This is a genomic window from Variovorax sp. FG153 (assembly GCF_057809595.1).
Genome location: NZ_JBMDKG010000018.1, coordinates 56,609 through 144,413 on the forward strand (window position 1 = coordinate 56,609; position 87,805 = coordinate 144,413).

General features: G+C 71.9%; 75 protein-coding genes (1 of these 75 only partly in view). 49 read left to right on the forward strand and 26 right to left on the reverse strand.

Annotated elements, in window-relative coordinates:
- Together ACODT0_RS20185 and ACODT0_RS20190 are read right to left on the reverse strand one after the other, a co-directional pair.
- Nucleotides 1-176: the start of a cytochrome b gene (locus tag ACODT0_RS20185; protein WP_489042135.1), read on the reverse strand. The gene continues 436 nt to the left of window position 1, outside the view; the window shows 176 of its 612 coding nt (coding positions 1-176); it begins with the start codon at nt 174-176; its stop codon lies beyond the left edge, outside the window.
- Between the two features lie 69 nt (nt 177-245).
- A complete protein-coding gene (locus ACODT0_RS20190) occupies nt 246-2,060 on the reverse strand; it encodes an ATP-binding response regulator (RefSeq protein ID WP_489042136.1) in 1,815 nt (604 codons plus the stop codon).
- Between the two features lie 80 nt (nt 2,061-2,140).
- Here ACODT0_RS20190 and ACODT0_RS20195 point away from each other — a divergent pair, with 80 nt between their 5' ends.
- On the forward strand, nt 2,141-3,388 hold the full coding sequence (locus tag ACODT0_RS20195) for a THUMP domain-containing class I SAM-dependent RNA methyltransferase (RefSeq protein ID WP_057595753.1): 1,248 nt from the start codon (nt 2,141-2,143) through the stop codon (nt 3,386-3,388).
- Here ACODT0_RS20195 and ACODT0_RS20200 read toward each other — a convergent pair.
- Nucleotides 3,374-3,856, reverse strand: coding sequence for a surface-adhesin E family protein (locus ACODT0_RS20200; RefSeq protein ID WP_057595754.1), 483 nt, complete (start codon nt 3,854-3,856; stop codon nt 3,374-3,376). The genes ACODT0_RS20195 and ACODT0_RS20200 overlap by 15 nt on opposite strands.
- Before the next feature lie 83 nt (nt 3,857-3,939).
- Here ACODT0_RS20200 and ACODT0_RS20205 point away from each other — a divergent pair, with 83 nt between their 5' ends.
- The 15 genes from ACODT0_RS20205 to ACODT0_RS20275 all read left to right on the forward strand — a co-directional run bounded on the left by ACODT0_RS20205 (nt 3,940) and on the right by ACODT0_RS20275 (nt 20,094).
- On the forward strand, nt 3,940-4,404 hold the full coding sequence (locus ACODT0_RS20205) for a putative toxin-antitoxin system toxin component, PIN family (RefSeq protein ID WP_057595755.1): 465 nt from the start codon (nt 3,940-3,942) through the stop codon (nt 4,402-4,404).
- A gap of 441 nt (nt 4,405-4,845) precedes the next feature.
- The gene (locus tag ACODT0_RS20210; protein WP_057595780.1) at nt 4,846-5,781 is read left to right on the forward strand and encodes an AraC family transcriptional regulator; all 936 of its coding nucleotides are present in this window, start codon (nt 4,846-4,848) and stop codon (nt 5,779-5,781) included.
- 178 nt (nt 5,782-5,959) lie between these two features.
- Nucleotides 5,960-6,265 carry a Flp family type IVb pilin gene (locus ACODT0_RS20215; protein WP_057595756.1) on the forward strand — a complete coding sequence of 102 codons (306 nt, stop codon included), beginning with the start codon at nt 5,960-5,962 and terminating at the stop codon, nt 6,263-6,265.
- 40 nt (nt 6,266-6,305) lie between these two features.
- Nucleotides 6,306-8,189 (forward strand): Tad domain-containing protein, encoded by a 1,884-nt coding sequence (locus ACODT0_RS20220; RefSeq protein ID WP_057595757.1) that lies wholly within the window; start codon nt 6,306-6,308, stop codon nt 8,187-8,189.
- The gene (locus tag ACODT0_RS20225) at nt 8,186-9,163 is read left to right on the forward strand and encodes a hypothetical protein (protein WP_489042137.1); all 978 of its coding nucleotides are present in this window, start codon (nt 8,186-8,188) and stop codon (nt 9,161-9,163) included. The genes ACODT0_RS20220 and ACODT0_RS20225 overlap by 4 nt, the downstream gene beginning before the upstream one ends.
- A 4-nt stretch (nt 9,164-9,167) precedes the next feature.
- Nucleotides 9,168-9,881 (forward strand): hypothetical protein, encoded by a 714-nt coding sequence (locus ACODT0_RS20230; protein WP_489042138.1) that lies wholly within the window; start codon nt 9,168-9,170, stop codon nt 9,879-9,881.
- Nucleotides 9,878-10,075, forward strand: coding sequence for a hypothetical protein (locus ACODT0_RS20235; RefSeq protein WP_057595760.1), 198 nt, complete (start codon nt 9,878-9,880; stop codon nt 10,073-10,075). The genes ACODT0_RS20230 and ACODT0_RS20235 overlap by 4 nt, the downstream gene beginning before the upstream one ends.
- 30 nt (nt 10,076-10,105) lie before the next feature.
- A complete protein-coding gene (cpaB, locus tag ACODT0_RS20240) occupies nt 10,106-11,074 on the forward strand; it encodes a Flp pilus assembly protein CpaB (RefSeq protein ID WP_489042139.1) in 969 nt (322 codons plus the stop codon).
- A 73-nt stretch (nt 11,075-11,147) separates the two neighbouring features.
- Nucleotides 11,148-12,845 (forward strand): type II and III secretion system protein family protein, encoded by a 1,698-nt coding sequence (locus tag ACODT0_RS20245; protein WP_489042140.1) that lies wholly within the window; start codon nt 11,148-11,150, stop codon nt 12,843-12,845.
- A gap of 14 nt (nt 12,846-12,859) precedes the next feature.
- Nucleotides 12,860-14,503: a TadA family conjugal transfer-associated ATPase gene (locus ACODT0_RS20250; RefSeq protein WP_413761622.1), complete on the forward strand. Its 1,644-nt coding sequence runs from the start codon at nt 12,860-12,862 to the stop codon at nt 14,501-14,503.
- Nucleotides 14,500-15,357, forward strand: a complete 858-nt coding sequence (locus ACODT0_RS20255) for a type II secretion system F family protein (RefSeq protein ID WP_057595764.1) — start codon at nt 14,500-14,502, stop codon at nt 15,355-15,357. Before ACODT0_RS20250 ends, ACODT0_RS20255 begins: the two co-directional genes overlap by 4 nt.
- Nucleotides 15,358-15,375: 18 nt before the next feature.
- A complete protein-coding gene (locus tag ACODT0_RS20260) occupies nt 15,376-16,263 on the forward strand; it encodes a type II secretion system F family protein (protein ID WP_057595765.1) in 888 nt (295 codons plus the stop codon).
- A gap of 9 nt (nt 16,264-16,272) precedes the next feature.
- A complete protein-coding gene (locus ACODT0_RS20265) occupies nt 16,273-16,617 on the forward strand; it encodes a DUF192 domain-containing protein (protein ID WP_057595766.1) in 345 nt (114 codons plus the stop codon).
- A 25-nt stretch (nt 16,618-16,642) separates the two neighbouring features.
- Complete coding sequence (locus ACODT0_RS20270; RefSeq protein WP_172705383.1) at nt 16,643-17,851, forward strand: TadE/TadG family type IV pilus assembly protein; 1,209 nt, start codon at nt 16,643-16,645, stop codon at nt 17,849-17,851.
- Nucleotides 17,848-20,094 carry a spermidine synthase gene (locus tag ACODT0_RS20275; RefSeq protein ID WP_489042141.1) on the forward strand — a complete coding sequence of 749 codons (2,247 nt, stop codon included), beginning with the start codon at nt 17,848-17,850 and terminating at the stop codon, nt 20,092-20,094. Before ACODT0_RS20270 ends, ACODT0_RS20275 begins: the two co-directional genes overlap by 4 nt.
- Before the next feature lie 6 nt (nt 20,095-20,100).
- Here ACODT0_RS20275 and ACODT0_RS20280 read toward each other — a convergent pair whose 3' ends face one another.
- Nucleotides 20,101-21,009, reverse strand: a complete 909-nt coding sequence (locus tag ACODT0_RS20280; protein WP_489042142.1) for a BUD32 family EKC/KEOPS complex subunit — start codon at nt 21,007-21,009, stop codon at nt 20,101-20,103.
- Complete coding sequence (locus ACODT0_RS20285; RefSeq protein ID WP_489042143.1) at nt 21,006-22,724, reverse strand: FMN-binding glutamate synthase family protein; 1,719 nt, start codon at nt 22,722-22,724, stop codon at nt 21,006-21,008. The genes ACODT0_RS20280 and ACODT0_RS20285 overlap by 4 nt, the downstream gene beginning before the upstream one ends.
- 57 nt (nt 22,725-22,781) lie before the next feature.
- Between ACODT0_RS20285 and ACODT0_RS20290 the strand changes: the two genes are divergently transcribed.
- Complete coding sequence (locus ACODT0_RS20290; protein WP_057595772.1) at nt 22,782-23,579, forward strand: UPF0149 family protein; 798 nt, start codon at nt 22,782-22,784, stop codon at nt 23,577-23,579.
- 58 nt (nt 23,580-23,637) lie between these two features.
- The gene (locus ACODT0_RS20295; protein WP_057595773.1) at nt 23,638-24,831 is read left to right on the forward strand and encodes an MFS transporter; all 1,194 of its coding nucleotides are present in this window, start codon (nt 23,638-23,640) and stop codon (nt 24,829-24,831) included.
- Here the strand turns inward: ACODT0_RS20295 and ACODT0_RS20300 are convergent.
- Genes ACODT0_RS20300 through ACODT0_RS20310 form a run of 3 tightly spaced genes read right to left on the reverse strand, consistent with a single transcriptional unit; the run spans nt 24,821 to nt 26,600 of the window.
- Nucleotides 24,821-25,141 (reverse strand): GNAT family N-acetyltransferase, encoded by a 321-nt coding sequence (locus ACODT0_RS20300; RefSeq protein ID WP_057595774.1) that lies wholly within the window; start codon nt 25,139-25,141, stop codon nt 24,821-24,823. The genes ACODT0_RS20295 and ACODT0_RS20300 overlap by 11 nt on opposite strands.
- 23 nt (nt 25,142-25,164) lie before the next feature.
- Nucleotides 25,165-25,662: a nuclear transport factor 2 family protein gene (locus tag ACODT0_RS20305; protein ID WP_489042144.1), complete on the reverse strand. Its 498-nt coding sequence runs from the start codon at nt 25,660-25,662 to the stop codon at nt 25,165-25,167.
- A gap of 41 nt (nt 25,663-25,703) precedes the next feature.
- The gene (locus ACODT0_RS20310; RefSeq protein ID WP_413761616.1) at nt 25,704-26,600 is read right to left on the reverse strand and encodes a LysR family transcriptional regulator; all 897 of its coding nucleotides are present in this window, start codon (nt 26,598-26,600) and stop codon (nt 25,704-25,706) included.
- 78 nt (nt 26,601-26,678) lie between these two features.
- Between ACODT0_RS20310 and ACODT0_RS20315 the strand changes: the two genes are divergently transcribed.
- On the forward strand, nt 26,679-27,863 hold the full coding sequence (locus ACODT0_RS20315) for an Acg family FMN-binding oxidoreductase (protein WP_489042145.1): 1,185 nt from the start codon (nt 26,679-26,681) through the stop codon (nt 27,861-27,863).
- On the opposite strand, the gene ACODT0_RS20320 is transcribed toward ACODT0_RS20315, so the two are convergent.
- Both ACODT0_RS20320 and ACODT0_RS20325 read right to left on the reverse strand, forming a co-directional pair.
- Entirely contained in the window at nt 27,864-28,394 is a 531-nt protein-coding gene (locus ACODT0_RS20320; RefSeq protein ID WP_261209208.1) for a CinA family protein, read from the reverse strand. It lies immediately after the preceding gene.
- A gap of 11 nt (nt 28,395-28,405) precedes the next feature.
- Complete coding sequence (locus ACODT0_RS20325; protein WP_057595781.1) at nt 28,406-28,933, reverse strand: phosphatidylglycerophosphatase A family protein; 528 nt, start codon at nt 28,931-28,933, stop codon at nt 28,406-28,408.
- Between the two features lie 211 nt (nt 28,934-29,144).
- Between ACODT0_RS20325 and ACODT0_RS20330 the strand changes: the two genes are divergently transcribed.
- Nucleotides 29,145-30,611, forward strand: coding sequence for an MFS transporter (locus tag ACODT0_RS20330; RefSeq protein ID WP_489042146.1), 1,467 nt, complete (start codon nt 29,145-29,147; stop codon nt 30,609-30,611).
- Here the strand turns inward: ACODT0_RS20330 and ACODT0_RS20335 are convergent.
- Nucleotides 30,608-32,314 carry an FAD-dependent oxidoreductase gene (locus tag ACODT0_RS20335; protein ID WP_422099794.1) on the reverse strand — a complete coding sequence of 569 codons (1,707 nt, stop codon included), beginning with the start codon at nt 32,312-32,314 and terminating at the stop codon, nt 30,608-30,610. The two genes, ACODT0_RS20330 and ACODT0_RS20335, sit on opposite strands and share 4 nt — an antisense overlap.
- Before the next feature lie 11 nt (nt 32,315-32,325).
- A complete protein-coding gene (locus ACODT0_RS20340) occupies nt 32,326-33,339 on the reverse strand; it encodes a Bug family tripartite tricarboxylate transporter substrate binding protein (RefSeq protein WP_057593328.1) in 1,014 nt (337 codons plus the stop codon).
- A 101-nt stretch (nt 33,340-33,440) separates the two neighbouring features.
- Here ACODT0_RS20340 and ACODT0_RS20345 point away from each other — a divergent pair, with 101 nt between their 5' ends.
- A complete protein-coding gene (locus tag ACODT0_RS20345) occupies nt 33,441-34,337 on the forward strand; it encodes a LysR family transcriptional regulator (RefSeq protein ID WP_057593327.1) in 897 nt (298 codons plus the stop codon).
- A gap of 13 nt (nt 34,338-34,350) precedes the next feature.
- On the opposite strand, the gene thiL is transcribed toward ACODT0_RS20345, so the two are convergent.
- The 5 genes from thiL to apaG form a co-directional block, all read right to left on the reverse strand.
- Nucleotides 34,351-35,325: a thiamine-phosphate kinase gene (gene thiL / locus ACODT0_RS20350; RefSeq protein ID WP_489042147.1), complete on the reverse strand. Its 975-nt coding sequence runs from the start codon at nt 35,323-35,325 to the stop codon at nt 34,351-34,353.
- Nucleotides 35,326-35,363: 38 nt separating this feature from the next.
- Nucleotides 35,364-36,584: a YbdK family carboxylate-amine ligase gene (locus tag ACODT0_RS20355; protein WP_489042148.1), complete on the reverse strand. Its 1,221-nt coding sequence runs from the start codon at nt 36,582-36,584 to the stop codon at nt 35,364-35,366.
- Nucleotides 36,581-37,855, reverse strand: coding sequence for a cation:proton antiporter (locus tag ACODT0_RS20360; RefSeq protein WP_489042149.1), 1,275 nt, complete (start codon nt 37,853-37,855; stop codon nt 36,581-36,583). The genes ACODT0_RS20355 and ACODT0_RS20360 overlap by 4 nt, the downstream gene beginning before the upstream one ends.
- Nucleotides 37,852-39,828, reverse strand: coding sequence for a site-specific recombinase (locus ACODT0_RS20365; protein WP_489042150.1), 1,977 nt, complete (start codon nt 39,826-39,828; stop codon nt 37,852-37,854). The genes ACODT0_RS20360 and ACODT0_RS20365 overlap by 4 nt, the downstream gene beginning before the upstream one ends.
- Nucleotides 39,829-39,907: 79 nt before the next feature.
- Nucleotides 39,908-40,303 carry a Co2+/Mg2+ efflux protein ApaG gene (gene apaG, locus ACODT0_RS20370; protein WP_261209182.1) on the reverse strand — a complete coding sequence of 132 codons (396 nt, stop codon included), beginning with the start codon at nt 40,301-40,303 and terminating at the stop codon, nt 39,908-39,910.
- Between the two features lie 99 nt (nt 40,304-40,402).
- Between apaG and ACODT0_RS20375 the strand changes: the two genes are divergently transcribed.
- Genes ACODT0_RS20375 through rpe form a run of 3 tightly spaced genes read left to right on the forward strand, consistent with a single transcriptional unit; the run spans nt 40,403 to nt 41,848 of the window.
- Nucleotides 40,403-40,678 carry a type II toxin-antitoxin system Phd/YefM family antitoxin gene (locus ACODT0_RS20375; protein WP_057593318.1) on the forward strand — a complete coding sequence of 92 codons (276 nt, stop codon included), beginning with the start codon at nt 40,403-40,405 and terminating at the stop codon, nt 40,676-40,678.
- Nucleotides 40,679-40,682: 4 nt separating this feature from the next.
- The gene (locus ACODT0_RS20380; RefSeq protein ID WP_489042151.1) at nt 40,683-41,108 is read left to right on the forward strand and encodes a type II toxin-antitoxin system VapC family toxin; all 426 of its coding nucleotides are present in this window, start codon (nt 40,683-40,685) and stop codon (nt 41,106-41,108) included.
- 50 nt (nt 41,109-41,158) lie between these two features.
- Nucleotides 41,159-41,848 (forward strand): ribulose-phosphate 3-epimerase, encoded by a 690-nt coding sequence (rpe, locus tag ACODT0_RS20385; protein ID WP_057593315.1) that lies wholly within the window; start codon nt 41,159-41,161, stop codon nt 41,846-41,848.
- 19 nt (nt 41,849-41,867) lie between these two features.
- On the opposite strand, the gene ACODT0_RS20390 is transcribed toward rpe, so the two are convergent.
- Nucleotides 41,868-42,131 (reverse strand): hypothetical protein, encoded by a 264-nt coding sequence (locus tag ACODT0_RS20390; RefSeq protein WP_261209155.1) that lies wholly within the window; start codon nt 42,129-42,131, stop codon nt 41,868-41,870.
- Between the two features lie 177 nt (nt 42,132-42,308).
- Here ACODT0_RS20390 and ACODT0_RS20395 point away from each other — a divergent pair, with 177 nt between their 5' ends.
- From ACODT0_RS20395 to ACODT0_RS20445, 11 genes are all read left to right on the forward strand, one after another.
- Nucleotides 42,309-43,295 (forward strand): succinylglutamate desuccinylase/aspartoacylase family protein, encoded by a 987-nt coding sequence (locus tag ACODT0_RS20395; protein WP_489042152.1) that lies wholly within the window; start codon nt 42,309-42,311, stop codon nt 43,293-43,295.
- Nucleotides 43,296-43,380: 85 nt separating this feature from the next.
- Nucleotides 43,381-44,283, forward strand: coding sequence for a non-homologous end-joining DNA ligase (ligD, locus tag ACODT0_RS20400; RefSeq protein WP_489042153.1), 903 nt, complete (start codon nt 43,381-43,383; stop codon nt 44,281-44,283).
- A 181-nt stretch (nt 44,284-44,464) separates the two neighbouring features.
- Nucleotides 44,465-46,627, forward strand: a complete 2,163-nt coding sequence (locus ACODT0_RS20405; RefSeq protein WP_413761607.1) for a thiamine pyrophosphate-dependent enzyme — start codon at nt 44,465-44,467, stop codon at nt 46,625-46,627.
- Entirely contained in the window at nt 46,624-48,186 is a 1,563-nt protein-coding gene (locus tag ACODT0_RS20410; RefSeq protein ID WP_489042154.1) for an indolepyruvate oxidoreductase subunit beta family protein, read from the forward strand. The genes ACODT0_RS20405 and ACODT0_RS20410 overlap by 4 nt, the downstream gene beginning before the upstream one ends.
- Nucleotides 48,187-48,233: 47 nt before the next feature.
- Nucleotides 48,234-49,406, forward strand: a complete 1,173-nt coding sequence (locus ACODT0_RS20415; RefSeq protein ID WP_261209135.1) for an ABC transporter substrate-binding protein — start codon at nt 48,234-48,236, stop codon at nt 49,404-49,406.
- A gap of 25 nt (nt 49,407-49,431) precedes the next feature.
- Nucleotides 49,432-50,634: an alpha-hydroxy acid oxidase gene (locus tag ACODT0_RS20420; protein WP_489042155.1), complete on the forward strand. Its 1,203-nt coding sequence runs from the start codon at nt 49,432-49,434 to the stop codon at nt 50,632-50,634.
- Nucleotides 50,627-51,499 carry a branched-chain amino acid ABC transporter permease gene (locus tag ACODT0_RS20425; protein ID WP_093350744.1) on the forward strand — a complete coding sequence of 291 codons (873 nt, stop codon included), beginning with the start codon at nt 50,627-50,629 and terminating at the stop codon, nt 51,497-51,499. The genes ACODT0_RS20420 and ACODT0_RS20425 overlap by 8 nt, the downstream gene beginning before the upstream one ends.
- Nucleotides 51,496-52,440 carry a branched-chain amino acid ABC transporter permease gene (locus ACODT0_RS20430; protein WP_057593306.1) on the forward strand — a complete coding sequence of 315 codons (945 nt, stop codon included), beginning with the start codon at nt 51,496-51,498 and terminating at the stop codon, nt 52,438-52,440. The genes ACODT0_RS20425 and ACODT0_RS20430 overlap by 4 nt, the downstream gene beginning before the upstream one ends.
- A gap of 3 nt (nt 52,441-52,443) precedes the next feature.
- Nucleotides 52,444-53,205: an ABC transporter ATP-binding protein gene (locus tag ACODT0_RS20435; RefSeq protein WP_057593305.1), complete on the forward strand. Its 762-nt coding sequence runs from the start codon at nt 52,444-52,446 to the stop codon at nt 53,203-53,205.
- Nucleotides 53,202-53,912 (forward strand): ABC transporter ATP-binding protein, encoded by a 711-nt coding sequence (locus ACODT0_RS20440; protein WP_057593304.1) that lies wholly within the window; start codon nt 53,202-53,204, stop codon nt 53,910-53,912. Before ACODT0_RS20435 ends, ACODT0_RS20440 begins: the two co-directional genes overlap by 4 nt.
- Nucleotides 53,913-53,926: 14 nt before the next feature.
- A complete protein-coding gene (locus tag ACODT0_RS20445; RefSeq protein WP_489042156.1) occupies nt 53,927-55,021 on the forward strand; it encodes an enolase C-terminal domain-like protein in 1,095 nt (364 codons plus the stop codon).
- A gap of 3 nt (nt 55,022-55,024) precedes the next feature.
- On the opposite strand, the gene ACODT0_RS20450 is transcribed toward ACODT0_RS20445, so the two are convergent.
- Both ACODT0_RS20450 and ACODT0_RS20455 read right to left on the reverse strand, forming a co-directional pair.
- Nucleotides 55,025-55,921 carry a LysR family transcriptional regulator gene (locus ACODT0_RS20450; protein WP_203204107.1) on the reverse strand — a complete coding sequence of 299 codons (897 nt, stop codon included), beginning with the start codon at nt 55,919-55,921 and terminating at the stop codon, nt 55,025-55,027.
- A gap of 247 nt (nt 55,922-56,168) precedes the next feature.
- Entirely contained in the window at nt 56,169-56,996 is an 828-nt protein-coding gene (locus tag ACODT0_RS20455) for a transglutaminase-like domain-containing protein (protein ID WP_057593301.1), read from the reverse strand.
- A gap of 291 nt (nt 56,997-57,287) precedes the next feature.
- On the opposite strand from ACODT0_RS20455, the gene ACODT0_RS20460 reads away from it, so the two are divergent.
- Together ACODT0_RS20460 and katE are read left to right on the forward strand one after the other, a co-directional pair.
- Nucleotides 57,288-57,437 (forward strand): hypothetical protein, encoded by a 150-nt coding sequence (locus ACODT0_RS20460; protein WP_172705381.1) that lies wholly within the window; start codon nt 57,288-57,290, stop codon nt 57,435-57,437.
- Nucleotides 57,438-57,474: 37 nt separating this feature from the next.
- Nucleotides 57,475-59,679, forward strand: a complete 2,205-nt coding sequence (gene katE / locus ACODT0_RS20465) for a catalase HPII (protein ID WP_057593300.1) — start codon at nt 57,475-57,477, stop codon at nt 59,677-59,679.
- Between the two features lie 6 nt (nt 59,680-59,685).
- Here katE and ACODT0_RS20470 read toward each other — a convergent pair whose 3' ends face one another.
- Nucleotides 59,686-60,576 carry a LysR family transcriptional regulator gene (locus ACODT0_RS20470; RefSeq protein ID WP_057593299.1) on the reverse strand — a complete coding sequence of 297 codons (891 nt, stop codon included), beginning with the start codon at nt 60,574-60,576 and terminating at the stop codon, nt 59,686-59,688.
- Between the two features lie 76 nt (nt 60,577-60,652).
- Here ACODT0_RS20470 and ACODT0_RS20475 point away from each other — a divergent pair, with 76 nt between their 5' ends.
- From ACODT0_RS20475 to ACODT0_RS20515, 9 genes are all read left to right on the forward strand, one after another.
- Entirely contained in the window at nt 60,653-61,501 is an 849-nt protein-coding gene (locus tag ACODT0_RS20475; RefSeq protein ID WP_261209098.1) for an HpcH/HpaI aldolase family protein, read from the forward strand.
- Between the two features lie 31 nt (nt 61,502-61,532).
- Entirely contained in the window at nt 61,533-62,411 is an 879-nt protein-coding gene (locus ACODT0_RS20480; protein WP_093350769.1) for an amidohydrolase family protein, read from the forward strand.
- A gap of 34 nt (nt 62,412-62,445) precedes the next feature.
- The gene (locus tag ACODT0_RS20485; protein WP_489042157.1) at nt 62,446-63,540 is read left to right on the forward strand and encodes a hypothetical protein; all 1,095 of its coding nucleotides are present in this window, start codon (nt 62,446-62,448) and stop codon (nt 63,538-63,540) included.
- 6 nt (nt 63,541-63,546) lie between these two features.
- A complete protein-coding gene (locus ACODT0_RS20490) occupies nt 63,547-64,749 on the forward strand; it encodes a DUF5624 domain-containing protein (RefSeq protein ID WP_489042158.1) in 1,203 nt (400 codons plus the stop codon).
- Nucleotides 64,750-64,877: 128 nt separating this feature from the next.
- The gene (locus tag ACODT0_RS20495) at nt 64,878-65,846 is read left to right on the forward strand and encodes a Bug family tripartite tricarboxylate transporter substrate binding protein (RefSeq protein ID WP_489042159.1); all 969 of its coding nucleotides are present in this window, start codon (nt 64,878-64,880) and stop codon (nt 65,844-65,846) included.
- Between the two features lie 117 nt (nt 65,847-65,963).
- Nucleotides 65,964-67,001, forward strand: coding sequence for a porin (locus ACODT0_RS20500; RefSeq protein ID WP_489042160.1), 1,038 nt, complete (start codon nt 65,964-65,966; stop codon nt 66,999-67,001).
- Between the two features lie 171 nt (nt 67,002-67,172).
- Nucleotides 67,173-69,272, forward strand: coding sequence for a CHAT domain-containing protein (locus tag ACODT0_RS20505; protein WP_489042161.1), 2,100 nt, complete (start codon nt 67,173-67,175; stop codon nt 69,270-69,272).
- Between the two features lie 258 nt (nt 69,273-69,530).
- Nucleotides 69,531-71,246, forward strand: a complete 1,716-nt coding sequence (locus ACODT0_RS20510) for a ShlB/FhaC/HecB family hemolysin secretion/activation protein (RefSeq protein WP_413761598.1) — start codon at nt 69,531-69,533, stop codon at nt 71,244-71,246.
- A 2-nt stretch (nt 71,247-71,248) separates the two neighbouring features.
- Nucleotides 71,249-76,828: a two-partner secretion domain-containing protein gene (locus tag ACODT0_RS20515; protein ID WP_489042162.1), complete on the forward strand. Its 5,580-nt coding sequence runs from the start codon at nt 71,249-71,251 to the stop codon at nt 76,826-76,828.
- On the opposite strand, the gene ACODT0_RS20520 is transcribed toward ACODT0_RS20515, so the two are convergent.
- Nucleotides 76,825-77,679, reverse strand: a complete 855-nt coding sequence (locus ACODT0_RS20520; protein ID WP_489042163.1) for a glycosyltransferase family 25 protein — start codon at nt 77,677-77,679, stop codon at nt 76,825-76,827. The two genes, ACODT0_RS20515 and ACODT0_RS20520, sit on opposite strands and share 4 nt — an antisense overlap.
- 77 nt (nt 77,680-77,756) lie before the next feature.
- On the opposite strand from ACODT0_RS20520, the gene ACODT0_RS20525 reads away from it, so the two are divergent.
- On the forward strand, nt 77,757-79,445 hold the full coding sequence (locus ACODT0_RS20525; RefSeq protein WP_489042164.1) for a glycosyltransferase family 2 protein: 1,689 nt from the start codon (nt 77,757-77,759) through the stop codon (nt 79,443-79,445).
- Here the strand turns inward: ACODT0_RS20525 and ACODT0_RS20530 are convergent.
- From ACODT0_RS20530 to ACODT0_RS20545, 4 genes are all read right to left on the reverse strand, one after another.
- Nucleotides 79,403-80,200 carry a hypothetical protein gene (locus ACODT0_RS20530; protein ID WP_489042165.1) on the reverse strand — a complete coding sequence of 266 codons (798 nt, stop codon included), beginning with the start codon at nt 80,198-80,200 and terminating at the stop codon, nt 79,403-79,405. The genes ACODT0_RS20525 and ACODT0_RS20530 overlap by 43 nt on opposite strands.
- A gap of 22 nt (nt 80,201-80,222) precedes the next feature.
- Complete coding sequence (locus ACODT0_RS20535; protein ID WP_261209025.1) at nt 80,223-82,187, reverse strand: hybrid sensor histidine kinase/response regulator; 1,965 nt, start codon at nt 82,185-82,187, stop codon at nt 80,223-80,225.
- Nucleotides 82,184-83,248, reverse strand: coding sequence for an ABC transporter substrate binding protein (locus tag ACODT0_RS20540; RefSeq protein WP_489042166.1), 1,065 nt, complete (start codon nt 83,246-83,248; stop codon nt 82,184-82,186). The genes ACODT0_RS20535 and ACODT0_RS20540 overlap by 4 nt, the downstream gene beginning before the upstream one ends.
- 184 nt (nt 83,249-83,432) lie before the next feature.
- The gene (locus tag ACODT0_RS20545) at nt 83,433-85,322 is read right to left on the reverse strand and encodes an ATP-binding response regulator (RefSeq protein ID WP_057593288.1); all 1,890 of its coding nucleotides are present in this window, start codon (nt 85,320-85,322) and stop codon (nt 83,433-83,435) included.
- Nucleotides 85,323-85,481: 159 nt separating this feature from the next.
- On the opposite strand from ACODT0_RS20545, the gene phnD reads away from it, so the two are divergent.
- Entirely contained in the window at nt 85,482-86,645 is a 1,164-nt protein-coding gene (phnD, locus tag ACODT0_RS20550) for a phosphate/phosphite/phosphonate ABC transporter substrate-binding protein (RefSeq protein ID WP_412179417.1), read from the forward strand.
- On the forward strand, nt 86,642-87,661 hold the full coding sequence (locus tag ACODT0_RS20555; protein ID WP_489042167.1) for a phosphate/phosphite/phosphonate ABC transporter substrate-binding protein: 1,020 nt from the start codon (nt 86,642-86,644) through the stop codon (nt 87,659-87,661). Before phnD ends, ACODT0_RS20555 begins: the two co-directional genes overlap by 4 nt.
- Nucleotides 87,662-87,805: the final 144 nt, after the last annotated feature.

The following is an 87,805-nucleotide window of genomic DNA, read 5'->3' on the forward strand; positions in this document are numbered from 1 at the left end:
TGCCAGCTGTAGAAGCGCACGCGCTGCGGCGAGAACGGCAGCCCGTTCATGTACAGGCCCAGTGCGAGCGCGCCGAGGATCAGCAGCGCCAGCAGCCAGTGCAACCCGATCGCGACCGGCGTGTAGCGGGCGGCCTTCGGTTCGGCGAGGGGCGGGGCGGAGGGGGCGCTGGGCATCGGCGGGCGGGCCGGCATCGGGGATGGCGCGCAGCATAGCTCGGAACGCCGCGCCGGGTGGCGCGGGGCTCAGCGCTGCGCCCGCCGCAGCAGCGCATGCAGCTCGGCCGGCTGCACCGGCTTGCGCAGCGCGTGCCAGCCACGCTCGTTGGCCAGCCGCTGCGTGGCCTCGTCGATGTCGGCCGACACCAGCGAGATGGCCAGCGCGGGCTTGAGCTGCTGCAGCCGGGTGGCGAGCGCGATGCCGTCGAGCGCGCCCGGCAGCCGGATGTCGCACAGCGCGAGGTCGAGCGCCTGCAGGTCGGCCAGCGCCAGCGCCTCGGCGGCGCTGCCGTAGACGCGCGGCTGCGCGCCCCACTGGCGCAGCAGCGACTGCAGGCTGTCGGCGACCACGGCGTTGTCCTCGACCACCAGCACCGCGAGGCCGGGGCGCAGCGCGGGTGCGGCCTCGGGCGGCGGCTTGAGGGCGGCCGGCGCCGGCGGCGCCGCGTCGGCGGGCGCGGCCGCGAGCTCGAAGGCGAACACCGAGCCGCGCCCGGGCGCCGAGCGCAGTTCGACCTCGATGCCGAGCTGGGTCGCGAGCCGCCGCACGATCGCCAGCCCCAGGCCGTGGCCGCGCTGCAGGTTGCGCTCGACGTTGCCGATCTGCTCGAAGTCGCCGAACACGCGTTCGTGCGCCTCGGGCGCGATGCCGATGCCGCTGTCGCGCACCTCGACGCGCCAGGCGGCCTCACCCTCGCGCCGGCGTGCGCGCACCGCCAGCAGCACGCGGCCCGCGGGCGTGAACTTGACGGCGTTGTCCACCAGGTTGGCGAGCACGCGGCGCAGCGAGACAGCGTCGCTCCAGGCCACCGCGTCGCTCGGGCAGCGCACCAGCACGCGGCGTTCGCCGGCCTGGCGCGCCAGTTCGTGCAGCAGCGGCGCCAGCGCGACCGCGGCCGGGCGCAGCGGGTCGGCCGCGGCCTCGATGCGGCCGATCTCCAGCAACTGGTTGGTGAGCCCTTCCAGCGCCTGCTGGGCGCGTGCCAGCGAGCCCACCGTGTGCTGCACCGCCATCGTGTCGGCGCCCTCGCGCAGCTGCTGGCGCAGCACCTCGGCCTGCAGGCCGATGGCCATCACCGGCTGGCGCAGGTCGTGGTTGGCGGCCGAGAAGAAGCGCAGCCGCTCGGCCTGGGCCTGCTCGGAGGCGCGCAGGCCGGCCAGCGCCTGCTCGCGCAGGGTGCGCTCGTTGAGGCGCAGGCCGATGTTCTCCTCGAGCTGGCGCGAGCGCTCGGCCACCAGCTTCCACATCATGGCGGTGAGGCCGGCGCCGATGACGGCGACCGCGATCATCATCGGCGGCCCGAGCCAGATGCCCATCACGATGATCGGCGCCAGCAGCAGCGTGATCGCGAGCTGCGTGGCCGGCGTGTAGAACGAGACCGAGAAGGCGGCCGACAGCGTCATGCCCATCACGATCACGCCCAGCAGCAGCTGCAGCTCGATGCGCGAGGGGTCGAACAGCAGCACGCCGGCCGCGCCGTGCGCCAGCTCCCAGATGCCGGTGCGCAGCACGTGCACGCGCTGGGCGCGGCGCAGGCTCGCGGGCGTGAAGGGCTCGGGCAGGCGCTGCGGCACGAAGGCGCGCATCACCGTCACCAGCGTGATCAGGCCCAGCCAGGCCAGCGACAGCGGCAGCGAGAACTGCCAGGCGAACAGCGCCGCGATGCCGCAGTTCAGCAGGTACTGCACCGCCAGGATCGGCCCGATCGGCTGCACCGAGATGCGCAGCACCTCGCACTGGATGGCGAAGCCGTCGTCCCGCGCCGCCCCGGGGGAAGAGGGGTTTCCGCCGGCGCTGGCGGGGTGGGCGGCGGGCGCCGCGGAGTCGTGCAGGGGCTTCATGGACCGGACCACTATAGGCAAGCAGGGCGACACAGCGACAATGGCAATCCCGTAGCCGCCCGTCGACCAAGCGAACTTCCGTGAATGATCTCTCCCTTTTCCTGCCTTGCGCCGCCGGCGTCGAGGAGTTTCTCGCGCAGGAGGTGCATGCGCTCACCGGCCGTGCCGGCGACGACCTGCTGATGCTGCGCGGCGGCGTGCGGGTGCGCGCCGACTGGCGCGAGGTGCTGCAGCTCAACCTGCACTGCCGCCTCGCGCAGCGCGTGCTGGTCGAGCTGGCCCAGGGCCTGTACCGCAACGAGAACGACCTCTACGGGCTGGCCAGCGGCGTGGCCTGGGAGATCTGGTTCACGCCCAGGCAGACCTTCAAGATCGAGACCACGGCCCAGCACAGCCCGCTGCAGAGCCTGAACTTCGCCACCCTGCGCATCAAGGATGCGATCGCCGACCGCTTCCGCGCCAAGGCTGGCGGCGTGCGTCCCAGCATCGAGACCCAGTGGCCCGACTGCCGCGTGTTCGCGCACCTGACCACCGACACCTGCACCCTCTACATCGACACCTCGGGCGAGCCGCTGTTCAAGCGCGGCTGGCGCCAGGACAAGGGCGACGCGCCGCTGAAGGAAACCCTGGCCGCCGCCATGCTGGCGGCCAGCGGCTGGTGGAACCCCGAGACCGGCGAGGTCGACGACAAGCCGCTGTACGACCCCTGCTGCGGCAGCGGCACCATCGCCATCGAGGCGGCCCAGATCGCGCTCGGCATCCCGGCCGGCTGGCTGCGCCGCTTCGGCTTCGAGAAGCTGCTGCCGTTCCAGCCCCACGTGTGGGCCGCGGTGCGCGCCGCCTCCGAACCGCCGGCGGCCGAAGCAGGCGCCGCGCCGCGCATCTTCGGCTCCGACGTCTCGCACCGCATGGTCGACTTCGCGCAGCGCAATGCCGAGCGCGCGGGCGTCGACCACGCGGTCGAGTTCCGCGGCGGCGACGCGCTGCAGCGCATGCCGCCCGCCGCGGCCGGCCTGATCGTGCTGAACCCGCCCTACGGCGAGCGCATCGGCATCGGCGGCGTGGCGCGCAGCGGCGCGCGCGAGACCGCGCAGGTGGCGGCGCCGGCCGCGGGCGAGGGGGAAGGCGACGGCGGCGAATTCTTCCCGCAGCTCGCGAGCCACTGGAAGAAGAACTACCCGGGCTGGACCGCCTGGGTGCTCACGCCCGACCTCAAGCTGCCCAAGCGCATGCGCCTGAAGGAATCGCGCCGCGTGCCGATGTGGAACGGCCCGATCGAGTGCCGGCTGTTCCGCTTCGACATGGTGGCGGGCTCAGCGCGCGGGTAGCGAGGCGGCGTCGGCCGGCGCTGGCGCCGCGCCGTCGCCACCGGTGCGCGGCGGGCGCACGCTGCAGGCCGCGTTCACGGTGCGCACCGCGAGATCGGGCGGCGCGCCCGCGAAGGCCATCGGCCGCCGGTCCTGCGGCTCGAACACGCGCACCGCGATGGGTTCGCCCACGAAATCGGGCCGGCCGTAGTAGGTGGCGCTCACATAGCGCGCGGCGCGCGCCTCGCAGTCGACCTGCACGCGGCTCGTGAACGAGCGGAACACGATGCCGTCGCGCGTGGTGCGCGGCGCGGCCAGGCTCAGGCGCACCGCCATCGTGCGCTGCGAGCCCTCGGCCTCCACGCTGGTGGGGTCGACCTGCACGTAGCTCTCGCCAGGCACGCCGGCCGAGCCGCGCAGGGTGAACCATTCGGCACGGGCGCCGGCGGCGGCGAGGAGCAGGAGGCACAGCAGCGAGAATCGCTTCATCGAAAGAAGATGCAACAGGGCGATGGCGGATGCGCGATTGTCCCTGCCCCCGTCCCGCCGCGGGCGCCATCGTGTGATTTGACATGTCCCTGCCTTCCCCCGGCGCGCACGCCGCCGATGCCGCTGCCGCTCCCGCCGATGTCGTCATCGACACCAACATCGCGCTCGACCTGCTGGTGTTCGACAACCCCGAGAGCGCGCCGCTCGCGGCCGCGCTCGCCGAGGGCCGGCTGCGCTGGCTCGCGACCGCGGCGATGCGCGTGGAGCTCGCGCGCGTGCTCGGCTATCCGCTGATCGTGCGCCGCCTCGCGCAGCGCGAGCGCGCGGCCGAGGCGGTGCTGGCCGAGTTCGACGCGCGCTGCGTGATGGTGGACGGCGTGCCGCCGCGCGCGAGCTGCGTGTGCAAGGACCCCGACGACCAGGTCTTCATCGACCTCGCGGTCGCGCGCGGCGCGCAGCTGCTGAGCAAGGACCGCGCGGTGCTCGTCATGCGCAAGCGGCTGGCCGCGCGCGGCGTGGTCGTGCGTTCGGACTGGGCCGCCGGGTAGGCCTTCGGCCTGCATGCGCGGGCGACGCCGGCCGACACGGCTTCGCGGCGCCGCGATGGGCATACAGGTGCCATCGCACGGCTCAATGGAGGCTCGCGTACGGCGGGGGAGTACGGCGGGGGATTCAGAGGGCCGATGGGAAAAGACGAGGAAAAAAGGTTGCATGCGCAAGCTGTCTAGACAGCCATGGCAGGGCACGCAGATGCACCACTGTGGCGTTTGCCATGAGCGCATAAACACCGCCGTCATCCGCATAGGGTCTGGCATTTGCTTGTGGCCCTCACTATCTTCCGCCCCGCGCAAGCGGCCCCACCCAGGGAATCGGCAGCCTCGCGGCTGACACGCAAAGAAGGTCCGCTCGACTTCGGAAGCCGGCGATTCGTCGTCGGCCGATCCGCGCCGCCACGTTCGGCCGGCGCCATGTCCAACACCAAGAAAGTCATGCCGAATCCAAGCCAAAGACCACCGCGCCAGCTGCTGCCCGAATTCGAAGTCGAGATGTCCCGTTCGCCCGCCCTGGGCTATGAATCCCCGCAGGAGCGTGGCCTGGTGCGCTGCCTCAAGCACGGCTACCCGACGCCGCTCGCGCGCTGGCACTGCCACGAGGAGTACGAGCTGCACCTGATCGTGGCGACCTCGGGCACCGCCTTCGTCGGCGACTGGATCGGCGACTTCGAGCCCGGCCACCTCGTGCTGTGCGGACCGAAGCTGCCGCACAACTGGATCTCGCGCGAGGTGCCGTCCGAGGGCGTGGCCGTGCGCGACCTCGTGATCCAGTTCCTGCACGACCCGATCGTCGAGGCCGCGCAGAAGATCCCCGAGCTGCTCGAGGCGGTGCGCGTGCTCGAGCGCGCGCGCCACGGCATCGAGTTCTTCGGCATGGCCGAGCAGGCGCAGACGCACTGGCGGCGCGTGAAGGCCGCGCGCGGCCTCAAGCGCTTCAGCCTGTTCTGCGACTTCCTCTCCGACCTCGCGCAGTGCGGCGACTACCGGCTGCTCTCGGGCATGCAGGGCGAGGGCGACAACCAGATCGATGCCATCAACGCGATCGTCACGCGCATCGAGAAGAACCCCGAGGCCGAGGCCAACGCGGCCGAGATCGCGGCCGAGCTCGGCATGAACTCGGGCCGCTTCAGCCGCATGTTCCGGCGTGCCACCGGCCACAGCTTCCTCGGCTACGTGAACCAGGTGCGCGTGAACAAGGCCTGCCTGCTGCTGATGCACAGCGATCGCTATGTCACGTCGATCTGCTACGAGGTCGGCTTCAACAACGTCTCGAACTTCAATCGCCATTTCCTCGAGATCAAGGGCGTGACGCCGACCGAGTTCCGGCGGCAGAGCCAGTTGCGGCTCGAGGGCGCGAGCATCGCGGACTGAGGTGAAAGTGCCTCGCGGCGCGAGAGTGTTTACCAAAGAATTCTCTCGCGCGATGCAATGGCGATCGACAACGAATTCGTATCGACATTCACAAAAAGTCTATCGAGGCGGCGCCGCGCGGCTTCCTACGATCCGGCTGTCTTTTCAACAGCAGCCAACTCGCAGAGGAACCTACGCAATGCATAGCCAACGCCTGACACGCATCGGTGCCCGCCTCCTTTCGCAGATCAAGATCCGCGGCCAGGGCATGACCGAGTACCTCGTCATCCTGGGCCTGATCGCGATCGCGGCGATCGCGGTGTTCAGCTTCTTCGGCCAGACCATGCGCAACCAGGTCGCGGGCATGGCGCAGGAAGTGGGCGGCAAGACCGGCACGGCCGAAGTGACCAAGGCGCAGGCCGCGGCCGGCAAGGCCTCCACCAACGCCGACATCAACATGAACATGAGCACCTACACCAAGGGCGGCGCCGACGGCGCGAAGTAAGAGCGGCGCGCGGCATCCATCGCAACGGCGAGCCAGCGAGGTGAGCATCCCTCCATCGCGCAGCGCCCGGCGGCAGTCGGGCCAGGCGATCGTCTGGATCGTCGCGATGCTGCCCTTCATCTTCCTCGCCGTGCTGGTGGTCTACAACACGGCCGCCGCCACGCGCGAGAAGATGAAACTGCAGGCCACGGCCGACGCCACCACCTACAGCGCCAGCGTGCTCACCGCGCGCACGCTCAACTACCTCTCCTACACCAACCGCGCGATGGCCGCCAACGAGGCCAGCATCGCCACGCTGGCGAGCGTGCAGACCTCGATGGCCGCCTTCATCACGAGCGCGGCCAACATCCAGGAGGGCCTGGTCATCGCCAAGGGCTTCCAGGGCCTGCGCAACCTCGAGCGCAGCCGGCTGCCGATCGTGGGACCGATCTTCGCGCTGCAGTGGCTGGTCAACGTCGGCCAGGCGCAGCGGCTGCAGCGCACCGCCGACCGCATCGCGGGCTTCGTCGAGCCGGCCTCGCGGCCGCTGCAGGTTGGCGTGGACGTGCTGCGCGTGCTCAACCAGGGCATCTCCGCGAGCCAGGCCGCGATGCTCGCGAGCACGGTGGCGCAACTGCCGCAGCTCATCGTCGACGTGATGCGCAGCAACGATCCCGACGCCACCGTGCCGCCCGGCGAGACCGCGATCCTCGCGACCAAGTACGTGGTCGACCTCGGCACCTACCTCGACACCTATCACCAGTCCACGCGCGGCCCCTTCGACGAGGACGAGTTCAACGAGGTGCTGCGCTTCGCGCACGCGGCGCAGGCCACGCGCGACGACTGGACCAAGAACCGCCGCTTCCTGCCCGACTGGGCGAGCTGGATCGGTTCGGGCCTGGCCGGCGCGATGCACGGCATCGCCAACCAGTTCCCGGTCTCGCCGCCGGGCTTCGCCGAGATCGCGGGCGACGCGCTCGCCGGGCTGGTCGAATGGAAGGGCGGCACCGAACTGGTGGCGGCCCAGAACCTGATCGGCGAGGAGCAGGGCCGCATCCGCTGGCAGTCGGCCGATTCGATCGAGATCAAGCTGCCGATCGGCCTGCTCTACACCGACATCATCGGCGGCGCGAGCGACATCGCGCGCGGCCGCTTCGGCCTCGGTGCCGGCGCCGCCGCGGCCGGCGGTCCCAACTACATGAGCAGCTGGGAAGGCCAGCGCCTCACCCTGCGCAGCTATGCGCGCGAGGCCCGCACCTACGGCGGCCTGAACCGCGAGATCGGCGACCACGCCTACATGGAGCGCGGCTCGTTCCAGCGCGCGGCCGGCGACCGCGACGGCGCCATCCTGCCCGGCGCCTTCCCGGTGCTGGTGTTCAACGCCAAGCTGCACTACGGCCCGCGCACCTCGATCGGCACCAACCTCACGCAGGGCTGGAGCCTGCCGCGCTACGTCGACGTGCGCGAGCATCCGCCGATGCGCGCCAACGAGGCCGACAACTGGATCGCCGAGCAGGCGATCCGCGGTGCCAATCCGCTCAAGTGGGGCAAGAACACCGACAAGGGACCGGCCTTCACGCTGGTGGTGCAGAAGGGCGCCGAGCGCGTGCGCACCGGCCAGGTCGCCGGCTTCGGCGACGCGAGCGAGGAGGGCCGCACCGGCCTGCGCGACAACTTCGCGGGCAACCAGGTGAAGGCGGTGTCGACCGCGCAGGTCTACTTCCGCCGGCCGCAGGACCGCTGGGCGCGGCGCGACTTCTCGGCCACCGATCCGCCGACCGTCGGCGGCCACAACGTCGGCTTCGCGGGCGGCTACATCGAGCACCGCAGCCTGTTCAGCCCCTACTGGCACGTGCACAACATCGAGCCCTCGCTGTGGGCGCGCGCGGTCGCTACCGGCGGCGCGATCGTGAGCGCGGGCGCGCAGGAGGACAACGGGCAATGACCGCACGTCGCATGCATCCGCGCGCCGCGACGCAGCGCGGCCAGTCGATGACCGAGACGCTCCTGATCGCGAGCTTCGCCGCGCTCGCGCTCGCGGCCGTGCCGGCCATCGGCGAGTACGGGCTCAAGCGGCTGCAGACGGTGTCGGCCGCGCGGCTGGTGGCCTGGCAGCGCACCGTGTGGCTGCCCGACGAGCACGGCGTGAGCGCCGAGGAAGCCAAGGGCGCCTCGGGCGCGATCAAGAAGACCGATGCCGAGGTCACGCGCGACCTGCGGCGCCACATCTTCCGCGACCGCCGCGAAGCGGGCGCGAGCATCCATGCCACCGAGATCGCCGAGTTCGAGGCCACGGTGCCCGCGATCGATCCGCGCACCACGGTCGTCACCGCCTCGAGCACCGCGCAGTCGCTGCCCTCGCTGATGAATGCCTCCGACGTGCTGTGGGACAACGTGCGCGTGGCGCAGAACGCGCTGGGCAACAACCTCGTCACCGGCTCGCTCGGCAAGTTCACCTTCATCAGCAGCGGCTACCTGCGCAACGAGGTCAAGGTCACGCAGACCAATCCCGCCTTCGCGCTGGTGCCGCAGATCGAGCTCGGCGAGCAGGTCACGATGCTGACCGAGGCCTGGAATGCCGGCGGCACCAACCGCGAGGAGAAGAAGATCCAGGGCCTGGTGCCGCTGAAGCTGACCGACAGCGTGTTCTACCAGCAGCTGCGCGGCGGCCTGCACCAGACCGCCTACAGCATCAGCCAGGTCTACCCGGCCTTCGCCAACTCCAACCTCACCTTCGGCCTCACGCCCGGCGACGCGCTCGAGAAGACGCCGCTGGACCGCTTCGAGCGCTTCCCGGGCGAGACGCCGCCCGCGGGCGAGGCCGGCGGCGGCGCCGATGCCGACGGCGGCAGCCCGCGCGACAAGTTCCGCTACTACCGCGCGTTCCCGCCGACGCCGGTGGTCAACACGCTGCCCTGAGGCCATGAAGCGAACGCATGCACTGCTGTCACGCCTGGGCGCCTGCGCCTTGTTCGCACTCGCGGGCTGGGCCGGCGCGGCCGCGCCGCAGCGCGACTGGCCGCAGGTGCCGGTGCCCGGGGATGCGCGCGCCTTCTGGGTCGCCGAGTACATCGAGCAGAACACCGTGCCGATGCAGATCCGCGGGCTGGAGTCGAGGGCCCCGATGAAGGAGGTCTCGCGCTACTACGAGAAGTGGCTGGCCGAGCGCCCCGGCTACGGCGTCACCACGCTGGGCGCGGTGCGCATCCTCGGCGCGCGCTTCGGCGACTACCAGGTCACGGTGCAGCTGCGCGACACGCCCGAGGGCACCATCGGCCGGCTGGTGTCGGCCGCGGTCTACGAGCCCGTGGGCGACGTGCAGGAGCGCAGCGCGCGCATCGGCCGCGGCTTCCCGCGGCCCGCCGGCTCGCAGGTGGTGTCGGACACGCTGTCGTGGGACCAGGGCCAGCGCAACCGCACCATCGTCGTGACCAACGGCGTGAGCGTGGAGACCAATGCGCTCTACCTGCGCGAGCAGCTGCTGCGCCTGGGCTGGACGCTGGTGCAGGACCGCACCATCGAGGGCGGCCAGCGCAGCGCCCTGGTGTTCCGCCGCACCAACGAGGAAATGGCCGTGACCATCATCAAGCGCGATCAGGCCTATGTCGTCACCGCCAGCCAGACCTCGCCCGAATGAAGCGCCCGCGCCACGTTCCCCCGCACCGCCAGCGCGGCCAGACCATCCTCGAGTACGCCATCGTCGCCGGCATCCTCGCCACGATGCTGTTCGCCACCTTCCCGGGCGCCGACCGCTCGGTGGTGGGCCTGCTGATCAAGGCCTTCCGCGATGCCTGGGCCACCTACTCGTACACGCTGTCGTTCCCGCTCTAGCCCCTTCTTCCCCCTCTCTCCTTCTCCCGCATGAAACCCGCCTCCGCCCGATTCACCAAGTTCAAGCACAGCGTGCGGCGGCTCTCGCCGCTGATCGGCGCGGTGGCCCTCGGCGTGCTCGCCGCCGGCCTGGGCTGGTACTACCTGCGCGCCAGCGAGCGCGAGATCGCGGCCAGCCTCGAGAAGGATGCCGACAGCCAGCGGCGCGACGTGGTGGTGGCGCGCCAGGCGCTGGCCGACGGCGTCAACGTGATGCCCAACATGGTGGCCAAGCGCTCGGTGCCCAACGAGTACGTGCACAACGACGCGCTCACGCCCGAGACCTTCCAGCAGTTCGTGGGCCGCACGCTGACCGTGCCGGTGGCGCCGGGCAAGCCGCTCTTGGCCTCCTTCTTCGCGCAGCCGCGCAAGGTGTTCGCGCAGGAGATCGAGCAGGGCGTGCGCGCCGTCACGATTCCCGTGGACGAGATCAGCTCCATCTCGGGCATGCTGCGCGCGGGCGACCGCATCGACTTCATGTACGTGGTCGACAAGGGCGCGGCCGCGGCCGGCGGCGAGCCCTCGGTGGTGGTGCCGCTGCTGCAGGACGTGGAGGTGCGCGCCACCGGCCAGATCACCTCCGAGCAGTTCGCGGCGCTGCGCCGCCGGCCCGACGTGGCGGCCGATGCCGATCCCTATGCGCAGCAGCGCTACTCGACCGTCACGGTCGCGATCCAGCCGCAGGACGCGCAGAAGCTGATCCTCGCGCAGCGGCTCGGCAAGATCGTCGCCGCGCTGCGCAACCCCGAGGACCGCGCGACCATGCACACGGGCGTGGACGCGGTCGACCTCGACGCGGCGGTGGCCGGCTTCCGGCCGCAGCGCGGCGGCCCGGTGGTGGCCGCGCGCGGTCCGGCGCCGCGCCCGGGCGTGGAATACATCGTCGGCGGTGCCGGCAACCGCGGTGCGGCGCCCACCCCGAGCCAGATGCTGCCGCAGGGCGAGCTGCCCGTGCGCTGACGCGAGCGCCTCCCCGCCATGCCGGCCGCGCGGAGGGCGCGGCTTCCGAATGTTGTTCCGAAAAGAAGTCCGAATGAATCTCAAGCGATGCACCCTGGCAGCGAGCGCGCTGTGTCTTGTCCTTCATGGCGCGGCCCGGGGCGCCGAGGGCACCATCACGGGCGGCGGCTCCTACGTGGGGCCCGCGCGCGCCATGGGCGGCGCGCCCGCGGCGCTCGCGGTGCCGATCCCCGCGCCGCCGCCGTCGCTGCCTTCCGCGGCACCGTTCGCCGCGCCATCCGCCGCGCCCGCCGCCGAGCGCTCGCCCGGCATCCGGCCGCCGGCGCCGCCGCCGGCCGTCGCGCCGGTGATCACGCCCGAGGAGCTGCAGCGCATCGCGCAGCGCGCCACCGTGCTGCAGGACCTGCCGCAGACGCTCACGCTCTACGTCGGCCAGATGGTGCTGGTGAAGATGCCCGGCGTGGCGCGCGTGGCGATCGGCAGCGGCAAGGTGATGGAGGCGCGCGTGCTCGACGGCGCCAACCTGCTGATCACCGCGCAGGACGCGGGCGACAGCACGCTGCACGTGTGGGAGAAGGGCGGGCGCGTGCGCAAGCTCAAGGTGCGCGTCAACGTGGTCGACCTCGAGCGCATCGCCGAGGAGCTGCGCGAGATCACGCACGGCATCACCGGCGTGAACATCCGCCGCGTCGGCGAGCGCGTGATCCTCGACGGCAGCAACCTCGACCCGGCCGCGGTCGAGCGGCTCAACACCGTCGCCCAGCTCTACGCGCCGGCCGCGGTGTCGCTGGCCACGGCCGACCGCATCCGCGTGGACCGCATGGTCGACATCCAGGTGCGCATCGTGGAGTTCACCAAGACCGCGCTCGACGACCTCGGCGTGCGCTGGCAGAGCTCGGGCGACGGCTTCAACTTCGGCCTGTTCTCGGACATCGCGGGCAACGGCCGCTACCGCATCCTGCCCGACAACTCCGGCTTCAACACCAGCACGCCCGAGGGCGCGGCCTTCCTCGCGCAGCGCCACCGCTCGCCGCAGGCCTACTTCGGCCTCGCCACCAGCCTGACCTCGCAGATCAACCTGCTGGTGCAGCGCGGCAACGCCTACCTGCTGGCCTCGCCCAACCTCAGCACGCGCAGCGGCGGCGAGGCCAAGTTCCTGGCCGGCGGCGAGATCCCGCTGCCCGCGCTGAGCACGCAGGGCGCGGGCTCGGTGGAGTTCAAGCCCTACGGCGTGCGGCTCAACATCAAGCCGATCGCCGACGGCGAGGGCAACATCTCGGGCAGCATCCTGACCGAGGTCAGCAGCATCGACCGCAGCGTGGCGGTGCAGGGCATCCCGGGCCTGCTCATTCGCCGCACCGACACCGAGTTCAACGTCAAGGCCGGCGAGACCATCGTGCTGTCGGGCCTCCTGAGCCGCGAGTCCACGCGCTCCAGCGACGGCGTGCCGGGCCTGCGCAAGGCGCCGGTGATCGGCCGCGCCTTCCGCGCCGACACCGACAACGACAAGGAGCAGGAGGTGGTGGTGTTCATCACGCCGCGCGTGGTCGATCCCTCGTACAGCCAGCCGCGCATCGAGCGCGCGCGCCAGATCGAGGGCGACGTCTCGCGCAACTTCGAGACCCTGACCGAGGACCGCTCCGACCCCGAGCGCCGCCGCCCGCCGCCGCCGGCCGCCAGCATCGACGGCCTGGTGCCGCCCGCGCCGCCGCGCGAGAGCGAGGCGCCCGACAACCCGCTGGGCTCGCCCGCCAACCCGATCGCCCCTTGAGCGGGCCGCGCACCATGCACAAGGTCTTCGTCAATTCCCCGCAGCAGCCGGTGCGCGAGTTCCCGTTCGACGCGCCCGAGCTGCAGGTCGGCAAGGACGCCGCGAGCCGCATCGTGCTCAGCGGCTGGAACGTCGCGAAGCAGCATGCGCAGTTCGTGCTGCACGAGGACGAGGTGTTCGTGCAGGACCAGGGCAGCCTGTTCGGCACCTGGGTCGACGGCAACCGCGTCACGCGCTACGGCCCGTTCAAGGGCGGCGAGGAGATCATCATCGGCGGCCACACGCTGGTGGTGTCGCTCGACAGCGCGATCCGAGCGCCGCGCGCCGACGGCCACGAGGCCGAGGAGACGCGCTCGCGCGACGCCGTGCCCGCGGTGCAGGAGGACCCGCTGCTGCAGTGGCGCCGCACCCTGCACCGCACGCTGCTGCAACAGCTGGACAACCGGCGCGTCGACACCGCGAACATGAAGGACGAGGAGCTGCGCTCCAACATCCGCGCGCTGATCGCCGAGATCATCCGCGACACGCGCGACCTGCCCGCCGAGCTCGACCGCGCGCTCCTGAGCCAGCAGCTGCTCGACGAGGCCATCGGCCTCGGGCCGCTGGAGGTGCTGCTCAAGGACGAGAGCGTGACCGAGGTGATGGTCAACCGCTTCGACGAGATCTGGATCGAGCGCGCCGGCCGCCTCGAGCGCACCAGCGTGGCCTTCACCAGCAACATCGCGGTGCTCGGCGCCATCGAGCGCATCGTCACGCCGCTCGGGCGGCGCATCGACGAGAGCTCGCCGATGGTCGACGCGCGGCTCAAGGACGGCTCGCGCGTGAACGCGATCATTCCGCCGCTGGCGCTGCGCGGGCCCAGCGTCACGATCCGGAAGTTCCCGAAGAACCGCATGGGCCACGAGGGCATGCAGCGCATCGGCTCGCTGACCGCGCCGATGGTGGAGTTCCTGCGCATCGCGGTGGAGGAGAAGCTCAACATCATCGTCTCGGGCGGCACCGGCACCGGCAAGACCACGCTGCTGAACATGATGTCGAACTTCATCCCGGGCAACGAGCGCATCGTCACCATCGAGGACGCCGCCGAGCTCTCGCTGGGGCAGCCGAACCTGGTGTCGCTCGAGTCGCGCCCGGCCAACATCGAGGGCAAGGGCCAGATCTCGATCCGCGACCTGGTGCGCAACGCGCTGCGCATGCGGCCCGACCGCATCGTGGTCGGCGAGTGCCGCGGCGGCGAGGCGCTCGACATGCTGCAGGCCATGAACACCGGCCACGACGGCTCGCTGACCACGCTGCACAGCAACTCGCCGCGCGACGCCGTCTCGCGGCTGGAGGTGCTGGTGACCATGGCCGGCATGAGCATCCCGGTGGCCGCGATCCGCGAGCAGATCGCCTCGGCGGTGGACCTGATCGTGCAGCTCACGCGCTTTCCCTGCGGCAGCCGCAAGGTCACGCAGATCACCGAGGTGGCGGGCTTCGCCGAGGGCGTGATCCAGTTCCAGGACGTCTACGCCTTCCGCAAGACCGGCGTGGACGAGAACTACCGCACCGTGGGCCACTTCGAGGCCGCGGGCACCGTGCCCGAGTTCTTCACGCGGCTGCAGGAGCACGGCGTGAAGCTCGACCTGGACTTCCTCTTCGGGGAGACGACGCGATGAAGACCCTGGTGCTGTTCGCCTCCGTGCTCTGCGGCATGGGCTTCTTCACGCTGTGCGGCTACCTGTTCCTGCGCGGCTCGCCCGAGCTCGCCTCGCGCCTCATGCAGCGGCTGCAGTCGAGCGGGCGGCGCACGCTCAACCTCTCGGAGTTCCAGGCCCAGCACGCGGTGGCCTTCGCCTCGGGCCACGTGCTGCTGGTGGCGCTGTGCGGCCTGCTGGGCTGGGCCGTCACCGGCAAGCTCATGGGCGGCGCGGTGGCGGCGGTGGTGCTGTACCTGCTGCCGGCGCGCTGGTTCGCCTGGCAGCGCAAGAAGCGGCGCAAGCAGATCGAGGCCGAGCTGCCCGACGCGCTGCTGTTCATCGCGAGCGCGCTGCGCGCGGGCAGCGCGCTGTCGGTGGCGCTGCAGGTGCTGGTGCGCGACCAGCAGGGGCCGCTGGGCCAGGAGTTCGGGCTGGTGCTCAAGGAGCAGCGCCTGGGCGTGAGCTTCGACGACGCGATCCAGAAGATGGCGCAGCGCCTGGGCATCCCCGACTTCGTGCTGGTGGTGGTGGCGCTGCGCGTGTCCAAGGAGGTCGGCGGCAACCTCTCGGAACCGCTGCAGGCGCTGGCCGAGACGCTGCGGCGCAAGGCGATCCTCGAGGGCCGCATCCAGGCGCTGACCGCGCAGGGCCGCATCCAGGGGCTGGTGATGACGCTGTTCCCGGTGTTCCTCGGCGGCGTGCTCTACATGATGCAGCCCACCATGGAGCTGCTGTTCACCACCACCATCGGCTGGGTGGTGATGACCGTGGCGCTGGTGATGCTGCTGCTGGGCTACCTGATGATCCGCAAGATCGTAGCGATCGACATCTGAGCACCGCGAGGCCGCCCCATGCGTTCGCTGATCCTGCTTGCCATCGTCTTCCTGTGCGCCACCACGGGCGTGATCCTGCTGCTGTACGTGATCTCGCTGATCCGCAAGGCGCGGCCCTCCGAGCGCACGCACATGGACCCGCTGCCGCGGCTGCTGCGCATCGTGTGGCCCGCGGTCAACATCCTGCAGTTCCACATCTCCGAGATGGCGCCCACCGCGATGCTGGTGCGGCGCCGGCGCCAGCTGCAGCTCGCGGGGCTGGAGTTCGTGCTCAAGGCCGAGGAGTTCATCGCGGTGCAGGTGGTGGCGCTGCTGGTGGTGGGCGCGCTGGGCCTGTGGTGCGCGGGCCTGCTCGACGCGATGGCCGGCACCAAGGTCTGGGTCACGCTGGCCTCGTGCCTCGCGGGCTGGTACTACCCGGTGCTGTGGATGCGCGACCGGCGCAAGCGCCGCGAGAAGGAGATCCTGCGCACGCTGCCGGGCTACCTCGACATGATCACGCTGTGCTGCCAGGCCGGCCTGAGCCTGACCGGCGCGATCGCGCAGGCGGTGCAGAAGGGACCGGGCGGCGCGCTCGGGCAGGAGTTCGACCGCATGATGCGCGAGATGCGCACCGGCGCGAGCCGCATGGACGCGCTCAACGCCATGGCCGAGCGGCTCGACAACAAGCACATCAAGAGCCTGGTGTCGAACCTCACGCAGGCCGAGTCGCTGGGCGCGAGCCTGGCCGACACGCTGACCGCGATCTCCGAGCAGCGCCGCACCGAGCGCTTCCAGCAGGCCGAGAAGCTCGCGATGGAGGCGCCGGTGAAGATGATCGGGCCGCTGGTGATCTTCATCTTCCCGGTGACCTTCATCATCATCTTCTTCCCGCTGGTGATGCAGTTCCTCGAGACCCAGCGCTGAAGGCCGGGCATGCGCATCGTCTCGCTCCGTACCACCGCCGCCCGCGCGCCCTTCGGCCCGGTGCGCGTGGCCGAGCGCGGCTGGGACCGCACGCGCGGGCTGCTCGGGCGTGCGCGCATCGAGGGCGGCGAGGGCCTGCTGATCACGCGCTGCAGCTCGGTGCACACCGTGGGCATGCGCTATGCGATCGACGTGGTGTTCCTCGACCGCGAGGGCCGCATCGCGCGCATCGTCGAGGGGCTGCGGCCGATGCGCATGGCGCTGTGCCTGGGCGCGGCCAGCGTGCTCGAGCTGGCCGAGGGGCAGGCCGCGCGGCTGTCGCTGCGGCCCGGGCTGCTGCTCGAAGGCTGGTAGGAACCACGACAAGGAGATGGAAGCCATGCGATACCGAACCCGTTCGCCGTATGCAACGCGCCGCCGCCCCGCGCGCGGCGTCTCGATGGTCGAGACCCTGATCGCGCTGCCGGTGCTGATCCTGTTCGTGACCAGCGTGGTCCAGTTCGGCCTGATCTACCGCGCCAAGCTCACGCTCGAGTACGCGGCGCACGAGGCCGCGCGCGCCGGTTCGCTGAACAACGGCATGCCGCTGCCCTTCATCTTCCGCATCGGCAACTCGACCATGCCGGGCGTGGGCACCGTCAACAGCGCCGCGCTCACCACGCTGACCAACGCGCTCACGCGCGGCAGCGTGTGGCAGGGCCTGGTGAAGGGGATGATGCCGCTGCAGGTGCGCGAGTCGAGCGTGGGCGGCATGCTCTCGGGCTGGGTGGCGACCAACAAGGACCTGATCGAGTCGGCCTGCATCGAGTACCTGAACCCGACGCAGACCACCTTCGTCGACTGGGCCTTCATCGAGAACTTCGGCGAGCACCGCTGGATCGTTCAGATACCGAACGACACCATGCGATACCGCAAGCCGCTGCCCTACGACTACAAGGCCAAGGCCATGGGCACGGCGGCCGGCATCAACGATCCGACGCCGCCCGACGCCGAGCTGCGCGGCACCGCCTCGAACAAGACGCTGGGCGAGACCAGCGTGCTGCACCTGAAGGTGCACTACGGCTACCGGCTCGGCATCCCGGTGGCCAACCGCATCATCCTCAAGGCGCTGCAGGGCTACCAGTTCGTGGCCGAGGCCTGGTTCAAGCTGCTGTCGCCCGACGGCGCGACCGCGCCCGCGGGCGACTTCCGCTTCACCCAGCTCGAGGCCTACTACATCGCCAACGGCAAGATCCCGCTCACGGCCGAGGGCGTGGTGGGCATGGAGTCGCCGATCTACTGGCATCCGTTCTATGCCTTCGGCCCGCAGGCCGACCGCACGATCGGCATCCAGTGGGACCCGGCCTGGAGCCAGAACACCGGCACCAACGTGCTGGAGGCGCCCGGCGACGCGATCACCAACGTCAGCGCCTTCATCCGCAACAACAGCACCGAGTGGGCCACTCAGCTGGCCGCGCGCGGCCTCGACGCGCTGGCCGACAAGGTCGGCGACGGCAACGCCTTCTGCCCGGCGATCTGGGACGCCTCGGTCAAGGGCCAGCTCGACAACGTGCCGAGCCCGGACGGCAGCACGGGCGGCGGCGGATGAGCGTGCCGGTCTCGTCCGCGCGCGCGGCCGGCCTGTGCGCCGCCACCATCTTCGTGTCGGCCTTCCTGCTGTTCCTGGTGCAGCCGATGGTGGGGCGCCAGATCCTGCCGTGGTTCGGCGGCTCGGCCGCGGTCTGGACGCTGTGCCTGGTGTTCTTCCAGCTGCTGCTGCTGGCCGGCTACTTCTATGCCGAGCGGCTCGCGCGGCGGCCGCTGCGCACGCAGGCGGCGGTGCATGCGCTGCTGCTGCTCGCGGCCTGCGCCACGCTGCCGGTGATCCCGGGCGCGGCATGGCGCCCCGACGGGCAGGGCGATCCCTCGCTCGGCGTGCTCGCCGTGCTGGCCGCGACGGTGGGGCTGCCTTACCTCGCGGTGTGCACCACCGGCCCGCTGGTGCAGAGCTGGGTGGCGCGGCTGCATGCGCACGACGCGCAGCGGCGCGCGCGCGTGTACCGGCTGTTCGCGCTGTCGAACCTGGCCGCGCTCGCGGCGCTGGTGGCCTATCCGTTCGCGATCGAGCCGGTGTTCGCGCTGCGCACCCAGGCGCTGGCCTGGTCGGCCGGCTTCGTGCTGTTCGCGCTGCTGGCCATGGGCTCGCTGTGGGCGGTGGCGCGCTGGCAGCGGTGCGCGGGCGAGGCGCCCGCGCCCGCCGCGCGTCCGGCCGCGCCGCCCGGCTGGCGCGACCAGCTGCTGTGGCTGCTGCTGTCGGCGCTCGGCACGGTGGCGCTGCTCGCGGTCTCGGCCTTCATCACGCAGGACATCGCCTCGGTGCCGCTGCTGTGGATCCTGCCGCTCGCGCTGTACCTGCTGTCGTTCGTGCTGTGCTTCGACAGCGAGCGCTGGTACCGGCGCGCCGTGTTCTGGCCCGCGGTGCTGCTGCTGGTGCCGGTGATGGGCTGGTATCCGACCACCGCGCAGCGCGCGCTGCCGATCGCCGCCGCGGTGGGGCTCTACGCGCTGGGCCTGTTCGCGGTCTGCATGTTCGCCCACGGCGAGCTCGCGCGCGCGAAGCCCGCGCCCGAGCGGCTCACGCGCTTCTACCTGATGGTGGCGCTCGGCGGCGCGATCGGCGGCCTGTTCGCGGGCGTGGCCGCGCCGCACCTGTTCGACGGCTACTGGGAACTGCCGCTGTGCCTCGCGCTGCCGGGGCTCCTGATGCTGTGGCTCACGCGCGGCCAGCAGCGCGGCCCGTGGCCATGGTTCGCCTTCGGCGTGGTCGCGGGCTTCGCGGCCTGGCTGCGGCTGGCCTCGGTCGCGGTCTCCAGCGGCGTGTACCACGCCATGGTGGCGGCGCTGGCGCTCGTGGCCGTGGCCTACACCGCGCGGCGCGCGCGCTCCTGGTCGGCGGGCGCGGGCCTGATGGGCGCCTTCGCGGCAGCCGCGGTCGCCTGGTTCACGCTGTCGAACCTGCGCGAGACCGACGGGCGCACCGCGCTGCGGGCGCGCAACTTCTACGGCGCGCTGCGCGTCGAGCAGTTCGGTGCCACCGATTCGCCCAGCGCCTCGCGGCGGCTGATGCACGGCGTGATCTCGCACGGCGAGCAGCGCCTGGGCGCGGTGGCGCGCAGGCTGCCGAGCACCTACTACGGGCCGGGCTCGGGCGCCGGGCTGGCGATCGCGGCGCGCGGCACGCAGCCGCAGCGGGTGGCGGTGATCGGCCTCGGCGTGGGCACGCTCGCGGCCTACGGCCGGCCCGGCGACACCTACCGCTTCTACGAGATCAACCCGCTCGTGATGGCGGTCGCGCGCTCGCACTTCAGCTACCTCGCCGATTCGCCTGCCACCATCGAGATCGCGCAGGGCGACGCGCGGCTGCTGCTGCAGCGGGAGCTCGAGGCGCGCGGGCCGCAGGGCTTCGACGTGATCGTGGTCGACGCCTTCTCGGGCGACTCGATCCCGATGCACCTGATGACGCGCGAGGCGCTCGCGCTCTATGCCAGGCACCTCGCGCCCGGCGGCGTCGTGGCCTTCCACATCAGCAACCGCCACCTGGCGCTGGCGCCGGTGGTGCGCCGGCTGGCCGACACGGCCGGGCTGCAGGCGCGGCGCGTGCACCACGTGCCCGATGCCGACAGTCCCGCGCTCGAGCACACCTCGGAGTACGTGCTGCTGTCGCGCGACGCGGGCTTCATCGAAGGCGCGGCGATGCGCGAGCACGGCGAGCCCATCGAGGCGTCCGCGGCCGCGCCCTGGAGCGACGACCACGCCAACCTGCTGGCCGCGATGCGCTGGACGCCGCGCTGACGAGCCTCAGCGCGCCGGCGGCAGGTGCCAGCGCCCGAGCAGCCGCGCCACCGCGCGCACGCGCTGCGTGTCGCGGCCCCAGCGGCGGCTCGCGGGCAGCTTCTGCGCCCACTTCATGCGCCGCGCCGCGTTCGCGATGCGCTCGCGCACGTCGGCGTTCACCTCGGCCAGCGCCGCATGCCAGTGCTGGCCGGCGGCGTCGGGCGCGGCGGCCTCGAGCATCATGGCCGTGGAGTGCAGGTAGCTGAGCCAGTCGCGCGCCTGGCATTCGGCCAGCGTCATCACCTCCGAGGGGTCGTCCTCGAAATCGATGTAGCCGATCACGCCGTCGGGGCACTGCACCAGGTTGCGGTCGAAGGCCTGGCTCAGGTGCTGGCCGTGAGCGTGCACGGTGGCGATCGCCGCCAGCCCCTCGCGCCAGACCGCGAGCAGCGCGGCCGGGCCGGCGGCCGCGGCCTGGTCGAGCCGTTCCTGCAGCACCACGGTGCCGCGCCCGCTGGCGCCCAGGTCGGAGATCAAGAGGCCGTCGGCCTGTTCGGCCAGCACCCGCGGTACGCGCAGGCCGGCCGCGGCCAGCTGGCGCAGCCGGCGCGCCTCGGTCGCGATGGCGGCCTCGCCGCCGGGATTGGGCACCGGCTTGATGATGTCCAGCCCCGCCATGCGCGCGACCGCGGCCATCACCCGGTAGCCCCACTTGCCGTGGCGCGGGCCGGCCTTCTTGAGCCACACGCGCTCGTCGCCGAAGCGGTGGCTGGCCACGTTCCTGGCCTGGCGCGGCAGGGTGGTGCGCAGGAAGGCCGCGTAGTCGCCCGGCGCGGGCGCGGAGGGGATCGCGTCCAGCGGGGCCGGGCCCGAGGCCACGCCCTTGCGCATCGAAAGGCGCGCGCCGGCGCCGCCACGTCGCAGCGGATTCATGCGGCCAGTGCGAGCCCCTGGGGCGCCGTGGCGAGCGCCTCCTGCGTGCCCTGGACCCCCTGCGTCAGGGGCTGGAAACTGTCGGCGCTGGCCAGCGGCCAGTAGGTGCGGAACACGTTGTGCTGCGCGTCGAGCGGGCCCAGCAGCGCGCCCGGCTGCACCTGCATCACCAGGTTGCTCAAGAGGCGCACCTCGGTGTCGGAGATCCGGCGCACGATGTGGTGGGCCGTGATCTGCTGCGGATGGTCGAGGCCGGCGGCCTGCACCAGCTCCTTGAGCGCGTGCAGCGTGCTGTGGTGGAAGTTGCGCACCCGCTCGGCCTTGGTCGGCACCACCAGCGCCTGCTGGCGTACCGGGTCCTGCGTGGTCACGCCGGTCGGGCAGTGGCCGGTGTGGCAGCTCTGCGCCTGGATGCAGCCCAGGGCCATCATGAAGCCGCGCCCCGCGTTGCACCAGTCGGCGCCCAGCGCCATCATGCGCGCCAGGTCGAAGGCCGTGATGACCTTGCCGGCGCAGCCCAGCTTGATGCGGTGGCGCAGGTTCACGCCCAGCAGCGTGTTGTGCACCAGCAGCAGCCCTTCCTGCAGCGGCGCGCCCACGTGGTCGCTGAACTCGACCGGCGCCGCGCCGGTGCCGCCCTCGGCGCCGTCGACCACGATGAAGTCGGGCGTGATGCCGGTGGCCTGCATCGCCTTGACGATGCCGAACCATTCCCAGGGATGGCCGAGGCAGAACTTGAAGCCCGTGGGCTTGCCGCCCGAGAGCTCGCGCAGCCGGGCCACGAAATGCATCATCTCGGTCGGCGTGGAGAAGGCGCTGTGCGAGGAGGGCGAGATGCAATCCACGCCGATCGGCACGCCGCGCGCGGCCGCGATCTCGGGCGTGACCTTGGGCGCCGGCAGCACGCCGCCGTGGCCGGGCTTGGCGCCCTGGCTCAGCTTGATCTCGATCATCTTCACCTGCGGGTCGCGCGCGTTGGCGACGAAGCGTTCCTCGCTGAAGGTGCCGTCCTCGTTGCGGCAGCCGAAGTAGCCCGAGCCGATCTCCCAGATCAGGTCGCCGCCGTGCACCCGGTGGTGCTGCGAGATCGAGCCCTCGCCGGTGTCGTGTGCGAAGCCGCCGCTCTTGGCGCCCTGGTTGAGCGCGAGGATGGCGTTGGCCGAGAGCGCGCCGAAGCTCATGGCGGAGATGTTGAACACGCTGGCGCTGTACGGCTGGGTGCAGACCTGGGCCGGGTTGGCCTCGGCCGGCTGCGGCGTGCCGCCGATCACGATGCGGAAGTCGTGGCCGGCCAGTTTCGTCGGCTGCATCGAGTGGTTGATCCACTCGTAGCCCGCGATGGTCACGTTGAGCTGGGTGCCGAAGGGCCGGTTGTCGGGCTCGCCCTTGGCGCGCTGGTAGACCAGCGAGCGCTGGGCGCGCGAGAAGGGCGCGGCCTCGGCATCGCTCTCGATGAAGTACTGGCGGATCTCGGGCCGGATGAATTCGAGCAGGAAACGCAGGTGCCCGATCACCGGGTAGTTGCGCAGGATCGCGTGGCGGGCCTGCCGCAGGTCGTGCACGCCGGTGCCCGCGAGCACCGCGAACACCACCAGCGCGATCCAGGCGAACCAGAGATGGGGGGAGGCCAGGACGAAGGCCAGGCTGGCCGCGAAACCGGCCACGCACAGGGCGAAGGCGGTGTAGCGGACCGGGAATGGAGTGATCGTGGGCATGGTTGTTGGGGGTCTGCCGAAGCCTGCTGCATCATAGAGGGCTGCTTCGAACTTGCCATGACGACCTCCCCACCCGACTCCGCCGGCACCAGCCCGGCCCCCGCCACCGACCTGCAACCCCTCGGTCCCGACGACTTCGACGCCCTCGACCGGGCGCTCGACGCGATGCGCGAGCACGACGAGGAAATCCCCCAATGGGAGTTCTGCGAGGGCTTCATGGCGGCGCTGATTTGTACCCGCCGCGTCATCGAACCCTCGGAGTACTGGCCCGTGCTACTGGGCGACGGCTTCGTGCCGGCCCAGCAGATGGAATTCGTCTGGCACTGGAAGCGCCGCTGGCGCGAGATCGAGACCGGTCTCGATGCCGACGTCGAGACGCTCGAGGACGAGCGCAGCTGGCAGCCCGAGGTGCTCGACACCCGCGGCGCCATCGCCATGCTGCCGCCCGAGGAGCGCGCCGAGATGGACGGCGAGTCCCTGCCCTCGTTCGCCCAGATCTGGGCGCTGGGCTTCATGTACGCGGTCGAGAACTGGCCCGAGGACTGGACCCCGCCGCGCGACAAGGAGGCGGCCCGGATGCTCGACGACGCGCTCGAGAACATCGTCGTGCTGACCGAGGACGACAAGGCCAAGCCGGTGCTCTCGATGTACGACGAGAACGGCCCGCCCAGCGTGAGCCAGCAGCGCCTGGACGACTTCGGCGCCGCCATCTGGGCCGTGTACGACCTGCGCCAGCTCTGGAAGAGCCTGGGCCCCAAGGTCGAGACCCTCCGCAAGGAAGCCACGCCCGGCCGCAACGACCCCTGCCCCTGCGGCAGCGGCAAGAAGTACAAGAAGTGCCACGGTGCCGGCTGAGGGCGCCAGTACCGCTTCACCACCGGCCGCGGCGCTGAACGCGCGCGCGGCCTGGGCCATGGTGCTCGCGCTGTGCGCGGGCGTGGCGCTGAGCCAGGCCTTCCGCACCGTCGGCGCCATCATGGCCAGCCCGCTGCAGGCCGAGTTCGGCCTGTCGCCGCAGGCGCTGGGCATCTTCTCGGGCGCCTTCCATTTCGCCTTCGGCGCGATGCAGCTGTTCATGGGCATCGGCATCGACCTGCACGGCGTGCGGCGCACCGTGCTGGTGGCCTTCCCGGTCGCGATCGCGGGCGCGTTGCTGTCGGCCCTGTCCTCGAACTACCTGGTGCTGGTGCTGGCCCAGGCGCTGATCGGCGTGGGCTGCGCGCCGGCCTTCCTGGTCTGCACCGTGTTCATCGCGCGCCACTTCCCGGCCGAGCGCTTCGCCACCGTCTCGGGGCTGGTGCTGGCGATCGGCGGCCTGGGCATGCTGGTCACGGGCACGCCGCTGGCCTGGCTGGTGCAGGCGCACTCCTGGCGCGCCGGCTTCGTGCTGCTGGCGCTGGCCGCGGCGCTGGCCTGGCTCGCGATCTGGCACTGGGTGCGTGAGCCCGCGGCGGCCGTGCCGGCGCGGCGCGAGTCGGTGCCCGAGGCGATCCGCCAGTTCGGCGCGCTGCTGATGCTGCGCCACACGTTGGGCATCGTGGTGCTGGGCGGCGTGACCTACGCCGCCTTCATCTCGCTGCGCGGGCTCTGGCTCGGGCCGCTGATGATCGAGCGACACGGCTTCTCGCTGGTGCAGAGCGGCAACGTCGCGCTCGCGGTGTCGGTGATCTCGCTGGTCGGCGCGCCGCTGTTCGGCCGGCTCGACAGCGCCGATCCCGCCGCGCGGCGCCGCCGCATCGTGCTCTGGGCGCTGGCCTACACGGGCCTGTTCGCGCTGATCGCCTTCGTGCACTCGGCCTGGCTCGACATCGCCGGCATGCTGCTGATCGGCCTGCTCTCGGGCTTCATCGTCTGGCAGTACGCCGACGTGCGCGGCGCCTACCCGGCGGCGCTCACGGGGCGCGCGATGGCGGTCTTCACCATGGCGATGTTCATGGGCGTGGCGCTGATGCAGTGGGGCACGGGCGTCGCCGCCTCGGTGGCGGTGGCGCACGGCGGCGATCCGCTCACGGCCGTGCTGGCCACCATCGCCGTGCTGCTGCTGGCGGGCATCGCGGCCTTCGCCTGGCTGCCGGCGCCTGACGGCGAGCGCGCTGCTAGATCTTGAACGCGCGCTGGATGTCCGGCCGCACCAGGTCGGCGTACTCGCGGTGCTTGCGGATGTAGCCCGCGATGAACTGGCACACCGGGATCACGTGCAGGCCGCGCGCGCGAGCCTCGTCGAGCACGTGCTTCGCGATCTTCGAGCCCAGGCCCTTGCCCTCGTGCGCGGGCATCACCTCGGTGTGGGTGAACATGATCGCGTCGGTCAGCAGGTTGTATTCGGCCAGCGCGGCGAGCTCGCCGCCGATGCGGGCCTCGTAGCGGTGCTCGGCCTCGTTGTTCGAGAGGATCGGGGCGTTGTCGTCGGTGCTCATGGTTGTCCTTGCAATGGTCGTGTTCAGGCGGGTCGGCTCGCGAGGTACTTGGCGAGGTTGGCGGCGGCGGTGGCGCGCACCTTCTTGCGCAGCATGGGCGACCAGCCCAGCAGCAGCCCCGGCGTGCCCAGCGCCTGGCGCGACCAGGTCCAGAACGGGAAGCTGTCGCGGTGGGTGGCGATCAGGCCCTCGGGCGTGAAGCCGAAGCGCGCGTCGATGCTGTTGTCGACCAGGCGGCCGGTGGCGCTGAAGCGGTAGTGGGCGTCCCAGTGGGCGCTGCCGCCGCGCTCGTCGGCGCGCACGTCGCGATGGCGCAGGCGCCAGACGTCGGCGCCCTTGGCCTTCGTGGCCTCGCACAGCATGCGCCACATGCCGCCGATCTCGCGCCGCCCGCGCAGCGAGAAGGCCTCGTCGTCGAACACCGCGTCGGGTGCGTAGCAGGCTTCCATGGTGGCGGCGTCGAGCTGGGTGAACGCGCCGTAGAAGCGCTCGATGGTCTGCGCGTTGGTGGTGGCTGTCATGGGGCCTCGGGCGCCGGGAGCGCGGTGGTGGGGGAAGAAGGTCAGAGCGCGGCCGGAAGGGCGCGCACCAGGAAATCATAGACCGCGCGGATGCGCCGGTCGGTGCGGACCTCGCGGTGCACCGCCAGCCACACCGGCAGCGCGGGCAGCTTGAGCGCGGGCAGCACGCGCACCACCTCGGGGTCGCTGCGCGCCAGCGATTCGGCCACGAAGCCGATGCCCATGCCGTGGCGCAGCGCCTCCCAGTAGACGCTGACGTCGTCGGTGCGGAAGCAGAAGTCCTCGCGCTGCAGCGGCGCGCCGAGCTCGGCCGAGCTGCGCAGGATGCTCTCGTCGCGGTCATAGCCCAGCAGGTCGTGCCGCAGCAGGTCGGTCCAGTGGCGCGGCGTGCCGCGGCGGCGCAGGTAGTCGCGCTGCGCGAAGGCGCCGAGCGCGAAGCGGCCCACGCGCCGCGCCACCAGGCTCGCGGTTTCGGGCCGGGTCATGCGCAGCGCGATGTCGGCCTCGCGCCGCAGCAGGTTGCTGACCTCGTTGCTGGCCACCAGCTCGACCTGGATCTCGGGCAGCTCCAGCCGCATGCGCGCCAGGATCGCCGGCAGCAGGTGGCGCGCCGTCGCCTGGCTGGCCGACAGCCGCACCGTGCCCGCGGTGGCGGCGTTGGCGCCGGCCACGCTGCGCGACAGCGCGAGCGCGCCGTTCTCCATCACGCGCGCCGATTCGGCCAGCTGCGTGGCCATGGCCGTGGGCTGCAGCCCCTGGCCGGTGCGCTCGAACAGCACCACGCCGAGCTGCGATTCGAGCTCGGCGATGTGCCGCCCCAGCGTCGGCTGGCTCGCGTTGAGCAGCCGCGAGGCGGCCAGCAGGCTGCCGCTGTCGAGCGCCGCGAGGAAGGAGCGGATCAGCCGCCAGTCGAAATCGAGGTCGGTGCCGCGCCGCATGGGGTATTCAATTCTGAATATCTGTTGTCAATGGTTGTCTAATTGTGATCTGAGTTTCGCCTTCCGATAATTCCCGGCATGGACGAGCGAAGAAACTTTGTCCGGCTGCTGGGAGGCGGTGTGGTGCTGGCCGCGGGCGCCGCGGCACTGGCCACCTGGTGGCTGCACGACGACATGCCGGCCGCGGCCCTCGAGATCTGGAACGGTCCGGGCGACGAGCCCGACGTGCGCCGGCGCGCGCTCGCCTATGCGGTGACCGCGCCCTCGGCCTACAACCGGCAGCCCTGGCGCGTGGACCTGCGCGAGCCCGATGCGATCGTCCTGTACTGCGACCGCGAGCGCCTGCTGCCCGAGACCGACCCGTTCGGGCGCCAGGCGGTGATCGGCCAGGGCGCTTTCCTCGAGCTGCTGGTGATGGCGCTGGCCCAGCAGGGCGTGGCGGCCAGCGTGCAGCTGTGGCCCCAGGGAGAGCTGCCCACCGACCCGCGGCAGTGGGGCCACCTGCCGGTGGCGCGGTTGCGGCTGTCGAGCGGCGGCACGCCCGATCCGCTGTTTTCCCAGGTGCTGCGCCGGCGCACGCCGAAGCAGCGCTTCGACACCGCGCGGCCGGTCTCGGCCGAGCTGCTGCAGGGCGTGCTCGCGGCGGTGCCCAACGGCAGCGCGCTGCGCGCCGACGGCACGGTCGAGATGGGCCGCGTGCTGCCGCTGCGCCGGCTCTGCCTGGCCGCGGCACGGGTGGAGATCGCCACGCCGAACACCGCGCGCGAGAACCTGCGGCTGCTGCGCGTGGGCCCCGAAGAGATCCTCGCGCATCGCGACGGCTTCTCGCTCAACGATCCCGCGCTGCGGCTGGCCGTGGCACTGGGCCGCTTCGACCGCGAGGTGCCCGCGCGCGAGGGCAGCCGTGCCTTCGAGCGCACGCTGGCGCTCTACGCCGACCAGGCCGGCACGGCCATGGGCTTCGCCTGGATCAGCAGCGCGGGCAACAGCCGCACCGACCAGCTCAACGCCGGCCGCGCCTACCTGCGCCAGCAGCTGCGCGCCACCGACCTCGGGCTGGGCATGCACCCGATGAGCCAGCCGCTCGAGGAGTTCGCGGAAATGGCGGCGCACCACGCGGCGGCGCACGAGATGCTGCTGGGCCTGCCGCCGCCGCGCGACGCGCGCGGCCGCACGCTGCAGCTGCTGTGCCGGATCGGCTATCCGATGGCGCTGGTGCCGCCCGCGCCGCGCCGGCCGCTGGGCGAGTTCGCGCTGGCCTGATCAGGTCGCGCTCGGGGCTTCGAGCAGTTGCACCAGCGTGTGCAGCGCATGCCGCACCGTGGCCGCGCGCACCGTGGCGCGGTCGCCGTCGAAGCGGCGCCGCTCGGTGCGCACCTGGCCGTCGACCGACCAGCCGAACCACACGGTGCCGACCGGCTTGTCGGGCGTGCCGCCGGTGGGGCCCGCGATGCCGGTGACCGCCACCGCGACGCGCGCCGGCGCCGAATGCGCGATCGCGCCCAGCGCCATCGCGCGCGCCACCGGTTCGCTGACCGCGCCGTGCGCCTCGACCAGCGCGGCGTCCACGCCCAGCAGCTCGGTCTTGGCCGCGTTGGAGTAGGTCACGAAGCCGCGCTCGAACCAGGCGCTGGAGCCCGCGAGCTCGGTGCAGGCGGCGCCGATCAGGCCGCCGGTGCAGCTCTCGGCGGTGGCCAGCAGCCAGCCCTTCTTCAGCAGCAGGCCGGCCAGGGCCTCCACCAGTTCGGGCGTGTCGAGGTCCTGCGACGAAGGGGGCGGGAAGGAGGATTCCATGGGTCGGGGTCTCACCAGGCGCGCCAGAGCGCGATCACCAGCAGCGCGCAGAAGGCCGCCACCAGGTCGTCGAGCATGATGCCGAAGCCGGCGTGCCACCAGCGCACCGGCGCGGCATCGCGCGGCTTGAACAGGCCGTCGGCCCAGGCCACGGGGCCCGGCTTGGCGGCATCGAAGAAGCGGAACAGGGCGAAGGCGACGGTCTGCGCCCACAGGCCGGCCGGCGTCACCAGCCACAGCACGATCCAGAACGCGACCACCTCGTCCCACACCACCGCGCCAGGGTCGGCCAGGTTCATGTCGCGCGCCGTCAGCGTGCAGGCCCACCAGCCCAGCGGCAGCGAGACCCCGATGATCCAGCCGATGGCGGCCGGCGACAGCCAGTGCTGCATCACCGAGAACGCGGCCCAGGCCCACAGCGTGCCCACGGTGCCGGGCGCGAAGCGCGACAGGCCGGAACCCAGGCCCAGCCCGATGAAGTGCGCGGGATGCGAGAACAGGAAGCGCGCGCTCGGGCGGCGGATGGAGGGCGGGGGCATGGCGCCGGAAGTGGGCATCGGACGGGCGGGATCGGAGACGGGAACGGCGGCGTGCATCAGCCGGGAGTGTCGCGCATCTTGCCGCGGCGGGCGCCGCCTTCGTTTTTATTTATCAAAGCAATTGCTTGTTTAATTCAAGGCGCGGGCCTAGTATCCGGGCACCTTCCAGATCCGGGCCCGGGCGCTGCGCCATCGGGCCGCCGCTTCCATCATGGCCTCTTCCTCCTCTCCCTCCCTCGACCGCTCCCGCGCCGACCCGCCGGCCACCGCCGGCTGGGGCGAACTCTTCAGCGGCCGCAACGGCTGGCGCGCGCTCGCGCTGACCGGCGGCGTCGCGCTGCATGCGGTCAACGTCCACATCGTGACCACCGTGCTGCCCTCGGTGGTGCGCGAGATCGGCGGGCTGGACTGGTACGCCTGGAGCACCACGCTGTTCGTGCTCGGCTCGATCCTCGGCGCGGCGCTGTCGGTGCGCCTGCTCGCGGTGCTGGGCCCGCGCGGCGCCTGCCTCGCGGCGCTGGCGGTGTTCAGCGCCGGCTCCATCGGCTGTGCGCTCGCGCCGGCCATGCCGTGGATGCTGGCCGGCCGCACGGTGCAGGGCCTGGGCGGCGGGCTGCTGGCGGCGCTGAGCTACGGTCTGATCCAGCTGGTGTTCGCGCCGCGGCTGTGGCCGCGCGCGGTGGCGCTGGTGTCGGGCATGTGGGGCGTGGCCACGCTGTGCGGGCCGGCGGTGGGCGGGCTGTTCGCGCAGGGCGGCCACTGGCGCTGGGCCTTCTGGACCCTGCTGCCGGTGGCGGCCGCGCAGGCGCTGCTGGTGACGCTGCAGCTGCGCCCCGCGGCCGGCGTGCGCCACGAGCGCCCCGCCAGCGCGCCGCGCATCGCGCTGCCGCAGATCGCGCTGCTGCTGGCCTCGGTGTTGGTGATCGCGGCCAGCGAGTTCGGCGCCTCGTTGCCGGCGCAGGCCGCGGGCGTCGCGCTGGGGCTGGCGCTCGGCATCGCCGCCACGCGCGTCGACCGCGCCTCGGCCGTGCGGCTGCTGCCCACGGGCGCCTATTCGATCGCGGCGCCGCTGGGCGCGATCTACGCCAGCGTGGCGCTGCTGCTGATCGGCACCACCACCGAGATCTTCGTGCCCTATTTCCTGCAGCTGCTGCACGGCCACACGCCGCTCGCGGCCGGCTACCTCACGGCCGCGATGGCCGGCGGCTGGAGCGTGGGCTCGCTGCTCTCGTCGGGGCGCGGCGGCGCGGGGGCCGACCGCATGCTGCGCGCCGGCCCGGTGGTCTGCACGCTGGGCCTGGCGGCGCTGGCCGTGCTGCTGCCGGCGCCGGGGCATCTGCCCGCCGGGCTCGAGACGCTGGCCGTCGCGCTCGCGCTGGCGGCCGTGGGGCTGGGCGTGGGCATCGGCTGGCCGCACCTGCTGACGCGCGTGATGTCGCGCGCGCCGGCCGGCGAGGAGGGCCTGGCCTCGGCCTCGATCACCACGGTGCAGCTCTACGGCATGGCGGTCGGCGCCGCGGTGGCCGGGCTGGTGGCGAACGCGGCCGGGCTCACGCAGCCGGGCGGCGTCGAGGGTGCGCGCTCGGCGGCCGTGTGGCTGTTCGCGAGCTTCGCGATCGCGCCGGCGCTGGTGGTGCTGCTGGCGCGGCGCGTGGTGTCGGCCACGCGCGAGCCTTAGGCCAGCACGCCTTCCCACGGCAGCGCGCGCTTGGTCGCGCGCTCGCGCTGCGGCTCGCCGCGCAGCCGCGCCACCAGCGCATAGACGTCGGCCGGGATGTAGGCGCCGCGCCAGGCCACGTGCTGGTCGGCGCGGCACAGCACCAGCCGGTGCGCGTAGGCCGGCGGCACCACGGCGGCGTCGATGTCGAGCACCGTGAGCGGCATGCGGTAGGTGTCGGCCGCGCGTTCCAGCGCGCGCACGTCGGCGCTGCGGTCGAAGCGCAGCAGCGTGTAGCCCGGGCCGAAGGCGTCGTACAGCGAGCGGCCGTCGGCCAGCCAGAAGTGCGGCGCGCGGCAGCCCGGCACGGTCGAGGCCGTGAAGGCGCCCATCGAATAGGCCGGCGGCACGTGCTCGCCGTCGGGCACGATGATCGGCGAGCCGGTGTAGAAGTAGCCGAAGTTCAGGCCCGCGCAGCAGAACTGCTGCACGTTGAGCTCGTAGGCCTCCTGCCCGATGTCGGCGCGCAGCGCGTCGCCCTCGGGGCCGGGCGCCTCGATGTTCGGGGGCACCGCGCGGCGCGCGCGGATCATCTTCTGCGCATGGTCCATCGCGAACTGCGAGACCTGCTCGGTGATCGGCAGCCGCTCGGCCTCGTAGGCGTCGAGGATGCCCTCGTCGGCCCAGCCCTGCACGCTGGCTGCGAGCAGCCACGAGAGGTTGAGCGCGTCGGCGATGCCGGCGTTCATGCCGTAGCCCGCGTAGGGCACCCACAGGTGGGCGGCGTCGCCCGCGAGGAACACGCGGCCGTTGCGGAAGCGGTCGGCCACCAGCCGGCGGCCGACCCAGTCCTCCTTGCTGAGGATCTCGTACTCGAAGTCGGAGCCGACGCCGAGGATCTCGCGCAGCGAGCGGTCGCGGTCCACCGAATCGAACTCGGGCTCCTCGGCATTGAGGTGGTTGTGGACCAGCCAGGTCTCGTGGCCGTCGATGGCGAACATGGTGCCGCAGCGGCGCGGGTTCATCGCGTAGTAGGACCACGCGGGCTTGCCCGGGATCAGCGCGCGCAGGCCGGGCGCTCGGATGCAGGTCGACTGCACGCGCTGGATCACCGCCGTGCCCTCGAGCTTCGCCCCCATCTGCTTGCGCACCGCCGAGCTGCCGCCGTCGCAGCCCACCATGTAGCGCCCGCGCAGGCTGCGCGTCACGCCGCTGTCGAGGTCGGTGGCGATCGCCGTCACGCCCTCGGCGTCCTGCACGAAGCCCGCCACCTGCGTGCGGTTGAGCAGGGTCACGCCCGGCAGCGCGGCCGTGTGGCGCAGCAGGATCGGCTCGAGGTAGATCTGGTTGATGCGGTGCGGCGGCTCGGGCGTGGGCCACCAGGCGTCGGGTCCCTCGGTCTCGGTGTAGCGATCGCGCCGGCAGGGAATGGGGATGCGCGCGAGCTCGGTGCCGGTCACGCTGGTGCGGAACACCACGTCGTTCGGGTGGTCGGCCGGCAGGCCCGCGTCGCGCAGCTTCTGCGCCACGCCCAGGCGGCGGAACTGCTCCATGGTGCGCGACGCCACGTGGTTGCATTTCACGTTCGGCGGCTCGGCGAAGGCGCGCGTCTCGCACACGATCGTGCTGACGCCGCGCGAGGCCAGGTCCATCGCGAGCGAGAGGCCCACCGGGCCGGCGCCGACGATCAGCACGTCGGCCTGGAGATCGAGGTCGTTCTTCATGCGCACGGGGTCTATTCGAGCTTGATGTTGGCGGTGCGGATCACCTGCGCCCACTTGCGGGTCTCCGCGCGGATGTAGGCATCGAAGGCCTCGCTCGACCCCGGCGCGGGTTCCACGCCCAGGTTGCGCATCGCGGCCTTGATCTGTTCGTCGCCGAGCGCCGCGTTGATCTCGGCGTTGAGCCGCGCGACCACCGGCGCCGGCGTGGCCGCCGGCGCCACCACGCCGAACCAGCCGGTCGAGTCGTAGCCGGGCAGGCCGGCCTCGGCCACCGTCGGCACCTCGGGCAGCATCGGCAGCCGCGCGGGACTGGTGACCGCGAAGGCGACCAGCTTGCCGGCCTTGATCTGCTGCAGCGCCGAGGGCAGGTCGACCACCGCGAGCGGGACCTGTCCCGCGAGCGCGTCGAGCGCGGCCGGGCCCGAGCCGCGGTAGGGCACCTCGACCAGCCTGACCTCGGCCATCTGCGCGAACAGCGCGGCCGACAGGTGCATCGCCGTGCCGTTGCCGCCATGGCCGATCGACAGCCCGCCGGGCTGCGACTTCGCGAGCGCGATCAGCTCGCGCTGGGTGCGCGCCGCGACCGAGGGATGGCCCACGATCACGAACGGGATCGCGGCCAGCATGCCCACGGGCTTGAAGTCCTTGAGCGGATCGAAGGGCATCTGCGCATAGAGGCTCGCGTTGGCCGCGAGCGCGCCCGCCGCGCCCACGCCCAGCGTGTAGCCGTCGCCCGGTGCCTTGGCCACCAGCGTGAGCCCGACGTTGCCGCCCGCGCCGGGCCGGTTGTCGACCACCACCGGCTGGCCCAGCTTCTCGTTGAGCCGCGGCACCAGCATGCGCACCACCGCGTCGGCGCTGCCGCCGGGCGGGAAGGTCACGACCACGCGGATCGGCTTGTCGGGAAAGGCGCCCGCCGCGGGCGCCTGCGCGAAAGCGGGTCCGCCGCACAGCGCGGCGGCCGCGGCCAGCAGCAATTGCCTGCGCGGCGGTTGCATCGCGCCGCGGGCGATCGTTGCGGTCATCGGTACTCCTTGAATGTGCATCCGTGTTCTGGCGCCCGATTGAACGATGGGCGCATTCATTCGTAAATCAAGAAATTCAGAACCAAATATCATGTTTCCTGATGAAAGCGAACTTCAGTCCTACGATCCGCCAGCTGCGCGCCTTCCTCGCCGTCTACCAGCTGCGGCAGCTCAGCGCCGCGGCGCAGCGGCTGTTCGTCACGCAGTCGGCCGTGAGCATGCTGCTGCGCCAGCTCGAGGACGGATTGGGCACGCGGCTGTTCGATCGCACCACGCGCTCGCTCAAGCCCACGGCCGCCGCGCAGGAGATGCTGCCGGCGGCCGAACGCATCCTGCGCGACGTCGATGCGCTCGCTTCCGGCTTTCGCGACCTCGCCACGCTCGAGCGCGGCCGCGTCTCGATCGCGATCACGCCGACCCTGGCCTCCTTCCTGCTGCCCGAGGCGATCGGAGAGTTCCAGCGGCAGCATCCCAAGGTGCGCGTGGTGGTCAGCGACTGCGCGCCCGACCAGTTCATCGCGCGCATCCTCGGCGAGCACGTGGACTTCGGCATCGGCACGCCCGAGCGGCCCGGCGCCGAGGTCGAGACGCAGCGCCTGCTGCGCGACCATCTCGCGCTGGTGTGCCGCGACGACCATCCGCTGGCGCAGGCGCGCGTGGTGCGCTGGACCGACCTCGGCCGCCATCCGGTGATCACGGTGCGGCCCGGCTATGGCGTGCGGCCGCTGATCGACGGCACCGCCAGCGATGCGGGCGTGGCGCTCGAGGTCGCGCACGAGGTGTCCTTTCTCTCGACCGCGCTGTGGATGACCGCCTGCGGCATGGGGCCGTCGATCATGCCCTCGGCCTTCGCGCGCGCGGCGGGCGATCCCTCGCTGGTCATCAAGCTGCTGAGCGCGCCGCGCGTCTCGCGCGACATCTCGGTGGTCACCAAGCGCGGCCACACGCTGTCGGAGGCGGCGCGCCAGTTCCTCGACGTGCTCAAGCGCACGCTGTGACGCGGAGTGGCGTTCAGGCGAAGTGATCGAAGGAGCCGAAGCGCTGCGCCACCGGCGCGCCCGCGGCATCGACGAAGCGCAGCCCGCTCTCGGCATCGATGCGCCCGATGCGCGTGACCGGCGTCGCGCTGTCGCGGCCGGCCTGTTCCACCGCCGCGCGCGCCGAGGCCGGCGCGGTGAACACCAGCTCGTAGTCGTCGCCGCCCGAGATCGCCATCGCGCGCAGCGTGTCGCGTTCCAGCCCCGCGGCGGCGGCCGAGCCGTCGGCCACGGCCGCGATGCAGTGCATCGCGGCGTCCACGTCGAGCGTCGCGCCCACGCGGCTCGCGCGCAGGATGTGGCCGAGGTCGCCCGCGAGGCCGTCGCTCACGTCGGCCGCCGCGCTCGCGATGCCGCGCAGCGCCTGGCCCAGCGCCACGCGCGGCGCGGGCTGCTCCATGCGCGCGCGCGCGCGCTCGAACAGCGGGCCCGGCAGCGACAGCGTGCCGCGGAAGTTCTCGAGCGCCAGCCGCGCATCGCCGAGCGTGCCGCTGATCCACAGCTCGTCGCCCGCGCGCGCGCCCGAGCGCAGCAGCGCCGCGCCGGCCGGCACCTCGCCGAACACGGTGATGCAGAGGTTGAGCGGGCCGCGCGTGGTGTCACCGCCCACCAGCTCGCAGCCGTGCTCGTCGGCCAGCGCGAACAGGCCGCGCGAGAAGCCCTCGAGCCAGCCTTCGTCCACGCCCGGCAGCGCCAGCGCGAGCGTGAAGGCCAGCGGCTTCGCGCCGCAGGCCGCGAGATCGCTGAGGTTGACCGCCAGCGCCTTGTGGCCGAGCCGCGCCGGATCGACGGTCGAGAGGAAGTGCCGGCCCTCGACCAGCATGTCCGAGGAGACCGCGAGCTGCATGCCCGGCGCGGGCGCGAGCAGCGCGCAGTCGTCGCCCACGCCCAGCGGGGAACGGAGGGCGGGGCGTTGGAAATAGCGTTGGATCAGGTCGAATTCACCCATGCGCCGAGCATAAATGCATGCGTTCGGCTGTCCGCCTCTTACGCCGCCCCGCGAAAGCGCAGCGACGCCTGACGCACCACCTCGGCCAGCAGGCGCTCGCGCCCCTGCCGCTCGCGCAGCCAGCGCGCGTCGTTGCGGTTGGTCTCGACGCTGGTGCGCAGCTCGCCCAGCGCCTGCGTGGCGTTGAGCGCCTCGCTGTGCCATTCGAGCTGGGTCATGGTCATCAGGATGTGGTCGCGCAGCGGCATGTGCTGGCCGCTGGCGGGGTCGACGTAGACCGCGTCGAGGCCGAAGCGGCAGGCCTGGAAGCGGTTGTAGGTGTAGACCAGGTAGTCGTCCTCGCTGGGCTCGAAGGGCTGCTCCTGCAGGAACCAGGCGGCCAGCGACTGCACGTAGCCCGCGAGCGCGGCGGCGCGCGCCACGGTCAGCGGGGTGTCGAAGACGCGGATCTCGATGGTGCCGAACTCGGGCTTGGGCCGGATGTCCCAGTAGAAGTCCTTCATGCTGCGCACGACGCCGGTGCGGGTCATGCGCTCGAAGTAGGCCTCGAATTCCTTCCAGCTCGTGGTGAAGGGCGCGCGGCCCGACAGCGGGAAGGCGAACACCGAGTTCAGCCGCGCCGAGTCGAACTGCGTGTCCTGCCCCTGCACGAAGGGCGAGGAGGCCGACAGCGCGATGAAGTGCGGGATGTAGCGCGACATGCGGTGCAGCATCAGGAGCGCCGAGTCGGCATCGGGGCAGCCGATGTGCACGTGCTGGCCGAAGATGGTGAACTGCTTGCTCAGGTAGCCGTAGAGCTCCGACAGCTCGCGAAAGCGCGGCTTGTCGTAGATGCGCCGCTCGTGCCACTGCTGGAACGCATGCGTGCCGCCGCCCACCACCGCGATGTTGAGCTTGTCGGCGTTCTTGATCAGCGCATCGCGGATCGGCGTGAGCTGCGCGATCACGTCCTGCGCCGAATGGCAGATGCCGGTCGAGATCTCGATCATGCTCGAGGTCATCTCGGGCACCACGCTGCCGGGCAGCGGCGTCTGCGCCATGAGGCGCAGCATGTCTTCCGCATACGGCGCGAGGTCGTAGTCGTGCGTGTTCACGAGCTGCAGCTCGAGCTCGACGCCGAGCGACAGCGCCTCCGACTTGTTGAAGGGCTCGAGCTTGACGGCGCGGCTCGCGGGATCGGCCGGCAGCGGCGCCGAGCGCACGTCGTCGCTGTCGGGGTCGATCGCGGCGCTCGGGGTGGGGGTCGTGTTGCTGCTCATCGCTGCGTGTCCTCGGCGGTGCTGCTGAAGGCCTCGGGCGCCCAGGGCACCGAGCTCTCGCCCACCGCGTGGATCGCGACGGTGGCAAGCACGGCGCCCAGCAGCTCCATCAGCAGGATCGAGGGCAGCGCGACCTGGGTGATCATGGTGCCGAGCAAGGGCGAGGCGGTGGCGAAATTGGAGGCGATCAGGAGCGCGATCGAGGACAGCGGCGACATCGCGCAGCCGACCCAGAAGGCCTGCTTCCAGCTCGCGCCGCTGCCGGGATTGGCGATCGCCACGCCGGCGATCTTGGCGACCATGCGCACGGCGATCAGCGCCAGCACCACGCTGGCCACGGGCAGCGTCCAGTCGGCCTGCGCCGCGACGATCGACACCAGCACGAACATCAGCATGGTGAGCAGCGAGGCCGCGGTGCCGAGCTGGCGCTGCCAGGCCCAGGGCTTGGGATTCAGGGTCTTGAGCAGCACGCCGCCGATCAGCGCGGCCAGCGGCGCGGAGCCGCCGATGTGCGCGGTGACGGCGGCGCCGGCCGCGATCAGCGCCAGCAGCAGCAGCGAGGTGTTCTCGCTGGTCGGGCTCATCACGCGCAGCGCGGTGCGCAGCGCCAGCGCCATCAGCGCGCCGACCACGAAGGACAGGCCCAGCACCACCGCGATCGGATAAAGCTTCTGCAGCATGGTCTGCGGCGCGCGCTCGATCAGGCCGGCCTGCGCATAGCCGAGCGCGAGCGCATAGAAGGTGTTGAGCGTGGCCAGCGTCATCGCGCGCTCGGTCACCGGGCCGGCGGCGCGGGTGTCCATGATCACGCGGCTGAGCACCGCGGGCGAGGCGACGATCGCCATCAGCGCGAGCGGGTTGGCCACCGGGTCGGGCAGGCCCAGCAGGCGCAGCACCCAGAACACGCCGAAGTAGGTCAGCGTGGCCTCGAGCAGGCTCTGCACCAGCACCATCGGGTTGTGGCGGAACCAGCGCAGCGGCAGCCGGCCGCCGGCCTCGAACAGCACCACGGCCACGCCGAGCTCGAGCAGGAACAGGCTGATGCCGCGCAGCGGCCAGATCGCGCCCTCGAAGCCGGCGAAGCCGACGATGGTGCCCACGATCGAATAGCCGACCACCTTGGGCATGCCCATGTAGCGGCGCACCAGGTGGCCGGAGGCGGCGGCCGCGGCCAGCAGCAGCGACCACAGCACGGTGGGAAGGCCGGCCGACGGGCGGGCCCATTCGGACCAGAAGCCCATCAGGTCGGCGGTGAGACTCGTCAGGTTCATGCGGGTAGGAAGAAGCTCGCGGGCCGGTTGCGCCAGCGCTCGCGCAGCGCACCGCGGATGCGGGCGCGGTCGGCGAGGCTCACGCTGTGCGCGCGCAGCGCCAGCCGGAAGGCGAAATAGAAACTCACGCTCACGTTGAGCGCACCGATCACCGGGATCGCCGCCACCGCCCACCACAGCAGCGGCTGCTGCAGTGCCGGCAGGCCGAGCGACACCGCGGCCGCGCCGATCTGGCCGGCCGACAGCGTCACGTGGCGCACGTCGAGGCCGAGCCCGAAGAAGCCCGCGACCGCGGGCAGCAGTCCGAGCATCAGGCCCAGCGAAATGTTGGCGGCGAAACCGGAGATATGGGTGCGCATGAAGTCGGCCCATCGGCGGGCCCGGGCGGCACCCAGGACGGCGCCGATGCGGGGGTTGTACCGCATGGCGGAGTCCAGCCTGTGCAGGACAAAGGCGTTTTCTGCCCAGCCCGCGATCAGGCTGGAGGCGAACAGCAGCACCCCCGTGAAGGCCGCGAACAGCACCGTGGGGCCCGCGAGCGACAGCGAGCCCAGCACCGCGCCCGCGTGCGCGGCATCGAGCAGCGGCCGCTGCAGCGCCAGCTGCCAGGCGATGGCGAGCGCGGCCACCGCCGGCACCACCACCAGCACGTTGCCCAGCACCGCCGCCACCTGCGAGCGCACCAGGTTGGCGACCTCGTCGACGAATTCGTCGAGGCCGCTGTCGGCGCGGATCCCGCGCAGCCGCGCGGCCAGCGCCGGTGCCGTCATGGCCGGCTGCTTGGTGGCGAGCGTGAGGTGCAGCAGCTGGATCGCGACGAAGCTGGCGGCGTACATCACGCCCGAGCCCAGGCCGCTCCAGAAGGCCGACAGGCCCAGCGCGTAGATGCCGAACTTCGCGAGCACCGTGAGCGAGGTCAGCGCGCCGCCGCCGGCGGCCTTGCGCACCATCTGCCGGTAGCTCGCGCGGTCGCGCGTGATGTAGTGCTCGCCGGTCTCGGCGCTGCGCTCCGTGACCTTGGCCGCGAGCATCGAGGAGTTCGAGGCGATCAGCGCGCGGATGCTGTTGCGCTCGCTGCCGGCCTGCACCAGCCGGGCCACCAGCCGCGCGATGCTGACCGCGGGCGTGGGCGACATCAGGCCGTCGAGCAGCTCGCGGATGCGCAGCACCCGCTCGCGCATCTGGCGCACGCGGAACACCAGGCCGACCGAGATGCCGTTGTCCTCGAGGTGCTCGTAGACCGAGGCGGCGCTCGCGCGGCAGGCATCGAGCCGGTCGCGGAACGCGACGAAGGCCGCCTGCACCGCGGCCTCGTCGCGCGGACGGTCGTCGAACAGCCGCTCGCGCAGCTCGTCGAGCTCGGCCATCAGCGCATGGAAGGGGCGGCTCTCCTCGGTGCTGCGCATGCGCAGCCGCAGCTCGGACGAGAAGCCCGCGGCCACCAGCTGGCTCGCGCAGTAGGTGATCGCGTCCATCAGCGTGGCGCGCCAGCGCGGCACGGTGGCGCCGTCGTCGCTCGTTTCATCGGCCAGCAGCGCGCCGATGCGCACCAGCTGCGAGGCTTCGAGCAGCGCGATCCAGCGCGCGTCGAAGACGCCCGGCAGCACCATGCGGAACAGCTCCGAGGCATCGGTGGTCTCGGGCGTGCCCGGCAGGATCTTGCGGCGCAGCCGCTCGTTGAATTCGCTGAGGAAGGCGGTGCGCGGCGCGAAGCCGTAGTCGGCCAGGAGCGTCGACAGGTCGACGTCGCGCGTGAAGGCGCGCCACCAGGCGCGCACGCGCTCGCGCAGCTCGGGCCGCGCCTCGATGGCGTCGAGCAGCAGCAGCACCCGGCCCATGGCCGCCTGCGGCGAGGCACGGTCGCCGCGCAGCCAGTCGAACAGGTCGATGAGCCAGATGTGGCGCCGAGCCACGTCGGCGGAAGGATCGAGGCCGGCGAGCAGCCCCTGCAGGTCGCGCGAAGCGGCAGCCATGGGAAGAGGGATCGAAAAGGGAGAAGAGGAGGGCGATGCCGCAGCGGGAAGGTGTCCGTGCGGGTGCCCGGGCGGGGGGCTAGTGCAGCACGCGCGAGACCGGCGCGCCGCCGACGTCGGCCTCGAGCACGAACATCGGGATCGGCACGTCGAAGCGCTCGCCGTCCTCGGTCACCACGAGGTAGCTGCCATGCATGGTGCCGCTCGCGGCCTGCAGCCGGCAGCCGCTGGTGTAGCGGAAGCTCTCGCCCGGCGCCAGCAGCGGCTGCTGGCCGATCACGCCCAGGCCCTTGACCTCCTGCGCATGCCCCGAGGCGTCGTTGATCAGCCAGTGCCGCGCGATCACCTGGGCACCGGTGGAGCCGGTGTTGGTGATCGTGATGGTGTAGGCGAAGGTGTAGATGCCTTCCTTCGGCGAGGACTGGTCGGCGAGGTAGCGCGGCTCGACCTCGATGGAAAGGGGGCTGTGTGACATGCGCGCGATGGTAACTGCTGGTTTTTGGCGCGGGGGGAGCTTCCCGGTGCCGGGCCGGCTTTCTTGCGGAAATGGCGAAGAAGGGATAATCTGGTCGGTATGACCAGAATTTCTCTTCCAGGCCATTGGCCGCTGCAGGACGCCAAGGCGCGCTTCAGCGAACTGGTGCGCCGCGTCCACAGCGAGGGGCCGCAGCACGTCACGGTCCACGGGCGCGACGAGGTCGTGGTGATCGCGGCCGAGGAGTTCCAGCGCCTGCAGGGCGCGCGCACGGGCCAGGCCCTGGTCGACATGCTGCAGGCGTCGCCCCATCGGGACATCGAGCTGTCGGTCGGCGCCTCCGAAGCCTCGCCGGTGCGCAGCGTCGAGCTGTGATGCCGTGAGCGGCTTCCTGCTCGACACCAACGTGCTGTCCGAGCTGCGGCGCCCGCGCCCCGAGCCCCGGGTGGTCGCCTTCGTCGCGGCACAGCCGCTGGAAAGCCTGTTCGTCAGCACCGTCACCTTCGCCGAAATCCGCTTCGGCATCGAACTGGTGGCCGACATCCACAAGCGCGCCCAGCTCAGCGACTGGCTGCAACTGCAGCTGCGGCCGATGTTCGGCTACCGCGTGCTGCCGGTCAGCGAGGACGTGATGTTCAAGTGGCGGCTGATGGTCGAGCAGGGCCGCAAGGCCGGGCGCACCTTCTCGCAGCCCGACCTGATCATCGCCGCCACCGCCGCGCAGCACGGCCTCGCGGTGGTCTCGCGCGACACGGGCGGCTATGCCGGCACCGGCGTGGCGCTCGTCGATCCCTGGCAGGCGTAGAAGTCCGGGAGCTCCGCTGCGCCTTTGGCCGGCTGCGACAATCGCCGCCCATGACCTTCCGCATCGCCCCCTCCATCCTTTCCGCCGACTTCGCCCAGCTCGGCCAAGAACTCTCGGACGTGATCGCCGCGGGCGCGGACTGGATCCATTTCGACGTGATGGACAACCACTACGTGCCGAACCTGACCTTCGGTCCGATGATCTGTCAGGCGCTCAAGCCGCATGCCAAGACGGCCGACGGCACGCCGGTGCCGATCGACGTGCACCTGATGGTGCAGCCGGTCGACGCGCTCGCGGCCTCGTTCGCGCAGGCCGGGGCCGACTACATCAGCTTTCATCCCGACGCCACGCCGCACGTGCACCGCAGCATCCAGGCGATCCGCGCGGCCGGCTGCAAGCCGGGGGTGGTGTTCAACCCGGCGCGCGGGCTCGAGGTGCTCGACTGGGTCATCGACGACATCGACCTGATCCTGATCATGAGCGTCAACCCCGGCTTCGGCGGCCAGAGCTTCATCGACTCGGCGCTGCGCAAGATCGAGCAGGCGCGCAAGCGCATCGAGCAGAGCGGGCGCGACATCCGCCTCGAGGTCGACGGCGGCATCAAGGCCGACAACATCGCGCGCGTGGCCTCGGCCGGCGCCGACACCTTCGTGGCCGGCAGCGCGATCTTCAACGCCAAGGACTACGGCGCGGTGATCTCGCAGATGCGCACGCAGCTCGCGGGCGTGGCCGCCGCCTGAGCGGCCGCGGGCCTTCGACTCAGCGCCTGGACTGCTCGCCGACCTTGTCGGCGCGCAGCCCCTGGTCGGTGTCGACCAGGCCGCGTTCCACGTCGTCATGCGCGCGGCGGCCACGTTCGGTCGGCTTGCCGTCGCGGGTCTGCTGGCTGTCCGAGGACTGGTCGTGCTCGTGCGGCAGCCGTGGCGACGACTCGCCGCCCTGTTCGACCTTGGTCTTGCCACCGCCCGCATCCTGCTGCGGATCGGCGGGCTGCTTGCGGGGCGCGGTGTTGTCCTTGGCCATGGAGAAGGTCCCTTCGGTCGTTGATCGATATCCAGCTTGCGCGGCCACCCGCGGGCACCTGGTAGGACAGTCCAGGGGGCCGCTGTAGGCTTCTGCTTTCCACGTTGCCGCGAGGATCGATGCTATGAAAAAAGGAGCATCTTTGCGCCCGTCATGGCGCCTCCCCATAATCCCCGCATGGCTTCCTCTCCCTTCGACGCCGTCGCGCACGACAGCATCCGTCTCCACGCCTTCGCCTCCCTGAACCCCGGTCCCCGGCTGCTCGTGATGGGCGGCGTGCATGGCGACGAGACCAGCGGCACCGCCGGCATCGAGCGGGTGCTGGCCGAGTTCGCGGCGGGCGAGCTCGCGCTCTTGCGCGGCGAGCTCACGCTGGTGCCGGTGGCCAATCCGCTGGCGCGCCGGCGGTTGCAGCGCGAGGGCGAGCGCAACCTCAACCGGCTGTTCAAGCCCGCGGCCGAGCCGGCCGACTACGAGGCCCGCGTGACCAACGTGCTGGCGCCCGTGATCGCGCGCCACGAGGTGCTGCTCGACCTGCATTCCTTCCAGAGCGCGGGCGAGGCCTTCGCGATGATCGGCCCGCGCGACAACACCGGCACCCTCGAGCCCTTCGCGCGCGCCGCCGAGGAAGGCCGGCTGGCGCTGCACCTGGGCACGCCGATCGTGGTCGAGGGCTGGCTCGACATCTATGCCGCGGGCCTGGCGCAGCGCGGCGCCGCGGTCGACGAGGCCGCCATCGACTTCGGCCGCGGCACCAACGAATACATCCGCGGCTGCGGCGGCTACGGCGTCACGCTCGAATGCGGCCAGCACCAGGATCCGCAGGCGCCCGAGGTGGCCTGGCGCGCGATCCGCCGCACGCTGGCGCTGCTGGGCATGGCGACGCTGCCGCCGGGCCTGTCGGCCGGGCCCGACGTGCCGCCGCGCCTGCTGCGCCTGGCCAGCGTGACCGACCGGCTGCACGCCGACGACCGCTTCGCGCGCGACTGGGCCACCTTCGATCCGGTGCGCCGCGGCGAGCTCATCGGCACGCGGCACGACGGCACGCCCGTGACCGCGCCCGACGACGGCTGCATCGTGTTCCCCAACGCGCTCGCGCTGCCGGACACCGAGTGGTTCTACTTCGCGCGGCCCAGCGAACGGCGGCTCGACGGCACGGCCTGAGCGCCAGGAATACACGGCGCGCCGTCGCGTTCCTACATCCGCGGCCCCGGGCGAGCACGAACATGGCGGACCAAGGAAACGAACCATGGCCGCCGACCGCCAGCCATCCACGCCGCGCATCACCCATGCCGACCGCCTCGTCGACGCGAAGAGCGGCATCGTCAAGGGCGAGCTCGCCGCCTACTACGCGCGCGTCGCGCCGCTGATGCTGCCCCACCTGCGCGGCCGGCCGGTGGCGCTGGTGCGCGCGCCCGACGGCATCGCGGGCGAGCTGTTCTTCCAGAAGCATGCGCAGCACGGCGAGATGGCCGGCGTGGGTCTGCTCGACCCGGCGCTCGATCCCGGCCACGAGCCGCTGCTGCAGATCGACACGGCCGAGGGACTGCTCGGCGCGGCGCAGTTCAACGTGGTGGAGTTCCACACCTGGAACGCGCTCTCGCGCGCCTTCGCCCAGCCCGATCGCATGACCTTCGACCTCGACCCCGGCGAGGGCGTCGAATGGCCGCGCATGCAGGAGGCCGCGCTGCTGGTGCGCACCCTGCTCGACGAGCTCGGGCTGCCGTCCTTCCTCAAGACCAGCGGCGGCAAGGGCCTGCACGTGGTGGTGCCGATCCGGCGCGCGCACGGCTGGGACGAGGTCAAGGGCTTCTCGCAGGCCATCGTGCAGCAGCTCGCGCGCAGCGTGCCCGAGCGCATCGTCGCCAAGAGCGGGCCGCGCAACCGCGTCGGAAAAATCTTCGCCGATTACCTGCGCAACGGCTTCGGCGCCACCACCATCAGCGCCTGGTCGGCGCGCGCGCGGCCGGGGCTGGGCGTGTCGGTGCCGCTGGACTGGGACGAGCTGTTCGAGGTCGACAGCGCCGATCACTGGACCGTGGCGACCATCGCCGAGCGGCTCGACATCGGCAACGCGCCCTGGGCCGCGATGGAGCGCAGCCGCAAGGGGCTCGGCGACGCGATGCGCAGGCTCGGTTACCTGGCGAACTGAACGCTCCCGTCCTGCGCGGACGGCTGGCCGCGATCGCGCTACATCACATCGAATTCATCGATGTGTAACTCCCATTCCATCGATTGGGCAAATAAGCGGGTACTCCTAAAGTCCCCGTCCACGAGCCACCCACGATGAAATGCGGCGCTTCCCGCGGCGCCGGCCGGAGACAAAGAACACCATGGAGCGATCCTTCGCCGAAGAAGTCAAGCGCCTCTCGCTGGGCGCGAACGAGGAATTCCACGGCGAGGGCATCCTGGCCGTCACCAAGGCCCTGCTGCAATCGGGCGTGAGCTACATCGGCGGCTACCAGGGCGCGCCGGTCTCGCACCTGATCGACGTGCTCGGCGATGCGCGCGAGCTGCTCGACGAGCTCGGCATCTACTTCGAGAACAGCGCCTCCGAGGCCGGCGCGGCCGCGATGCTCGGCGCCTCCATCAACTACCCGGTGCGTGGCGCCGTCACGTGGAAGTCCACGGTCGGCACCAACGTCGCGTCCGATGCGCTGTCCAACCTGGCCTCGGCCGGCGTGCAGGGCGGCGCGCTGGTGATCCTCGGCGAGGACTACGGCGAGGGCTCGAGCATCATCCAGGAGCGCACCCATGCCTTCGCGATGAAGTCGCAGATGTGGCTGCTCGATCCGCGGCCCAACCTGGGCTCGATCGTCGACGCGGTGGAGCAGGGCTTCGAGCTCTCCGAGGCGAGCCAGACGCCCGTCATGCTGCAGCTGCGCATCCGCGCCTGCCACGTGCACGGCAGCTTCGTCTGCAAGGACAACCGCGCGCCGGCCATCTCCACGCGCGAGGCCATTTCGCAGCCGCGCTTCGACTTCGCCAACATCAACCTGCCGCCCTCGATCTACGCGCAGGAGCGCATGAAGATCGAGTCGCGCTGGCCGGCCGCGCTGGCCTACATCCGCGACGCGCGGCTCAACGAGCGCTTCGACGGCGACTGCGCCGACGTCGGCCTGGTGCTGCCGGGCGGCCTCTACAACGGCACCCTGCGCGCGCTGCAGCAGCTCGGCCTGGCCGATGCCTTCGGCAACAGCCGCATTCCGCTGCAGGTGCTCAACGTGGTCTACCCGATGGTGCCCGACGAGCTCGTCGATTTCTGCCGCGGCAAGCGCGCGGTGCTGATGGTGGAAGAGGGCCAGCCCAACTACATGGAGGACGCGCTGCACGCGATGCTGCGCAAGGCCGGCTGCGACACGCGGCTGCACGGCAAGGACATCTTCCCGATGGCCGGCGAGTACACCGGCGAGGTGCTGGTGCGCGGCCTGGCCGAGTTCATCCGCCAGGCGCGGCCCGAAGCGCTCGGCGACCAGGGCGCCATGCGGGTGGCCGACAGCGCCGCGCCGCTGGCCGCGCTCAAGCCGCGCGCGGTCGAGGCGCTGGGCGTGCCCGTGCCGAGCCGGCCGCCGGGCTTCTGCATCGGCTGTCCCGAGCGCCCGGTGTTCGCCGCCATCAAGCTGATGCAGAAGGAACTCGGCAGCGTGCACGTCAGCGCCGACATCGGCTGCCACACCTTCGGCACCCTGCCGCCGTTCAACACCGGCAGCACGGTGCTCGGCTACGGCCTGGGCCTCGCGAGCTCCTCGGGCATCGCGCCGCTGATGGGCAACCGGGTCGTCAGCATCATGGGCGACGGCGGCTTCTGGCACAACGGCTTCACCAGCGGCGTGGTCAACGCGGTCTACAACGGCCAGGACTCGGTGCTCGTGATCCTGAAGAACGGCTACACCTCGGCCACCGGCACGCAGGCCATTCCCTCCTCGCCCACGCAGCCCGCGGCCAAGCCGCTGACCTTGGACATCGAGGCCGCGCTCAAGGGCGTGGGCGTGGGCTGGGTGCGCAAGGTGCGCAGCTACAGCGTGGCCGAGATGCGCGACACGCTGCAGGAGGCGATGACCACCGAGGAGGGCGGCCTCAAGGTCATCATCGCCGACGGCGAATGCCAGCTCGAGCGCCAGCGCCGCATCAAGCCCGTCACGGCCGCGAAGCTCAAGCGCGGCGAGCGCGTGGTGCGCACGCGCTTCGGCATCGACGACGACGTCTGCACCGGCGACCACTCGTGCATCCGGCTGTCGGGCTGCCCCTCGCTCACCATCAAGCCCAACCCGAGCGCGCTGCGCACCGATCCCGTGGCCACCGTCAACCAGGGCTGCGTGGGCTGCGGCCTGTGCGGCGAGAACGCGCACGCCGCCATCCTCTGCCCCTCGTTCTACAAGGCCGAGATCGTGCAGAACGCCGGCACCTGGGAGCGCCTGCTGCACCGGCTGCGCAGCGGCGTCATCGGCCTCATGGCCGGCAAGGCGCGCGACCGCGCGGAGGCACTGGCGGCATGAACGACACCCCCTTCGAAGACGCACCGCGCATCGTGACCGTGCTGGTCGCCGCCATGGGCGGCGAGGGCGGCGGCGTGCTGGCCGACTGGCTGATCGCCGCGGCCACGGCCCAGGGCTTCCCGGTGCAGAGCACCTCGGTGCCCGGCGTGGCGCAGCGCACCGGTGCCACCAACTACTACATCGAGATCTATCCGGTCGAGACCGCGCGGCTCGGCGGCGCGCGCCCGGTGTTCTCGCTCACGCCGAGCCCGGGCGACGTCGACATCGTCGCCGCCTCCGAGCTGATGGAGGCGGGGCGCGTGCTGCAGGGCGGCTTCGTGCATCCGCGGCGCACCACGCTCGTGGCCTCGACGCACCGCGAGTTCGCGGTGGCCGAGAAGTCCGCCATGGGCGACGGCCGCTACGACGGCCGGCGCGTGAGCGAGGCCGCGCGCGAGCTCGCGCGGCACAGCCACCTGTTCGACATGCGCGCGCTGGCCTGGCGCCACGGCACGGTGATCAACACCGTGATGTTCGGCGCCATGGCCGGCAGCGGCGCGCTGCCGTTCTCGCGCGAGGCCTGCGAGCAGGCGATCCGCGCCTCGGGCAAGGCGGTGGAGGCCAGCCTCAAGGGTTTCGCGGCGGGCTTCGAGCAGGTGATTCGTCCTGCGCCGGAAGCCGCCGCCAGGGCCGCCGCGGCAACGCCGCGCGCGCCCGTCGACCCGCGCATCGCCGCCATGCCCGAGCCGCTGCACGAACTGCTGGGCCATGGCCTGCAGCAGGTGCTCGACTACCAGGACGCGCGCTACGGCGCGCTCTACCTGCAGCGCGTCGACGCGGTGCTCGCGCTCGAGCGGCCCTTCGGCGGCGAGCTGCCCGTGACGCGCGAGACCGCGCGCTATCTCGCGCTGTGGATGAGCTACGAGGACGTGATCCGCGTGGCCGACCTCAAGACGCGCGGCGAGCGGCTGCAACGCGTGCGCGAGGAAGTGGGCGCGCGCCAGGGCGAGCCGCTGCGGCTGACCGAATACCTGAAGCCGGGCCTCGACGAAGTCTGTTCGCTGCTGCCGCCGCGCGCCTCGGCCTGGCTGCGCCGGCGGCTGGCCCACAAGGCGCACCGGCTCAACGTGGGCCTGCACATGCGCACCGACACCGTGCTGGGATTCGCCATGCTGTGCGGCCTGCGCTCGCTGCGCGTGCTGCGCCGCGCCGGCGCGCGCTACGCGATCGAGCAGGCCATGATCGCGCGCTGGCTCGACACCGTGCGCGCCGCGCTCGCGCTGAGTCCGCGCCTGGCCTACGAGATCGCGCTGTGCGGCAACCTGGTCAAGGGCTACGGCGAGACCAGCGAGCGCGGCCACCGCAACCTCGGCGCGGTGCTCGACGACATGCAGGCCCGGTTCGCCGCGCCCCCCGGCGATGCCGCCGCGCTCGCCCTGGCGGCCGAGCGCGTGCGCGCCGCGCGCGAAGCCGCGCTGGCCGACCCCGAGGGCCGCACCCTGGCGCGCGCGCTGGGCCTGCCGCCGCCCGCGCCGCGCGTCCACCCCATCCACATCGTGCGGCGAAAGCCGGCGCGCTGAGGGCCCGCATCCCTTCCCCCCAGAGAACGACGACAGGAGACAAGACGATGAGAAACAGCAAGACTTCCACCTCCCTCGGCCGCCGCGCCGTCAACGCGCTGCTGGCCGGCGCGCTGCTGCTGCCGCTGGCCGCGCAGGTCCATGCGGCCGGGCCGATCAAGATCGGCGCCGTGGTCTCGGCCACCGGCCCGGCCTCCTTCCTCGGCGATCCGCAGCAGAAGACGCTCGAGATGTACGTGCGCAAGATCAACGCGGCCGGCGGCGTGCTCGGCCGCAAGCTCGAGCTGGTGCTCTACGACGACGCCAGCGACGCGAACAAGGCCAATGCCTTCACGCGCCGCCTGATCATGCAGGACGAGGTCGACGCGATCCTCGGCGCCTCCACCACCGGCTCGACCATGGCGATGGTGCCGCAGGCCGAGGCCGCGAAGATGCCGCTGATCTCGCTGGCCGCCGCCTCGGTCATCGTCGAGCCGGTCAAGCCCTACGTCTTCAAGATGCCGCACTCCGACCGCATGGCGGCCGAGAAGGTGCTCGGCGAGATGAAGAAGCGCGGCTTCACGCAGTTCGCGCTGCTGTCGGACACCGGCGGCTTCGGCAAGTCGGGCCGCACCGAGACGCTCAAGCTCGCCGAGACGCTGGGCCTGAAGGTGGTGGAGGACCAGACCTACGGCGAGAAGGACACCGACGTCACGCCGCAGCTCACGCGCATCAAGTCCTCGGGCGCGCAGGCCGTGTTCGTGTTCGGCACCGGCCAGGCGCCGGCCATCATCGCGCGCAACCATCAGCAGCTCGCGATGAAGCAGCCGCTCTATACCTCCCACGGCCAGGCCTCGACCGAGTTCATCCGCATCGCGGGCAAGTCCTCCGAAGGCATCCGCATGCCTTCGCCCGCGCTGCTGATCGCCCAGGCGCTGCCCGATGCCGATCCGCAGAAGAAGGTCAGCGTGTCGTATGCCAAGGACTACGAGTCGACCGCGAAGATGGACGTGTCGACCTTCGGCGGCTACGCGCACGACGCGCTGTACCTGCTGATCGACGCGATCCAGCGCGCCGGCGGCACCGACAAGCAGAAGCTGCGCGATGCCATCGAGGCCACCAAGGACTTCGTCGGCGTGAGCGGCATCTACCGCATGTCGGCCACCGACCACATGGGCCTGGACGTGTCCGCGTTCCGCATGGTCGAGATCAAGGACGGCAAGTTCGTGGAAGTCCGTTGAGTTCGCGCGCATCGACGGAGAGCGCATGAATCTCAATGCGAACGATCGCCGCCGGCAGGCGCGCCGGCGGTTGCCGCGCTTCGTCTTCGACTACGTCGACGGCGGCGCGGAGACCGAGGACTGCCTGCGGCGCAACGAGGCCGACCTGGCCGCGCTGCACCTGGTGCCGACCGCACTGCGCGACACCCGCCATGCCGACCCCGGCATCACCGTGTTCGGCCGGCGCTGGACCGCGCCGCTGGGCGTGGCGCCCGTGGGCTTCTCGGGCCTGGTGCGCCCGCATGGCGACACCCTGCTGGCCTGCGCGGCGGCCGCCACCGGCGTGCCGCACGTGCTGTCGACGCCATCGAACGACCGGCTCGAGGCGGTGCGCGAGGCCGCGCTGCGGCGCGACCCCGAGGCGCTGCAATGGATGCAGCTCTACGTGATGGGCGATCGCGCCATCGCCGAGCAGCTGGTGCGCCGTGCGCGCGCCGCCGGCTATTCGGCGCTGGTGCTGACGGTCGACGCGGCCGTGAGCGGCTTGCGCGAGCGCGACGTGCGCAACGGCTTTCGGCTGCCGTTCCGCTTCACGCCCTCGACCCTGCTCGACCTCGCGCTGCATCCGCGCTGGTCGCTCGCGATGGCGATGCAGGGCCGCTCGCCCTCGTTCGTCAACCTGGCCGAGGCCGACGACGGCGCCACCTCGGCCCAGCTGCAGGCCGCGCTGCTGTCGCGCACCATGGACCGCACCCTGGCCTGGGAGCACCTGGCCTGGCTGCGCCGGCTGTGGGACGGCCCGCTGCTGGTCAAGGGCCTGCTGCATCCGGGCGACGCCGCGCTGGCCGTGCGCCACGGCGCCGACGGCATCGTGGTGTCGAACCACGGCGGCCGCCAGCTCGACGCGGCGCCCTCGACCATCTCGGTGCTGCCGCGCATGGTCGATGCCGTGGCCGGGCGCATCCCGGTGTTCGTCGACGGCGGTTTCCGGCGCGGCAGCGACGTGGTCAAGGCGCTGGCCGCCGGCGCCACCGCGGCCTTCGTCGGCCGCGCCGCGGTCTGGGGCATGGCCTGCGACGGCGAGGCGGGCGCGCGCGGCGTGCTGGCCGGCCTGGTCGACGACATCGCCCGCACCCTGGTGCTGCTGGGCGCCGACCGCGTGGACGAGGTCGCGCCCCATCACCTGCTCGCCAACCTTCCCTTTCCCGGCAGCGCCGGGCTTTCCCACGCCGGAGCACGCCATGGCTGACTTCATGCAATTCGTCTTCTCGGGACTCACCACCGGCGCGATCTACGCGCTGGCCGCGCTGGGCTTCTCGCTGATCTACAACGCCAGCGGCGTCATCAACTTCGCGCAGGGCGACTTCCTCATGCTCGGCGCCATGATCACGGCCGCGCTGCTCGGCGCCAGCCTGCCCTACGGCGTGGCCGTGGCCGGCGGCGTGCTGGCCACGGTGGTGGCGGGCCTGCTGCTGTACCGGCTCGCGATCAAGCCCGCGGGCGAGGCCAGCGTGGTGTCGCTGATCATCATCACCATCGGCGCCTCGATCTTCATCCAGGGCGTGGTGCAGATCGTGCTCGGCAAGAACCAGCAGACCCTGCCGGCCTTCAGCGGCGACGCGGCGCTGTCGATCCTCGGCGCCTACGTGCTGCCGCAGAGCCTGTGGGTGCTGGGCACGGCCGCGCTGCTGGTGGCGCTGTGCTTCGCCTTCTTCCGCTTCACCATGGTGGGCAAGGCGATGCTCGCGGTGGCGGCCAATGCGCTGGCCGCGCGCGCGGTCGGTATCCCGACCTCGCGCGTGCTGCAGCTCTCGTTCGGCCTCTCGGCGCTGCTGGGCGCCGTGGCCGGCGTGGTGGCCGCGCCGATCACCACCACGGTCTACGACATCGGCCTGATGCTGGGCATGAAGGGCTTCGTCGCCGCCACGCTGGGCGGGCTCGGCAGCGCGGGCGGCGCGGTAGTCGGCGGCCTCATCGTCGGGCTGCTCGAGGCGCTGATGGCGGGCTATGTCTCCTCGGCCTACAAGGACGCCGTGCCCTTCGTGCTGATCGTGTTCATCCTGCTGGTCATGCCGCACGGCCTGTTCGGCAGCAAGGGAGCGGAGCGCGTATGAAGGCGTCCTCGCGGGCGCTGCTGCGTCCCTCCCTGCTGCTGCTGGCCCTGGTGCTGGCGCTGCTGCCGCTGGCCATGCCCAACAACTACGTGATCGACGTCGCGGTGCGCATCGCGCTGGCGGCCATCGCCGCCATCGGGCTCAACCTGCTGATGGGCTTCGCGGGCCAGATCAGCATCGGCCACGCGGCCTTCGTCGCCATCGGCGCCTACGGCAGCGGCATCGTGACGGCGCGCTTCGGCTGGCCCGCGCTGCCGGCCATCTGCGCCGCGGCCGTGGGCGCGGCGCTGGTGGCCTGGCTGATCGCCAAGCCGATCCTGCGTCTCAAGGGCCATTCGCTGACCATGGCCACGCTCGGGCTGGGCGTGATCGTCAACATCGTGCTGATCAACGAGGTCGACTGGACCGGCGGCCCCGACGGCATGCCGGTGCCGCCGCTGGCGGTGGCCGGCTTCGCCTTCGCCAAGGTGCTGCACTGGTACGCGCTGGCGGCGGTGCTGCTGTGGCTCGCGGTGCTGCTGTCGCTCAACCTCTACGAATCGCCGGCCGGGCGCGCGCTGCGCGGCCTCAACGGCTCCGAGGTGGCGGCGCGCGTGATGGGCGTGGACGTGGCGCGCTTCAAGGTGCGCGCCTTCGTGGTGTCGGCCGTGTTCGCCGCGGTCTCGGGCAGCCTCACGGCGCACTACCTGGGCTTCATCAGCCCCTCGCTGGCGGCCTTCACGCATTCGGTGGAGCTCGCGACCATGGTGGTGTTGGGCGGCATGGCCTCGACCTTCGGCGCGCTGCTCGGCGCCGCGCTGCTGACCGCGCTGCCGCAGCTGCTGGGCGGCCTGCACGGCTACGAGATGGTGTTCTTCGGCCTGGTGCTGATGCTCACCATGATGTTCCTGCCCAAGGGGCTGGTGCCCACGCTCGCGCTGCGGCTGCGCAGGAAGGGCTGAGCCATGCTCGAAGTGAAGAACCTCAGCAAGTCCTTCGGCGGCGTGCACGCCATGCAGGACGTGAGCTTCAGCGTGCGCGCCGGCTCGGTGCATTCGGTGATCGGGCCCAACGGTGCCGGCAAGACCACGCTGTTCAACCTGATCAGCGGCGTCTACGAGCCCACGCGCGGCGAGATCCTGCTCGACGGCGAGAACGTGGCGGGCATGGCGCCCGACCGGCTCGCGCGGCGCGGCATGAGCCGCACCTTCCAGAACCTGCAGGTGTGCATGAACATGACCGCCTGCGAGAACGTGATGCTCGGCGCCCACCTGCACACGCGCAGCTCGCTGCTGGGCGGCATGACCGGCGCCACGCGCCGCGCCGATGCCGCGCTGCGCGAGGAGGCGCTGCGGCTGATCGACTACGTGGGCGTGGGCCGCCATGCGCATGCCCATGCCACGCAGCTCTCGTTCGGCCTGCTCAAGCGGCTCGAGATCGCGCGCGCCCTCGCGAGCCGGCCGCGCCTGCTGCTGCTCGACGAGCCGGCCGCGGGCCTCAACGACACCGAGACCCACGAGATCACCGAACTGATCCGCAGCATCGCCGCCTCGGGCGTGACGGTGCTGCTGGTGGAGCACGACATGAAGCTGGTGATGAACATCTCCGACCACCTGCTGGTGCTCGACTACGGCCGCAAGCTCGCCGAGGGCACCGCCGCCGAGGTGCGCGCCAATCCGCAGGTGATCGCGGCCTACCTGGGCACCGAGGCGGAGGCTGCCGCATGAGCGATGTCGCACTGGAAGTCAGCGGCCTGCGCGCCGGTTACGGCCGCATCGAGGCGCTGCACGGCATCGACCTGCGGGTCGGCGCGGGCGAACTGGTGGCGCTGGTCGGCGCCAACGGCGCGGGAAAGACCACGCTGTTGCGCGCGGTCTCGGGCCTGATCCGCGGCAGTGCCGGCAGCGTGCGCCTGTTCGGCCGCGAGATCGCGCGCGACAGCGCCGACGCGCGCGTGCGCGCCGGCCTGGCGCAGGTGCTCGAGGGCCGGCAGGTGTTCGGCCCGCTGTCGGTGCAGGACAACCTGCTGCTGGGCGGCTACACGCGCGCCGAGCGCCGCGCGCAGCGGCTGGACGAGATGTACGCGCTGTTCCCGGTGCTCGGCGAGAAGCGCCTGCTGGCGGCCGGCACGCTGTCGGGCGGCCAGCAGCAGATGCTGGCGATCGCGCGCGCGCTGATGTGCGAGCCGCGCATGCTGCTGCTCGACGAGCCCTCGATGGGGCTGGCGCCGCTGCTGGTGAAGGAGATCTTCGGCGTCATCGCGCGGCTGAAGTCGCGCGGCATCCCGATCCTGCTGGTGGAGCAGAACGCGCATGCCGCCCTCTCGGTGGCCGATCGCGGTTACGTGCTCGAGACCGGCGCCATCGCGCTCGGCGGGCCGGCCGCGCAACTGCTCGGCGACGAGCGCGTGAAGGCCGCCTACCTGGGCCTGTGAGGAACCACGCACGCATGAACTCCATCCCCGATACCGGCCTGCGCGTGGCCGACGTGCAGGCGCGCTGCGTCAACGTGCCGCTCGAGCATCCGGTGCGCACCAGCGTGGGCGTGGTGGCGACCGCGCCGCTGGTGCTGGTCGACCTGCACGCGGACGACGGCACCGTCGGCCATGCCTACCTGTTCACCTACACGCCGCTCGCGCTGCGCGCCACGCGGCGCATGGTGCTGACCCTGGGCAGCGTGCTCAAGGACCAGCCGCTCGCGCCCTTCGACCTCGACCGGCTGCTGGCGCAGCGGCTGCGTCTTTTGGGCCGCACCGGCATCGCGCTGATGGCCGGCGCCGGGCTGGACATGGCGGCCTGGGACGCGCTGGCCAGGGCGCGCGGCGTGCCGCTGGTCGAGCTCTTGGGCGGCACGCGCCGCGCCATCGCCGCCTACGACAGCCACAGCATGGACGGCCTCGCGCTCGGCACGAAGCGCGCCGCGCTCGCGGCGGCGCAGGGCTTTCGCACCATCAAGACCAAGATCGGCCATGCCACGCTGGCGGAGGACCTCGAGGTGGTGCGCGCGCTGCGCGCCGTCGTCGGCGAGCGTGTCGAGCTGCTGGTGGACTACAACCAGGGCCTGAGCGTGCCCGAGGCGGTGCGCCGCATCCGCGCGCTCGAGGACGAGGGCGTCGGCTGGGTCGAGGAGCCCACCTTGCAGGAGGACTACGCGGGCCATGCGCGCATCCGCGAGCGCGTGGCGCTGCCGCTGCAGATGGGCGAGAACTGGTGCGGCCCCGAGGAGATGGCCAAGGCGCTGCAGGCCGGTGCCTGCGATCTCGCGATGCCCGACGCGATGAAGATCGGCGGCGTGACCGGCTGGCTGCGCGCCGCCGCGCTGGCGCAGGCGCACGGCGTGCCGATGTCGAGCCACATCTTCCAGGAGGTCAGCGTGCACCTGATGGCGGTGACGCCGACGGCCCACCTGCTCGAGCGCATGGACCTGGCGGCGCCGGTGCTGGCACGGCCGCTGGCCTTCGAGGACGGCATGGCGACCGCGCCGGCCGAGCCCGGCACCGGCATCGCGTGGAACGAGGAGGCCGTCAGGCGCTGCCTCGTGTGAGGTTCAGAGCTTGCCGAGCGTGCGCACGATCTCGTCGACCAGCCAGCGGTGCGCCGCGCTGTACTCGTGGCGCGCATGCCAGTGCGCCTGCACCTGGAAGTCGGGCAGCGCCAGCGGCAGCGGCAGCGCCTTGAGCCCGCCCTGGCGCACGTAGAGGTCGGCCACGCGCGAGGGCAGCAGCACCAGCAGGTCGCTCTGCGACAGCAGCTGCGGCAGCACGGTGAACTGCGGCACGCGCGCCACGATGTTGCGGTTGATGCCGCGCTCGGCCAGCATGTCCTCGATCAGGAAGTGGCCCGAGCGCGGCGACGACACCATCACGTGGCGCGCCGCCGAGAAGGCCGCGAGGCTCATGCGCTCGCCGATGCTCGGATGGCTGGCCGACATCAGGCACACGTAGTGCTCGCGAAACAGCAGCGCGCCGTGCATCGGCGAACCGAGCGAGGGGATGTTGCCGACCGCCATGTCCAGGCGCCCGGTCGACAGCTCCTCGCCCAGCGTGTCGGAGATCTGCGCGATCTCGATCTCGATGCGCGGCGCCACCTCCTGGAAGCGGCGCAGCAGCGGCGGCACGAAGTACAAAACGCCGATGTCCGACATCGCGAGCCGGAAGCGCCGCGTCGAGCGCAGCGGATCGAAGCTGGCGTTCTGCTCGAGCGTGCCCTCGACCATGGTCAGCGCCTCGCGAAAGCGCTGGAACAACTGCTCGGCCATGCCCGTGGGCACCAGGCCGTCGCTGCCGCGCGAGAACAGCCGGTCGAGGTAGACCTTGCGCAGCTTCGCCAATGCGTAGCTCACGGTCGACTGCGTGACGTCGAGCCGCTCGGCCGCATGGGTCACGCTGCGGGTTTCGTAGATCGCGACGAACACGCGGACGAGGTTGAGGTCGAGGTGGCTCATGCGGGGCTGAATGTGCCACATGAATGCGGGATCGGGCAGCCGTACGCAGAGGGCGCGAAGATTACGCGAAGGACGCGAAAGAACAGCCGAAATGTGTGGGCCGCGCCCAGGCGATCGCCGTGCGCCCAACATCGCAGGAACGGTGCGAGGCGGTCGTGCGACGACAGCCCACTTTTTGGGGTTTTCTTCTGCGTCCTTCGCGAAACCTTCGCGCCCTCTGCGTACGGCTGCCCGTATTCAGAACCCCCTAGACCTCCACAGTCGTCACCTCGAAGCGCGCCAGCGTGTGCGCGCCGAACATCATCGTGATCGGCACGTCGGCCGCGTCGCGCCCGCGCGCCACCGTCACGCGGCCGATGCGGCGCTGGTTGTGGCGCGCGTCGAAGGTGTGCCAGCGGTCGCCGAGGTAGACCTCGAACCAGGCGCTGAAGTCCATCGGCGAGCGCACCGGCGGCACGCCGATGTCGCCGAGGTAGCCGGTCACGTAGCGCGCCGGGATGTTCATGCAGCGGCACAGCGTGATCGCCAGGTGCGCGAAGTCGCGGCACACGCCGGTGCCCTCGCGCAGGCCCTGCGCGGCGGTGCGCGTGGCGCGCGCGCTCGCGTAGTCGAAGCGCAGGTGGCCGTGCACGAAGTCCGAGATCGCCTGCACGCGCGACCAGCCCGGCGCCACGCCGCCGAAGCGGTCCCAGGCGAACTGCAGCAGCTCGCTGTCGACCTCGCAGTAGCGGCTGGGCAGCAGGAAGGCCAGCGTCTCCACCGGCAGCGCGGCGGGGGCGTGCTCGACGGCGTCGCGCTCCACCGGGTCGGGCGTGCCGGGGTCGGCGATCACGGCCTGGTTGCGCAGCCGCACGTTCGTCACGCCCGCGGGGATCTGCACGCGCGCGCAGGCGTTGCCGAAGGCGTCGAAGTAGTGGTCGGTGAACAGCGGCGGCTCGAGCGTGAGCTGCTCGCCGCCGCCGCGCAGGTCCGCCACGCGCGAGGGATGGACCTGCAGCATGTAGACCAGCGCGGTGGGCGCGATGGGGGCCGTGGCGAGCGCGAGCTCGATGTCGAAGCCGATCCGGATGAGCATGGGTTCTTTCGCGGGGGAGATTCCCCGACACCCATCTTGGGGTCGAAGACATGCGCGCGCGCGGGGTCAACGCGCGCATCGCTCGTAGTCCGTCGCGCTGTCGGCGTCTTCCTACCGCAGCGGCGTCCGCTCTCCCACAGACGGGGGCGGGGCGCCACTACGGGTTTCGCGCGGTGCGACCCCTACGCTCGGTCTCCGCCCGTATCGAAGCCAGGCAGGGAGAGGTCGCAAGTCCTGGCCAGAGCGATCCATATCGCACGGGCGCGTTCAACCGGTCCGCTGGAGGGAATCATGGAGTTTTCGTCGCTGTTCGACTCGTTCGCCACCCATTGGGGCGACGAGATCCTGATCTGGTCCGTTGCCGCCGTCGCTGGCTGCATCTGCCTGGTCGCATTGGTGAATGTGCTGGACATGCTTCTCGACAACGGCGGCGCCGGATGAGCCTGAGCTCCTTCCAAGACACCCAGAAAGCCCCTCGATGACGCCACAGAACAAGGCCGCCGCCCGGCGCGCCAAGCCCGCCAAGACTTCCAGAGCGGGGGACGCCAGCGATGCCAAGCAGCAGCAGCTCGAGGGCTTCACGCTCGACCACGGGGCCGAGCTGACGACCAACCAGGGCCTGCGGATTCCCGACAACCACAACTCGCTGAAGGCCGGACGGCGCGGACCCACGCTGCTCGAGGACTTCATCCTGCGCGAGAAGATCACGCACTTCGACCACGAGCGCATCCCCGAGCGCGTGGTGCATGCGCGCGGCGAGGCGGCTCACGGCTACTTCCAGGTCTACAAGTCGATGTCGCAGTTCACCAGCGCCGACTTCCTGCAGGACCCCGATGCGAAGACGCCGGTGTTCGTGCGCTTCTCCACCGTGGCCGGTTCGCGCGGCTCGGCCGACACCGTGCGCGACGTACGCGGCTTCGCCGTCAAGTTCTACACCCGCGAGGGCAACTACGACCTCGTGGGCAACAACGTGCCGGTGTTCTTCATCCAGGACGCGATGAAGTTCCCCGACCTGATCCATGCCGTGAAGCCCGAGCCGCACCACGAGATGCCGCAGGCCGCGAGCGCGCACGACACCTTCTGGGACTTCGCCTCGCTGATGCCCGAGACCACCCACATGCTGATGTGGGCCATGAGCGACCGCGCGATCCCGCGCAGCCTGCGCATGATGGAAGGCTTCGGCGTCCACACCTTCCGCCTCGTCAACGCACGCGGCGAGAGCCACTTCGTGAAGTTCCACTGGAAGCCCAAGCTCGGCATCCACGGCCTGGCCTGGGACGAGGCGCAGAAGATCGCGGGCAAGGACCCCGACTTCCACCGCCGCGACCTCTGGGAGGCGATCGAGAACGGCGACTTCCCCGAATGGGAGCTCGGCGTGCAGATGATTCCCGAGGGGAAGGAGGGCACGCTGGGCTTCGACCTGCTCGACCCCACCAAGCTGATCCCCGAGGAGATGGTGCCGGTGCAGAAGATCGGCCGCATGGTGCTCAACCGCAACCCCGACAACTTCTTCGCCGAGACCGAGCAGGTGGCGTTCCACCCGGGCCACCTGGTGCCGGGCATCGACTTCACCAACGACCCGCTGCTGCAGGGGCGGCTGTTCTCGTACACCGACACGCAGATCTCGCGGCTGGGCGGCGCCAACTTCCACGAGCTGCCGATCAACAAGGGCGTGTGCCCGTTCCACAACTTCCAGCGCGACGGGATGCACCGCCAGACCATCGCGCGCGGCCAGGTCGCCTACGAGCCCAACACGCTGGGCTCGGGCGCCGAGTTCCGCGTGGACGGCGACAGCGCCGGCTTCCAGAGCTATCCCGACGCCGACTACGAAGCGCCCAAGCTGCGCCGCCGCAGTCACACCTTCGACGACCACTTCACGCAGGCGCGCCTGTTCTTCGAGAGCCAGAGCGCGCCCGAGAAGGAGCACATCGTCGCGGCCTTCCGCTTCGAGCTGTCGAAGGTGGAGGTGCCGGCGATCCGCCAGCGCATGGTCGACAACCTCGCGCACGTCGACGAGAAGCTGGCGCGCCGCGTGGCCGAGCCGCTGGGCATCGGCGAGCCCGATGCGCGCGCGGCCGCCGGGCGCGCGGGCTTCCGCGAGCACCGCATCCACCTGCCGATCGAGGAGTCGCCCGCGCTCAGCATGGCGGGCACCGGCGACGGCTCGATCCGCACGCGCAAGGTCGCGATCCTGGTGGCCGACGGCATCGACTCGGCCTCGCTCAAGCCGATCCGCGAGGCGCTCGAACAGGCCGGCGCCCAATGCAAGGTCGTGGGCCCGCGCCTGGGTTCGGTGGTCAGCGGCTCCAAGCGCCAGGTCGACACCGACGCCACCTTCGCCAACATGCCCTCGGTGATGTTCGACGCGGTGCTGGTGCCCGCGGGCGCCGAGGGTGCGCGCGCCCTGGCCGCCAGCGGCGACGCGGTGCACTTCGTGCTCGAGGCCTTCAAGCACTGCAAGGCCGTGTGCACGGTGGGCGAGGGCGTGCAACTGCTGTCCACCCTGGGCATCGCCGCCGACACGCCGGCCGACAGCCTGCCGCCGGGCGTGGTGGTGGCGGCCACGCCGGTCACCAACCTCGGCGACACCAGCGCCGCGCAGCAGATCGCGCAGGACTTCGTCGCCGCGATCGCGAAGCACCGGCACTGGGACCGGCCGAACATCGACGCCGTGCCGGCCTGAGCCCGCTCAGACCCGTGCCGAACGCCGCAGCTGCTTGAGCAGCAGGCCCAGGTACGGGTTCGGGTCGGCCTCGCGGTAGCCCAGGTGCAGCGCCGAGACGGCGCTCTTCTCGCGCAGCCGCTGGTAGACCACGCCCTCGAGCCGGATCGACTCGGTGCCGCTGGGCACGATCGCGAGGCCCACGCCGGCCGACACCAGGCCGACGATGGTCGAGGCGTCGCGCGCCTCCTGCACCATGCGCGGGCGGAAGCCCGCCTTCGAACACAGCTCCTGCACCTTCCAGTACAGCCCGATGCCCGAATGGCGCGGGTAGAGGATCAGCGGCTCGTCGCGCAGGTCGGCGATGCGCACCGGGGCCCGGCTCAGCGGATGCGTGGCCGGCACCGCCACCATCAGCGGCGCCTGGTACCAGGCCTCGATCGCGATGCCCGCGGGGATCGGCACGTTGGGATGGCGCAGGATGCCGAGGTCGAGCTCGTGGCCGTGCACCGCGTCGAGCTGGTCGAGCGAGGTCATCTCGTGCAGCGCCAGCGCGATGCGCGGATGCGCGGCCTGGAACTCGCGGATCGCGGCCGGCAGCGTGGCCGACAGCATCGACGAGGCGGTGTAGCCCAGCGCGATCTTGCCGATGCCGCCCGTCGCCGCGTCGCGCGCCTCGCCCTTGGCCGATTCCACCGAGGCGAGGATCGCCTGCGCGCGCTCGAGGAAGTGGCGCCCGGCCTGCGTGAGGTGCACGCGGCGCTTGTCGCGGTCGAGCAGGCGCACCTGCAGCTCCTCCTCGAGCAGGCGGATCTGCGTGCTCAGCGGTGGCTGCGCCATGTGCAGCCGCTGTGCCGCGCGCGTGAAGTTCAGCTCCTCCGCCACCGCCACGAAATAGCGCAGATGCCGTAGTTCCATCGATATCTCCTGCGTATGGGAATCTGTGAGCAATCAGTATTTCCAAATATAAGGCCGACTGCCTACAGTCGCCGCCATGGAGACAAGAGACACCCCTTCGCCGGCCTCCGCCGGCAGCACCAGCCCCGTGATGCAGCGGCTCGCGCGCCGCCAGTGGGTGGCCGCGCTCGGCGTGCGCCATGCGCGCGGCGCCGAGATCGCGCGGCTGGCCAAGGCCAGCGGCCACCATGCGATCTGGGTCGACCTCGAGCACAGCGCGATGCCGATCGACGCGGCCGGCGCCATCTGCGCCACCGCGCTCGACATCGGCCTGGTGCCCTTCGTGCGCGTGCCCGAACGCGAATACGGCGTGATCGGCCGGCTGCTCGACGCGGGCGCGGCCGGCATCATCGTGCCGCGCGTGGAAACGGCCGAACAGGCGGCCGACGCGGTCGCGGCCTGCCGCTTTCCGCCCGAGGGCCATCGCTCGGCCATCGCCGCGCTGCCCGCCTTCGGCTATCGCCGGCTGCCCGCCGCCGAACTGCGCGAACGCGCCAACCGCTCGACCGTGGTCAAGCTGCTGATCGAGAGCCCGCGCGGCATCGAGAACATCGAGGCCATCGCCCGCGTGCCGGGCGTGGACCTGCTGGCGATCGGCAGCAACGACCTCGGCGCCGAGATGAACCTCGCGGGCGGCCCCGCCGTGCATCCGCGGCTGCGCGAGGCGCACGACGCCGCGCTCGCGGCCTGCGCGCGCGCCGGCAAGCCGCTGGCCATCGGCGGCGTGGCCGACATTGCCTACGTGGCCGACTGCATCCGCCGCGGCGCCGCCCCCTTCCTCATGACCGGCATCGACACCGACCTGCTGCTCGCCGTGCTGCACGAGCGCGTGGCGCAGGCGCTCGATTCGGTGCGGCCGCTCGACGGCGCCGTTCTGCTCGACTGAGCTCCTTCGAATTTCCGATCCGACCTTTTCCATGACCGACCAGATCCTCGTTTCCAAGCCGATGCGCGATGCGCAGACCCTGACCCGCGCCGCCTTCGAGGTGCCCGCCGGTGCCTGCGACGCGCACGTGCACGTGTTCGGCCCCGAGGCACGCTACCCGCGCGTGCCCGCGCCGCACTACACGCTGCCCGACGGCGACCTGCCGCAGCTGCGCGCCGCGCTCGGCGTGCTCGGCCTCGAGCGCTTCGTGATCGTGCAGCCCAGCTTCTACGGCACCGACAACCGCTGCATGCTCGATGCGCTCGACCTCGCGGGCGATGCCGCGCGCGGCGTCGCGATGGTCGAGGACGGCACCTCGGCGGAGGAACTCGCCGCGATGCATGCGCGCGGCGTGCGCGCGCTGCGGCTCGACCTGTTCCTGCGCTCGGGCCTGCCGACGGCCGAGCTGCAACGCTTCATCGCGCGCAGCGTGGAGCGCACGCGCGCGCTCGGCTGGCACGTCCAGTTCTACACGCCGGGCTGGGTGGTGCGCGACCTGATCCCGTTCCTGCCCGAGATCGAGAGCGACTTCGTGATCGACCACATGGGCTACATGCTCGAGAGCGACGGCCTCACGCGCGCCGACTTCGACCGCCTGCTGCGCGCGGTGCACGATGGCCGCGGCTGGTTCAAGCTCTCGGGCCCGTACCGGCTCGCCAAGGACGGCAACTACGAGCGGCTGCGCCCGCTCGCGCAGGCCATCGTCGAGGCCGTGCCCGAGCGCGTGATCTGGGGCAGCGACTGGCCGCACATTCCCGAGGGCGGGCGCGACACCGGCGAGCTGCTGAACCTGCTGGGCGACTGGATCCCCGACGCCGCCGCGCGCCGGCGCATCCTGGCCGACAACCCGGCGCGGCTGTTCGGGTTCTGAGACCATGGATGCCTCCACGATCGAAAGCCCGGCCATGCAACTGAACTGCATCCAGGAACTCGCCACCACCGGCGCGCGCGCGGTGGCCGGCTTCGTCCACGGCGGCACGCGCTACCTCGCGGTGCCGCAGCTGGCGCGCGACGTCGAGGGCCAGCCCGCGAAGATGACGCTGGGCGACAGCGACCTCGAGATGCCCGTGTACCGATGGGAGGGCGGGCGCTTCGTGCCGCATGCCAGCCTGCCGGTGCCCGGCGGCGAGGACGCCGAGTTCTTCCGCATCGGCGAACGCGCCTTCCTCGCCACCGCGAGCCTGCGCAGCGGGCGCGATCCCTACACGCTGGCCGTGCCGTCGACGATCTTCGAGCTGGTCGACGGCCGCTTCGAGCCCTTCCAGCGCATCGACGGCTTCGCGGCCAAGCAGTGGCACCACTTCGCGATCGGCGAACGGCACTTCCTCGCGCTCGCGCAGGGCGTGACCCTGCCGGGCGAGCAGCCCGCGCGGCCGGTGTCGTCGTGCCTCCTCGAATGGGACGGCGCGCGCTTCGTGCCGTTCCAGGACGTGCCCTCGGCCTGGGGCTACAACTGGGCCTTCTTCGAGGTCGGCGGCGAGCGGCTGCTGGCCCATGCCGACCATGCCGTGCCCTCGCTGCTGCTGCGCTGGAACGGCGAGCGCTTCGAACCGTTCCAGCAGCTCGATGGCCGCAGCGGCCGCGCCTTCTGCTTCTTCGAGACCCAGGGCCAGGCCTGGCTGGCCTTCGCCAACCTGCATGGCGACACGCTGCTCTACCGCTGGCAGGACGGCGGCTTCGCGGTCCACCAGGTGCTCGCGGGCCCGGGCGGGCGCGAGTTCGCCTGGCGCGGCGACGCCGAGGGCGGGCATCTCGTGCTCGTCAACTTCCTGCACGGCACGCGCGAGGCGCCGATCCCCGAGCTCGAGTCGATCGTGTTCCGCATGGACGACGGCCGGCTGGTCGAGGCCGCGCGCTTCGCGACCTCGGGCGGCACCGACGCCGCCTTCTTCGAGGCCGACGGCGCGCTGCATCTCGCGGTGGCCAACAGCCTGAGCGCGGCGGTGCGCTTCGCGACGCCCAGCCGCATCTACCGCGTCGACGCTTCCACCAACGGCTGACCCGTCATGGCCACCTACGCACCCCACGAAAGCCCCGAGCTGGTCCGCCTGTTCGAGACCTACACGGCCGGGCCCACGAGCATCGGCGCCACGCTGACGGCGCGCACCGCCGCGGCCAGCGCGCACGATCCGCTGATCGTCGCGACCAGCACCGACATCGTGCTGTTCCCCGGCGGCGGCCGGCCGCCCGAGATCGAAGGCTTTCGCATGTCCACGCGCGGCTTCAAGGAGCTCGCGGGCATCTCGCACCACGGGCCCGCGGTGGCCTCGCTGCTGCGGCTGCGCGAGCTCGATCCCGAGGGCGAGCTCTGGCGCGCGGAGACCCGACGCCTGATCGACAGCACGCGCGCCGCGCGCGCCGCCAACTCCGAGGCGCTGTGGCGCGACACCGTCGCGGTGCCCGCCTACCGCGGCCGCGAGGCGCGCATCGCGCAGCTGGTCGACTACTCGTGCGCGCTGACCGAGCGCTACCTCGAGCGCGCGCTGCGCGAGCCCGACAGCTTCACCGCCGCCGACATGCGCGAGCACTACATCGAGGCGCGCGGCGATGCCGCGGGTGCCACGGTGCCGATGAACGCCGTGATGATCGCCACCTTCTTCCTGGTCGGCATGGACACCGGCCACCGCGTGATCGGCTGGTTCGACCGCCATGCGATCGACTGGTCGCGCGCCATGGTGCTGATCGTCGGCCGCCAGGGCCGGCCCACGGCCGGCGTGACCTGGACCACCAATTCGGTCGCCGCCATGATCCTCGCGGCTTCGGGCCAGCGGCTCGCGCTCGACCGGCTCTACATCGCGCCGCACGGCCCGAGCTTCAAGGTGGCCGAGCTGCCCGACCTCGCGGCGGTGCGCGCCTTCGAGGAGCCGCTGCGCCAGATCTGGGCCCACACGCGCACGGTGAGCGAACTCGGGCCGCTGATGTACGAGGGCTATCCGCGCTTCGAGCCCGGCGCCGCGGGGCGGCCCCGCATCGACGCGCGGACGGAGTCGGTCGGCGAGATGCCCGCGATCGCGAGTCCCGACGACTGGTTCGCGCTCAATACGCGGCTGCGCGTGGTGCTCGAGGACCCGCGGCAGCTGCTCTCGGGCTGCGTGGTCGACTACGCGGTCGACCAGCTGCGTGCCAACGGCAACGACCCCGCGCGGCTGGTGGTGCCGGGGCTGGACAACGTGAGCTATCCACCGCTGGCGCTACGCGCAGGCGGTTGAGCGGAACGCGGCGGACCGATCGGGTTTGCGGAGGCGGGACAGCAAAAGAAGAAGAGCAGGACGGCAGGCACGCCGGCGGCGACGCCGCGCGCATTCGATTCATAGAAAAGAGAAACGGAGACAAGACCATGAGAAAACTCGCAACCCTGTGGGGCGCCGCCCTCGCGCTGACGCTGGCCGGCGCCGCCGCGCAGGCGCAGTCCGGCGCCTGGCCCCAGCGCCCCATCAGGATCATCACGCCCACGCCGGCCGGCGTGGGCTCGGACGTGTTCGCGCGCGCCTATGCCGAGCGGCTCGGCCAGATGCTCAAGACGCCGGTGGTGGTCGAGAACCGCCCCGGCGCGCTCGCGGCGATCGGCACCGACGCGGTCGCCAAGGCCGCGCCCGACGGCTACACCATCCTGTTCTCGACCAGCAACCCGTTCACCATGACGCCGTTCCTGCTGTCGAAGCTGCCCTACAACCCGCAGACCGACCTGGTGCCGGTCACGCAGGCGCTCAAGGGCGGTTCGTTCATCGTCGCCAATCCCTCGGTGCCCGCGAAGAACCTGGTGGAGCTGGTGGCGCTCGCGAAGAAGGACCCGGGCCGCGTGAGCTTCGCCTCCTACGGCTCGGGCAGCACCGCGCACCTGGGCTTCGAGCTGCTGCAGGATGCCGCGGGCATCGAGCTGCTGCACGTGCCCTACAAGCAGAGCGCCATGCCCGACGTGATCGCGGGCCAGGTGATGCTGGGCTTCGAGCCGCCGATCTCCGCGCTGCCCAACATCCGCGCTGGGCGCATCAAGCCCATCGCCTACACCGGCAGCCAGCGCAGCGCCGCGCTGCCCGACGTGCCCACGCTGGCAGAGCGCTATCCGGGCCTGGAGGTGTTCACCTGGCTCGGCTTCTGGCTGCCCGCGAAGACGCCGAGCGAGATCGTCGACCGCTTCAACCGCGAGATCCGCGCGGCCACGCAGTCGCCCGAGATGCAGAAGCTGATCGCCGAGGCCGGCCTCGAGCCGATGGGCACCACGCCCGAGGAGACGCGCGCCATCGTGCGGCGCGAGGCCGAGGCGATGGGCAAGCTCATCAAGGCCAAGAACATCCGCATCGACTGAGCGCCGGGGCCGGGCCTCGCCCCGCGCCACCTCGCAAGCCTTTTCCATTTCGACCGCGCCGCGCCGGCCCGAGGGCCGCAGCGCCGGCTTTCGCTCGCCCATTTCTCGGAGACACCCATGCGCAACATCCCCTTCGCGTTCCGCGCTGTCCTGGCCGCCCTGTTCCTTTCGTCCCTGCCGCTGCTCTCGCAGGCCCAGTCGAGCGTGCAGGTCTTCGGCACCGTCGACCTCAACTTCACCTACAGCAAGGCCGGCGGCAAGAGCGTGCGCGCCATGGACCAGGGCGGCAACATCTTCCCGAGCCGGCTGGGCTTTCGCGGCAGCGAGGACCTGGGGGGCGGGCTGGTCGCGAGCTTCTGGCTCGAGTCGGCGCTGCTGCCCGACACCGGCGAGTACCAGGGCGTCTACTGGCACCGGCGCTCCACGCTGAGCCTGTCGAGCCGGACCTGGGGCGAGCTGCGGCTGGGCCGCGACTACGTGCCCACCTTCTGGAACGTCTCGCAGTTCTCGCCCTTCGGCACGGTGGGCGTGGGCGGCTCGGCCGCGATGGTCGAGGGCTGGCCGTTCGGCCTGGGTGGCGCGCGCACGCTGGTGCGGGTCGACAACTCGGTCGGCTACTTCCTGCCGCGCGACCTCGGCGGCTTCTACGGCCAGGCGATGTACGCGATGCCCGAGGGCGCCGAGGGCATGCGCTATGCGGGCGCGCGCCTGGGCTATGCCAGCGGCCCGCTCGACATCGCGGCCGCCTATGGCCGCACGCCGGTGGCCAACGGGCAGGTCTACCGCACCGCGACCGTGGGCGGCACCTACGACTTCGGGCCGGTGAAGCTCTACGCCAACTACCACCGCCACCAGACGTACAACGACCGCCAGGTGCACCTGATGGTGGGCGCGAGCATGCCGGTGGGCCCGGGTGTCATCAAGGTGTCGGCCGCGCGTGCCAATCGCAGCGGCCCCGGCCTCGATGCCGACGACGCGACCCAGTTCGCGGTCGGCTACGTGCACTGGCTCAGCAAGCGCACCGCGGTCTACACGGCCTATTCGCGCATCCGCAACCGCGGCAACGCGGCCTACGTGGTCGCCGATTCCTCGCCGGCCGGCTCGCCCGGCATGCCCTCGAGCGGGCTGCAGTTCGGCATCTCGCACAACTTCTGAGGCCGTGGCCCTAGTCCATTTGCGCTAGACCGTATTGCGAATAGGCGGGGGTAGGGGCCGTCCCTAGACTTTCCCCACGAGGCCAGAACGGCGCGCACTTCCGCGGCGTCGATGCCCGCCAAGGCGGGCATGCCGGCCGCGCGCGGGGGTCCAATGGCGAGGTTTTCGAGAATGGGATGGGCGCTGGGATGGGCCGGCGTGGTGCTGCTGACGCAGCTGTCGCCGGTGCAGGCGCAGGAAGGCCCGAGCGCCGAGGCCGCGGCCAGCAAGATGGAGCAGGCCCGGCTCGCCGACACCGACACGCTGCTGGCGCTGACCAGCGAAGGCGCGGTGCTCTACGGCCAGGACAACGTCAAGCTCTCGGGCTACCAGTACTGCAGCCAGGCGGTGGCGCTGGCCGAGTCGGGCGAGTTCCGCCAGAGCGTGCGCGCCGCGAGCAAGGCGCTGCACCTGGCCAACACCACCAACGACCCGAACCTGCGTGCCATGGCCAACCGCGACCTGGCCATCGTCTACAGCTACTCGGGCCAGCTCGAGAAGGCCGAGCAGTTCGCCCGCGAGGCGCTCAAGAGCGAGGCGCGCGACCCCAAGCTGGTGGTGGGCCCGGTGCAGAAGGTGATCGGCGACGTGCGCACGCGCCGCGCCGACTACGAGGGCGCGATCCTCAGCTACGACGAGGCGCTCGCCAACAGCTCGCCGCGCTATGCGCCGCTGGTGCAGGCCTCGCTGGTCAATGCGCTGATCGAGTCGGGCACGCCGGCCAACACGCAGCGCGCGCGCGAACTGATCGGCACGCTGCCGCAGCCGAAGGACGCACCGCTGGCCGCGCAGCTCGACCGCACGCGCGCGCGGCTGCTGCTGGCCGAGAACAAGCCGGCCGAGGCACGCGACCTCTACCGCACGCTGGCCACGCGCCAGGTCGGCGCGGACAGCGGCTACTACCAGCTCTGGGCCTGGGACGGCGTGGCGCGCAGCGAGGTGGCGCTGGGCCAGAAGCAGGCCGCGGCCGAGGCCGTGGGCCGCGCGCTCGATGGCGTGGACAAGGTGCGCGCGAAGTTCCGCAGCGAAGAATTCAAGATGGGGCTGTTCTCCGACCTGCAGTCGGTGTTCGAGCGCGGCGTGGCGATCTACAGCGACGCGGGCGACAGCGCCCGCGCCTTCGAGGTCAGCGAGCACAGCCGCTCGCGCGCGCTGCTCGACGCGGTGCGCGGGCGCGCCAAGCTCAGCGAGCAGGCCGCCGCCACGGTGGACCTGGCGACGCTGCAGCGCACGCTGGCCGCCGACGAGCGCGTGGTGCAGTTCCATTCGCTGCCCGACCGGCTGATGGTGTGGGTGGTGAGCCCCGCGGGCATCGAGAGCAAGACGATCCCGGTCAGGCGCGAGGAACTCAACGAACTGGTCGAGACCTTCCGCAACACCATCGTGCGCGGCCGCCGCACCGCGATCACCAACGCCGACAAGCTCGGCGCCGCGCTGCTCGGCCCGCTGAACCTGCAGCCCGGCCAGCGGCTGGTGATCGTGCCCCACGGTCCGCTGCACTACCTGCCGTTCCAGGCATTGCGCCTGAACGGCCGCTACGTGATCGAGACGCACCCGGTGGCGGTGGCGCCGTCGATCAGCATCGCGGTGCAGCTCGCGCAGCGCACGCCGCGCGTGAACGCCACGCTCACGGCCTTCGGCAATCCGCGCATCGAGGACAAATACGACCTGCCGGGCGCGGAGAGCGAGGTCAAGCAGCTCGCTCAGTACTTCCCGAGCAACAGCGTCTACATGGGCGCGGCCGCCACCAAGACGCAGTTCCGCGACGTGGCCGCGCGCTCGCCGCTGATGCACGTGGCGGCGCATGCGGAAGCCGACGAGGTCGATCCGCTGTACTCGCGCATCCTGCTGGCCAACGAGGGCGGCAAGCAGAATTTCCTCGAGGCGCACGAGATCCTCGAGCTGCCGATGCAGGGCACGGCCCTGGTGACGCTGTCGGCCTGCGAGTCGGGCCTGGGCCGCATCGCGCAGGGCGACGAGGTGCTGGGCTTCACGCGTTCCTTCCTCTCCGCGGGCAGCTCGAGCCTGATCGCCTCGCTGTGGCCGGTGTCGGACGACGCGACGGCGGTGCTGATGAGCACGCTCTACGGCGAACTCGCGAAGGGCCGCGACCTGCAGAAGGCGATGCAGGCGGGGCAACTGGCGGTGCTCAAGGATCCCAAGATGTCGCATCCCTTCTTCTGGGCGCCGTTCAATCTGATCGGCAACTGGCGTCTGACGGTGGGAGGCTGAAATGAAACACCAACAGCCGGACGCAGAGGACGCGAAGATTTCGCAAAGGGCGCGAAAGAGAAATTCAAAAATTTTCTTGCCTTCCTTTTGCGTCCTTCGCGAAATCTTCGCGTCCTCTGCGTCCGGAAGTCCGCTTTCGTTTTCGACCCCGTCTGTCGCTTCATGCGATGCGGGTGGCGCGCAGCGCAATGGATAACTGAGATGCGAAACGAAAACCTCTCGAAAAGCCCGCGCCCCGATGCGCGGCGGAGCATCCCCATGCGCGTCCTGCAACGCTCCACGCCGATCGCCCTCGCCGTCTCCGCCCTGTTCGGCGCCGCCTTGCTCGTGGCCGCCCAGCGTGCCCATGCCACCGAGGCCGAGGAGACCGCGCTGCTGCCCACGCAGGACCCCTGCGGCAGCTGCAACCGGCCCATCGCCCAGGCCACCGGCGGTGTCGCGCCGCAGACCCTGCCCGCGCCGTCGCGCAACACCTCCGCCACCGGTGCCTTCAAGCTCAACGACCTGCGCCTCAATGGCGTGAAGGCGCTGAGCAACGAGGAACTGCAGTCGATCACCACGCCCTACATCGGCCGCGACGTCACGCTGGCCGACCTCGAGGAGCTCGCGAAGGCGATCACCGCGCGCTACAAGGAGCGCGGCTACTTCCTCGCGCAGGCCGTGGTGCCCGTGCAGACCGTGCGCGACGGCATCGTCGAGATCAGCGTGATCGAGGGCCGGCTGGGCCGCGTCGACGTGCTGGTGGCACCCGAGGCACCGATCGCCGAGGCGCGCGTGCGCGGCTTCCTCGCGCCGCTGCAGCCGGGCGAGGCCGTCAACGCACCCGCCTACGAACGCGCGATGCTGCTGCTGTCGGACCAGCCCGGCGTCAAGGTGTCGTCGGCGCTGCAGGAGGGCACGCAGCCCGGCACCACCGATCTGTCGGTCGAGGTCGCGGCCGCGCCGCGCTGGGCCTTCACCGCCGAGGGCGACAACCACGGCACCAAGGAGTCGGGCCGCTACCGGCTCGGCGGCACCGTGCGCTGGCTCAGCCCCTTCGGCATCGGCGACAACCTCGATGCGCGCGTCATGGTGTCCGACAGCAATGCGCTGCAGTACGGCCGCATCGCCTACGAGGCGCCGATCGGCACCAGCGGCCTGCGCGCCGGCATGGGCCTGGCGCGCGTGAGCTACGACCTCGGTGGCCAGTTCTCCGACCTCGACGCGCAGGGCCGCGCCGACGTGCTCGATTTTTCGCTCAACTATCCGCTGATCCGCCAACGCCAGCAGAACCTGTTCCTGCGGCTGACCGCCGACTTCAAGGACCTGCGCGACGAGATCCGCGCCGTCGACTACGACGTCAAGAAGCGCGTGCGCGGCATCGGCCTGGGCTGGACCTGGGAGCGGCGCGACGAGGTCCTCGGCGGCGGCTACTGGGCCAGCACCGGCACTCTTTACCACGGCTCGCTGTCGATCCGCGACCCGCAGACCCTCGCGGCCGACCAGGCCTTCGGCGGACGCCAGACCGAGGGCGGCTTCACCAAGATGAGCTTCCAGCTCTCGCGGCTGCAGTCGATCGTGCCGCGCCATTCGCTCTATCTCTCGATCGGCGGCCAGTGGGCCAGCAAGAACCTCGATGCTTCCGAGAAGCTCGCGCTCGGCGGCGCGCGCGCGGTGCGCGCCTACCCCTCGGGCGAACTGCTGGCCGACCAGGGCGTGATCGGCACCGTCGAATGGCGCTGGTCGGTCAACGAGGAGCTCACGCCCTTCGTGTTCTACGACGCGGCGCGCGGCAAGCTCGCGCGCCATCCCTCGCCCTTCGACGGCGAGAACTCGCGCAGCCTGCGCGGCTACGGCATCGGCCTGAGCTGGTCGCGCCCGGGCAATTTCTCGATCAACGCGACGCTGGCCTGGCGTGACGGCACACCGCGGGCACAGACCGACGGCGGCGGCCACAACCCGCGGCTGTACGTCCAGGTTCAAAAGGCGTTCTGACCATGAAGCAACGCACGTCTCCTCTTCTTCGCGCCACCGCGCGCCGCCTGCGGCTGCGGCCGGTCGCGTTCTCGCTGATCTGCGCGGGCGCCGTGCCCGCGATGGCGCAGGTGCTGCCCACGGGCTTCCTGCCCTCGGCGCTGCCGGGCAACATGGTCTCGATGACCCAGGCCGGCAACATCATGAGCATCGTGCAGGGCAGCCAGCGCGGCATCGTCAACTGGACCACGTTCTCGATCGGCGCCAAGAACATCGTCAACATCCAGCAGCCCAACGCCTCGGCGATCCTGCTCAACCGCGTCACCGGCAACGAGCTCTCGACCATCGCGGGCCAGCTCAACGCCAACGGCCGCGTGTTCCTGATCAATCCCAACGGCGTGCTGTTCGGTTCGGGTGCCAGCGTCAACGTGGGCGGGCTCGTGGCCTCGACGCTGGGCCTGACCACCAGCGACGCGAACTTCCTCGGCGGCACGACCAACTTCAGCTTCGAGCGGCTGAACGCCAACGCCAAGACGGTGGTGAACGACGGCGGCATCACGGCCACCGGCGGCCCCGTGGTGCTGATGGGCGCGGGCGTGAGCAACACCGGCACCATCACGGCCGACGGCCAGACCGTGGCGCTGGTCTCGGGCCGCAAGATCACCTTCGACCTCGCGGGCGACGGCCTCACCAACATCGCGATCGCACCCGACTCGATGGCGACCAACGCCTCGGTCGGCAACACCGGCACCGTGCAGGCCGACGGCGGCAAGGTCGTGATGGTGGGCCAGTCGACCACCATCGGCGAGCTGGTCGTGAACCAGGCCGGCGTGGTGCGCGCGCGCTCGCTCGGCACGAAGAACGGCGAGATCGTGCTCGGCGGCGGCGCCGACAACGAGGTGCATGCGGGCGGCACGCTCGACGCGACCTCCACCGGCACGGCGGTGGGTGGCCGCATCGCGGTGGCGGCGGGCAGCGTGCGCGTGATGGATGGCGCGCTGCTCGACGCGAGCGGCGACGCGGGCGGCGGCTCGGTGCAGCTCAAGGCGCTGAACGGGCTGTCGATCGCGTCGGCCCCGCCCGCCGCGCTGCTGGCGTCGGGGGCCGTGGTGCGTGCCGATGGCCGCGCCGGCAATGCCGCGGGCGGCGAGATCCGCATCGAGGAGGCGAGCTACGGCGCGCTGCCCGGCACCGGCAGCGAGGCGCCGCCGGCCACCCGGCTCGGCATGCACCTGTCGGGCACGCTGTCGGCCAAGGGCGCCGGCTCGGGCGCTGGCGGCAGCATCACCACCAGCGCCGATGCGATCCAGGTCGGCAGCGACCTCGCGCTGTCGGCCGCGGGCGGCGCGAACGGCGGCGCCAACGGCAAGTGGACGCTCAACTCGAACAAGCAGATCGTGGTCACGTCCGAGGCGCCGAACTACGACCCCGGCAGCTATCCCAGCGCCGGCGGCATGGCTTCCAGCCCGATCAGTTCGCAGGCGCTGGGCCGCGCGCTCGGCCAGGGGACCGACGTCACGCTCGCGAGCGGCGCGGCCAATGCCGAGGGCGGGCAGGAGATCTTCGGCGTGGTGTTCGACACCGCGGCCCAGGTGGTCAAGAACGAGGGCGGCAATGCCTCGCTGCGCGTGGATTCGGCCACCGGCATCGCGATGCTCGAGCGCTCGACCATCCAGTCGAAGACCGGCGCGCTCCACGTCGACTTCAACGCCGATGCCAACGGCCCCGCGCTGCCGGCCGGCGACGCGCCGATCGTCGGCGAGGGCGCGGCGCGCATCGCGCCGATCCAGATGACCGACGCCGTCATCGAGACCAATGGCGGCAACGTGCGCTTCTATGGCCAGGGCGACGCGCAGAACGGCCGCGCGCTCGGCTATGCCAACGTCAGCTTCTCCAGCCTGCCCTTCTCCAGTGCCGGCGTGCAGGTGACCGGCGGGCGCATCTCGACCTGCGCCATGGGCGCCGCGAGCTGCGCGCAGGGCGGCGAGATCAGCCTGCGCGGCGCGGGCCAGACCGTGCTCTCGAGCTCCTACCTGGTCGGCAGCACCGGCGTGCTGCTCGCGAGCACCGAGCTGATCAGCGGCAGCGGCGCCATCACCGTCGATGGCACGGGCGGCCTGGCCGCCACCGGCGTGGCGATGGGCCAGTCCTCCTCCGGCGGCACGCCGGGGCCGCGCAACCGCATCGCCTCGGCCAGCGGCGACGTGACGGTGCGCGGCAGCACGCGCGGCTGGACCGCGGGCGAGGACGTGGAGCGGTTGCAGTTCGGCGCCAGCGGCGCGGGCGTGCGCCTCGCGGGCACCGACATCGTCACCGGCGGCAATGCGCGCGTGGAAGGCAAGGGCGCCGACCTCGGCGCGCTGCTGGCCGATCCCGGCTTCGCCAAGCTCTCGGCCTCGTCCACCATCAATGCCTCGCACGGCGTGCTGATCGGCGACACCGGCATCGCGGCCGGGCAGGGCCGGCGCATCGACATCGTCGGCACCGCCGGCAGCGCGGGCCTGACCTACGACTTCAACGGCGTGCCGACGCCACCGCCGGCGGGCATCAACGAAGGCTTCACGCCCACGGCGGTGTGGATCCGCGCCAGCGGCGCCGGCCAGGGCCTGCGCGCCGAAGGCGGCCAGATCAACATCGTCGGCGGCAATGGCGACGTGCTGCTGCAGCGCGGCGCGCAGGCCGATGCGCTGCTGAGCACCGCGAGCAACAACGTCGCCGGCGGCGCCATCGCCGTCACCGGCCGCAACATCTACGGCGGCGGCCTCGCGGGCGCCACCGGCACGCTGGCCGATGCGAGCGGCGCGGGCACGGGCGGCAGCATCCGCTTCGAATCGACGGTCAGCGACAAGACCGGCGGCATGCTCGCGCTGGCCACGGGCATGACCCTGCGTGCCGACAGCACCTCGGCCAGCGGCAACGGCGGCGACATCCGGCTGCTCGCGGGCGACAGCCTGCGCGCGCACGGCACGCTGTCGGCGCGCGGCGGCAGCACGGGCGGCAACGGCGGCTTCGTCGAGACCTCGGGCACGCAGTTCGACCTGACCGGCATCCGCGTCAACGCGGGCGCGCCGGCCGGCACCGCGGGCCAGTGGCTGATCGACCCCTATGCGGTCACCATCGTCAATGGCGCGGCGGCCGGCACGCTGCCGACCAACCCCTTCGATGCCGTCACCAACTCCACGATCCAGGACGGCGACATCAATGCCGCGCTCAATGGCGGCGCGAGCGTGAAGATCACCACCGGCACCGGCGGGCCGGGCGCGGGCAGCATCACGCTCGCGAACAACGCGCTGATCGACTACACCGCCGCCTTCGGCCCGCTGAGCTTCGAGCTGGCCTCGGGCAACAGCATCCAGGGCGGCCTGGGCACGGTGATCCGCTCGTCGGGCAAGGGCGGGCCGCTCAACGTGCTGTTCAACGCGGGCGTCAATCCCGACGGCACGCCCTCGGCCACGCCCGGCTCGATCAGCTACAACGGCACCATCGCCACGCGCGGCGGCAGCGTCACGATGAATGCGCGTGGCGATGGCGGCCCCACCAGCGGCTTCATCCAGATGAATGGCGCCTCGGTGCAGACCGATGGCGGCGCGGTCACGCTCTACAGCGGCCAGCCCGGCGCGCCCACCGGCTACGTCACGCTGGTCGACAGCCAGATCGACACCCGCGTGGGCCAGACCGATGCCGGCGCGGGCGGCGCGGTGCAGATCGCCGGCGGCAACGTGACGCTGGCGGGCGCGCAGATCGCGACGTCGACCGGCAACGTCGACATTCGCGGCAGCTCGGCCGACTGGAACAGCGGCGTGGTCATCACCGACGGCCGCACGCCCTCGACCATCTCGACCACCAGCGGCAACGTCACGGTGCAGGGCGTGGCGCGGCGCCAGGCCTCGTCGACCTTCGCGGCGGCGCACGGCGTGCTGGTCAACGGCGGCAGCAGCATCACCACCGGCAGCGGCAGCATCGCGCTGCGCGGCTACAACTTCAACAACGACACCACCGTGCCCGCGGCCGCGCCCGATTCGGGCGTGCGGCTGGAAAACGGTGCGCGCATCGTCACCACCGGCGGCGGCGACATCGAGATCACGGGCCGCTCGCAGAACGGCGGCAGCGGCGTCTCGATCGAGGCCGGCGGCTCGCCCAGCGTGCCCGGCGCGGCGCCGGTGGTGCAGAGCAGCCGCAACCTGGTGCTGCGCGCGGTCAACGACGGCAGCACCGACGCGATCGTGATCGGCACGCCGGTGAGCGCGGCCACCGCGATCAACCTGCGGCCCGGCGGCATGGACGCCAACTTCGCGGTGTCGGACAGCACCAATGCGCCGATCGTGCTGGGCGGCGCGGGCACCGGCGGCTACTCGGTCTCGAGCGCGGAGTTCGCGCGCCTCGCCGCACCCACCATCGTGGCGGGCAGCGCCACCCATGCGGCCGACATCACGGTGGCCGGCGCCATCGCCACGCCGGGCGCGCTCACCCTGCAGAACGACGCGGGCGGCAACATCGCGCTCAACGGTACGGTCGGCGCCTCGCAACTGGGCCTGCTGTCCGACGGCAACATCACGCAGTCGGCCGCGGGCGCGATCACCGCCACCGGGCTGCTCGCGCGCTCGAGCGGCGCGGGTGTCGACCTGCGCAATCCCGCGAACAACGTGGCGACCGTGAGCGGCGGTGCCGAGGGCGGCTTCGCCTACGTCGACGCGAACGCCGTGACCGTCGGCGCGCTGAGCGTCAACGGCTTCGACGCCGCGACCAACCAGCTCGCGCCGACGGCCACCACCTCGATGTCGGCCGGCACGGTGTTCGTGCGCACGCTCGCGGGCGACCTCACGCTGGGCACCAGCGTCAACGCGAGCACCAGCGCAGACCTGGTGGCGGCGGCGCGCTTCCAGAATCCGGGCAGCTTCACCATCGGCGCCGGCACCTGGCGCGTCTGGGCCGACACCTGGATCGGCGAGACGCGTGGCGGCCTCGCGGGCTCGGGCCCCTTGCCCAACCTCTACCACTGTGCCTACCTGGGCCTGTGCACGGTGACGGTGCCGGCCACCGACAACCACTTCATCTACGCGCAGCAGCCGACCGCGATCGTGACCGTGGGCAATGCCTCGCGCCAGGAAGGCGCGCCCAACCCCACCTTCACCTACAGCGTCAGCGGGCTGATCCTCGGCGACAACGCCTCGAGCTTCAGCGGCACGCCGGGCACCAGCGCGAACGCCTCGAGCCCGCCGGGCAACTATCCGATCGACGGCGCCTTCGCCTCGGCGGCCGGCTATGCGATCCAGGTGGTGCCGGGCAACCTGCGCGTCGATCCGGGGCCGCCGCCGCCGCCCGCGCCCCCACCGCCGCCGGTGGCGCCGCCGCCACCGCCCTTCGTCTTCCTCGAGCGGCCCGAGCTGCCCTCGGTGGACGTGGTGCGCGACCAGCCCTCGACCTACCTCTACGACCGCAACATCGGCCAGGCGCCGATCTGCGTGGCGACCGGGCCGCTGGATGGCGACCGCGCGGCGCAGGGCGGCGACGTGCTGGCGCGCGAATGGTCGCGCGTGCGTTCGCGGCCGAACCTGCTGAGCTGCGTGAACACCGAGCGGCGCAACGGCTGCGCCGATTTCTAGGCGTCTCGCGCCGTGATGACGAACAGCTGCGCCATCAGGTCGGCCAGCAGGCGCAGCTGCGGATCGTCGGTCAGCGCCGCGTGGCGGTAGCCGGCCACATGGGCCTCGAGCCCGTCGATGGGGCCGGCGAAGAACAGCCGGCGCAGCGCGCCGCCGAGCGCGTCGTTCTCCGCGGCGCGCGGCCGGTCGTCGATGGTGCTGTGCGCATGGCTCTCGAGCCGCGGCGTGGCGAGGAAGGGGGCGAGCACCGCCGCGCGCAGGCGGCCCTCGGCCACCCAGCGGTTCAAGGCCATGTCGAAGGCCTGCGCGGGGCCTTCGGCCAGCGCCTCGCGCAGCAGCGGCGGCAGGGCGCGCAGTCCCTTCGGCGTGGCAAGGTAGGCGACCGCGCCCCAGTTGTAGAGGCCGCGCGCGTCGAGCACCTCGATGCCGGCGATCGCATCGCGCGGCGCGGCCGGGTCGGCGGGCAGCTGCTTCTTCAGCGCCCGCCACAGCGCGAGCAGGCTGTGGGCCGAGGTGTAGGGCAGGCATTCGAGGAACACCAGGTCCCGGTCGGCGAGCTGCGCGAGCGCCTCGGGCCGCAGCAGCGGCGGCAGCGCGCGGCTCAGCAGGGCGTCGTCCTCGAGCACCAGGAAGAAGTCATCGGGCGGCGCGCCCTCGAGCGCGCGTGCGTGCGAGAGGAAGCAGGCGCGTTCGCCGGCGCTGGTGGCGGCATCGGGGCCCACCGCGGGCAGGGTGGCTGCGTCGATCGCCTCGAAGCGCGCCACGCCCTCGATGCCGAGCGCGCGCAGCTGCGCTTCCATGGCCGTGCGGCGATCGCCACTGCGTTGCAGATTGATGAAGCAACCGTTCATGATGCGGGGATGAAGCAGGTCCTGCCATTGTCTCCCTTGTCTTGCGCCATCGCGCCGATCGCCGAGAGGCGGACCGCATGATGCTCAGCGTGGTGCTGCCGTTCTATCGCAAGCTCGCGGAGTTCGAGCGCGTGGCCGCGCTCAACGCGCCGCACTGGTCGCGTCCCGGCATCGAGGTGGTGATCGCGCTCGACGAACCGGCCGAGGAACAGGGCCTGCTGCAACTGCTCGCGCGCTTCGAGACGGTGTGCTGGCGCGTGGTCGTCAACGACCGGCCGCATGGCTGGCGCCCGCCCTGCCGGGCCATCAACGTCGGCGTGCGCCATGCGCGCGGCCGCTTCGTGCTCGTGCATTCGCCCGAGTCGGCCTATGTGGACGACGCACCCGCGCTGGCGCTGCAGGCTGCGCTGGCGGTCGAGCGCGGCGTGGTGCTGGGCCGCGTGGGTTTCGCGCGCTTCGACGCGATCGACGGGCCGCTGCCCGTCCTGTTCGCGCGCCAGGTGCCCGAGGCGCTGTTCCTGCGCACCTTCTATGGCTCGTTGTGCGGCCCGCGCGAGGCCTTCGAGGCGGTCGGCGGCTACGACGAGTCCTTCGCCGGCTGGGGCGGCGACGACGACGACTTCCGCGTGCGGCTCGAGATGGCGGGCTGGCGGCTATCGGCCTGCGCCGAACTGAAGCTGCTGCACCTGTCGTTCGAGACGCGCGACGGTGCCGAGCAGTTCGATCCCGACAACGACTGGCGCAAGTGCACGCCCGCGCAGGCGCGCGCGAACGGCGAGGACTGGGGGCGCGATTTCGCGCGCATCGCCCGCGACGACGCGCCGCCGGCCGATGCCGGGGCCGTGCCCGCGTGGCTGCAACCCGCGCCCGTGTTCGCGATGGGCTCGCGCCGCCAGTGCGAGCTCTGCGCGCGCATGCTGCACCACGAACCGGCGCCGCACTACTTCTGCCCGCGCTGCAGCGCCGAGCCGCCGAAGCCGCTGGCAGCACGGCCGCGCATCGTCTGCGTGCTGCAGCTGCGCGACGAGGCGCGGCTGCTCGAGGGCTGCCTCGACCACCTGCGCGACCATGTCGACGGCTTCATCGCGCTCGACGACGGCTCGACCGACGACACCGCGCGCATCCTGCAACGCGAACCCAAGCTGCTCGAGCTGCTGTCGAACCCGCCCGGCGGCGACTGGAACGAGCCGGACAACAGGCGCCGGCTGCTCGAGGGCGCGCGGCGCCATGGCGCGGGCTGGGTGCTGGTCTGCGATGCCGACGAGCGCTACGAGCGCCTGTTTCTCCAGCACCTCGGCGCCATCGTCGATTCGCTGTCCGACACGCCACTCGGTTGCCTCTCGCTCGCGGTGCGCGAACTCTGGGATGCGCCCGACCGCTTTCGCGACGACGGCCCCTGGGGCGCCAAGTCGCGCGTGTGCCTGTTCCGGCTGCCGCGCGAGATCGCCTACGACGCGGCACCCGCGCTGCACGGGCCCTGGTATCCCGACGCGGTCGCGCAGCATGGCCGGATGTTCCGCAGCTACTTCCGGCTCTACCACCTGCGCATGATCCGGCGCGAGGACCGCATCGCGCGGCGCGACCGTTATCGGCAACTCGATCCCGGGCACCGCTGGCAGGCCATCGGCTACGACTACCTCGCCGAGGAGGGGCCGGGACTGCGGCTCGAGAAGATCGCGCCCGATCGCGGCTACGACCTGGAGACCTTGCCGGCCGGTCTGCGTCAGGCCGACGGCCCGGCGCTGGCCGCGAGCGAGCGCGCGTAGTCGCCGCGGTAGACGCGCGTGCCGGTGTGCGTGAGGCGCGAGCGCGTGTCGACGAAGACCTGGCCGCCGATCGATTGCCAGCGGCGGCAGAACGCGAAGTCCTCGCTGAGGTAGCGGCCGTTGCCGGGCTCGGCCCAGACGTCGAAGAAGCGGTGGTGCGGCCAGGCCGCGGCCGCCTCGTCCTCCATGCGGTCGGGCGTGTAGCGCAGCTCGGGCAGGGCCTGCGCGAGCCGCTCGAACACGGAACGCTCGATCAGCATGAAGCCGGTGGGCGCGTCGAGCACCTCGACGAAGCCGTCGGCGTCGACGCGCGCCGCCACCTCGGGTCCCGTGAGGTTGACCGGGAACACCGCGTGCCGCGCCTCGAAGTCCTCGCGCGTGCTGCCCGCGGGCAGCGGCTGCGCGAGCCCGGCGCGCGGCCAGCCGTCGTTCTTGTGCGGATAGGCGCCGGCCACCACCGCGCGGCCGGCCAGCAGCAGGCGCAGCGCGGCCTCGGGCTCGAAGCCGATGTCGGCATCGATCCAGAACAGGTGGGTCCAGCGGCTGTCGGCCATGAACTCGGCCACCAGCCGGTTGCGCGCGCGCGGGATCAGGCTGTCGCCGTCGAGGAAGCGCGTCTGCATCGGGAAGCCGTGGCGCCACGCGAGGTTGACCAGCCCGAGCAGGCTGCGCACGTAGTCGCTGGTCATCGCGCCGCTGTAGCTGGGCGTGGCGATGAAGGGACGGATGTCTTTCAGGGCGTCGATGGGCAGCATCGTGGTGGAGCAATGACGGTGTTCATGCGGGCTGCGCATGCCGCCGCGTCGACAGCAGCGCCCGCAGCTTCGCCGGTGCCACCGGCTTCGTCAACAGCGTCGCGCCGCTGTGGCGCAGCCGCTGCAGCGCATCGGGCCCGGTGGCGCCCGAGACCAGCACCGCGAGCGCCTCGGGCTGCAGCCGCTTGGCGGCGTCGATCACGTCCATGCCGTCGGTGTCGCCGGGCAGCTGCAGGTCGCACAGCACGGCGTCGTAGGGGATGTCGCCGGTGCCCAGCCGCGCGATCGCCTCGGCGCCGGTGGCCACGCATTCGACCTGGCAGCCCCATTGCTCGAGCAGCGCGCGGCTGCCGTCGAGGATGGCGGGGTCGTCGTCCACCACCAGGCAGCGCAGGCCCGCGAGCGGCGCGGGCGCGGGCGGCGCCGGCTGCGGCGGCGCGATGTCGGCGGCATTGGCCGCGGGCAGGGTCAGCGCGAAGGTGCTGCCGGCGCCGAGCGCCGAGCGCAGCGCGATGCGCGTGCCCAGCAGGGTGGCGATGCGCGCGCAGATCGCGAGGCCGAGGCCGAAGCCGCGGCGGCGGTCGCGCTCGGTGTTCGCCACCTGGTAGAACTCCTCGAAGATGCGCTGCTGGTGGATCGGCGCGATGCCCACGCCGTTGTCGCGCACCTCGATGCGCACGCCGCGCCCGCCGTCGGGGCCGCTGCGCGCGCGGCGCGCGGCCACCAGCACGGTGCCGCCCGCGGGCGCGTGGCGCAGCGCATTGCTCACGAGGTTGCCGACGATGCGCTTGAGCAGCGCCGCGTCGCTGCGCACCGCGAGGCCGCGGTCGCTCCAGCGCAGCCGCACGCGCAGCTCGCCGGCGCTGGCCGCGTGCTGCGCGTCGAGCTGGTCGAACAGCGCGGCCAGCGAGACCTTGGCGATGGCCGGCGTCAGCACCTGCGCGTCGAGCCGCGAGATCTCGAGCAGGTCGTCGAGCAGCACGCCCATGAACTCGGTGCTCTCCTGCAGCCGCAGCACGGCCGGGCGCTGTGCCTCGCTCGCGCCGGGCAGCAGGCCGTCGATGAACAGGCCCATGGCATGCAGCGGCTGGCGCAGGTCGTGGCTGGCGGCGGCCAGGAAACGCGCGCGCGACAGCGCGGCCTGCTCGGCCTCGGCCATGCGCTGCAGCGCGACCGCGGTGGCCTCGCGCACGCGCTCCTCGCTGACCTGGCGGTTGTGCTGCAGCCGCTCGGCGAGGCGGTCGATGTCGTGCGCCAGCATGGCCAGCTCGTGCGTGCCGCGCGAGCCGCCCTCGACCACGCCGCAGCGCATCTCGAAATGGCCGGCCTCGAGCGCCGCCACGGTGCGCGACACGCGGCGCAGCGGCCGCGCCACCGTGCGCGCCATGTGGCGCACCGAGGCCCAGGCCGCGAGCAGCGCCACCATCGCGATGCCGATGCCCGCGAGCAGCGAGCGCGTGCGCTCGCGCGAATAGGCGGTGGTGTCGCGGAAGGTCTGCACCAGGCCGACCGGCGTCTCGCCCGCGGCGGTCGAGCCCGCGGGCGCGAAGGCGCTGGCGCGCGAGGCCTCGCGCAGCGTGACCGGCGCGGTGAACATGCGCAGCTGCGCGAGCGAGCCGGCCTTGGGCCCGGCCGTCACGTAGACACCGGCGCTGTTGCTGATCTCCACGCGCATCACTTGGCCGCCGCGCAGCGCGGCATTGGCCACGTTCTGCAGCGCGGGCAGGTCGCCGGCATAGAGGCTCAGGTCGGACATGGCCGCCACCTGGCGCGCCACCGCCTGGCCCTCGGCGTCGAAGGCGGCCTCCAGCGTCTGCAGCCGGTTGTGGGTGAACCAGGCGGTGAGCGCGAGCGCCACCGCCACGCAGGGCACCACGCCGAGGCGGAACAGGTCGCGCTGCAGGTTGCCGCGCACCACCAGGGCACCGGCGATGGGGGGCACGGCCGAACTGGAATCCGCGCCCTCGGGCGGCCGGGTGGCGCTCATCGCGTGGCGGTCAGGCGCTCGGTCAGTTCGCGTTCCTCGGGCAGCCGCAGCCCGAGTCCGCGCGCGACGGTGGGATTGATGCGCACGGTGGCGGGCGTCGCGGCCTCCACCAGCGGATTGCCGCCACCGCCCGCGCCGGCGCCGCCCGCGACCTTCTGCGCCAGCAGCCGCGCCTGCTGCGCGAGCTGTGCCGGCGTGGAGACCGCGGCCGCGAGGCCGCCCGAGCGCACCAGGCCCTCGCTGGCGCCGAACACCGGCAGGCCGGCGCCCGCGCCCGCGCGCAGCACCGACAGCGTGGCGGCCTGGTTGTCGCCGATCAGGTCGGGCAGCACCATCAGCGCATCGCTGCGCGGCACCACGGCGCGCAGCGCGGTGGCGAGCGAGCGCGCGTCGGGCGTGTACTCCACCTGCAGGTCCCAGCCGCCGCCGGGCTGTGCCTGCGCGGCGCGCTGCAGGTCGCGCACCAGCGGTTCGGATTCGGGCGTGGCGACCACGCCGAGGCGATGGCGCTGCGCCGGCAGCACCGCGCCCACCAGCGCGAGCTGGTCGGCCATGGCCGGGTCGCGCAGCAGCACGCCGACGCGGCGATCGGCGCGGCGCAGCGCGGGGCTGGCGCGCAGGCCCTCGTAGTCGAGCCGGCTCAGCATCGCGAGCACCAGCGGTTCCTGGCCCGGGCGCTCGATGGCGGCGCGCGCGGCCGTTGCACCCACCGCCATGGTCAGCGAGCCGCCGTCGGCGCTCGAGATCGAGGGCCGCATGCTGCGCGTGCGCACGCTCACGTTGACGTCGCCGGGCTCGGCGGCCGCGCTGTCGGAGGCATTGGGCGCGCCTGGAGAAAGCCGCACCAGCTCGAAGCGGCTCGCGGGGTCCAGCCCCTGGCGCAACTGCTGCACGAATTCGGCATGCGCGGCGAGGTCGTCGCCCATCAGGACCGTGAAGCCGCCGGCCGACGACAGCGCGGCGCCCAGCAGCGCGGCGAAGGCCAGCAGCGCACGCGTGGCGCCGCGCAGCAACCGGGTCGTGCAGGGGAGGATGGGAGAGGGGTTCGCGGCGACGGACATGAAGGCTTCTGCCACTGGGGGGCGATGGTTCAATGTACGGAAGCGCCCCCCTTCGCGCGATAAGGCGGAGGGCTTATGCCCGCGGCGCGCACCCTGCCGGGCTGTGAGGAAGTTCACGCGGCAACGGCCGCTTGGCCTATCTCCGATGGCGTATCGCCACCGAAGCCCGTTGCCCGGCGCGTTCTCAGGCCTGCACGGCCCGCGCCGCGGCCGCGCGCTGCGCGAGGATCGCCTGGCGCAGCACGCGCGGCGACACCGGCTTGTAGAGCACCGTGATGCCCGCGCTCTGCACCTCGCGCAGGCGGTCGGGTTTGGTCTCGCCGGTGACCAGCAGCCGCGCGGTGCCGATGCCGATGCCGCGCGGATGGCGTTCGAGCGCGGCGATCACGTCCAGGCCGTTGTCGCCGCCCTGCAGCAGCAGGTCGCTGACCACCACGTCGGGCGGCACGGGCCAGGTGTCGGCCATCGCGAGCGCCTCGGCACGGGTCTGCGCGGCCAGCACCTCGGCGCCCCAGTTCGACAGCACCACCGTCAGGCCTTCGAGGATGGTGCGCTCGTCGTCGATCACCAGGATGCGCAGGCCGGCGAGGCAGTGCGCGTCGTTCTCGAGCACGGGCTGCGCGGCCGCGGCCGGCGCGGGCAGCCCCGCGGGCGCCGAGCGCACCAGCACGCGCACGCAGGTGCCCCTGTTGACGCGCGAACTGAGCTCCACGCGCGTGTTGAGCAGCTCGGCCAGCCGCTGCACCGTGGCCAGTCCCAGGCCCATGCCGCGCGTGCCGCGCGAGGCCTGGCGGCCCGAGGGCTCGACCTGGTAGAACTCCTCGAACACCCGCGCCTGGTGCTGCTGCGCGATGCCCACGCCGGTGTCGACCACGTCGATGCGCACGCCGCGCCCGCGCTGGCGCGCGCCGATCAGCACGCCGCCCTCGAGCGTGTGGCGCAGCGAGTTCGACACCAGGTTGTTGAGGATGCGCGACAGCATCACGTAGTCGCAGCGCACCCACAGGTCGGTCTTGCGCGCCACCAGCCGCAGGCCCTGCTGTTCGGCCACCGGGCGGAAGTTGCGGCTGATCTCGTCGAACAGCCGGTCGAGCGGGAAGTCGACCCACTGCGGCTGCAGCACGCCGGCGTCGAGCTGCGAGAGGTTCAGCAGCTCGGAGAACAGCCGGTCGAGCGAGTCCACGCATTCGCGGATGTGGCCGATGCGCTGCAGCCGCAGCGGATCGGTCTCGCCGTTGGCCAGGCCGTCGGAGAACAGCGTGAGCGCGTGCAGCGGCTGGCGCAGGTCATGGCTGGCGGCGGCCAGCAGGCGGGTCTTGGCCTGGCTCGCGACCTCGAGCTGCTGGTTCTTGCGCGCCAGTTCGGCCGTGGCCTCGGTGATGCGGCTCTGCAGCAGCCGGTGGCTCTCGGCGAGCGCGCGCGCGGCCTCGTTGAAGCCGCGCTGCAGATGCTGCACTTCGGAGGTGCCCTCGATCGTCACGCTCGCGGCCTCGCCGGCGCCGAGCCGGTCGACCGCCTTGCCGAGCGCGCGGATCGGCTCGCTGATGCGGCGCGCCGCCCACCAGCCGGCCAGGCCCACGCCCACCAGGCTGGCGCCGAGCACCAGCACCACGTTGAGCCAGACCGAGCGGCGCGCGTTCTGCACCGCGCCGAGGCTGATCTCGACCATCACCTTGCCGCTGGCGCGGCCGTCGTCGCCGACGATCGGCACCACCACCTGCAGGCCCTCGCCGCGCGCGCGGTCCATGGTCTCGGAATTGGCCACGATCTCGCCGTCCTCCGACCAGATCTGCACCTGCTGCACGTGCGGCTGGTAGGTGCCCGACTGCGCGGTGCGCTGCAGCGCGCGCCGGTCCATGCGCACGATCGGCGCCTGCGCCACCGTGGCCACCTGCAGCGCCACCGTCTGCGCATTGGCGCGCATCAGTTCGGTGAGGTTGTCCAGGTGCTGGCGCGTGAGCACCGTGATCGCGACCAGCGTCGCCACCATGGCCGGCAGCATCGCCAGCAGGATCAGCTGCTGCGCGAAAGTGAGCCTTGCCAGGCCGCGGACGACGGCGAAGTTCCAGTTCATGGACGCGGGAAGGGCATGGCGACCGAGCCTACGGAGGCCGTGCGAGGCAGGGAAGACGGGAAAAACATCACGAAAACTGCTTCTGGTTGATATCTAATGGCGTCCGCTTCGCCATGTTAGACCGGCCGGTTCGCTGCGGCCGTCCTCGCCCGTCCAAATATGCCGGCTTTCCTGCGCTGTTCCCCAGGCCCCTCCGAGCCCACCGGTATCCGTCGCCCCGCCTGGCGGCGCTGGCTGGCGGCGGTACTGCTGGGCGCCTCGCTGCCTTGGGCCGCGATGGCGCAGGGCCCGGCGGCGCCCTCGCTGCCCTCGGTCTCGAACATCCCGCCCTCGGCCCAGTCCACGCCGGCCCAGACCGTCAAAGGCGGCTTCACGGCCCCGGGCGGCCATGGCGCCGAGGCCGCGCCGATGCGCTTCGGCATCCTGCCGCTGGGCGGCGCCTTCGAATCGCGCAGCGACTGGGATCCGCTGCTGGCCGAGCTCAGCCGCGCGCTCGGCCGGCCGGTGGCGGTGCTCTCGGTCAATTCGTACGAGGCGCTCGAGCAGGCGATCCAGCGCGACGACGTGGACATGGCCTTCCTGTCGGGGAAGATGGCGCTCGACGCCGTGAGCCAGCGCCGCATGAAGGTGGTGGCGCAGGTGGTGCGGCACGACGGCCTGCCCGGCTACCGCGCGCTGCTGCTGGCGCGCAAGGCGCCGCCCTTCAACACGCTGGCGGGCCTGCTGGCCGACCCCGACCGCTGGCGCCTCGCGCGCGGCGAGAAGCAGTCGGTGTCGGGCTTCATCGTGCCGCAGCTGCAGTTCTTCCTGCCCAACCACATCGCCATGGAGACCCGCTTCGCGAGCGAGGTGGTGGGCACGCACCAGGTCACGGCGCTGGCCGTGGCCAACAACGAGGCCGACGTCGCCACCAACAACACGGCCGACTTCGAGCGCTTCAAGCTGCGCTTCCCGGCCGAGGCCGGCCGGCTGCAGGTGCTGTGGGAGTCGGAGCTGATCCCGCATGCGCAGATCGTGATGCGGCGCGACTATCCGCCCGAGCTGCGCCAGCGGGTGCAGGCCTTCCTCGTGGCCTACGGCCGCGCCAAGGGGCCGCGCGGCGATGCCGAGCGCGTGGTGCTGAAGTCGCTGCACGACCTCGCGGGCTTCGTGCCGGCCGACAACAGCTCGCTGCTGCCCGCCGCCAAGCTGGCCTACCAGCTCGCCACGCAGAACGCGAAGACCGCGCAATGGGTCAACGACGCCGCGCGCCAGGCCCGGCTGCAGCGGCTGGACAGCGGCTATGCCGAGCAGGTCGGCGTGCTGAAGGACGTCTCGCCTTGATCGCCTGGCTGCGCGCCGCGTGGCTGGCGCTGTTCGCCGTGCTGGCCTGCGCCGTGGCGCCCGCCGCGCTGGCCACGCAGCCGGCGCCCGTCAAGGGGATCCGCTTCGGCGTGCTGCCGCTGGGCGGCGCGGTCGAGTCGCGCGCGCTGTGGACGCCGCTCTTGGCCGACCTCGGCCGTGCCATCGGCGTGCCCGTGAGCGCCTACTCGGTCTCCTCGTACGAGGAGCTCGACCGCGCCATCGGCCGCGACGAGATCGACATGGCCTTCCTGTCGGCCAAGATGGCGCTCGATGCCGTGACCCAGGGCCGCATGAAGGTGATCGCGCAGATCGCGCGCCGCCCCGGCATGCCCGAGCACCGCGCCGTGCTGCTGATGCGCAAGGCGCCGCCCTTCAACAGCCTCGAGGCGCTGCTCGCCAAACCCGAGCAGTGGCGGCTCGCGCGCGGCGACAGCCGTTCGGTGACCGGCTTCCAGGTGCCGCAGAGCGAGCTGTTCCTGCCGAACCACATCGCGATGGAAACGCGCTTTCGCAGCGAGATCGTCGACACCCACCAGGCCACCGCGCTGGCGGTGGCCAACGGCGATGCCGACGTGGCGACCAACAACACGACCGACTTCGAGCGCTTCCGCGAGCAGTTCCCGGTCGAGGCCGAGCGGCTGCAGGTGGTGTGGGAGTCGCAGCCGCCGCCGGGCGCGCCGATGGTGGTGCGGCGCGACTGGCCGCCCGAGTTCCAGGCCCGGCTGCAGTCCTTCCTGACCAGCTACGGCCAGGGCAAGGGCGCGCGCGCCGATGCCGAGCGCGAGGTGCTCAAGACCTTGCGCGCCGGCTTCGGCTATGCGGCGGCCGACGACGGCGCGCTGCTGCCGCAGGCCCGGCTCGACCGCCAGCTCGGCCGCCAGCGCGCGATGGCCGCGCAGTGGGTCAACGAGGCCGCGCGCGAACAGCGGCTGCAGCGCATCGAGAAGGTCTACGCGGACCAGGTGCGGCAGCTGGGCGGTACTGCCGCGCGCTGAGGCCCGCCTCTCGCCGGGTGGCGCCGGCGCAACCATTGTTCGCAGTGCAAACGCGTTGGCGCTTGCACACTGCGCGACCTCGTTTCTCTGGAGGTCACGCCGATGTCGAACTTGCCGCGCACCTTGTCGGTCTCCGGACCGGCG

What these genes read in the sequence shown, in the direction of transcription:
- ACODT0_RS20440 (WP_057593304.1), top strand. Translation starts at nt 53,202, where the DNA reads ATGAGCGATGTCGCACTGGAAGTCAGCGGCCTGCGCGCCGGTTACGGC.
- ACODT0_RS20480 (WP_093350769.1), top strand. Translation starts at nt 61,533, where the DNA reads ATGACCGACCAGATCCTCGTTTCCAAGCCGATGCGCGATGCGCAGACC.
- ACODT0_RS20255 (WP_057595764.1), top strand. Translation starts at nt 14,500, where the DNA reads ATGAAGACCCTGGTGCTGTTCGCCTCCGTGCTCTGCGGCATGGGCTTC.
- ACODT0_RS20410 (WP_489042154.1), top strand. Translation starts at nt 46,624, where the DNA reads ATGAACGACACCCCCTTCGAAGACGCACCGCGCATCGTGACCGTGCTG.
- ACODT0_RS20205 (WP_057595755.1), top strand. Translation starts at nt 3,940, where the DNA reads ATGTCCCTGCCTTCCCCCGGCGCGCACGCCGCCGATGCCGCTGCCGCT.
- ACODT0_RS20285 (WP_489042143.1), bottom strand. Translation starts at nt 22,724, where the DNA reads ATGCCCACGATCACTCCATTCCCGGTCCGCTACACCGCCTTCGCCCTG.
- ACODT0_RS20300 (WP_057595774.1), bottom strand. Translation starts at nt 25,141, where the DNA reads ATGAGCACCGACGACAACGCCCCGATCCTCTCGAACAACGAGGCCGAG.
- ACODT0_RS20365 (WP_489042150.1), bottom strand. Translation starts at nt 39,828, where the DNA reads ATGGCTGCCGCTTCGCGCGACCTGCAGGGGCTGCTCGCCGGCCTCGAT.
- ACODT0_RS20290 (WP_057595772.1), top strand. Translation starts at nt 22,782, where the DNA reads ATGACGACCTCCCCACCCGACTCCGCCGGCACCAGCCCGGCCCCCGCC.
- ACODT0_RS20435 (WP_057593305.1), top strand. Translation starts at nt 52,444, where the DNA reads ATGCTCGAAGTGAAGAACCTCAGCAAGTCCTTCGGCGGCGTGCACGCC.
- ACODT0_RS20245 (WP_489042140.1), top strand. Translation starts at nt 11,148, where the DNA reads ATGAATCTCAAGCGATGCACCCTGGCAGCGAGCGCGCTGTGTCTTGTC.
- ACODT0_RS20515 (WP_489042162.1), top strand. Translation starts at nt 71,249, where the DNA reads ATGAAGCAACGCACGTCTCCTCTTCTTCGCGCCACCGCGCGCCGCCTG.
- ACODT0_RS20225 (WP_489042137.1), top strand. Translation starts at nt 8,186, where the DNA reads ATGACCGCACGTCGCATGCATCCGCGCGCCGCGACGCAGCGCGGCCAG.
- cpaB (WP_489042139.1), top strand. Translation starts at nt 10,106, where the DNA reads ATGAAACCCGCCTCCGCCCGATTCACCAAGTTCAAGCACAGCGTGCGG.
- ligD (WP_489042153.1), top strand. Translation starts at nt 43,381, where the DNA reads ATGGCCGCCGACCGCCAGCCATCCACGCCGCGCATCACCCATGCCGAC.
- ACODT0_RS20540 (WP_489042166.1), bottom strand. Translation starts at nt 83,248, where the DNA reads ATGTCCGTCGCCGCGAACCCCTCTCCCATCCTCCCCTGCACGACCCGG.
- ACODT0_RS20415 (WP_261209135.1), top strand. Translation starts at nt 48,234, where the DNA reads ATGAGAAACAGCAAGACTTCCACCTCCCTCGGCCGCCGCGCCGTCAAC.
- ACODT0_RS20535 (WP_261209025.1), bottom strand. Translation starts at nt 82,187, where the DNA reads ATGAGCGCCACCCGGCCGCCCGAGGGCGCGGATTCCAGTTCGGCCGTG.
- ACODT0_RS20510 (WP_413761598.1), top strand. Translation starts at nt 69,531, where the DNA reads ATGCGCGTCCTGCAACGCTCCACGCCGATCGCCCTCGCCGTCTCCGCC.
- ACODT0_RS20230 (WP_489042138.1), top strand. Translation starts at nt 9,168, where the DNA reads ATGAAGCGAACGCATGCACTGCTGTCACGCCTGGGCGCCTGCGCCTTG.
- ACODT0_RS20260 (WP_057595765.1), top strand. Translation starts at nt 15,376, where the DNA reads ATGCGTTCGCTGATCCTGCTTGCCATCGTCTTCCTGTGCGCCACCACG.
- ACODT0_RS20345 (WP_057593327.1), top strand. Translation starts at nt 33,441, where the DNA reads ATGAAAGCGAACTTCAGTCCTACGATCCGCCAGCTGCGCGCCTTCCTC.
- ACODT0_RS20210 (WP_057595780.1), top strand. Translation starts at nt 4,846, where the DNA reads ATGCCGAATCCAAGCCAAAGACCACCGCGCCAGCTGCTGCCCGAATTC.
- ACODT0_RS20525 (WP_489042164.1), top strand. Translation starts at nt 77,757, where the DNA reads ATGATGCTCAGCGTGGTGCTGCCGTTCTATCGCAAGCTCGCGGAGTTC.
- ACODT0_RS20430 (WP_057593306.1), top strand. Translation starts at nt 51,496, where the DNA reads ATGAAGGCGTCCTCGCGGGCGCTGCTGCGTCCCTCCCTGCTGCTGCTG.
- ACODT0_RS20215 (WP_057595756.1), top strand. Translation starts at nt 5,960, where the DNA reads ATGCATAGCCAACGCCTGACACGCATCGGTGCCCGCCTCCTTTCGCAG.
- ACODT0_RS20425 (WP_093350744.1), top strand. Translation starts at nt 50,627, where the DNA reads ATGGCTGACTTCATGCAATTCGTCTTCTCGGGACTCACCACCGGCGCG.
- ACODT0_RS20200 (WP_057595754.1), bottom strand. Translation starts at nt 3,856, where the DNA reads ATGAAGCGATTCTCGCTGCTGTGCCTCCTGCTCCTCGCCGCCGCCGGC.
- ACODT0_RS20450 (WP_203204107.1), bottom strand. Translation starts at nt 55,921, where the DNA reads ATGAGCCACCTCGACCTCAACCTCGTCCGCGTGTTCGTCGCGATCTAC.
- ACODT0_RS20280 (WP_489042142.1), bottom strand. Translation starts at nt 21,009, where the DNA reads ATGAATCCGCTGCGACGTGGCGGCGCCGGCGCGCGCCTTTCGATGCGC.
- ACODT0_RS20305 (WP_489042144.1), bottom strand. Translation starts at nt 25,662, where the DNA reads ATGACAGCCACCACCAACGCGCAGACCATCGAGCGCTTCTACGGCGCG.
- ACODT0_RS20340 (WP_057593328.1), bottom strand. Translation starts at nt 33,339, where the DNA reads ATGACCGCAACGATCGCCCGCGGCGCGATGCAACCGCCGCGCAGGCAA.
- ACODT0_RS20520 (WP_489042163.1), bottom strand. Translation starts at nt 77,679, where the DNA reads ATGAACGGTTGCTTCATCAATCTGCAACGCAGTGGCGATCGCCGCACG.
- ACODT0_RS20485 (WP_489042157.1), top strand. Translation starts at nt 62,446, where the DNA reads ATGCAACTGAACTGCATCCAGGAACTCGCCACCACCGGCGCGCGCGCG.
- ACODT0_RS20470 (WP_057593299.1), bottom strand. Translation starts at nt 60,576, where the DNA reads ATGGAACTACGGCATCTGCGCTATTTCGTGGCGGTGGCGGAGGAGCTG.
- ACODT0_RS20250 (WP_413761622.1), top strand. Translation starts at nt 12,860, where the DNA reads ATGCACAAGGTCTTCGTCAATTCCCCGCAGCAGCCGGTGCGCGAGTTC.
- ACODT0_RS20335 (WP_422099794.1), bottom strand. Translation starts at nt 32,314, where the DNA reads ATGAAGAACGACCTCGATCTCCAGGCCGACGTGCTGATCGTCGGCGCC.
- ACODT0_RS20330 (WP_489042146.1), top strand. Translation starts at nt 29,145, where the DNA reads ATGGCCTCTTCCTCCTCTCCCTCCCTCGACCGCTCCCGCGCCGACCCG.
- ACODT0_RS20275 (WP_489042141.1), top strand. Translation starts at nt 17,848, where the DNA reads ATGAGCGTGCCGGTCTCGTCCGCGCGCGCGGCCGGCCTGTGCGCCGCC.
- ACODT0_RS20310 (WP_413761616.1), bottom strand. Translation starts at nt 26,600, where the DNA reads ATGCGGCGCGGCACCGACCTCGATTTCGACTGGCGGCTGATCCGCTCC.
- ACODT0_RS20270 (WP_172705383.1), top strand. Translation starts at nt 16,643, where the DNA reads ATGCGATACCGAACCCGTTCGCCGTATGCAACGCGCCGCCGCCCCGCG.
- ACODT0_RS20325 (WP_057595781.1), bottom strand. Translation starts at nt 28,933, where the DNA reads ATGCCCCCGCCCTCCATCCGCCGCCCGAGCGCGCGCTTCCTGTTCTCG.
- ACODT0_RS20455 (WP_057593301.1), bottom strand. Translation starts at nt 56,996, where the DNA reads ATGCTCATCCGGATCGGCTTCGACATCGAGCTCGCGCTCGCCACGGCC.
- ACODT0_RS20295 (WP_057595773.1), top strand. Translation starts at nt 23,638, where the DNA reads ATGGTGCTCGCGCTGTGCGCGGGCGTGGCGCTGAGCCAGGCCTTCCGC.
- ACODT0_RS20320 (WP_261209208.1), bottom strand. Translation starts at nt 28,394, where the DNA reads ATGGAATCCTCCTTCCCGCCCCCTTCGTCGCAGGACCTCGACACGCCC.
- ACODT0_RS20390 (WP_261209155.1), bottom strand. Translation starts at nt 42,131, where the DNA reads ATGGCCAAGGACAACACCGCGCCCCGCAAGCAGCCCGCCGATCCGCAG.
- ACODT0_RS20490 (WP_489042158.1), top strand. Translation starts at nt 63,547, where the DNA reads ATGGCCACCTACGCACCCCACGAAAGCCCCGAGCTGGTCCGCCTGTTC.
- ACODT0_RS20315 (WP_489042145.1), top strand. Translation starts at nt 26,679, where the DNA reads ATGGACGAGCGAAGAAACTTTGTCCGGCTGCTGGGAGGCGGTGTGGTG.
- ACODT0_RS20475 (WP_261209098.1), top strand. Translation starts at nt 60,653, where the DNA reads ATGGAGACAAGAGACACCCCTTCGCCGGCCTCCGCCGGCAGCACCAGC.
- ACODT0_RS20395 (WP_489042152.1), top strand. Translation starts at nt 42,309, where the DNA reads ATGGCTTCCTCTCCCTTCGACGCCGTCGCGCACGACAGCATCCGTCTC.
- ACODT0_RS20235 (WP_057595760.1), top strand. Translation starts at nt 9,878, where the DNA reads ATGAAGCGCCCGCGCCACGTTCCCCCGCACCGCCAGCGCGGCCAGACC.
- ACODT0_RS20355 (WP_489042148.1), bottom strand. Translation starts at nt 36,584, where the DNA reads ATGAGCAGCAACACGACCCCCACCCCGAGCGCCGCGATCGACCCCGAC.
- ACODT0_RS20420 (WP_489042155.1), top strand. Translation starts at nt 49,432, where the DNA reads ATGAATCTCAATGCGAACGATCGCCGCCGGCAGGCGCGCCGGCGGTTG.
- ACODT0_RS20545 (WP_057593288.1), bottom strand. Translation starts at nt 85,322, where the DNA reads ATGAACTGGAACTTCGCCGTCGTCCGCGGCCTGGCAAGGCTCACTTTC.
- ACODT0_RS20495 (WP_489042159.1), top strand. Translation starts at nt 64,878, where the DNA reads ATGAGAAAACTCGCAACCCTGTGGGGCGCCGCCCTCGCGCTGACGCTG.
- ACODT0_RS20460 (WP_172705381.1), top strand. Translation starts at nt 57,288, where the DNA reads ATGGAGTTTTCGTCGCTGTTCGACTCGTTCGCCACCCATTGGGGCGAC.
- ACODT0_RS20360 (WP_489042149.1), bottom strand. Translation starts at nt 37,855, where the DNA reads ATGAACCTGACGAGTCTCACCGCCGACCTGATGGGCTTCTGGTCCGAA.
- ACODT0_RS20265 (WP_057595766.1), top strand. Translation starts at nt 16,273, where the DNA reads ATGCGCATCGTCTCGCTCCGTACCACCGCCGCCCGCGCGCCCTTCGGC.
- rpe (WP_057593315.1), top strand. Translation starts at nt 41,159, where the DNA reads ATGACCTTCCGCATCGCCCCCTCCATCCTTTCCGCCGACTTCGCCCAG.
- ACODT0_RS20500 (WP_489042160.1), top strand. Translation starts at nt 65,964, where the DNA reads ATGCGCAACATCCCCTTCGCGTTCCGCGCTGTCCTGGCCGCCCTGTTC.
- ACODT0_RS20405 (WP_413761607.1), top strand. Translation starts at nt 44,465, where the DNA reads ATGGAGCGATCCTTCGCCGAAGAAGTCAAGCGCCTCTCGCTGGGCGCG.
- thiL (WP_489042147.1), bottom strand. Translation starts at nt 35,325, where the DNA reads ATGGGTGAATTCGACCTGATCCAACGCTATTTCCAACGCCCCGCCCTC.
- ACODT0_RS20375 (WP_057593318.1), top strand. Translation starts at nt 40,403, where the DNA reads ATGACCAGAATTTCTCTTCCAGGCCATTGGCCGCTGCAGGACGCCAAG.
- ACODT0_RS20445 (WP_489042156.1), top strand. Translation starts at nt 53,927, where the DNA reads ATGAACTCCATCCCCGATACCGGCCTGCGCGTGGCCGACGTGCAGGCG.
- ACODT0_RS20505 (WP_489042161.1), top strand. Translation starts at nt 67,173, where the DNA reads ATGGGATGGGCGCTGGGATGGGCCGGCGTGGTGCTGCTGACGCAGCTG.
- ACODT0_RS20530 (WP_489042165.1), bottom strand. Translation starts at nt 80,200, where the DNA reads ATGCTGCCCATCGACGCCCTGAAAGACATCCGTCCCTTCATCGCCACG.
- katE (WP_057593300.1), top strand. Translation starts at nt 57,475, where the DNA reads ATGACGCCACAGAACAAGGCCGCCGCCCGGCGCGCCAAGCCCGCCAAG.
- apaG (WP_261209182.1), bottom strand. Translation starts at nt 40,303, where the DNA reads ATGTCACACAGCCCCCTTTCCATCGAGGTCGAGCCGCGCTACCTCGCC.
- ACODT0_RS20190 (WP_489042136.1), bottom strand. Translation starts at nt 2,060, where the DNA reads ATGAAGCCCCTGCACGACTCCGCGGCGCCCGCCGCCCACCCCGCCAGC.
- phnD (WP_412179417.1), top strand. Translation starts at nt 85,482, where the DNA reads ATGCCGGCTTTCCTGCGCTGTTCCCCAGGCCCCTCCGAGCCCACCGGT.